At 73.2% G+C, this 110598-nt stretch carries 105 protein-coding genes, 1 tRNA gene and 4 pseudogenes (2 of these 110 running past the window's edge); 56 read left to right on the forward strand and 54 right to left on the reverse strand.

The features are described from left to right. A protein-coding gene (locus Sru02f_RS36140) for a glucosyl-3-phosphoglycerate synthase (protein WP_109035294.1) crosses the window boundary here: on the forward strand, positions 1-829 show its 3' portion. 116 nt of this gene lie to the left of the window's left edge; 829 of the gene's 945 nt are visible here — the last part of the coding sequence; the start codon falls outside the window, past its left edge; its stop codon occupies positions 827-829. Positions 830-852: 23 nt separating this feature from the next. Here Sru02f_RS36140 and Sru02f_RS36145 read toward each other — a convergent pair whose 3' ends face one another. After that, a complete protein-coding gene (locus Sru02f_RS36145; RefSeq protein WP_109035292.1) occupies positions 853-1560 on the reverse strand; it encodes a hypothetical protein in 708 nt (235 codons plus the stop codon). Positions 1561-1706: 146 nt separating this feature from the next. Between Sru02f_RS36145 and Sru02f_RS36150 the strand changes: the two genes are divergently transcribed. Further along, on the forward strand, positions 1707-3095 hold the full coding sequence (locus tag Sru02f_RS36150; RefSeq protein WP_109035290.1) for an alpha,alpha-trehalose-phosphate synthase (UDP-forming): 1389 nt from the start codon (positions 1707-1709) through the stop codon (positions 3093-3095). Positions 3096-3101: 6 nt separating this feature from the next. Here the strand turns inward: Sru02f_RS36150 and Sru02f_RS36155 are convergent, their stop codons facing one another. From Sru02f_RS36155 to Sru02f_RS36170, 4 genes are all read right to left on the reverse strand, one after another. After that, positions 3102-3584 carry a hypothetical protein gene (locus tag Sru02f_RS36155; protein WP_109035288.1) on the reverse strand — a complete coding sequence of 161 codons (483 nt, stop codon included), beginning with the start codon at positions 3582-3584 and terminating at the stop codon, positions 3102-3104. 139 nt (positions 3585-3723) lie between these two features. After that, positions 3724-4596 (reverse strand): trehalose-phosphatase, encoded by an 873-nt coding sequence (gene otsB, locus Sru02f_RS36160; RefSeq protein ID WP_109035286.1) that lies wholly within the window; start codon positions 4594-4596, stop codon positions 3724-3726. A gap of 240 nt (positions 4597-4836) precedes the next feature. Beyond that, positions 4837-5070 (reverse strand): DUF3263 domain-containing protein, encoded by a 234-nt coding sequence (locus tag Sru02f_RS36165; protein WP_109035284.1) that lies wholly within the window; start codon positions 5068-5070, stop codon positions 4837-4839. A gap of 36 nt (positions 5071-5106) precedes the next feature. After that, positions 5107-6372 (reverse strand): extracellular solute-binding protein, encoded by a 1266-nt coding sequence (locus Sru02f_RS36170; protein ID WP_109035282.1) that lies wholly within the window; start codon positions 6370-6372, stop codon positions 5107-5109. A 108-nt stretch (positions 6373-6480) separates the two neighbouring features. Between Sru02f_RS36170 and Sru02f_RS36175 the strand changes: the two genes are divergently transcribed. The 3 genes and pseudogenes from Sru02f_RS36175 to Sru02f_RS36185 all read left to right on the forward strand — a co-directional run bounded on the left by Sru02f_RS36175 (position 6481) and on the right by Sru02f_RS36185 (position 9686). Further along, positions 6481-7491, forward strand: a complete 1011-nt coding sequence (locus Sru02f_RS36175; protein WP_280524912.1) for an ROK family protein — start codon at positions 6481-6483, stop codon at positions 7489-7491. Next, positions 7491-8636, forward strand: coding sequence for an N-acetylglucosamine-6-phosphate deacetylase (gene nagA / locus Sru02f_RS36180; protein WP_109035278.1), 1146 nt, complete (start codon positions 7491-7493; stop codon positions 8634-8636). Before Sru02f_RS36175 ends, nagA begins: the two co-directional genes overlap by 1 nt. Positions 8637-8754: 118 nt before the next feature. Continuing rightward, a pseudogene (locus tag Sru02f_RS36185) lies at positions 8755-9686 on the forward strand (1-phosphofructokinase family hexose kinase). Positions 9687-9735: 49 nt separating this feature from the next. Here Sru02f_RS36185 and Sru02f_RS36190 read toward each other — a convergent pair. Together Sru02f_RS36190 and cdgB are read right to left on the reverse strand one after the other, a co-directional pair. Continuing rightward, complete coding sequence (locus tag Sru02f_RS36190) at positions 9736-10710, reverse strand: CBM35 domain-containing protein (protein WP_109035274.1); 975 nt, start codon at positions 10708-10710, stop codon at positions 9736-9738. Positions 10711-10831: 121 nt separating this feature from the next. Then, complete coding sequence (gene cdgB / locus Sru02f_RS36195; protein ID WP_109035272.1) at positions 10832-12493, reverse strand: diguanylate cyclase CdgB; 1662 nt, start codon at positions 12491-12493, stop codon at positions 10832-10834. A gap of 347 nt (positions 12494-12840) precedes the next feature. On the opposite strand from cdgB, the gene Sru02f_RS36200 reads away from it, so the two are divergent. Both Sru02f_RS36200 and Sru02f_RS36205 read left to right on the forward strand, forming a co-directional pair. Then, the gene (locus Sru02f_RS36200) at positions 12841-13449 is read left to right on the forward strand and encodes a flavin reductase family protein (RefSeq protein WP_109035270.1); all 609 of its coding nucleotides are present in this window, start codon (positions 12841-12843) and stop codon (positions 13447-13449) included. 48 nt (positions 13450-13497) lie between these two features. Then, entirely contained in the window at positions 13498-13968 is a 471-nt protein-coding gene (locus Sru02f_RS36205) for a GNAT family N-acetyltransferase (protein WP_109035268.1), read from the forward strand. Positions 13969-13985: 17 nt separating this feature from the next. Here the strand turns inward: Sru02f_RS36205 and arfB are convergent, their stop codons facing one another. After that, positions 13986-14423 carry an alternative ribosome rescue aminoacyl-tRNA hydrolase ArfB gene (gene arfB / locus Sru02f_RS36210; protein WP_109035266.1) on the reverse strand — a complete coding sequence of 146 codons (438 nt, stop codon included), beginning with the start codon at positions 14421-14423 and terminating at the stop codon, positions 13986-13988. A gap of 157 nt (positions 14424-14580) precedes the next feature. On the opposite strand from arfB, the gene Sru02f_RS36215 reads away from it, so the two are divergent. Then, the gene (locus Sru02f_RS36215) at positions 14581-15156 is read left to right on the forward strand and encodes a TerD family protein (RefSeq protein WP_109035264.1); all 576 of its coding nucleotides are present in this window, start codon (positions 14581-14583) and stop codon (positions 15154-15156) included. 100 nt (positions 15157-15256) lie between these two features. Here the strand turns inward: Sru02f_RS36215 and Sru02f_RS36220 are convergent, their stop codons facing one another. After that, positions 15257-15928, reverse strand: a complete 672-nt coding sequence (locus Sru02f_RS36220) for a response regulator (RefSeq protein ID WP_109035262.1) — start codon at positions 15926-15928, stop codon at positions 15257-15259. Further along, positions 15925-17211 carry a sensor histidine kinase gene (locus Sru02f_RS36225; RefSeq protein WP_109035260.1) on the reverse strand — a complete coding sequence of 429 codons (1287 nt, stop codon included), beginning with the start codon at positions 17209-17211 and terminating at the stop codon, positions 15925-15927. Before Sru02f_RS36225 ends, Sru02f_RS36220 begins: the two co-directional genes overlap by 4 nt. Positions 17212-17462: 251 nt before the next feature. Here Sru02f_RS36225 and Sru02f_RS36230 point away from each other — a divergent pair, with 251 nt between their 5' ends. Both Sru02f_RS36230 and Sru02f_RS36235 read left to right on the forward strand, forming a co-directional pair. Further along, a complete protein-coding gene (locus Sru02f_RS36230; protein WP_109035258.1) occupies positions 17463-18032 on the forward strand; it encodes a GlcG/HbpS family heme-binding protein in 570 nt (189 codons plus the stop codon). 81 nt (positions 18033-18113) lie between these two features. After that, positions 18114-19577: a M1 family metallopeptidase gene (locus tag Sru02f_RS36235; protein ID WP_109035256.1), complete on the forward strand. Its 1464-nt coding sequence runs from the start codon at positions 18114-18116 to the stop codon at positions 19575-19577. 24 nt (positions 19578-19601) lie between these two features. Here Sru02f_RS36235 and Sru02f_RS36240 read toward each other — a convergent pair whose 3' ends face one another. Then, positions 19602-20573, reverse strand: a complete 972-nt coding sequence (locus tag Sru02f_RS36240; RefSeq protein WP_109035254.1) for a bifunctional GNAT family N-acetyltransferase/NUDIX hydrolase — start codon at positions 20571-20573, stop codon at positions 19602-19604. Positions 20574-20582: 9 nt separating this feature from the next. Beyond that, the gene (locus tag Sru02f_RS36245) at positions 20583-21710 is read right to left on the reverse strand and encodes an NAD(P)-dependent alcohol dehydrogenase (protein ID WP_109035252.1); all 1128 of its coding nucleotides are present in this window, start codon (positions 21708-21710) and stop codon (positions 20583-20585) included. Positions 21711-21825: 115 nt separating this feature from the next. Here Sru02f_RS36245 and Sru02f_RS36250 point away from each other — a divergent pair, with 115 nt between their 5' ends. Both Sru02f_RS36250 and Sru02f_RS36255 read left to right on the forward strand, forming a co-directional pair. Continuing rightward, on the forward strand, positions 21826-22425 hold the full coding sequence (locus tag Sru02f_RS36250) for a TetR family transcriptional regulator (RefSeq protein ID WP_109035250.1): 600 nt from the start codon (positions 21826-21828) through the stop codon (positions 22423-22425). Between the two features lie 203 nt (positions 22426-22628). Beyond that, a complete protein-coding gene (locus Sru02f_RS36255) occupies positions 22629-23129 on the forward strand; it encodes a hypothetical protein (protein WP_109035812.1) in 501 nt (166 codons plus the stop codon). Positions 23130-23144: 15 nt separating this feature from the next. Here Sru02f_RS36255 and Sru02f_RS36260 read toward each other — a convergent pair whose 3' ends face one another. Beyond that, positions 23145-23849, reverse strand: a complete 705-nt coding sequence (locus Sru02f_RS36260; protein ID WP_167469787.1) for a pentapeptide repeat-containing protein — start codon at positions 23847-23849, stop codon at positions 23145-23147. Between the two features lie 164 nt (positions 23850-24013). On the opposite strand from Sru02f_RS36260, the gene Sru02f_RS36265 reads away from it, so the two are divergent. The 4 genes from Sru02f_RS36265 (at position 24014) to Sru02f_RS36280 (ending at position 28735) form a co-directional block, all read left to right on the forward strand. Then, on the forward strand, positions 24014-25174 hold the full coding sequence (locus Sru02f_RS36265) for an NAD(P)-binding protein (protein WP_109035246.1): 1161 nt from the start codon (positions 24014-24016) through the stop codon (positions 25172-25174). 52 nt (positions 25175-25226) lie between these two features. After that, entirely contained in the window at positions 25227-26207 is a 981-nt protein-coding gene (locus Sru02f_RS36270) for a zinc-binding dehydrogenase (protein ID WP_109035244.1), read from the forward strand. Between the two features lie 79 nt (positions 26208-26286). Next, a complete protein-coding gene (locus Sru02f_RS36275) occupies positions 26287-27798 on the forward strand; it encodes an MFS transporter (protein ID WP_109035242.1) in 1512 nt (503 codons plus the stop codon). Positions 27799-27853: 55 nt separating this feature from the next. Next, positions 27854-28735, forward strand: a complete 882-nt coding sequence (locus Sru02f_RS36280; RefSeq protein WP_164279063.1) for an aminoglycoside phosphotransferase family protein — start codon at positions 27854-27856, stop codon at positions 28733-28735. A gap of 25 nt (positions 28736-28760) precedes the next feature. Here the strand turns inward: Sru02f_RS36280 and Sru02f_RS36285 are convergent. Then, positions 28761-32398: pseudogene (locus tag Sru02f_RS36285) on the reverse strand (AAA family ATPase). Between the two features lie 309 nt (positions 32399-32707). Between Sru02f_RS36285 and Sru02f_RS36290 the strand changes: the two are divergent. The 3 genes from Sru02f_RS36290 (at position 32708) to Sru02f_RS36300 (ending at position 36373) form a co-directional block, all read left to right on the forward strand. After that, positions 32708-33418, forward strand: a complete 711-nt coding sequence (locus Sru02f_RS36290; RefSeq protein ID WP_109035238.1) for a helix-turn-helix transcriptional regulator — start codon at positions 32708-32710, stop codon at positions 33416-33418. Positions 33419-33611: 193 nt separating this feature from the next. After that, on the forward strand, positions 33612-34289 hold the full coding sequence (locus tag Sru02f_RS36295; protein WP_109035236.1) for a DUF4255 domain-containing protein: 678 nt from the start codon (positions 33612-33614) through the stop codon (positions 34287-34289). Positions 34290-34294: 5 nt separating this feature from the next. Further along, positions 34295-36373 carry an ATP-binding protein gene (locus Sru02f_RS36300; protein ID WP_109035234.1) on the forward strand — a complete coding sequence of 693 codons (2079 nt, stop codon included), beginning with the start codon at positions 34295-34297 and terminating at the stop codon, positions 36371-36373. A 24-nt stretch (positions 36374-36397) separates the two neighbouring features. On the opposite strand, the gene Sru02f_RS36305 is transcribed toward Sru02f_RS36300, so the two are convergent. From Sru02f_RS36305 to Sru02f_RS36325, 5 genes are all read right to left on the reverse strand, one after another. Then, entirely contained in the window at positions 36398-37861 is a 1464-nt protein-coding gene (locus Sru02f_RS36305) for an RICIN domain-containing protein (protein WP_109035232.1), read from the reverse strand. Between the two features lie 98 nt (positions 37862-37959). Next, positions 37960-39405: an RICIN domain-containing protein gene (locus tag Sru02f_RS36310; RefSeq protein ID WP_109035230.1), complete on the reverse strand. Its 1446-nt coding sequence runs from the start codon at positions 39403-39405 to the stop codon at positions 37960-37962. Between the two features lie 75 nt (positions 39406-39480). Next, positions 39481-40920 (reverse strand): hydrolase, encoded by a 1440-nt coding sequence (locus Sru02f_RS36315; protein WP_109035227.1) that lies wholly within the window; start codon positions 40918-40920, stop codon positions 39481-39483. A 91-nt stretch (positions 40921-41011) separates the two neighbouring features. Continuing rightward, entirely contained in the window at positions 41012-41743 is a 732-nt protein-coding gene (locus tag Sru02f_RS36320) for an eCIS core domain-containing protein (protein WP_244941932.1), read from the reverse strand. A gap of 127 nt (positions 41744-41870) precedes the next feature. Continuing rightward, positions 41871-44819 (reverse strand): prolipoprotein diacylglyceryl transferase, encoded by a 2949-nt coding sequence (locus tag Sru02f_RS36325; protein WP_109035225.1) that lies wholly within the window; start codon positions 44817-44819, stop codon positions 41871-41873. 331 nt (positions 44820-45150) lie between these two features. Here Sru02f_RS36325 and Sru02f_RS36330 point away from each other — a divergent pair, with 331 nt between their 5' ends. The 4 genes from Sru02f_RS36330 to Sru02f_RS36345 are packed head-to-tail and all read left to right on the forward strand — an operon-like array spanning position 45151 to position 47945. Then, on the forward strand, positions 45151-46755 hold the full coding sequence (locus Sru02f_RS36330) for a phage tail sheath subtilisin-like domain-containing protein (protein WP_109035223.1): 1605 nt from the start codon (positions 45151-45153) through the stop codon (positions 46753-46755). Positions 46756-46807: 52 nt separating this feature from the next. Then, entirely contained in the window at positions 46808-47257 is a 450-nt protein-coding gene (locus tag Sru02f_RS36335) for a phage tail protein (protein ID WP_003974723.1), read from the forward strand. Beyond that, positions 47257-47790, forward strand: coding sequence for a hypothetical protein (locus Sru02f_RS36340; protein ID WP_109035221.1), 534 nt, complete (start codon positions 47257-47259; stop codon positions 47788-47790). The genes Sru02f_RS36335 and Sru02f_RS36340 overlap by 1 nt, the downstream gene beginning before the upstream one ends. Further along, positions 47787-47945 carry a DUF6760 family protein gene (locus Sru02f_RS36345; RefSeq protein WP_007450918.1) on the forward strand — a complete coding sequence of 53 codons (159 nt, stop codon included), beginning with the start codon at positions 47787-47789 and terminating at the stop codon, positions 47943-47945. Before Sru02f_RS36340 ends, Sru02f_RS36345 begins: the two co-directional genes overlap by 4 nt. A 1435-nt stretch (positions 47946-49380) precedes the next feature. Here Sru02f_RS36345 and Sru02f_RS36350 read toward each other — a convergent pair. The 3 genes from Sru02f_RS36350 to Sru02f_RS36360 form a co-directional block, all read right to left on the reverse strand. Continuing rightward, complete coding sequence (locus Sru02f_RS36350; protein WP_373103684.1) at positions 49381-50355, reverse strand: hypothetical protein; 975 nt, start codon at positions 50353-50355, stop codon at positions 49381-49383. A gap of 333 nt (positions 50356-50688) precedes the next feature. After that, positions 50689-51225: a hypothetical protein gene (locus Sru02f_RS36355; RefSeq protein ID WP_373103687.1), complete on the reverse strand. Its 537-nt coding sequence runs from the start codon at positions 51223-51225 to the stop codon at positions 50689-50691. Positions 51226-51264: 39 nt separating this feature from the next. Next, a complete protein-coding gene (locus Sru02f_RS36360; RefSeq protein WP_373103690.1) occupies positions 51265-51597 on the reverse strand; it encodes a hypothetical protein in 333 nt (110 codons plus the stop codon). A 39-nt stretch (positions 51598-51636) separates the two neighbouring features. Here Sru02f_RS36360 and Sru02f_RS36365 point away from each other — a divergent pair, with 39 nt between their 5' ends. The 9 genes and pseudogenes from Sru02f_RS36365 (at position 51637) to Sru02f_RS36405 (ending at position 61550) form a co-directional block, all read left to right on the forward strand. Further along, a complete protein-coding gene (locus Sru02f_RS36365; RefSeq protein WP_373103692.1) occupies positions 51637-52146 on the forward strand; it encodes an extensin in 510 nt (169 codons plus the stop codon). An 89-nt stretch (positions 52147-52235) separates the two neighbouring features. Beyond that, entirely contained in the window at positions 52236-52658 is a 423-nt protein-coding gene (locus Sru02f_RS36370; protein ID WP_109035215.1) for a phage tail protein, read from the forward strand. Positions 52659-52686: 28 nt separating this feature from the next. After that, positions 52687-53409 (forward strand): CIS tube protein, encoded by a 723-nt coding sequence (locus tag Sru02f_RS36375; protein ID WP_109035213.1) that lies wholly within the window; start codon positions 52687-52689, stop codon positions 53407-53409. Next, positions 53409-55343 carry a VgrG-related protein gene (locus Sru02f_RS36380; RefSeq protein ID WP_109035211.1) on the forward strand — a complete coding sequence of 645 codons (1935 nt, stop codon included), beginning with the start codon at positions 53409-53411 and terminating at the stop codon, positions 55341-55343. The genes Sru02f_RS36375 and Sru02f_RS36380 overlap by 1 nt, the downstream gene beginning before the upstream one ends. A 34-nt stretch (positions 55344-55377) precedes the next feature. Then, a complete protein-coding gene (locus tag Sru02f_RS36385) occupies positions 55378-55830 on the forward strand; it encodes a GPW/gp25 family protein (RefSeq protein WP_003974730.1) in 453 nt (150 codons plus the stop codon). Next, positions 55830-57788, forward strand: a complete 1959-nt coding sequence (locus Sru02f_RS36390) for a putative baseplate assembly protein (RefSeq protein WP_109035209.1) — start codon at positions 55830-55832, stop codon at positions 57786-57788. The genes Sru02f_RS36385 and Sru02f_RS36390 overlap by 1 nt, the downstream gene beginning before the upstream one ends. 59 nt (positions 57789-57847) lie before the next feature. After that, positions 57848-58357 (forward strand): phage tail protein, encoded by a 510-nt coding sequence (locus Sru02f_RS36395; RefSeq protein ID WP_174855222.1) that lies wholly within the window; start codon positions 57848-57850, stop codon positions 58355-58357. Then, positions 58354-59758: pseudogene (locus Sru02f_RS38100) on the forward strand (zinc ribbon domain-containing protein). Before Sru02f_RS36395 ends, Sru02f_RS38100 begins: the two are co-directional and overlap by 4 nt. A gap of 130 nt (positions 59759-59888) precedes the next feature. Beyond that, entirely contained in the window at positions 59889-61550 is a 1662-nt protein-coding gene (locus Sru02f_RS36405; RefSeq protein WP_109035202.1) for an alpha/beta hydrolase, read from the forward strand. A gap of 66 nt (positions 61551-61616) precedes the next feature. On the opposite strand, the gene Sru02f_RS36410 is transcribed toward Sru02f_RS36405, so the two are convergent. After that, positions 61617-61690: transfer RNA gene (locus tag Sru02f_RS36410), tRNA-Thr, on the reverse strand. Between the two features lie 219 nt (positions 61691-61909). Here Sru02f_RS36410 and msiK point away from each other — a divergent pair. The 3 genes from msiK (at position 61910) to Sru02f_RS36425 (ending at position 64593) form a co-directional block, all read left to right on the forward strand. Then, positions 61910-63046, forward strand: a complete 1137-nt coding sequence (gene msiK, locus Sru02f_RS36415) for a diacetylchitobiose ABC transporter ATP-binding protein MsiK (RefSeq protein ID WP_011029527.1) — start codon at positions 61910-61912, stop codon at positions 63044-63046. Between the two features lie 222 nt (positions 63047-63268). Then, positions 63269-63724 carry a hypothetical protein gene (locus Sru02f_RS36420; protein ID WP_109035804.1) on the forward strand — a complete coding sequence of 152 codons (456 nt, stop codon included), beginning with the start codon at positions 63269-63271 and terminating at the stop codon, positions 63722-63724. A 131-nt stretch (positions 63725-63855) separates the two neighbouring features. Next, the gene (locus Sru02f_RS36425) at positions 63856-64593 is read left to right on the forward strand and encodes a nucleotidyltransferase family protein (RefSeq protein ID WP_109035200.1); all 738 of its coding nucleotides are present in this window, start codon (positions 63856-63858) and stop codon (positions 64591-64593) included. Positions 64594-64854: 261 nt separating this feature from the next. Here the strand turns inward: Sru02f_RS36425 and Sru02f_RS36430 are convergent, their stop codons facing one another. From Sru02f_RS36430 to Sru02f_RS36455, 6 genes are all read right to left on the reverse strand, one after another. Continuing rightward, positions 64855-66573, reverse strand: coding sequence for a DoxX family protein (locus tag Sru02f_RS36430; protein ID WP_174855209.1), 1719 nt, complete (start codon positions 66571-66573; stop codon positions 64855-64857). Between the two features lie 117 nt (positions 66574-66690). Further along, positions 66691-67635, reverse strand: a complete 945-nt coding sequence (gene rlmB / locus Sru02f_RS36435) for a 23S rRNA (guanosine(2251)-2'-O)-methyltransferase RlmB (protein ID WP_109035196.1) — start codon at positions 67633-67635, stop codon at positions 66691-66693. Between the two features lie 132 nt (positions 67636-67767). After that, positions 67768-69168, reverse strand: a complete 1401-nt coding sequence (cysS, locus tag Sru02f_RS36440) for a cysteine--tRNA ligase (protein ID WP_109035193.1) — start codon at positions 69166-69168, stop codon at positions 67768-67770. A gap of 271 nt (positions 69169-69439) precedes the next feature. Then, positions 69440-69952 carry a 2-C-methyl-D-erythritol 2,4-cyclodiphosphate synthase gene (ispF, locus tag Sru02f_RS36445; protein WP_109035191.1) on the reverse strand — a complete coding sequence of 171 codons (513 nt, stop codon included), beginning with the start codon at positions 69950-69952 and terminating at the stop codon, positions 69440-69442. Next, positions 69942-70754, reverse strand: a complete 813-nt coding sequence (gene ispD / locus Sru02f_RS36450) for a 2-C-methyl-D-erythritol 4-phosphate cytidylyltransferase (RefSeq protein WP_109035189.1) — start codon at positions 70752-70754, stop codon at positions 69942-69944. Before ispD ends, ispF begins: the two co-directional genes overlap by 11 nt. A 312-nt stretch (positions 70755-71066) precedes the next feature. Then, positions 71067-71549 (reverse strand): CarD family transcriptional regulator, encoded by a 483-nt coding sequence (locus Sru02f_RS36455; protein WP_003953493.1) that lies wholly within the window; start codon positions 71547-71549, stop codon positions 71067-71069. 700 nt (positions 71550-72249) lie between these two features. Here Sru02f_RS36455 and Sru02f_RS36460 point away from each other — a divergent pair. Then, the gene (locus tag Sru02f_RS36460; protein ID WP_109035187.1) at positions 72250-72981 is read left to right on the forward strand and encodes a copper chaperone PCu(A)C; all 732 of its coding nucleotides are present in this window, start codon (positions 72250-72252) and stop codon (positions 72979-72981) included. A gap of 133 nt (positions 72982-73114) precedes the next feature. On the opposite strand, the gene Sru02f_RS36465 is transcribed toward Sru02f_RS36460, so the two are convergent. After that, a complete protein-coding gene (locus Sru02f_RS36465) occupies positions 73115-73795 on the reverse strand; it encodes a response regulator transcription factor (protein ID WP_003974745.1) in 681 nt (226 codons plus the stop codon). Continuing rightward, positions 73792-75072, reverse strand: coding sequence for a sensor histidine kinase (locus Sru02f_RS36470; RefSeq protein WP_109035185.1), 1281 nt, complete (start codon positions 75070-75072; stop codon positions 73792-73794). The genes Sru02f_RS36465 and Sru02f_RS36470 overlap by 4 nt, the downstream gene beginning before the upstream one ends. A gap of 214 nt (positions 75073-75286) precedes the next feature. Here Sru02f_RS36470 and phoU point away from each other — a divergent pair, with 214 nt between their 5' ends. From phoU to Sru02f_RS36500, 6 genes are all read left to right on the forward strand, one after another. Further along, the gene (gene phoU / locus Sru02f_RS36475; RefSeq protein ID WP_109035183.1) at positions 75287-75976 is read left to right on the forward strand and encodes a phosphate signaling complex protein PhoU; all 690 of its coding nucleotides are present in this window, start codon (positions 75287-75289) and stop codon (positions 75974-75976) included. Between the two features lie 128 nt (positions 75977-76104). Continuing rightward, on the forward strand, positions 76105-76260 hold the full coding sequence (locus Sru02f_RS36480) for a hypothetical protein (RefSeq protein WP_164883312.1): 156 nt from the start codon (positions 76105-76107) through the stop codon (positions 76258-76260). Between the two features lie 127 nt (positions 76261-76387). Then, on the forward strand, positions 76388-76636 hold the full coding sequence (locus Sru02f_RS36485) for an SCO4226 family nickel-binding protein (RefSeq protein WP_011029517.1): 249 nt from the start codon (positions 76388-76390) through the stop codon (positions 76634-76636). A gap of 166 nt (positions 76637-76802) precedes the next feature. Beyond that, on the forward strand, positions 76803-77231 hold the full coding sequence (locus Sru02f_RS36490) for an SCO4225 family membrane protein (protein ID WP_109035179.1): 429 nt from the start codon (positions 76803-76805) through the stop codon (positions 77229-77231). Between the two features lie 120 nt (positions 77232-77351). Further along, a complete protein-coding gene (locus tag Sru02f_RS36495) occupies positions 77352-78617 on the forward strand; it encodes a lanthionine synthetase LanC family protein (RefSeq protein WP_109035177.1) in 1266 nt (421 codons plus the stop codon). 98 nt (positions 78618-78715) lie between these two features. After that, a complete protein-coding gene (locus Sru02f_RS36500; RefSeq protein WP_167469786.1) occupies positions 78716-79585 on the forward strand; it encodes an AraC family transcriptional regulator in 870 nt (289 codons plus the stop codon). A 12-nt stretch (positions 79586-79597) separates the two neighbouring features. Here Sru02f_RS36500 and Sru02f_RS36505 read toward each other — a convergent pair whose 3' ends face one another. Then, positions 79598-79978: a VOC family protein gene (locus tag Sru02f_RS36505; RefSeq protein ID WP_003974753.1), complete on the reverse strand. Its 381-nt coding sequence runs from the start codon at positions 79976-79978 to the stop codon at positions 79598-79600. 107 nt (positions 79979-80085) lie between these two features. Here Sru02f_RS36505 and Sru02f_RS36510 point away from each other — a divergent pair, with 107 nt between their 5' ends. Both Sru02f_RS36510 and Sru02f_RS36515 read left to right on the forward strand, forming a co-directional pair. Next, a complete protein-coding gene (locus tag Sru02f_RS36510) occupies positions 80086-80502 on the forward strand; it encodes a cupin domain-containing protein (protein WP_109035173.1) in 417 nt (138 codons plus the stop codon). 65 nt (positions 80503-80567) lie between these two features. Further along, positions 80568-80987: a VOC family protein gene (locus Sru02f_RS36515; RefSeq protein ID WP_109035171.1), complete on the forward strand. Its 420-nt coding sequence runs from the start codon at positions 80568-80570 to the stop codon at positions 80985-80987. A 189-nt stretch (positions 80988-81176) separates the two neighbouring features. On the opposite strand, the gene Sru02f_RS36520 is transcribed toward Sru02f_RS36515, so the two are convergent. Beyond that, positions 81177-81941, reverse strand: coding sequence for a dienelactone hydrolase family protein (locus Sru02f_RS36520; RefSeq protein WP_109035169.1), 765 nt, complete (start codon positions 81939-81941; stop codon positions 81177-81179). A gap of 226 nt (positions 81942-82167) precedes the next feature. Beyond that, the gene (locus Sru02f_RS36525) at positions 82168-82359 is read right to left on the reverse strand and encodes a DUF6381 family protein (protein WP_109035167.1); all 192 of its coding nucleotides are present in this window, start codon (positions 82357-82359) and stop codon (positions 82168-82170) included. 158 nt (positions 82360-82517) lie between these two features. Between Sru02f_RS36525 and Sru02f_RS36530 the strand changes: the two genes are divergently transcribed. Next, entirely contained in the window at positions 82518-83381 is an 864-nt protein-coding gene (locus Sru02f_RS36530) for an MOSC domain-containing protein (RefSeq protein ID WP_109035165.1), read from the forward strand. 77 nt (positions 83382-83458) lie between these two features. Further along, positions 83459-83668 carry a hypothetical protein gene (locus Sru02f_RS36535; protein ID WP_109035163.1) on the forward strand — a complete coding sequence of 70 codons (210 nt, stop codon included), beginning with the start codon at positions 83459-83461 and terminating at the stop codon, positions 83666-83668. 62 nt (positions 83669-83730) lie between these two features. On the opposite strand, the pseudogene Sru02f_RS36540 reads toward Sru02f_RS36535, so the two are convergent. Together Sru02f_RS36540 and Sru02f_RS36545 are read right to left on the reverse strand one after the other, a co-directional pair. Next, positions 83731-83835 (reverse strand): annotated as a pseudogene (locus tag Sru02f_RS36540) (GntR family transcriptional regulator); the annotation flags it as partial. A 119-nt stretch (positions 83836-83954) separates the two neighbouring features. Then, a complete protein-coding gene (locus Sru02f_RS36545; protein ID WP_003974762.1) occupies positions 83955-84716 on the reverse strand; it encodes a phosphoglyceromutase in 762 nt (253 codons plus the stop codon). Positions 84717-84877: 161 nt separating this feature from the next. Between Sru02f_RS36545 and Sru02f_RS36550 the strand changes: the two genes are divergently transcribed. Further along, positions 84878-86257: an MDR family MFS transporter gene (locus tag Sru02f_RS36550; RefSeq protein WP_109035161.1), complete on the forward strand. Its 1380-nt coding sequence runs from the start codon at positions 84878-84880 to the stop codon at positions 86255-86257. 78 nt (positions 86258-86335) lie between these two features. On the opposite strand, the gene Sru02f_RS36555 is transcribed toward Sru02f_RS36550, so the two are convergent. Continuing rightward, positions 86336-86803, reverse strand: coding sequence for a DUF2000 domain-containing protein (locus tag Sru02f_RS36555; RefSeq protein ID WP_109035160.1), 468 nt, complete (start codon positions 86801-86803; stop codon positions 86336-86338). Between the two features lie 49 nt (positions 86804-86852). On the opposite strand from Sru02f_RS36555, the gene Sru02f_RS36560 reads away from it, so the two are divergent. Continuing rightward, on the forward strand, positions 86853-87668 hold the full coding sequence (locus Sru02f_RS36560) for an AraC family transcriptional regulator (RefSeq protein WP_109035158.1): 816 nt from the start codon (positions 86853-86855) through the stop codon (positions 87666-87668). Positions 87669-87677: 9 nt separating this feature from the next. Here the strand turns inward: Sru02f_RS36560 and Sru02f_RS36565 are convergent, their stop codons facing one another. Further along, positions 87678-88184 (reverse strand): type III secretion system chaperone family protein, encoded by a 507-nt coding sequence (locus tag Sru02f_RS36565; protein WP_109035156.1) that lies wholly within the window; start codon positions 88182-88184, stop codon positions 87678-87680. Next, complete coding sequence (mshA, locus tag Sru02f_RS36570; RefSeq protein ID WP_109035154.1) at positions 88177-89550, reverse strand: D-inositol-3-phosphate glycosyltransferase; 1374 nt, start codon at positions 89548-89550, stop codon at positions 88177-88179. Before mshA ends, Sru02f_RS36565 begins: the two co-directional genes overlap by 8 nt. 306 nt (positions 89551-89856) lie before the next feature. Between mshA and Sru02f_RS36575 the strand changes: the two genes are divergently transcribed. The 3 genes from Sru02f_RS36575 to Sru02f_RS36585 all read left to right on the forward strand — a co-directional run bounded on the left by Sru02f_RS36575 (position 89857) and on the right by Sru02f_RS36585 (position 93826). After that, on the forward strand, positions 89857-90672 hold the full coding sequence (locus tag Sru02f_RS36575; protein WP_109035152.1) for a class I SAM-dependent methyltransferase: 816 nt from the start codon (positions 89857-89859) through the stop codon (positions 90670-90672). Between the two features lie 210 nt (positions 90673-90882). Beyond that, positions 90883-92031 (forward strand): C40 family peptidase, encoded by a 1149-nt coding sequence (locus Sru02f_RS36580; RefSeq protein ID WP_109035150.1) that lies wholly within the window; start codon positions 90883-90885, stop codon positions 92029-92031. Between the two features lie 271 nt (positions 92032-92302). Next, on the forward strand, positions 92303-93826 hold the full coding sequence (locus Sru02f_RS36585) for a PP2C family protein-serine/threonine phosphatase (RefSeq protein WP_167469805.1): 1524 nt from the start codon (positions 92303-92305) through the stop codon (positions 93824-93826). 48 nt (positions 93827-93874) lie between these two features. On the opposite strand, the gene Sru02f_RS36590 is transcribed toward Sru02f_RS36585, so the two are convergent. The 4 genes from Sru02f_RS36590 to Sru02f_RS36605 all read right to left on the reverse strand — a co-directional run bounded on the left by Sru02f_RS36590 (position 93875) and on the right by Sru02f_RS36605 (position 95947). Beyond that, a complete protein-coding gene (locus Sru02f_RS36590) occupies positions 93875-94210 on the reverse strand; it encodes a DUF2516 family protein (RefSeq protein WP_030868443.1) in 336 nt (111 codons plus the stop codon). Positions 94211-94323: 113 nt separating this feature from the next. Continuing rightward, complete coding sequence (locus Sru02f_RS36595) at positions 94324-94965, reverse strand: hypothetical protein (RefSeq protein ID WP_109035145.1); 642 nt, start codon at positions 94963-94965, stop codon at positions 94324-94326. Positions 94966-94987: 22 nt separating this feature from the next. Beyond that, on the reverse strand, positions 94988-95413 hold the full coding sequence (locus Sru02f_RS36600; protein WP_109035143.1) for a helix-turn-helix domain-containing protein: 426 nt from the start codon (positions 95411-95413) through the stop codon (positions 94988-94990). Positions 95414-95587: 174 nt separating this feature from the next. Continuing rightward, complete coding sequence (locus Sru02f_RS36605; RefSeq protein WP_109035141.1) at positions 95588-95947, reverse strand: winged helix-turn-helix transcriptional regulator; 360 nt, start codon at positions 95945-95947, stop codon at positions 95588-95590. 51 nt (positions 95948-95998) lie between these two features. Between Sru02f_RS36605 and Sru02f_RS36610 the strand changes: the two genes are divergently transcribed. Then, complete coding sequence (locus Sru02f_RS36610; RefSeq protein WP_109035139.1) at positions 95999-96910, forward strand: NAD(P)-dependent oxidoreductase; 912 nt, start codon at positions 95999-96001, stop codon at positions 96908-96910. 22 nt (positions 96911-96932) lie between these two features. Here the strand turns inward: Sru02f_RS36610 and Sru02f_RS36615 are convergent, their stop codons facing one another. After that, positions 96933-98975: a HelD family protein gene (locus tag Sru02f_RS36615; protein ID WP_109035137.1), complete on the reverse strand. Its 2043-nt coding sequence runs from the start codon at positions 98973-98975 to the stop codon at positions 96933-96935. 54 nt (positions 98976-99029) lie between these two features. Beyond that, a complete protein-coding gene (locus Sru02f_RS36620; protein ID WP_109035135.1) occupies positions 99030-99899 on the reverse strand; it encodes a helix-turn-helix transcriptional regulator in 870 nt (289 codons plus the stop codon). An 87-nt stretch (positions 99900-99986) separates the two neighbouring features. On the opposite strand from Sru02f_RS36620, the gene Sru02f_RS36625 reads away from it, so the two are divergent. Further along, positions 99987-100832, forward strand: a complete 846-nt coding sequence (locus Sru02f_RS36625) for an SDR family NAD(P)-dependent oxidoreductase (RefSeq protein ID WP_109035133.1) — start codon at positions 99987-99989, stop codon at positions 100830-100832. A gap of 69 nt (positions 100833-100901) precedes the next feature. Here Sru02f_RS36625 and Sru02f_RS36630 read toward each other — a convergent pair whose 3' ends face one another. From Sru02f_RS36630 to Sru02f_RS36645, 4 genes are all read right to left on the reverse strand, one after another. Then, positions 100902-101540, reverse strand: a complete 639-nt coding sequence (locus Sru02f_RS36630; RefSeq protein ID WP_109035131.1) for a TetR family transcriptional regulator — start codon at positions 101538-101540, stop codon at positions 100902-100904. Between the two features lie 185 nt (positions 101541-101725). Beyond that, complete coding sequence (locus Sru02f_RS36635; RefSeq protein ID WP_109035129.1) at positions 101726-102835, reverse strand: phosphotransferase; 1110 nt, start codon at positions 102833-102835, stop codon at positions 101726-101728. A 156-nt stretch (positions 102836-102991) separates the two neighbouring features. Continuing rightward, positions 102992-103768, reverse strand: a complete 777-nt coding sequence (locus Sru02f_RS36640) for an HAD family hydrolase (protein ID WP_373103696.1) — start codon at positions 103766-103768, stop codon at positions 102992-102994. Then, positions 103768-104643 carry a winged helix-turn-helix domain-containing protein gene (locus Sru02f_RS36645; RefSeq protein ID WP_109035125.1) on the reverse strand — a complete coding sequence of 292 codons (876 nt, stop codon included), beginning with the start codon at positions 104641-104643 and terminating at the stop codon, positions 103768-103770. The genes Sru02f_RS36640 and Sru02f_RS36645 overlap by 1 nt, the downstream gene beginning before the upstream one ends. A gap of 140 nt (positions 104644-104783) precedes the next feature. On the opposite strand from Sru02f_RS36645, the gene Sru02f_RS36650 reads away from it, so the two are divergent. Next, complete coding sequence (locus tag Sru02f_RS36650; RefSeq protein WP_087808600.1) at positions 104784-104972, forward strand: hypothetical protein; 189 nt, start codon at positions 104784-104786, stop codon at positions 104970-104972. Positions 104973-104981: 9 nt separating this feature from the next. On the opposite strand, the gene Sru02f_RS36655 is transcribed toward Sru02f_RS36650, so the two are convergent. After that, positions 104982-105893: a FadR/GntR family transcriptional regulator gene (locus tag Sru02f_RS36655; RefSeq protein WP_109035123.1), complete on the reverse strand. Its 912-nt coding sequence runs from the start codon at positions 105891-105893 to the stop codon at positions 104982-104984. Positions 105894-106046: 153 nt separating this feature from the next. Between Sru02f_RS36655 and Sru02f_RS36660 the strand changes: the two genes are divergently transcribed. Then, complete coding sequence (locus tag Sru02f_RS36660) at positions 106047-106232, forward strand: hypothetical protein (protein ID WP_003974784.1); 186 nt, start codon at positions 106047-106049, stop codon at positions 106230-106232. Positions 106233-106407: 175 nt separating this feature from the next. Here the strand turns inward: Sru02f_RS36660 and Sru02f_RS36665 are convergent, their stop codons facing one another. The 3 genes from Sru02f_RS36665 to Sru02f_RS36675 all read right to left on the reverse strand — a co-directional run bounded on the left by Sru02f_RS36665 (position 106408) and on the right by Sru02f_RS36675 (position 109526). Beyond that, on the reverse strand, positions 106408-107664 hold the full coding sequence (locus Sru02f_RS36665; RefSeq protein ID WP_109035121.1) for a GNAT family N-acetyltransferase: 1257 nt from the start codon (positions 107662-107664) through the stop codon (positions 106408-106410). 71 nt (positions 107665-107735) lie between these two features. Continuing rightward, positions 107736-108746 carry an asparaginase gene (locus tag Sru02f_RS36670; protein ID WP_109035802.1) on the reverse strand — a complete coding sequence of 337 codons (1011 nt, stop codon included), beginning with the start codon at positions 108744-108746 and terminating at the stop codon, positions 107736-107738. A 114-nt stretch (positions 108747-108860) separates the two neighbouring features. Beyond that, positions 108861-109526 (reverse strand): RsiG family protein, encoded by a 666-nt coding sequence (locus Sru02f_RS36675; protein ID WP_109035119.1) that lies wholly within the window; start codon positions 109524-109526, stop codon positions 108861-108863. A 178-nt stretch (positions 109527-109704) separates the two neighbouring features. On the opposite strand from Sru02f_RS36675, the gene dtd reads away from it, so the two are divergent. Further along, on the forward strand, positions 109705-110130 hold the full coding sequence (dtd, locus tag Sru02f_RS36680; protein WP_109035117.1) for a D-aminoacyl-tRNA deacylase: 426 nt from the start codon (positions 109705-109707) through the stop codon (positions 110128-110130). A 17-nt stretch (positions 110131-110147) separates the two neighbouring features. Here the strand turns inward: dtd and ygfZ are convergent, their stop codons facing one another. Beyond that, positions 110148-110598, reverse strand: the final stretch of a protein-coding gene (gene ygfZ / locus Sru02f_RS36685) for a CAF17-like 4Fe-4S cluster assembly/insertion protein YgfZ (RefSeq protein ID WP_109035115.1). The gene runs 515 nt beyond the window's last position; 451 of the gene's 966 nt are visible here — the last part of the coding sequence; the start codon falls outside the window, past its right edge; the stop codon is at positions 110148-110150.

Here is a 110598-nt window from a genome sequence, read left to right on the forward strand (position 1 = left end):
GCCCGCGCTGGACGAGGAGGCGACGGTCGGCGACATCGTCTCGGTGATCCGCCGGGAGCTGGTGCTCGGGGTCCCGCTCGTCGACGAGATCGTGGTCGTGGACTCCGGGTCGAGCGACCGCACGTCCGAGGTGGCCGCTGCGGCCGGGGCGCGCGTCGTCCACCGGGACGCGATCCTGCCCCGCATCCCCGCCGTGCCCGGCAAGGGCGAGGTGCTGTGGCGTTCGCTGCTGGTCACCGGCGGGGACATCGTCTGCTTCGTCGACGCGGACCTGCGCGAGTTCTCCGCCGACTTCGTCTCCGGGATCGTGGGCCCGCTGCTCACCGATCCGGACGTGCACCTGGTCAAGGCCATGTACGACCGCCCGCTGGCCGGGGCGGCCGGGCAGGGCGGCCGGGTCACGGAGCTGATGGCCCGCCCGCTGCTCAACATGCACTGGCCGCAGCTGGCCGGCTTCGTCCAGCCGCTGGGCGGGGAGTACGCGGCCCGCCGCTCCCTGCTGGAACGGCTCCCCTTCCCGGTCGGCTACGGCGTCGAGCTGGGCATGCTGGTCGACGCCCTGCACCTGGTGGGCCTGGACGCGCTCGCGCAGGTCGACGTCGGGGTCCGCGTCCACCGCCACCAGGACGGGCGGGCGCTGGGCCGGATGGCCGCGGCGATCTACCGCACCGCCCAGCTCCGGCTGGCCCGCGGCCACCTGGTGCGCCCGGCCCTCACCCAGTTCGAGCGGGGCGTCGACGGCTTCGAGCCGCGCACCTACGCCGTCGACACCGAGGAACGGCCGCCGATGACGGAGATCGCGGAGTACGCGGCCCGGAGGGTGGCCTAGGCACCGGAAACGGCCCACGGGGCTCAGCCGGAGACGCCGTCCGACCAGCGCCACCTGCCGCCGGAGTCCAGCTCGCAGGTCAGGTACTCGCCGCCGCGGCCGTGAGTGCTCAGGCCCCGGTGCTTCTTGGCGCAGAACTGGCCGTCGGCGTAGCAGTTGCCCGCGGGGCTCATCAGCTCGCAGGCGCCGGTGCCGCCGTCCCCGGTGCCGCCGCTGGTTCCGCCGGTACCGCTGTCCCGGGTCTTCGACGGCTCGGGGGCCGGCTCCGGCGTGTGCAGCAGGCGCCCGGCGCAGTCGCGGCCGTCGCGGGGGACGGTGAAGGTCACGGCGCCGGAGCCGCCGCTCTGCTCGCAGATCTTCTCGCCGCTGCCCCAGGAGGAGGCCCGCTGCCCGCTGCCCTGGAGGCGCACGGTGTAGCTGACGTGCGCCTTCTCGGCGGCGCTGACGGCCGCCCCGATGCTGCCGCCGGTGAGGTCCGGCAGCGTGACGGCGGTGGGGGTGGGGGTGGGGGTGGGAGTCGGGGTCTCGGTGCTGGCGGACGCCTCGGGAGTGGGGCTGCCGCTCGGCGTGGCGGTGTCGGAGGCGGAGGCGGTGGCCTTGGCGGGGGCCTCGTCCGCGGTGGCGCTCGCGTCGCCGTCCCCGCAGCCGGCCAGGGCCAGCGCGGAGGCCGCGATCAGTGCCGCCGTGCCCGCGAGTCTGCTCGTGCGCCGGTGCCGTGTGCGTATGGGCATGGTGCGCCCACCCCCCAGAAAGTTGAAATGTGCACCGCACATCCTCAACCTGTTCACACTTCCCGCACAAGCTCCGTGACCGAATCGCCGTCGGGGTGACACGGGGAAACGTTTGAGGTGCGAGGGGCCGGGCTAGGTTGAGGCGTATGGCTTCAAGCTTCGGTGCTGCTCAGGTGCTGGTCGCCTCCAACCGGGGGCCGGTCTCGTACGAGGTGCGGGAGGACGGGTCGCTGCACGCCAAGCGGGGCGGTGGCGGGCTCGTGTCGGGACTGTCGGCCATCGGGCCCGACGCGGGGGCGCTGTGGGTGTGCTCGGCGCTGTCCGACGGGGACCGCGAGGCGGTGCGGCGCGGGGTCGGCGAGGACGGCGTACGGATGCTGGACGTGCCGGCCGACGTGCACGCGGACGCGTACAACGGGATCGCCAACTCGGTGCTGTGGTTCGTGCACCACATGCTCTACCAGACGCCCCTGGAGCCGGTCTTCGACGCGGAGTTCCGGCGGCAGTGGGCCTCCTACGAGGCGTACAACCGGGCCTTCGCCGAGGCGCTGGCCGAGGAGGCGGCCGAGGGCGCGGTCGCGGTCGTGCAGGACTACCACCTGACGCTGGTGCCGGGGATGCTGCGCGAGCTGCGTCCGGATCTGCGCATCGGCCACTTCTCGCACACGCCCTGGGCCCCGGTCGACTACTTCCGGCTGCTGCCGGACGACATCGCCGAGCAGGTGCTGCGCGGGATGCTCGGCGCCGACCGGCTCGGCTTCCTCACCCGGCGCTGGGCCGACGCGTTCACCGCCTGCTGCGACGCCGTGGTGGGCGGGCTCGGCGGCACGGAGATCGGCGTGCACGGGCTCGGCGCCGACGGGGACTTCCTGCGGGGGCGCTCGCACGAGGCCGACGTCGAGGAGCGGATGGCGGAGCTGCGGGAGCAGATCGGGGAGGGCCGCCGCACCATCGTGCGGGTGGACCGCACCGAGCTGTCCAAGAACATCGTGCGCGGTCTGCTGGCCTACCGGGAGCTGCTGGCCGGGCGGCCGGAGTGGCGCGAGCGGGTCGTGCACGTCGCGTTCGCCTACCCCTCGCGGCAGGACCTCGCCGTGTACCGGGAGTACACGGCCGAGGTGGAGCGGGTCGCGAACGCGGTCAACGAGGAGTTCGGGACGCCGGGGTGGACGCCGGTCGTGCTGAATCTCAAGGACGACTTCGCGCGGTCGCTGGCGGCGTACCGGCTGGCGGACGTGGCACTCGTCAACCCCGTCCGGGACGGGATGAACCTGGTCGCGAAGGAGGTGCCGGTCGTCTCCGACGCGGGGTGCGCGCTGGTGCTGTCGCGGGAGGCGGGCGCGTACGAGGAGCTGGGCGAGGACGCGGTGGTGGTCAACCCGTACGACGTGGTGGGCACGGCGGACGCGCTGCACGCGGCGCTCGGCCTGCCGGCGGGGGACCGGGCCGAGCGCTCGAAGCGGCTGGCGGCCGCCGGCACCGCGCTGCCCCCGGCCCGGTGGTTCCTGGAGCAGCTGGAGGCGCTGCGGGGCTGACGCGGGCTACTTGTCCTGGACCGGCGGGCAGGTGCCGGTCTCCTCGCCGACGGAGTTGATCTCGGCGTTCGGCCGCGGGTCACCGGCGTAGTTCAGCTGGTCCGTGCACTTGACCCCGTCTTCCTTCGGGGTGCCGGAGGACGGGGTGCCCGGCTGCGGCTCGGGGCAGGTGCCGGTGTCCGCGCCGATGGAGTTGATCTCGGCGTTCGGCCTCGGGTCACCGGCGTAGTCCAGCCGGTCCGTGCACTTCTCCCCCGCCCCCTGGTCCGGCTTCGACTCCGCCGGGGGCTGCGAGGACGCGCCGCCGGTGCCGGTCCCGTCGTCCGCGGTGGGGGGCTGTGCGGTGCTCGTCGCGGTCGCGGTCGCGGCGGGGGCGGCGCCCTCGTCGGTGCCGCCGTTCCCGCCGTCGCCGCCGGTGCCGCAGGCGGTCAGCGCCAGGCCGAGGGCCACGGCGGCGAGGGCGAGCATCGGGGTCTTCCGAGCGGACATGGCGGGTTCCTCCACGGTCGTGGGCCTCACTGAGCAGGCCTTACGGCGTGCAAGACAGCGGGGGCGGCGGACCGGGTTGCCCCGCCCCCGGTGTCCGGACACGCCTGTGACAGGCGGGGGAACCGGTCGTGACGTTGTCTCAGGCCAGCCGGCGCGCGAGGGCCGCCAGCAGGGCCACCACTCCGGCGGGGCCGGGCACCTCGACGTCCGCGCGTTTCCTCAGCTCCGTCACCTCGTCGCTGCCGCTGCAGACCAGCAGGCCCGGAGTGCCCTCGGTGCGGAGGGTGTCGACGGCCGCGTAGGCCGGGAGGTCCCCGAGGTCGTCACCGGCGAAGAGGACGCAGGCGGCGTCGAGGGAGTGGACGTACGACCGCAGCGCCGCGCCCTTGTCCATGCCGGGTGGGCGCAGTTCCAGGACCATGCGGCCCGGCTCGACGATCAGGCCGTGCCGGGAGGCCAGGCCGGTGAGCGGGGCGCGCAGGGTGTCGAAGGCGGCCTGCGGGTCGGGGGCGCGGCGGGTGTGGACGGCGACCGCGTGGCCCTTGTCCTCCGTCCAGGTGCCCTGCGCCGCCGACCCGGACCGCTCAAGGAGACCTGGCAGCTCGGCGCGGACGGCGGCGACGCCGGGGTGCGGCTCGGGCGTGGTGAGGGTGTCGGTGGCGGCGTCCCAGCGCTCGGCGCCGTAGTGGCCGAGGACCACGAGGCGGTCCAGGCCGGGGACGTTCGCGAAACCGCCGTGGTGGACGGCGACCTCGGCGGGGCGTCCGGTGATCACCGCGATCGAGGCGACCTTCGGGGCCAGGGCCGCGAGCGCCGGTACGGCGTCCGGGTGGGCGCGGGCCCGGTCGGGGTCGGGCACGATCGGGGCGAGCGTGCCGTCGAAGTCGAGCGCGACCACCGCGCGGCCGGGGTCGGCGAGGAGGGCGTCGAGCCCTTCGCGTCCGGCCGCCGTCGCGGGCGTCGGCAGGGGCGGTGGGGAGTCGTCTCGGGTGGAGTCCTGGTGGCTGCCCATACCGCGAACCTATCCCCCCGGGGCCGGACTCACGCGTCGCCCGCGGGCCCCGCCCCGCCGACCGGCGTGCCCGCGCCGCCGGGTCCGTCGTCCCGGTCGGCCCCTCCGTGGCCGGAGCCCCCGGCTCACCCGGCACGGGGCCCGGCCAGCCCGCACGCCCCCGAAACTCCGTGCAGCCCGGCGTGGTGACCACGCCGGGGCGGGCGGTCCCTGCCCCACGTGGGCCCGCGCGGGGCGGCCTCAGCGGTCCGTGCGGCGCGACTGCCGTACGCGGCGCAGGCGGTTGACCGTCACCGGGTCGGTCGCCAGGGCGCGGGGGTCGTCGAGCAGGGCGTTGAGGAGCTGGTAGTAGCGGACGGGGGCCAGGCCCAGCTCCTCGCGGATGGCGCGCTCCTTGGCGCCGGGGCCGGTGAAGCCACGGCGTTCCAGCGCGAGGATGCTCCGCTCCCGCTCGGCCAGCTCTCCCGGTTCCATGTACGGCACCGTAACGCCCGCCGCCGACAGCGGCCGCTACTCCGCGCTGCCCGCCTTCATCGCCGTCGCCTGGATCTGGCCGAGGACCTCCTCGGGGCTGGCGCCCGTGGCGACCGCCTGGCCGATGCGCTTCTTGACGTCCGCGCTGACCGAGGCCCAGGAGGTCTTGCCGACCGGGTACAGCTCGGAGAGCAGCAGCTCGTCCAGGAACGGCTTGAGGTTCTCGTCCTCCGGCGCGGCGCTCATGGTCTGGGAGGCGGAGGTGGTCACCGGCAGCAGGTCGTACTCGCGGGAGAAGTCGAGGACGTTCTCCTCGCTGTAGACGAAGTCGAGGAAGTCGCCGATCTCGTCCTGGTGGCCGTTCTTCTTGAAGGCCGTCATCCAGTCGGAGACCCCGAGGGTGTTCTTGCTCTCGCCGTCGATGCCGGGGGTGGTCACCATGCCGTACTTCACGCCCTTGTCGGACGCCATCTTCATCAGCGAGGGGTGCCCGTTGAGCATGCCCACGTCGCCGGCCGCGAAGGCGGCGAAGGCGTCGGCACGGTTGAGCTTGCCGGGGGCGACGGGGCCGGTGAGGCCCTTGCCGACCAGCTCGTCCCGCAGCCAGGTGAAGGTGGTGACGTTCTGCGGGGAGTCGACGGAGTAGGTGCCGACGTCGTCGGTGTAGCCGCCCTCGCCGCTGAGCATCCACTGCATCGTCTCGGCCTGCGCCTCCTCGGCGCCCAGCGGCAGGGCGTAGGGGTACTTCACGCCCTTGTCCTTGAGCGCCTCGGCGGCCTCGGCGAGGTCGTCCCAGGACTTGGGCGGCTGGACCCCGGCCTTGTCGAAGAGGGTCCTGTTGTAGAAGAGCACGCGGGTGGAGGCGGCGAAGGGCAGGCCGTACTGCACGCCGTTGACCTGGCCCGCGGCGGCCAGCTGGGAGACGAAGTCGGCCTGGACCGGGATGGAGAGCACGTCGTCGGCCCGGTAGAGCAGGTCCTTGTCCGCGTAGTCGGAGTAGGCGCCGATCTGCGCCATGTCGGGCGCCTCGCCCGCCTCGACCATCTCGCGGACCTTGCGGTCGACGTCGGTCCAGGAGTAGACGCTGACGTCCACCTGCACGTCGGGGTTCTTGGCCTCGTAGGACTTGACCAGCTCGTCCCAGTACTTCTGGGAGCTGTTGTCCTTGCTGTCGCCGTAGTCGGCGGCGACGAGCTTCAGGGTCACCCCTTCGGAGTCGCCGGTGAGACCGCAGCCGCCGAGGACCGCCGTCATGCCCAGTGCGGACACCACCGCGATCGTTCCTGTCCTACGCCGCTGCACCCTGTTCCCCAACCCTGACTGCTCGTTCGCGCGTTCGCTTACCGGATTAAGGTCTACACCACCGCAGTGGACTAGACCTCTCCCGGGTGTACGGGCCACACTGTCCCCGTGAGACATGTCATCGCCCTCGATGTGGGCGGCACCGGGATGAAGGCCGCCCTGGCGGGGCCTGGGGGCGAGCTGCTGCACCAGGCACGCCGGGCAACCGGCCGCGAGCGGGGACCCGAGGCGGTCGTCGCGGGCATCCTGGACTTCGCCGCCGAGCTGCGGGCCTACGGCGCGGACCGGTTCGGCGAGCCGGCCCGCGCCGCCGGCGTCGCGGTCCCCGGCATCGTCGACGCCGAGCGCGGCGTCGCCGTGTACGCGGCCAACCTCGGCTGGCGCGACGTGCCGCTGCGGACGCTGCTCGGCGAACGGCTCGGCGGTATTCCGGTCGCCCTCGGCCACGACGTGCGCACCGGCGGCCTCGCCGAGGGCCGGATCGGGGCCGGTCAGGGCGCCGACCGGTTCCTGTTCGTGCCGCTGGGCACCGGGATCGCGGGCGCCATCGGCATCGACGGCCGGGTCGAGGCGGGCGCCCACGGCTTCGCGGGCGAGATCGGCCACGTCGTCGTGCGCCCCGGCGGCATCGCCTGCCCGTGCGGTCAGCGCGGCTGCCTGGAGCGCTTCGCCTCCGCGTCGGCGGTCAGCCAGGCGTGGGCCCAGGCCTGCGGCGACCCCGGGGCGGACGCGGCCGACTGCGCCAAGGCCGTCGAGTCGGGGGACGCCCGCGCGCTCGCCGTGTGGCAGGACGCCGTGGACGCGCTCGCCGACGGGCTGGTCACCGCGCTCACCCTGCTGGACCCACGCGTCCTGATCATCGGTGGCGGCCTCGCCGAGGCGGGGGAAACCTTGTTCACACCGCTGCGGGACGCCGTCCGGCGGCGCGTCACCTTCCAGAAACTGCCGGAGATCGTCCCCGCCGCACTCGGGGACACCGCCGGTTGCCTGGGTGCCGGGCTGATGGCCTGGGACCTGCTCGACACCGCTGCTCCGCCTGCTTCGCCAGCTCCGCCCGCTTCGACTTCCACAGCTTCCACGGCCGCCACGGCCGCGACTCCCCCGGAGGTAACCACCTGATGGCCCCAAGCAAGGTTCTCGCCGGTGCCCGGGTGGTACTGCCCACCGGGACCGTGGACGACGGCCGCGTGATCGTCGACGGCGCGCGGATCGCGGACACGGCTCCCCCGCAGGCCGAGACCGTCGACCTGGCGGGCCACTGGGTGGTCCCCGGCTTCGTCGACATCCACAACCACGGCGGCGGCGGAGCCTCCTTCGCCGGCGGCACCGCCGAGGAGATCCTGGTCGGCGTCGAGACCCACCGCCGGCACGGCACCACCACGGTGGTCGCCTCCGCCGTCACCGGCGAACTGGACTTCCTCGCCCGCCACGCCGGGATGCTCGCCGAGCTGGCGCAGCAGGGCGACATCGTTGGCATCCACTTCGAGGGGCCGTTCATCTCGCCGTGCCGCAAGGGCGCGCACGACGAGCAGCTGCTGCGCCACCCGGACCCGGCCGAGGTGCGCAAGCTGGTCGACGCGGCGCACGGGCACGCGAAGATGATGACGCTGGCGACCGAGCTGCCGGGCGGCCTGGACTCCGTACAGCTGCTGGTCGAGCACGGCGTGATCGCGGCCGTCGGGCACACCGACGCGACGTACGAGCAGACCGTGCAGGCCATCGACGCGGGCGCCACCGTCGCCACGCACCTCTTCAACGCGATGCCGCCGATCGGTCACCGTGCGCCGGGTCCGATCACGGCGCTCCTCGAGGACGAGCGGATCACCGTCGAGCTGATCAACGACGGCACGCACCTGCATCCGGCCGCGCTCCAGCTGGCCTTCCACCACGCGGGCGCCGCCCGGGTCGCCTTCATCACCGACGCGATGGACGCGGCCGGCTTCGGCGACGGCCGCTACCGGCTCGGCCCGCTGGACGTCGAGGTCACCGACGGCGTGGCCCGGCTGGTGGAGGGCGGCTCGATCGCGGGCTCCACGCTCACCCTGGACCGCGCCTTCAAGCGGGCGGTGACGGTGGACCGGCTGCCCGTCGGGGACGTCGTCGCCGCGATCTCCGCCAACCCGGCGCGGCTCCTCGGTCTCGACGACAGGATCGGCTCGCTGGAGCCCGGCAAGGACGCCGACCTGGTCATCCTGGACGACGCCTTCGACCTGGTGGGCGTGATGCGCCGGGGCGAATGGGTGGTCGATCCCCAACTGGGCTGATCCGTCCCCGAGTCCGCTCCGGGGGCTGGGCCGACCGCCTCCCGTTTGGCATGATCGTGTCGTGGAGCACGGCTCCGCGGGCACACCCAGCCGCAGACGATCGGGGGAGGTCGGCACGGTGATCCTCACCGTCACTCTCAACACCGCGCTCGACATCACCTACCGCGTGCAGGGCCTCAGGCCGCACGCCTCGCACCGGGTGACCGAGGTGACCGAGCGGCCCGGCGGCAAGGGGCTGAACGTGGCCCGCGTGCTGGCGGCCCTCGGCCACGAGGTCACGGTCACCGGCTTCGCGGGCGGCACCACCGGGGCCGTCGTGCGCGAAGGGCTGACCGGCGTGCCCGGGGTGACCGACGCGCTGGTGCCGGTCGCGGGGGCGACGCGGCGGACCATCGCCGTGGTCGACGAGCGCACCGGCGACACCACCCAGCTCAACGAGCCGGGCCCGGCCGTGGCGCCCGCCGAGTGGAACGCCTTCCAGGAGGCGTACGAGGACCTGCTGGCCGGCGCAGCCGCGGTGGCGCTGTGCGGCAGCCTGCCGCCGGGCGTCCCGGTGGGCGCCTACGCCGGGCTGGTGCGGGTCGCGCGGGCCGCGGGCGTACCGGTGCTGCTGGACACGAGCGGGGAGCCGCTGCGCCGGGGCTGGCCGCCCGCCCGGACCTGATCAAGCCGAACGCCGACGAACTGGCCGAGCTGACCGGCTCGCACGAGCCGCAGCGGGCCGCGCAGGCCGCCCGGCGCCGCGGTGCCCGCTCGGTCATCGCCTCGCTCGGCCCCGAGGGGCTGCTCGCGGTGACCCCGGAGGGCCGCTGGCGTGCCGCCCCGCCGGCCCACGTGCGCGGCAACCCGACCGGCGCGGGCGACTCCGCGGTCGCCGGCCTGCTCTCCGGCCTGGTGGAGCACCTGCCCTGGCCGGACCGGCTGGCCCGCGCGGTCGCCCTGTCGGCGGCGACGGTGCTGGCGCCGGTCGCGGGCGAGTTCGACCGGGCGGCGTACGAGGAGCTGCTCGGGCGCGGGGTCGCGGTGACGGCGGAGGCGGGCGCGGCCTGAGAGCGGGCCGCGGGTGCGGGGCCCGGGTGCGGTTACCCGGGCCGACCGGTCACTCGGACGAGAGCGAGAGCTTGTCGAGGACCAGGTCGCACTTGTTGCCGTCGTTGCACGCCAGCTCGATGGTGTTGGTGCCCTTGGCCAGGTTCACGTTGGCCCAGGTGGTCTGCCAGCCCTTTTCCCAGTCGCCCTCGGGCGTGCCGCCGAAGTTCTTCATGTTCAGCGGGCGCGCGGAGGCCTTGCCGTTGATGACCAGGGTCGCGTCGGCGTCCTTGCCCGGGATGCCGTAGCGCACGTTCAGCCGGTAGCCGCCGGCCTTCTCGATGCCGTCGACGGTCCAGGTGACCTTCGCGCCGACCTGGTTGAAGCCCGTGACGTAGACGCCACCGTCGGACTCCGCGCCCTCGAAGTCGGAGGCGGTCCCCATGCCGGGCGACAGCCGCAGGGCCTTCGCGTCGGTCGCGGGCAGCTCGACCTCCTCCTCGGCGCCGTCGCTCGCGGACGGGCTGGGCTCGGTGCTCTCGGACTGGGTGGGGGTCGGGTCGCCGCCCGCCTCGTTGCCGCCCTTGTCGTCGTCGGAGCCGCTGCTCGTCATGGCCACGGCGATGCCGATGACCACGGCGGCGACGACCGCCACCGCGCCGATCAGCAGGCCCTTGGTGTTCGGGCCGCGGCGTCCGCCGCCCCCGCCGTGCCCGGACGGCTGCTGCGGGCCCCCGGGACCGCCACCGCCGGGGAAGGTCTCCGGCGCGGCGTAGTGCGCGTTCGGCTGCCCGTACGCCCCCTGCGGCTGGCCGTAGGCGCCCTGCTGGGGCGGGGCGGCCTGGCCGTAGGCGGCGGTCTGGGCGCCCTGGCCCTGCGGAGCCCCGTACTGCCGTGTGCCGACGGGACGCACCCGGTTGACGGAGTTCGGGTAGCCGTAGCCACCGGACGGCGGCTGGGCCCCGTTGGCCTGCCCGTCGGCGTAGAGGTAGCCGAAGGGGTCGTCGTCCTCGGGCGTGCTCGCGCCGTTGTTGCCGGGCGTCATCCCTAGGTCTCCTAACCAGATGCGGTGCGTGGTGCGGTACGGGTGGGTGAGAAAGCGAGCCTACCCGCTTCCACTGACCCAAACGGGTGACTCGGACCGCATCAACGCGCTGACCTGGCGATCATCCGGCGCGGCGGTGCTGTTTGGGACGAGATCGTTTCTCGACGTACATCCGTTCGTCAGCGGACTTGAGCACCTCGTCCGCCGTCATGCCGCAGTGGGCCCAGCCGATGCCGAAGCTGGCGCCCACCCGGACGGCCCGGCCCTCGGCCCGGATCGGCTGGATGATCTCGCCCCGCAGCCGTACGGCGAGGTCCTGGGCGTCGGCCCGGCCGAGCCCGTTGGCGAGGATCACGAACTCGTCGCCGCCGAGCCGGGCCACGGTGTCGCCGTCGCGGACGCCGCCGCTGAGCCGCCGGGCGACCTCGATCAGCACGGCGTCGCCCGCGTTGTGCCCGAACCGGTCGTTGATCGACTTGAAGCCGTCCAGGTCGCAGAAGAGGACCGCGAGTCCCTTGGTGCCGTCGTCGCGCCCGTCCTCGGGGGCCACGGCGTGCACGTGGTGGTCGAAGGCGCCGTACGGCTCGGCGGCGGCGGAGAAGTCGAAGGTGTGGCCGCCGGAGTCGAACACGGCGGAGTTCCCGTAGGCGGCGTCCATGGCGTCGGCCACCGCGTGCGAGGACTGCGGGCGCTGGCAGAGCCGGGCGGCCAGCCGGGAGCGCAGCTCGGCGCTGTTCGGCAGGCCGGTGAGGGAGTCGTGGGAGGCGCGGTGGGCCAGGTGCAGCTCGCGCCGCTTGCGCTCCTCTATGTCCTCGACGTGGGTGAGCAGGAAGCGCGGTCCGTCGGCGGCGTCGGCGACGACGCTGTTGCGCAGCGAGACCCAGACGTAGGTGCCGTCGCGGCGGCCCAGGCGCAGCTCGGCCCGGCCGCCCTCGGCGGAGGTGCGCAGCAGGGTGCCGATGTCCTCGGGGTGCACGAGGTCGGAGAAGGCGTAGCGGCGCATCGACGAGGCCCGGCGGCCCAGCAGTCGGCACAGGGCGTCGTTGGTGCGCAGGATGCGGCCGTGCTGGTCGCCGCCCATCTCGGCGATGGCCATGCCGGAGGGGGCGTACTCGAAGGCCTGGCGGAAGCTCTCCTCGCTGGCCCTGAGCGCCTGCTGGTCGCGCTCCAGGCGGACCAGGGCGCGCTGCATGTTGGAGCGGAGCCGGGCGTTGCTGATCGCGATGGCGGCCTGGAACGCGTACATCTGCAAAGCCTCGCGGCCCCAGGCGCCGGGGCGGCGGCCGTTGCGCGGCCGGTCCACGGACAGGACGCCGATCAGCTCGCCGCTGTTGCCGCCGCCCTGCGGGCCCGGCGCGTACATCGGGGCGAAGAGCCGGTCCGAGGGGTGCCACTCGTCCTCGAAGCGGGGCGCGGGCCCGTCGGTGTACCACTGCGGGACGTCGTCGTCGTCGAGGACCCAGCCCTCGGTGTGGGGTATGAAGATCAGGTCGCCCCACTGCTCGCCCATGCTCAGGCGCCGGTCCCAGGACTCCCGGGAGCCCGAGCGGCCGGTGATGAGCGCCTCGGCGGCCGGGTTGCCCGCGAAGGCGGCGACGACGAGGTCGCCGTCGGGGCCGACCAGGTTGACGCACGCCAGCTCGTAGTTGAGGGCCTGGACGACGCCGTCCGCGACGGCCTGCAACGTGTCGGCCAGGCTGCGGGCCTTGTTCATGTCGGCCATGGCCTGGTGCAGCTGACGCAGGGAGGCAAGGCGGACATAGGGCTCCGAGTCGGTCTCCATGCTCGCCCTCCCCCCGAGACCTCGCAGTGAATCAAGGGTTCTCTTCGGCGCCTTTACTGAGGGTGCCCCGGATCGTGCTCTTGCAGGTTCCCCGCCACTGAATCACAGCGCGCTGCCCACTCGGTACACAGGGTCAACAATTACCGCCCCTTGTGACTCAAGTCACAACGAAACATGAACAATTGCGTGGGGTTTCCGGGTTTTCTGCGGGTTCCCCGCGCCTTTACCGAACGCAAAGTTTGCGGGGTATCGGCACGTCTCCTCCGCCGCCTCCTCCCGTGGTCCTAGGTCCCGGTTCGGACCGGGGCCCGATGCCCGGCCCACGCCCCGGAGATTAGCGTGACGGAGTGCCGAATACTCCGCCTCTCACGTATCCCGGGTCCCCCGCGGCCCCCGCGTCCCCGTTGCCGTCGCCCGCCTCCGGGCATGCTGAGGGGGTGAGCAACGAGGAGTTCCGTGCCGCCATGTCCCGGCTGGCCTCGGGCGTGGTCCTGGTGACCGCGCAGGAGCCGCCGCTGGACCCGGACGACCCGCTGGCGCCACGCGGCGAGGACGTCGGAATGACGGCCACCGCCTTCATGTCGGTGTCCCTGGACCCGCCGCTGGTCCTGGTCAGTCTGCGCGAGGGCTCCCGCATGGACGACCTGCTGGACGAACAGCCCCTGTGGGCCGTGTCGGTCCTCTCCGAGAGCCAGCGGCACATCGCGGGCCGCTTCGCGATGAAGGGCCGCGTCAGCGACCGCCTCCTGTTCGCGGACATCCCGTACGCGCGGGGGGAGGCGACCGGGGCGCCCCTGGCCGGCGGCGCCCTGGCGACCCTGGAGTGCCGCACCGAACAGCGGGTGCCGGCCGGCGACCACACGCTGGTGATCGGCCGGGTCCTGACCGCCACGCTGCCGAGCGCGGACGGGGGCCCGCTGACCTACTTCCGGGGCCGGTACCGGCAGCTGGGCTGAGCGGTAAATCGCTCGTCCGGCGTGAGGACGCCCGCCTAGGGTGCGCGCATGACGACCAGCACCGGGCCCCGACTGGAGCCGATCACTCCCGCGAACATCGAGGCCGCCCTCGCCATCCGGGTGCGCCCCGAGCAGGAGTTCGCCGTCGACCCTGTGGTGAAGTCCCTCGCCGAGGCCTACGTCCACGGTGAGAAGGCCTGGCCGCGCCTGATCCTCGACGGCGAGCGTCCGGTCGGCTTCCTCATGGGCTTCTTCGGCGTCGACTGGTACGACGACGGCAGCGCGCTGCGCTCCGGCCTGTGGCGGCTGAACATCGCCGCCGGGGAGCAGGGCCGGGGATACGGCCGCTTCGCCGTGGAGTCGGTGGCCGACGAGATCCGGCGCCGCGGCGGCACCGAGTGCTTCGTCACCTGGCACCCCGGCGAGCACGGTCCGGAGCACTTCTACCTGGGCCTCGGCTTCCGTCCGAACGGGGAGAAGTCCGAGGGGGAGACGGTCGGCGTGCTGGAGCTGGGCTGAGCGGCGGGCCCTCCCGGTCAGTCCCAGCCCCGCGCGGAGCGCCCGCGCTTGGTGTCCGAGCGCTGCTTCTTCTCCCGCAGCCGGCGTTCGTTGATGCCGCGCGGTATGCGGGTCGGCCTGCGGGGCCTGGGCGGGGGCGCGGTGGCCTCGGCGAGGAGGGCGGCCAGGCGTACGGCGGCGGTCTCCCGGTTGCGCCACTGGGAGCGTTGCTCGGAGGCGCGGACGGTGACGACCCCGTCGGACAGGCGCCCGGCCAGCCGCTCCAGCGCCCGCTGCTTCCACACCGCGGGCAGGGCCTCGGTCCGCGCCAGGTCGAAGCGCAGCTCCACCGCCGTGTCCGTGGTGTTGACGTGCTGCCCGCCGGGCCCCGACGAGCGCGAGAAACGCCAGACCAGCTCGGCCTCGGGCAGGGAGACGGAGCCGCGGATGACATGGGGACCGGACATGCCCTCCATGTTCCCGTCCGCGGGCGGCCCGCGTCACTCGAATATCGTGATCCCGCTCTTGGTAAAGAAAGTAAAGAGAGGCGGAACCTTGTGGACCCCTCTCGACGTTCATGGTGGTAGCTGTAGCTTTCTTGCCGTACGTAAACGAGGGAAGGGACTCCCAACAATGGCTGTAAGCCTGTCCAAGGGTGGCAACGTCTCGCTCACCAAGGAGGCTCCGGGCCTGACCGAAGTCACCGTGGGGCTCGGCTGGGACGTCCGCACCACCACCGGCACCGACTTCGACCTCGACGCCTCCGCGATCGCGGTCAACACGCAGGGCAAGGTCTACTCCGACGCCCACTTCGTCTTCTTCAACAACAAGCAGACGCCGGACAACACGATCGTCCACACCGGTGACAACCGCACCGGCGAGGGCGCCGGCGACGACGAGGCGATCAACGTCAACCTGGCGGGTCTGCCGGCCGACATCGAGAAGATCGTCTTCCCGGTCTCGATCTACGACGCCGAGAGCCGCTCGCAGAACTTCGGCCAGGTGCGCAACGCCTACATCCGCATCCTCAACCAGGCCGGCGGCGCCGAGATCGCCCGCTACGACCTGTCCGAGGACGCGGCCACCGAGACCGCCATGGTCTTCGGCGAGCTGTACCGCAACGGCGCCGAGTGGAAGTTCCGCGCCGTCGGCCAGGGCTACGCCTCGGGCCTGACGGGCATCGCCCAGGACTTCGGCGTGAACGTCTGAGGTTCAACCGCCCGTCGGTTCCGTACGAAGGCCCCCCGGACGTCCGGCCGGGGGGCCTTCGGCGTCCCGTCGGACGGGCGGCCCGGGGCGGGCCGGGGCGTCACGGCAGCAGGCGCTGCTCCTTGGCCACGGCGACCGCGCCGGCCCGGGTGTCGACGCCGAGCTTGTCGTAGATGCGGCGCAGATGCGTCTTCACCGTGGCCTCGCTGATGAACAGGGCGCGGGCGATCTCCCGGTTGCCGAGCCCGGTGGCGAGCTGGGCCAGGATGTCGCGCTCGCGGCCGGTGAGGGCGGGGCGCGGCCTGCGCAGGTTGGCCATGACCCGGCCGGCGACCGGCCCGGACAGAGCCGTACGGCCCTGGGCGGCGGCGTGGATGGCCGCGAACAGCTCCTCGGGGCGTTCGGCCTTCAACAGGTATCCGGTCGCGCCCGCCTCGATGGCGCGGGTGATGTCGGCGTCGGTGTCGTAGGTGGTCAGGACCAGGACGTGCGGCGTCCGGGCGGGGCCGGCTCCGGTGGCGGCCGTGAGGCGGCGGGTGGTCTCCACGCCGTCGATGCCCGCGCCGAGCTGAAGGTCCATCAGGACGACGTCCGGCGTCAGCCGTGCGGCGAGCGCGAGCGCCTCCTCGCCGGTGCCCGCCTCGCCGACCACCTCGATGCCGGGTGCGCTGTCGAGCAGGGCGAGCAGCCCGGCGCGTACGACGACGTGGTCGTCGCAGACCAGGATGCGCACGGGGGTGGCGGCCGGGCGGGGGGCGGCGGGGTCGGTCATCGGGGGGCCTCCTGCGGGCCGGCCGGATCTGCCGGGTCGGTTCGGGGCGGGTCCAGGGGGATCGCGGCGGACAGGGCGGTGCCCTCGCCGGGCGCGGACTCGACGGTCAGGGTGCCGCCGAGCTGGCGCAGGCGGGCGTGCATGGCGGGCAGGCCGTGGCCGCGTGTCCCGGTGGGGGCGTCGGACGGCTCGGCGGGGTCGAAGCCGTGCCCGTCGTCGGTGACGTCCAGGACGACCTCGTCGTCGAGGAGGGTGAGGCTGAGCACGGCGGTGGACGCGCCCGCGTGCTCCCGGACGTTGGCCAGGGCGCCCTGGGCGATGCGCAGCAGGGCCGACTGGACGCGGTCGGGCAGCGGTGGGACGCGGGCACCGTCGTCGACGTGGACGCGGACGGTGAGGTGATCGCCGGACTCCCGGGCGGCCAGGGCCCGCAGCGCCGCCGCCAGGCCGCCGCCGCGGGCGAGGTCGGCCGGGGCCAGGTCGTGGACGAAGCGGCGGGCCTCGGCCAGGTTGTGCTCGGCGACGGAGGCGGCGCCCCGGACATGGGCGCGCGCCTTGTCCTGGTCCGACTCCCAGACCCGCTCGGCGGCCTGAAGCAGCATCCGCTGGCTGGACAGGCCCTGGGCGAGACTGTCGTGGATCTCCATGGACAGCCGCTGGCGCTCCGCGAGGGTGCCCTCGCGGCGTTCGGAGGCGGCGAGTTCGCGGCGGGTGCGGATCAGGTCGTCGATCAGGGCACGCTGCCGGGCCGCCTGCCGCTCGGTGTGCAGGAACACGGCCGCGGCGATCGCGGCGACGGCGGGCGGGGCGAGCAGCAGGTTGGGGTCGAAACCTCCGGCGAGACGGAACTGCGCGGCGACGACGAACACCGTCAGGACGGTGACCAGCACCAGCGCAGCCCGGGCCGGCAGGGTGCGCAGGCCGGTGTAGAAGAGGGGCACCGCACACCAGGAGAAGCTGGGTGCGAGGACGACGAGCACCATCCACACCACGACCACGAGGCCCAGCCGGACCAGCCGTCGCCGGGCGGCCGGGGTGCCGGGACCGGACGGCCCGGGGCCGCTCAGCACCGGCCCGAGCAGGTGCAGCACCGCGAGGGTGAGGGACAGCGCGATGATCCACGGGGTGCGGGGCTCACCGGGGTGGCGCAGCAGGAAGCGGGCCAGGGCACCGCCGAGCAGCAGGAAGAACGCCACGTGCATCACGGCGCCGAGCCACCGGCTGTCCGCGTCGGCCGTGTCACCCGAGGTGTTCGAGGCGTAGGAGTCGTACGGCTTCGACATCCGGCACCCGCCTCCTCTCGCCCGTCGCGTCCGCTCCGCTCTCCTGCCAACGTGCCGCAGAAGACCGCTGAGCTGCACGAACACTCCCATGGTGCCCTCTTTGGACGCCCTGCGGGTCAACCGATCGGACGACCCCCGTGTCGCCCGTTCCGTCGCCCACGAGCAGCCGGAACGGCGACCGTGCGCCCCCGGTGCGGGTCGGAGAGTGGAGAGCACGAAGCCGACCGCCTCACCCGCAGGAGCAGACCGCCATGAAGAAGACCCTCTCCCGCCGTGCCCGCATCGCCACCGGCGGTGCCGTGCTCGCCGCCGTCGCCGCCGGCACCTTCGGCACGGTGGCCGCGAACGCCTCCGCCCCCGAGGCGGCCCAGGACTCCGCGGTGTCGGCCGCCCCGGCCGCCGCGGCCGGCAAGCGCGACACCACCACCTCCACCCATCTGACGATCGACGCCGCCACCGAGGCCGCGCAGGCCGCGCTGAAGGCCGCCAAGAAGGAGGGCCAGCGGATCACGGTCGCGGTCGTCGACCGCAACGGCAACACGATCCTCACCATGCGCGGCGACGGCGCCGGTCCGCAGTCCTACGCGTCGGCCGAGAAGAAGGCGTACACGGCCGTCTCCTGGAACGCCCCGACCAGCGAGCTGGAGGGCCGCCTGGAGAACGCCCCGAACCTGAAGGACATCCCGGGCACGCTGTTCCTGGGCGGCGGCGTCCCGGTCACCGCGGACAAGGCGCCGATCGCCGGTATCGGAGTCGCGGGCGCCCCGTCCGGCACCCTGGACGAGAAGTTCGCCCAGGCCGGGGCGGCGGCGCTGCGCTAGGTGCTGTCCGGCCTGCCGCCTCCGGTCCCAACAGCCGCTCCCAGCGGGCGTTTCACGTGAAACACCCCATAGGATCACGAGGTGCGCACCCCTCGTCTGCTCGTAGCCGCCGCCACCGTCGTCGCCCTCGCGGCGTGCAGTGGCGGCGGCACGGTCGAGGGCACCCCCGGCGGCTCGGGCGTGCGCGACCCGTACTTCCCCAAGGCGGGCAACGGGGGCTACGACATCGGCCACTACGACCTGAGGCTGGACTACGACCCCGGCCGCGATCCCGACCGCGACGCCGATGCCGATGCTGATGCCGATGCCGATGCCGGCTCCGGCGCCGGGCACCTCACCGGCACCGCGACGATCACCGCCCGTGCGACCCGCGACCTCTCGGCCTTCGACCTCGACCTCAAGGGCCTGGACGTCGAGGAGGTCACGGTCGAGGGCCGGGACGCCCGGTTCAACCGGGCCGGACAGGAACTGACGGTCCGCCCGGCCGAGGAGCTGAACGACGGGGAGACGTTCCGGGTGACCGTCCGGTACTCCGGCGAACCGGAGACCATCACCGACCCCGACGACTCCGAGGAGGGCTGGCTGCCCACCGCCGACGGCGCGGTCGGGCTGGGCGAGCCGACGGGCTCGATGGCCTGGTTCCCCGGCAGCCACCACCCCTCCGACAAGGCGACGTACGACCTCGCGATGACCGTGCCGGAGGGCCTCGGCGTGGTCTCCAACGGCGAGTTGCGGGACGAGCGGACCCGGGACGGGCGTACGACGTTCACCTGGCACACCGCCGAGCCGATGGCGAGCCATGTCGTCACCGTCGCCGTCGGCGAGTGGGAGACCGCCCGTTCCACCACGGACGACGGTCTGCCGGTGTACACGGCCGTCGACCCGACGCAGGCCGACGCGAGCCGGAAGGTGCTGAAGCGGATCCCCGAGATCATGGACTGGGCTCGGGAGAACTTCGGCCCCTACCCCTTCTCCTCCACCGGCGCGATCGTCGACCGCGACGAGGACGCCGGGTACGCCCTGGAGACCCAGAACCGGCCCTACTTCCCCGGCGCCCCCGACACCGTCCTGCTCGTCCACGAACTCGCCCACCAGTGGTACGGCAACTCCGTCAGCCCGAAGACCTGGCGGGACATGTGGCTCAACGAGGGCTTCGCCACCTACGCGGAGTGGCTGTGGGAGGAGGACCACGGCGGCGACACGGCCCAGGAGTCCTTCGAGGCGCTCTACGACGGCACGTACTACGACGACGAGGACGCGAACGACTCGATCTGGGCGTTCCCGCCCGCGGACCCGCCCGACGCGGCGCACATCTCCGACAGCCCGGTCTACCAGCGGGGCGCGATGGTCCTGCACAAGATCCGCGAGACGGTCGGCGACGACGCCTTCCGGCAGTTGCTGCACGGCTGGGCCGCCGTCCACCGCCACGGCAACGCGGACACCGAGGACTTCACGGCGTACGTGGAGAGGTCGGCGCCGGACGAGGACTTCTCGGAGATCTGGGCGGACTGGCTGCGCGGGGACGGCCGGCCGGACTCCCCGTGAGCCGTCCGCCCGTTCACCGCCGCCTCACCCTTGGTCGGCGCCGAAGGTCTCCAGCAGCAGGGCCAGGTCCGGCGGCCAGAGCGGCTCGGGCGCTTCGGCGAGTTCGGCCCGGCTCCACCAGCGCCAGGTGAGGATGCCGTCCGCGGCGTGCGCGGCGGCCAGGTGGGGGCCGGTGGGCTCCCGGCGGGGCCCCTGGGCGACGTAGATGTGCTCGTACTGGCGGACGGGGCCGACGCTCAGGTGGGTGAAGTCGTGTTCCCAGGTGCAGAGCAGCGGGCCCGGTTCCAGGTCGGTCCAGCCGGTCTCCTCGCGCACCTCGCGCAGGGCGCCCTCGCGGGGGTTCTCGTCCGCCTCCAGGCCGCCGCCGGGCATCGCCCAGTGCACGCCGACCTCGACGTTGTCGTAGCGCAGGAGGAAGACGGCGCCCTCGGGGTCGAGCACGGCGACGCGGGCGGCGCGGCGCGGGGTGCGCGGCCTGTCGCTCTCCAACTCCCTGCGCAGCACGGCGCAGGGCCGGTCGGCCCCGAGGTCGCGGCGGTGGTCCAGGACCCGGTAGCCGAGGGCGGTCCAGAAGGAGAGCGCGTCGGTGTTGCCGTCGAGGACGGCGAGCCGTACGGCGGTGCGGCCCGCGGCCCGGAAACGGTCCTCGACGAGGGAGACGAGCCGGCTGCCGTGTCCCTGCCGGGTCAGCCCCGCGTCCACCATCAGCAGCCCGATCCAGGGGTCCGGGTCGGACCGGTCGGGGTGCCGGGCGAGCGTCACCGCGACCCCGACCAGCCGGCCCGCGTCCCTGGCCAGCAGCACCTCGGCGCCGGGCCGCGCCAGTTCGTCGGCGAGCGCGGTCGCGACCTGCTCCGGACGGATGTCCTCCGGGTCGGGGAAGTCGCCGCTGAGCGCGTGGAAGGCGCGGTGGGAGGCGTAGAGGGCGGTCAGTTCGGTGAGCACGGGGCCCGGGATGTCGTGGTCGGGGGTGAGGGCGAGCGGGGTGAGGATCACCCCGGCAACCTATCCGGCCGTCGGGTCCTGCGGCCCGGACCGATCCGGGCCGCGGGGGTCGGGGTCGGAGAGGCCGGGGTCGGAGGGGTCGGAGAGGTCGAGGTCGGAGAGGTTGAGGACGAAGCGGTGGCGGACGTCGCCCCGGGCCAGGCGGTCGAGGGCCTCGTTCACGCGGGCGGAAGGGAGGAGTTCGATGTCGGCGGTGATGCCGTGCGCGGCGCAGAAGGCCAGCATCTCGGCGGTGCCCTTCCGGCCGCCGCTGCCCGCGGAGCTGAGTTTCTTGCGGCCGACGAGCAGGTCGAGGGTCTCCAGGGTGACCGGTCCGAGGTGCCCGAGGTGGCTGAGCGTGCCGTCCAGCGCGACCAGGCGGAGGTAGGCCCCGAGGTCGTGCGGGGCGGAGACGGTGTCGACGACGATGTCGAACCGGTCGCGGGCGGCGGCCATCCGCTCGGGGTCCGTCGAGACGACGAGTTCGCGCGCGCCCAGCCTGCGGGCGTCCTCGGCCTTGTCCGGCGACCGGCTGATCACCGAGGTGTCGGCGCCGAGCGCGACCGCGAACTTCACGGCGAGGTGGCCGAGGCCGCCGAGACCGGCCACGGCGACCCGGGTGCCGGGTCCGGCGCCGAGGGCGCGCAGGGGCTCCCAGACGGTGATCCCGGCGCACAGGAGCGGGGCGGCGGCGGCCGGGTCCAGAGCGGCCGGGAGGACGTACGCGAACCGTTCGGCGAGCACGTACTCACGGGAGTAGCCGCCGAGGGTGGTCGATCCGTCGAGGCGGTCGGTGCCGCCGTAGGTCAGGGTGGGGAAGGCGTGGCAGAAGTTCTCCTGGCCGACCCGGCACATGGCGCAGGTGCCGCAGGAGTCGACGATGTTGCCGACCGCGACCGGGTCTCCGGGCCGGAAGCGGGTGACGGCGGTACCGGTCCCGGTCACCACGCCGGTGAACTCGTGTCCCGGGACGAGGGGCCGCGGGCCGCTCCCGTCGGCGGCCCCGGCCCGGACGGCGTGCAGGTCCGTGTGGCAGACGCCGCAGTAGTCGACCCGGACGGCGAGGTCGTCGGGGCGCAGGTCGCGCCGTTCCATCGGTACGCGGCGCAGCGTCGGGCCGGTCGCCTGCCAGCCCACGGTGGTCCTCATGGCTCTCTCCGACTTCTTAGACAGACTGTTCGGTCTATTTCCTGGCCGAGCCTAGGCGCCGCGGCGGCAGCAGGCAAACCAACTGTTCTGTTTGAGCGTGGGATATCCTGCGGAGATGCCCGACCGCACCCCCGACCAGCCCCTGACCTCCCGCGGCGCCGCCACCCACCGGCGCATCCTGGACGTCGCGACCCGGGAGTTCGCCGAGCACGGGATCGCCGGGGCACGCGTCGAGCGGATCGTGGCCGCCGCCCGCACCAACAAGGCCCAGCTCTACGCGTACTTCGGCAGCAAGGACGGGCTGTTCGACGCGATCTTCTTCGGCTCGCTGGACCGCATCGTGAACGTCGTACCGATCGACGCCGGCGACCTCGCGGACTGGGCCGTGCGCCTCTACGACGAGTACCTGCGCCGCCCCGACCTGATCCGGCTGGCCACCTGGGCGCGGCTGGAGCGGCGTCCGGCGGGGCACCTGGTCGACGACGCCGACCGCCGCGACGACGCCAAGCTGCGGGCCGTCGCCGAGGCGCAGGCGGCGGGCCGGGTGCGGCCGGGCGATCCGTTCGACGTGCTGGCCCTCGTCATCGCCATGTCCATGGCCTGGTCACCGGTCAGCAACGTCTACGCGGCGACCGCCGACGAGCCCGACGACGTGCACGAACGCCGTCGCGCCCTGCTCCGCGACGCGGTCCGCCGCGCCACGGCACCGGACTGAGCCCAGCGGGCCCCGGCCACTCGGCCGCCCCCGGCGGCCCGGCCCCCAGGAGCCCGGTGAGCCGGGGGGTGCCGGGTGGAAAGGCCGGTGCTCGCGCCGCGGTCGGCCCCGTCACGGCCCGCGGCCGTGGTCGCGGACGCGGACCCGTCCGTCTCCGCGCCCCCGTCCGTCTCCGCGCCCCCGTCCGTGACACCATCGCCTGCGTGCTCGACATCGGCTACGCCCTCTCCACCCGCTTCCCGGACCCGCCGCAGACGGACTACCGCCGCGCGGACGTCCACGCGCTGCGCCACGACCTGTTCTGCGGGGACGTGTACCTCGCCGACACCAAGGCGGACCGGGAGCTGTCCACAGCCTGGGGATGGGTACCGGTGCTCGACTTCGCCTGGGCGCTGTGCGACATCGTCGAGCAGGTCGACCGGGACCCGGCGGGCTCCCGGGCCGCCCGGCCGCAGCGGGCGGAGCTGGACTTCACCGAGTCCACCGACCGCCTGCTCTTCGAGCGCCGCTTCGGCTGGGTCGACATCGAGGCGGAGTGGCTCCCGGCGGACGAGCCCCCGCTCTCCTTCTCCCACACCGAACTGCGCCGCGAGGCCCGGGACTTCCTCCACGACCTGCTCGCCGACCTCACCGACCTCCACGACGACCTCGCGGACAACCCGGCCGTCTGGTCCCTGCAGGCCCGCTTCCCGCGGATCCCGTAGCGGGCCCGCGGCGTACTACTCCTCCCCCAGCACCCGCACCCCCAGCTCCGCCGCCAGGACCGGGGCCAGGTCGAGGAGTTGGGTGGGGCTGATCACCGCGCCCGAGAGGCGGTCCACGCCGCGGGAGAGGTCCAGTGGGGCGGCGCCGCGCAGGTCGACGTCGGTGAGGGTGACCGCGCTGAGGTCCGCCTGCTTCAGGGCGCAGTCCACGAACTCGACCCGCTCAAGGCGGGCGCCCCCGAAGTCCGGCTCGACCAGCACGCAGCTCTCGAAGACGACGTCCTTGAGGCGGGCCCGGCGCAGATTGAGGTAGTCGATCTTGCCGCCGCGGATCAGGACCCGCTCCAGTACGGCGCCGTGCAGCTGGGTGCCGCCGAGGCGGGCGTCGAGCAGCTCCACGTCGCGCAGCGTCGCCTCCGCGAGGTTGGTGCCGACGCCGCGGACGCCGGTGAGGCGGGTGTCGAGCAGCCGCGCGGCGCGCAGTGACGCCTCGTCCAGCGCGCAGCCGGTCAGCGCGCAGTCCATGAAGCGGGCGCCCGCGCCGTCGTGGCCGGTCAGGTCCGTCTCCCGGAAGTCCAGCGCGTCGTAGTCCCCGTCCGGCTCCAGGCCGCCGTCGTCCTCGAACGGCGTGAGCGGCGGCAGGCGCAGCTCCGGGCGTCTCGCCGCTCGTACCGTCGTCGTGCCGCGCCCGCCCGCCGTTCCCGCCGTTCTCCTCGCCATGGGGACATGCTGCACCCCGCCACTGACATCCCCCTCCGGCCTGCGGAAATCTCCCTTCCTCCGGCCGGATGTCACATCCGGCACCCCCTCGGCCGTCGTACGGGCAGACAGGCGCCGTGCCAGGCGACCCGACCGCGACCCCGAACCGAGGGAGAACCCGAGCCATGCATCGCATCACCGTCATCGGCGGCGGCTTCGCCGGACTGACCGCGGCCATCACCGCCGCCGAGGCGGGCGCCAAGGTCACCGTCCACGAGGCCCACCACACGCTCGGCGGGCGGGCCCGGACGGCCGACGGCCCCTACCGGACCAACGACGGCCCGCACGCCCTCTACAACGGCGGCCCGCACTGGGCCTGGCTGCGCCGGCGCGACCTGATCGGTCCGCTCGCGCCCATCCCGCCGCTGGAGGCGGCCCGGCTGCGGCTGCGGCACAAGGGGGCGCTGCGCCGCACCCCGCCGTTCGCCATGCTGAAACTGCTGCGCCGGGGGGTGGGACCGGCGCCGGTCGACGTCGACTTCCTGACCTGGGCGACCGGGATCGCGGGCGAGGAGGGGGCCCGGGCCGCCGCCCACTACTGCGCGGTCGCCCTCTTCCACCACGATCCGGGGTCGCTGTCCGCGGCCTTCGTGCAGGAGCGGCTGCGCCGGGCCGCCAAGCTGCCGCCCGAGGCGCACTACCCGCGCGGCGGCTGGGCCGGGGTGGTGGACCGGATGGCCGCCCTGGCCTGGAACCTCGGGGTCCGGATGGAGACGGTCTCCCGCGTGGACACGCTGCCCACCGACGCCCCCGTCATCGTCGCCACGTCCCTCGACGCGGCCCGCCGGCTGCTGGACGACCCCGCGCTGACCTGGCCGAGCGGCCGCACCACCCTGGTCGACCTGGCCGTACGGACCCGGCGCGGCGACGCCTTCGCCGTCTCCGACCTGGACGCGCCGGGGTGGATCGAGCGGTTCACGGCGCAGGACCGCACGCTCGCGCCGGCGGGCGAGCAGCTGATCCAGGGGCAGATCCCCATCGCGCCGCACGAGTCGAAGGCGGACGGCACCGCACGCGCCGAGCACCTGCTCGACCTGGGCTTCCCCGGCTGGCGCGAGCGGCTGACCTGGCGGCGCGAGGCGGTCGCGAACGGCCGTACCGGCGCCGTCGACCTGCCGGGAACCACCTGGCGCGACCGGCCGGCCGTCGACCGCGGCGACGGCGTCTACCTCGCCGGTGACCAGGTCGCCTCGCCCGGTCTGCTCTCCGAGGTCTCCTTCAACAGCGCGCTGACCGCGGTCTCCCTCGCCCTCGGGCGGCGCGAGCTTGACCTCAAGCGTGCTTGAGGTCGTTGAGTGGGGCCAGGAACAGCTCCGCTCCTCACCCTGGGGGTCCGCCATGCACGCCATCCGACTGCACTCCTTCGGCCCGGCCGGGAACCTCGTCCTGGAGGAGGTCGAGGACCCGGCGCCCGGCCCCGGCCAGGTCCGGGTCGCCGTCCGCGCGGCGGGCGTCCATCTCCTGGACACCGCCCTGCGCGAGGGCGTCCAGGGGCCCTCGCCCACGCTTCCGGAGCTGCCCACGATCCCCGGCCGCGAGGTCGCCGGCCTCGTCGACGCCCTCGGGGAGGGCGCGCCGGAGAGCTGGCTGGGCAGGCGCGTCGTCGCCCACCTCGGCTTCGCCCCGGGGGGCTACGCCGCACTCGCCGTCACGGACCTCGCCCGCGTCCACGAGATCCCCGCGAACCTGGACTTCGCCGAGGCCGTCGCCATGATCGGCACGGGGCGTACGGCTATGGGCATCCTCCAGTTCGCCGACCTCGGGCCCGGCTCGGTGGCCGTGGTCCCGGCCGCCGCGGGCGGCATCGGCACGCTGCTGGTGCAGTACGCGAAGAACGCCGGTGCCACGGTGGTCGGCCTCGCGGGCGGCCCGGACAAGACCGCGCTCGTCGCCGCGAACGGCGCCGATCTCGCCGTCGACTACCTGGACCCCCAGTGGCCGGCGAAGGTCCGCGCCCACCTGGGCGGCACGGAGGCCACCGTCGTCTTCGACGGCGTCGGCGGGGACGTCGCCCGCGAGGCGGTCGCCCTGCTCGGTCCGGGCGGCCGCCACCTGGTCTTCGGCTGGTCGGGCAAGGGCCTGCACGACGGCACCCCGTACTTCGTCGACGGCGTCTCCCAGCAGGTCCTCGGCCCGGTCATGATGGAGCGGGCCGGCGGTGCCAACCCCGTACGCACCCTCGAACTGCGCGCCCTCGCCGAGGCCGCCGAGGGCCGGCTCGTCCCGGCCGTGCGGCGCTTCCCGCTCGCCGAAGCCGCCGCCGCGCACCGCGCCCTGGAGAACCGGGGAACCACCGGGAAGGTGGTCCTCGAACCGTGACCGGCGGCCGGCGCGGCGACCCGACCGGCGGCTCGGGCAACAGGATGCGACACCTCCCGAATCGTGGTCTTCTGGCGAAATGAGTGGCTCCCGGACAGGTCGGACAGGCGGACCCGCCGCGCCCGCGGAGGCCGATACCCATCGCTGGTGGGCACTGGTGGTGATCGCCCTGGCCCAGCTGATGGTCGTCCTCGACGCGACGATCGTGAACATCGCGCTGCCCTCGGCACAGCGCGACCTGGACATGTCCGACGCCAACCGCCAGTGGGTGATCACCGCGTACACCCTCGCCTTCGGCGGCCTGCTGCTGCTCGGCGGGCGGGTGGCGGACCTGGTGGGGCGCAAACGCACCTTCGTCATCGGGCTGATCGGCTTCGCCGCCGCCTCCGCGATCGGCGGCGCCGCCACCACCTCGGCGATGCTCTTCGGCGCCCGCGCCCTCCAGGGCGTCTTCGCCGCCGTCCTCGCGCCGTCCGCGCTGTCCCTGCTGACGACGACCTTCACCGACCCGAGGGAGCGCGGGAAGGCCTTCGGCATCTACGGCGCGCTGGCCGGCAGCGGCTCCGCGATCGGCTTCATCGTCGGCGGGGTGCTCACCGAGTACCTGAACTGGCGCTGGTGCCTGTACGTCAACATCCCCATCGCCGTCATCGCCGTGATCGGGGCGTTCGCCCTGCTGCACGACCGGCCCGGCCACGCCGACGCCCGGCTCGACGTGCCCGGCGTGGTCCTCGGCTGCGGCGGTCTCGTCGCCCTCGTCTACGGCTTCAGCGAGGCCCAGCCCCGCGGCTGGACCGACCCGCTGGTGCTGGCCCTGTTCGGCCTGGCCGTGGTCCTCCTGGCCGCCTTCGTGTGGTGGCAGACCCGGGCGCCGACGCCCCTGCTGCCGCTGCACGTCATCCGGGAACGCAACCGCGCGGGCTGCTTCCTGACGATGATGCTGGCGGTCATCGGCATGTTCGGGCTGTTCCTGTTCATGACCTACTACCTCCAGGTCATCCTCGGCTACTCCCCCGTGCGCACCGGCCTGGCGTTCCTTCCGCTGACCGCCGCGATCGTCGTGGGCTCCACGCAGATCTCGGCCCGGCTGCTGCCGCACGTGGGCCCGCGCATGCTGATGGTCCCCGGCATGCTCCTCGCCTCCGGCGGCATGGTGATCCTCACGCGGATGACCGTGCACTCGGAGTACGTCTCCGAGATCCTCCCGGCGCTGCTCCTGATGGGCCTCGGCATGGGCCTGACCTTCATGCCGGTGTTCTCCACGGCCACCGCCGGGGTCGCCCCGAAGGACTCCGGCGTGACCTCGGCGACGGTCAACACCTCGCAGCAGGTGGGCGGCTCGATCGGCACGGCGCTGCTCAACACCATCGCGACCAGCACGAGCGCGTCGTGGATCGCCGCGCATCTGAAGAACCCCGCGCAACGGGAGCTGATCGTGCGGGAGGGCATCGTGCACGGCTACACGGTCGCCATCTGGGTGGCGGCCGGGGTCATGCTGCTGGCGGGGGTGGTCGCGGGGGTGATGGTGACGGCCAAGGCGCCGAAGCACGGCACCCCGGCCGAACGTCCGGTGCCGGAGCCGGTGAGGTGAGGTGCGGCGGAAATCCGCGTGACCGCGCGGGCGCCCGCCGGTAGCGTCCGGTGCTGTGATCGATGTGCCCGAGGGACTCGCGACCGCGCAGGCGAAGTACAACGGAGCGGCCGGGCGCGCCTTCGTCGAGGGGCTGCCCGCGCTGGCGGCCGGGTTCCTGGAGCGGTGGGAGCTGCGGCTCGACGGGCCGTCGATGCACGGGTGGGCGGCGCTGGTGCTGCCGGTCGTGCGCGGCGACGGCACCGAGGCGGTGCTGAAGCTCCAGATCGCCGACGCCGAGTCCGAGGGCGAGCCGATCGCCCTGCGGGTGTGGGACGGGGACGGCGCGGTACGGCTGCTCGACCACGACCCGGCCACCGGCACGATGCTCCTGGAGCGCCTGGACGCCGGCCGCATGCTCAGCCACGTCGCGGACTCCCGCGAGGCCGTCCTGGTCGTCGCCCGCCTCCTCGCGCACCTCACCGCGACCCCGGCACCGCCCGGCATGCGCCGACTCGGCGACATCGCGCGCGGCATGCTGGAGCGGACGCCCGCGACCCTGGAGCGCATCCCCGACCCGGCCGACCGGCGGCTGGTCGCCGACTGCGCCGCCGCTGTGCGGGAGGTCGCCGACGAGCCGGGCGACCGGCTGCTGCACTGGGACCTGCACTACGAGAACGTCCTCGCCGCGGACCGCGCCCCCTGGATCGCCATCGACCCCAAGCCGCTGGCCGGCGACCCGGGGTTCGACCTGCTGCCCGCCCTGGACAACCGCTACGAGCCGGGCGAGACCCGGTGGCGTTTCGACGCCATGACCGACGTCCTCGGGCTCGACCGGGAGCGGGCCCGCGCCTGGTCGCTGGGCCGCGTACTGCAGAACAGCCTGTGGAACGTCGAGGACGGCGACCCGCTGGAGACGGAGCAGATGGAGATCGGGCGGCTGCTGCGCGACCTGTGAGGACCGCGCGGGTCACCGGCGGACCTCAGCACCGGGTGTCGGGGCGCGGCTCCCGTTCCCGGCGCCCGCCGCGCTCCAGGGCGGCCGGCAGCTCCGTCCTGCGCCGTATCCGCAGCTTGCGGTAGGTACTGGTCAGGTGGGTCTCCACGGTGCGCCGGGCGAGGTGCAGCAGGTCGGCGATCTCGGTGTTGGTGCGGCCGTCGGCGGCCAGTTCGGCGATCCGGCGCTCGCTGCCGGTCAGTGCGTCGGCGCCGGTGCGGGACGCCACCGGGCCGCGGGCGCCGCCCTCGCGCAGGGCCTGCCCGGCCAGGGTGAGCCAGCGCAGAGCGCCCTTGCGTTCGGCCAGTTCCGCCGCCTCGCGCAGCCGGGCCCGGGCGCGTCCGCGCTCGCCCGCGCCGAGGAGCTGGCGGCCCTGGGCGAGCAGCGCGGGGATCAGCTCCATGTCGGTGTCGGCGGGCGCGTCCCGCAGGGTCCGTACGGCCTCCTCGGCCAGCTCCAGGCCGCGGCGCCCGCCGGTCGCGGTGCCCAGCACGCGCAGGGCGCGGCCCACGGTGCGCGGGGTGTTCCACACCCGGGCCAGCCGCAGTTCCTCCGTCGCCAGGGCCAGTGCCTCCGGGCCGCCGCCCAGCGCCAGCCGGCATTCGGCGACGGCGGTCCGCCACGGGGTGACGACCGGGCTGATCACCTCCCGGGCCGCCTGGCGGCGCCCGCACTCCAGGAAGTCGTGCAGGGCGCCCGCCGGGTCGCCGGTGGCGGCGCGCAGCACGCCCCGCGCGTACAGGTAGCGGTTCAGCTCCCAGTTCTCGGGCACCTCGCGCAGGTCGAACCGGTCGGCGTAGTGCAGGGCCTCGTCGGTGCGGCCGGTGTGCACCAGGGCCATCAGGGCGTGGGCGTCCCGGTTGGTGGGTCCGGAGCCGGGACCGGGCCCGCGGTCGGCGGCGAGGGCGAGCAGCCGGGCGTGGTCGCCGCGGGAGGCAACGATGTCGGCGCGGGTGTTGAGCAGCGCGTGCTGCATCGGGTGCAGCAGGGCGGGGTGCTGTCCGGCCAGGCCGCGTTCCACCAGCCGTTCGGCCTCGTCGAGTTCGTCGGCCCACTGGGCGACCGCGGCGGCCGTGCCGAGGAGGAAGGGTTCGGCCAGCGGGTCGGTGGGCTGGGCGAGCAGGTCCCGCACCCGGACCATCGCCTCGTCGGCGGAGATCAGCGCGGCCGTCGCCGCGTACCGCACCAGCAGGGCCTGCCCCGCGGTGCCGACCAGCTCCGGGGAATGCCGGCCGGTCTCGGACAGCCACCGGTACACCTCCTGACGGGTCGCCAGGTCCTCGTCGGACAGCAGCGCGGTGGCGGTCTGCACGGTGCGGGCCAGGCCCGGGTGGCCGGACAGCCGGCCCTCGGTGCGGCGCAGTACCTCCATCGCCGTACGGATCTCGCCGCGCCCCGCCAGGGCGGTGCCGAGGGCGACGGCGGTACGCACCCGGTTGCGCGGCTCGGCGGGCAGGTGCTGGGCCTCGGCGAGCCGGGCGATGGCGGCCGGGGTGTCGGCCGACGCGTACTCCAGGGAGCCCAGTTCGGTCAGCAGCCGCTGCCTGAGATCGTCGGACACCGGCTCGTCCAGCGCCCGGCGCAGATAGCCGACGGCGTCGGCGGGGCGGGCGTCGTGCACGGCGACGGTCACGGCGTCGCGCAGGACGCGCAGCGCCCAGGACAGGCCGACGGCCGGGGTGCGCAGCAGGTGCCGGGCGACCGCCTCGACACGGTCGCCGCGGCGCAGCATCGCCTCCGCCGCCGACCGGTGCACGGCCTCGCGGCGCGGCCGGGGCCAGCCGGTCAGTACGGCGTCGCGCAGCAACGGGTGCGCGTAGCGGGGCGGCCGCCCTCGTCGGGGCGCAGCAGACCGAGCCGCGTCATGGCGGCGAGCCAGCCCTCGATCCGCGCGGGGTCGGCCCCGGCCGCCTCGGCGAGCACGTCGACCGGGTCCCCGGCCGAACCCTGCGCCGGGGGCGGGGGCGGGGTGCGCCACAGCGTCGTCCGGTGCGGCGCGTGGGCGGGCGGTCCGGTGCGGCCGTAGGCGGCGCGGGGCGCGGACTCCGGCCGCCCGCCGTAGGGCTCGTCGTACGGCTCGTGGACCGGGTACGGCGCCCCGTCGGCGGGTCCGGCGAGCTCGTCGGGGTGCGGATAGGGGCCGTGCTCCGGCAGCTCCGCACCGGGACCGGGACCGCCGGGCAGCGGAGACCGCGGATCCGCGCCGCCGCCGGGGCCCGCGCTCCACACGTCCCGGCAGCCCGGCGCGATGTCCCGGGGCCTGCGCGTCCGCGCCGTCGGCGTCTCATGGGTGTGCCGACGCCCGGCACCGAACACCGCGCCCTGACGGTACGCACCGTCCGACGACGGGGTCTGTCCGTACGCGCCGTCCGACAGCGGGGCCTGCGGGTACGCGGCACCCGGCGCAGACGCCTGCCGGTCCGCGGTGCCGAACGGCGAAGGCAACCGGCCCCCGGCGTCCGACGGCGACGCCTGACCGTACGCACCGTCCGACAGCGGTGTCTGCCCGTACGCACCGTCCGACGGCGACGCCTGCCCGTACGCACCGTCCGACAGCGGGGCCTTCGGGTGGTCGGCACCCGGCGCAGACTCACGCGGGTACGCGGCATCCGCCGGCGAGGCCAGCCGGTCCGCGTCGCCCCACGGCGGCGCCTGACCGTACCCACCGGTCAACGGCGACGCCTCCCGGTACACGCCGTCCGACGGCGGGGTCTGCCGGTAGACGGCACCCGGCGCGGACGCCCTCGGGTGCGGGAGGGCATGCCGGAGGGCGGCCCGGTGGTCCGGCGGGCCGGTGGGCCAGGCCTGTTCCAGCGCCGCCAGGCAGCGCGCCACGTCGGCCGTCGCGGGGCCCGCGCTGTTCAGCCACCAGGAGACGGCGGCCGGGTAGGACCCGGGGTACAGCGCCGCGCAGCTGTCCGGCACCGGCGGGACGCCCTCGGGGTGCGGGGTGCCGCCGAGGTCGTCCAGCAGGGCGTGCAGGAGCAGCGGGCTGCCCGCACCGGCCCGTACGCACTCCTCGGTCCAGCGCGCGGGCGCGTCCGGGAAGGCCTCGCGGACCAGCCCGGCCGCCGCCGAGTCGCTGAGCGGGGCGAGGGTGTGGGTGCGCACCAGGGACGGCGACAGCGCCTGGGTGAGTCCGGCGGGCCGCGGGTCGACGTCGTACTGGCTGCGCTCGGTGGCGACCAGCAGTACTGGTAATCGGTCGACGTGCCGGGCCGCCTCCGTCAGCCAGCGGCGCGAGGAGTCGTCGGCGAGGTGGACGTCGTCGACGGCCAGCAGCACCGGGCCCTCGGCCGCGTAGGAGCGCAGCAGCCGCCACAGCCGGGCCGCGCTGCCCCGGTCGTCGCCGCCGGGCGCCATGTCCGTGAACTCCGGTACCGGCCCGAGGAGGTGGAGGACCATGGCGAAGGGCACCGAGGTGTCCTCGGGCGAGCAGCGCACGCTCAGCACCCGCAGGCCACGGTCCTCGGCGTGCCGCGCGGCGGTCTCCAGTACGGCGGTGCGTCCGGTGCCGCTGGCGCCGCGCAGCAGGACGAGGCGGCCGGTGCCGGCCCGGGCGCGCTCGATCTCGGCGGACAACAGCGCGTGGGCGTCGTCGCGTTCACGGAGCGGTCCGGTCATCGGTGCCTCCTGTGGTGGATGGTGCTCCCCCGGTGTGTGAGACGAACGACTGCGGTCAACGGTGGTGCGAAGTGGCGCGGGTCACGGTGGCCCGCGGCCGCCTCCACGGGTCCCCGCGACCTTGCGGGACCCCTCTGACCTGCCGGGACACCCGCGCGACGGCCGTTCGCGGCGTCCGTCGCGCTGGTCTCGTGGTGTGCCTCGTGGTGCTCCACGATTGCGAAGTCCCAGCAGTCCCATAAGTGTGGAACCCGCACATCCGCTACCGGCCTGTGCCGGAGTGCGGGCACGTGAACAGGGGGGAAACGGTTGCTCAACTCACCCCGGAACACCACCACATCCATCACATCCGCCACATCCACGGCGTCCGCGCACGGGCCGGGCAAAGCGGTCGGCGTCACCGACCGGCGGGTCCCGGTGGCGGTGTCCGCTCCGGACCCGATCAGCCGCGAGGGCGCGGTCAGCCAGTTGCGCCGGCACCCGGAGATCGACCTGCGCGAGGAGTCGGGGCCCGGCACGGTGGCCCTGCTCATCGAGGACGCGCTCGACGACGCGGCGCTCACCCGGCTGCGCCGGATCGTGCGCAGCGAGGGCGCGCGCGCCGTGCTCGTGATCGGTGCGATCCGCGAGAGCGAACTGCTCGACGTCGTCGAGTGCGGCGTCGGCGCCATCGTCTGGCGGCACGAGGCCACCGCCCACCGGCTGGTGCAGGCCGTGCTGGCCGCCTCGCGCGGCGACGGCGACCTGCCGGCCGACCTGCTGGGCCGGCTCATCAGCCAGGTGGGCACGCTGCACCGAGGCGCGGCGGGTCGCCCCGGCGCCCCCTCGCTGGGCCTCGCACCCCGAGAGGTGGACGTCCTGCGGCTGGTCGCCGAGGGTCTCGACACCGGAGAGATCGCCGGCAAGTTGTCCTACTCCGAACGCACCGTCAAGAACGTGATGCACGGACTCACCACGCGGCTCCATCTGCGCAACCGCGCCCACGCCGTGGCCTATGCCCTCAGGGAAGGCTACATCTGACCGAACGGGCAATCGAGAGCGGACCCGTCGGTCCGTGCGGGCACGGCATCCTGCCCGTCCGTCGTCCCCGGGGCGCGTGCGGGCGGGACGGGCCGGAGGAACGATCGGTGAGAGCATCGGTGACAGGCGCCGGTGACCGGCGGCAGCGGGCGGGCCGCGCGGACTCGAGTGCGGGCAGGGCGGGAGCGCTAGCGTGATCCACGAGGTGGACGAAGTCCTCAAGGCCCTCCTCAAGGGTGGGGCGTTGACGGACTCGGGCATCGACGTGGCCTTCGAGGCACCCACCCGTGACTGGGCGGCCCGGCGCAACGCGCCCGTCGTCAACGCCTACTTGTACGACATCCGCGAGGACGTGAGCCGGCGGCACCGCGGCCATGTGGCGGTGCGCGACCAGGACGAAATCGTCGTCAAGCGCCGTCAGCCGCCCCGCTGGTTCCGGCTGTCGTACCTGGTGACCGCCTGGACGAAGACCCCGCAGGACGAACACCGGCTGCTGTCCGCCGTACTTGCGACCCTGCTGCCCCGCGAGCAACTTCCCCCCTACGAACTCCCCGGCGCACTCGGCGCGATGGGGCTCCCGATGCCGATGACGGTGGCCGGCGCCCAGACCGAGTCCCGTTCCCTCGCCGAGATCTGGTCCGCCCTGGGCGGCGAGCTGAAGCCGTCCCTCGACCTGGTGCTCACCGTGCCCTTCCCGGCCTTCCCCGAGTACGACGCCGGGCCCCCGGTCACCGAGGGCGCGACGGTCCGGATCGGCGGCGTCGAGGGCGACCCGCCGATGTCCGAGGGCCGCTCGCACCGGCCGCACCAGGTGGCGGCGGCCCGCGCGGCCCGCAAGGCCGTGACGGACGGCCGCACGAAACGACAGTGACGACAGTGACGACCGCCGACACCCGCACTCCCGCTCCCGCTCCCGCCTCCACCACCGGCGCCCCGGCCGCCGCACCGCCCGGCGATTCCGGCCGGGCGCTACTCGCCCGGCTCGAACTCCTGCGGGAGCGGGTGGCCGCGCTGGTCGAGCACCGCACCGCCGACGACCCCACGGCCGACGATCCGCTGCGCGGCCTGTACCTGCCCGACGAGGCCGTCCACCACCTGCTGCGCACCTGGCCGTCCGCCGACGCCGAGCCCGCGGGTGTGGGCGCGGGCGTGCCCGGGGGGCCCGTCCCCGCCCACGCTCCGGCCGGCCTCGGGGACCGGCTGGCCCGGCTGGCCGGGCAGGCAGGGCTGACCGAGCTGGACACAAGCGCCCTGCTCGTCGCCCTCGCCCCCGACGTCGACCGCACCTTCGAGCCGCTCTACGGCTACCTCAACAACGACGTGAGCCGCCGCCGCGCCACCGTGGGCCTCGCCCTCGACCTGTGCGGGGTGCCCGCGCACGTGGCCGCGGCCCGGTCCCGCTTCCACGCCTCGGCCCCGCTGCGCGCCCTGGGCCTGCTGGAGGTCGAGGAACCCGAGCGCCCCTTCCTGACCCGTTCGCTGCGCGTCCCGGACCGGCTCGTCGGCCACCTCCTCGGCGACGACACGCCGGACGCCGCGCTCCTCGGCCTGCTGCTCCCGATGCCGGACCCGCTGCCCGCCGCGGGCGGCGACGCCGACGTCTTCGTCCGGCGCCTGGCCGCCCGGCTGCAGGACGGCCCGCTCACCGCCTATCTGCGCGAACCGCGCGAGGGCGACGGCCTGGCCGCCCTCTCCACCGTCCTGGACGCCGTGGGCGTCGACGCGCTGCGCTGCACCGACCCCGAGGACCACGTACCCGAGCTGCTGCGCGAGGCCCGCCTCGGCGGCCGGGCGCTCGTGGTGTCGGGGCTGCCCGAGAAGCCGGGCCCGCTGGTGCGGGCGCTGACCGCCGCGACCGGCGTGACCGTATTGATGACGGACCCGCGCCCCTACGACCCGCACTGGGCGCCGGCCAACCCGCTCGTCCTGGACGCCCCGGGCCGCCGGGCCGGTGGCGTGGCCGTCTGGCGGGCCGCGCTGGGCGCCGACGCGGACGGGTTCGACCTGGCCACGGCCGTCGCCCCGTACCGGCTCGGCGGCGACCGCATCCAGCGGGCCGCGCACACCGCCCAGGCCCTCGCCGCCTTCGACGGCACCCCGGTCGACGCCGAGCACGTCCGGCTCGCCGCCCGGCGTCAGTCGGCCTCCGGGCTGGAGAGCCACGCCCGCCGGATCCGGCCGGACGTGGACTGGCAGGACCTGGTACTGCCCCACAAACCCCTGGTCCAGCTCCGCGAGCTGGCCCTGCGCGCCCGCCACCGCGACCGGGTCCTGGGCGACTGGCGGCTCAGCGCGGGCGGCGGCCGCGGCCGGGGGGTGCTCGGCCTGTTCGCGGGCGAGTCCGGCACCGGCAAGACGCTGTCGGCCGAGGTGGTCGCCGCCGACCTGGGCCTCGACCTGTACGTGGTCCAGCTGTCGTCGGTCGTCGACAAGTACGTCGGCGAGACCGAGAAGAACCTGGAGCGGATCTTCGCGGAGGCCGACCGCACGGACGCCGTACTCCTCTTCGACGAGGCCGACGCCGTCTTCGGCAAGCGCTCCGAGGTCAAGGACGCCCACGACAAGTACGCCAACATGGAGAGCGCCTACCTGCTCCAGCGGCTGGAGTCCTTCGACGGCATCGCCCTGCTCACCACCAACCTGCGCGCCAACATCGACGAGGCGTTCACCCGGCGTCTGGACCTGGTCGTCGACTTCCCGTTCCCGGACGTCGAGCAGCGCCTGGCGCTGTGGCGGCACAGCCTGTCGCGGGTCCCGTCCTCCGACGGCATCGACCCGGGCGTGCTGGCGAGGGACTTCGAGCTGGCCGGCGGTTCGATCCGCAGTGCGGTCGTCACGGCCGCGTACCTCGCCGCCGGGCGCGACGACATGGTGACGGCGGACGACCTCCTGGAGGGCGCCCGCCGCGAGTACCGCAAGGCCGGGAGGCTGGTACCGGGGGAAGGCGGCTGGTGACGGCCGCCGGGCCCCCTCCGGCCGTCAGCCCTTCTTAGGGTGGATGATCTCCCACTCCTGGTCGTCGACGTTGCTGCAGTTGTCGAGCACCATCTTGGAGAAGAGGGCACCGCCGTTCGCGCCCTCGACGCCGAGGCACTTCTGGTTGCTGGAGAAGTTGCGGATCCAGTAGGCCCCGCTCTCCTGCTTGTCGACCCACCAGAACTGGTTGTCCGTCGCGCTGGTGCTGTCGCACTTGAACTCGGTGACGGGCGTCCCCACGGCAACGGCACCGTGGTAGGGCAGGTCCATGCAGTACTGGTCCTTGATGTTCCGGATCTGGAAGAGGTCCGCCCCGCCGGGGCCGGCCTTCGCGTACTTCACCTCGAGGTTCCAGATCTGGTTGTCCCCGTCGGTGTCGTCGCAGACCGCCTGCTGGACGGGGCCGTCGAGCTCGCCCTTCTCCCGCCCGGGGAGTTCGGCGCACATGTGACTGGTGGTGTTCCGCAGCAGGATGTTCTGGGCGGGGACCACCGGCTTCACGGCCGGCTTGGCGGGCTTCTTGGACTCGCCGCCACCGCCGCCGCCCTTGTCGCCGCCGTCGCCTCCGCCGTTGTCCTTCTCCGGCTCCTGGGTGGCCGGCGGCTGCTGCACCTGCGGCTGCTCGACGGGCGCGGACTCGGCGCTGCTGGGAAGCGTCTCCGGAGTAGCACTCGGACTGGGCGCCAGGGCCACGCCGGCCTGCTCGGTCTGCTCCGTCGCACTCGTACGGACCTGCGGCTTGTACGCGATCCAGATCATCACGAACGCGATCGCCAACGCCAGGAAGATCCCGAAGAACGTCGCCAGCCACCGCGGCAGAAAACCACGCTGGATGTACGTCCCCTCGACCTCCGTCGGATCGACCCCGGAACGCCGGACGGCCAGCGTGTAGGGCCGCTCCTCCTTCGCACCGAACCAGATGATCTGCTTCGGCTTCAGCCTCGTCTCCACGAACGCCGCACGACCCGGCTCGATCTGCACATTCCCCGGCCGCACCTCGTACGACAGATGATCACCATGATCACTGCCCGCGATCGACGCCGTCACCTTCGTATTGCCCAGGTTGTCCACCGCAAGCCGCGGCCGCCCCCGGAACCGGCCCTTCACCGTCGGCGGCACCAACTCCGCCCGCACCTCGGAGAACGCCGTGATCGTCAGGTTCCCCTCCGGAACCGTCACCGCATCCGGATGCTCCGTCGGCAGGATCCGCACCGCATACGGATTCGGACCCGCCACCGCATCAGGCGTACGCGGCGGAGCGAACGTCAGCTCCACCGTCCCCGTCGTCCCCGGATACAACCGCAACGTCTGCGGCTCCACCGTCGTCCAGGGAGCCACATCCCCCACTGGCTCGAACCGGTACTCATCCACCACGTCACCGGTATTACGCACCCTCAGGCGCACACGCGTACTGCTGCCGGGGTCCACAGTCGCGGACGCGGGCTCCAGGGAAGTCCACAGGCTCACACGCCGACGCTACGGGTCAACTCCCCATGGGTCAGCGGCACCCGGGGCAGTACTGGCTGCCCCGAGGTACCTGATCGTACGACTTTTCGGACCCGGCCTCAGTCCTTCGACGGGTGGATGATCTCCCATTCCTGGTCGTCGGTGTTGGTGCAGGTGGCGATGTTCAGCGGAGTCTCGGTGCCACCGTTCTGGCCCTTCACGTTCAGGCACTTGTGGGCGCTCGCGAAGTTGCGGATCCAGTAGTCGCCGCTCGCCTGCTTGTCGATCCACCACAGCTGGTTGTCCGCCTTGGTGCCGTTGCAGTGGAACTCGGCGACCCCCGTTCCCTCCGGGCGGGCGCCGTATTCTCCGAGGTCCATGCACAGCTGGTCCGTGGTGTTCCGGATCTGGAAGAGCTTGGCCCCGTTGGGACCGCCGTGCTCGTACTTGACCTCGAGGTTCCAGTACTCGTTGTCGCCCTCTTCGTGGCAGTTGGCCTGCTGGACGACGCCGTTGATCGTGCCCTTGTCCCGTCCGGGGATGTCGGCGCACATGTGGGTGGTGGCGTTGCGCAGCATGACGTTCATGGCGGGCACCACGTCCGGCTTGGCGGGCTTCTTGGACTCCCCGCCACCACCGCCGCCGCCCTTGTCGCCGCCGTCGCCGCCGTTACCGGCGCCGTCGTTCTCCGGCTTCTCGGAGGCCGGCTGCTCGGGGTCCGCCTCGGGCGCGGACTCGGCGCTGCTGGGAAGCGTCTCCGGAGTAGCACTCGGACTGGGCGCCAGGGCCACGCCGGCCTGCTCGGTCTGCTCCGTCGCACTCGTACGGACCTGCGGCTTGTACGCGATCCAGATCATCACGAACGCGATCGCCAACGCCAGGAAGATCCCGAAGAACGTCGCCAGCCACCGCGGCAGAAACCCACGCTGGACATACGTCCCCTCGACCTCCGTCGGATCAACCCCCGACCGGCGCACCGCCAGCGTGTACGGCCGCTCCTCCTTCGCACCGAACCAGATGATCTGCTTCGGCTTCAGCCTCGTCTCCACGAACGCCGCACGACCCGGCTCGATCTGCACATTCCCCGGCCGCACCTCGTACGACAGATGATCACCATGATCACTGCCCGCGATCGACGCCGTCACCTTCGTATTACCCAGGTTGTCCACCGCAAGCCGCGGCCGCCCCCGGAACCGGCCCTTCACCGTCGGCGGCACCAACTCGGCCCGCACCTCGGAGAACGCGGTAATCGTCAGGTTCCCCTCCGGAACCGTCACCGCATCCGGATGCTCCGTCGGCAAGATCCGCACCGCATACGGATTCGGACCCGCCACCGCATCAGGCGTACGCGGCGGAGCGAACGTCAGCTCCACCGTCCCCGTCGTCCCCGGATACAACCGCAACGTCTGCGGCTCCACCGTCGTCCAGGGAGCCACATCCCCCACTGGCTCGAACCGGTACTCGTCAACGACATCACCGGTGTTGCGGACCCGCAGGCGCACACGCGTGCTGCTGCCGGGGTCGACGGTGGCGGACGCGGGCTCCAGGGAGGTCCAAAGGCTCACACGCCGACGCTACGCGGAGCCTTACCCGGACGTCAGGAGTCGCAAGGGCAAAGGCGGTTGCCCTCGCATACGCCGTCAGACCGTGATGCGAACGGCTTCCAGCTGGAGTCGGTCGTTCTCCATGTTGCTGCCGAAGTACCGCCAGTCGCCCGGCTCGGTGCAGCCCTGCTTCAGCCAGCCCTTGTCCTTGACGTGGGTGTTGGGGCAGACGGTGCCTTCGACGGTCTTGAGGGTGAACCCCTCCATCGGCGAGACCGCCTCCTTGGTGCTGCCCAGGTACATGTCGGTCTGGTCGGGGACGCTCTCCCACTTGCTGCCGTTGAGCCATGCCTCCACGACATGGGCGCCGTTGCCGGTCACGCCCTTGGTCCCGGAGACCGCGATGTTCAGGGCCTTGATCGGCAGGTTCTTGCCGACCGTGCCGGCCTCGGCACCGTCGCAGACCGGGGCCTGCCAGCCCTGGTCGGCCACGTAGGCGCGGTAGCAGATGTGCCGGCCCTCGCTGCGGGCGGCGACCTCCTTCACGGCCGTGGCCGCGGTGCGTACAGGAGGCTTGGGCTTCTTGGACTCCCCTCCACCGCCACCGCCGCCGCCCTTGTCGCCGCCGTCGCCTCCGCCGTTGTCCTTCTCCGGCTCCTGGGTGGCCGGCGGCTGCTGCACCTGCGGCTGCTCGACGGGCGCGGACTCTGCACTGCTGGGAAGCGTCTCCGGAGTAGCACTCGGACTGGGCGCCAGGGCCACGCCGGCCTGCTCGGTCTGCTCCGTCGCACTCGTACGGACCTGCGGCTTGTACGCGATCCAGATCATCACGAACGCGATCGCCAACGCCAGGAAGATCCCGAAGAACGTCGCCAGCCAACGCGGCAGAAACCCACGCTGGATGTACGTCCCCTCGACCTCCGTCGGATCAACCCCGGAACGCCGGACGGCCAGCGTGTAGGGCCGCTCCTCCTTCGCACCGAACCAGATGATCTGCTTCGGCTTCAGCCTCGTCTCCACGAACGCCGCACGACCCGGCTCGATCTGCACATTCCCCGGCCGCACCTCGTACGACAGATGATCACCATGATCACTGCCCGCGATCGACGCCGTCACCTTCGTATTGCCCAGGTTGTCCACCGCAAGCCGCGGCCGCCCCCGGAACCGGCCCTTCACCGTCGGCGGCACCAACTCCGCCCGCACCTCGGAGAACGCGGTAATCGTCAGGTTCCCCTCCGGAACCGTCACCGCATCCGGATGCTCCGTCGGCAGGATCCGCACCGCATACGGATTCGGACCCGCCACCGCATCAGGCGTACGCGGCGGAGCGAACGTCAGCTCCACCGTCCCCGTCGTCCCCGGATACAACCGCAACGTCTGCGGCTCCACCGTCGTCCAGGGAGCCACATCCCCCACTGGCTCGAACCGGTACTCATCCACCACGTCACCGGTATTACGCACCCTCAGGCGCACACGCGTACTACTGCCGGGGTCCACAGTCGCGGACGCGGGCTCCAGCGAAGTCCACAGGCTCACACGCCGACGCTACGGCCGACCCGACGCAGCGTCAGGCACTGGCGGGGCAAAGGGCGTTGCCCCAAAGGGCCGTTCGTGCGGCGCCCCGGGACTACTCCACGCCCTCCACGTCGTCCGCGACCGATCGCTGGGCGACGAGGGACGGGGCGGTGGTGTGCCCGGCCTTGAAGGCCGCTCCGTCGTTCACGGCCGCGACCTCGGAGCCCTGCCCCGGGTCGGTGACGGCGGGGCTGCCGCCACTCCCGCTGCCCGTCTCCGTGATTCCCCGGCTGTTCTTGTCGAGGTGGCTGGCCTCGTGGGCGAGGATCTCCTCGTTGCCCATGGCGGACGGGCCGAGGAACACGTCCATACCGATCGTCATGGCCTCGGCCCCCATCGCCGCCGTCGCGCGCTGGGCGACCGGGCCCGTGTGCATGCGGGCGCCGGCGAGGGCGGGATTGTCGTAGAAGGGCACGGCCTTGTCGAGGAAGGAGCCGGGGAGCGTCGAGCTGGGCGACTCCTTGGCCTCCTTCAGGAGCTGGTGCTGCCCCTCGGGGCTCCGGTCGTCGATCCCGTCGTGCCCGCAGCCCGCACCGTGCTGGTGCGAGTCCGGGTCGATGCGGCGCTGGACGGTGTGCCCGCAGCCGGGGCCGTGCTGGTGCGCGTCCCGGGCGACGACACGCTGGACGGCGGCGTTGCCGGCGGCGCTCTGGAGCGCCAGGACCGTCGCCGGGGTCATCGGCGCTCCGCGCACTCCGGTGGTGGGCGCGGGCGTGGCCCGGTGCGGAGCGCGGCCGCCCCGGGCGGCCTGCTGGTCGGCGGCTTCCTCGTGCGCGCGCACCATGCGCTCCCTTCGACACCGGACGTGTGACCCCCAGCCCTACCGGAGCTTCCGCGCCGCCGACAGGTCTACGCGGGCAACACCGGGGGCAACGGCCCCCGGGGTCGCGCCCGGACACGGCGCGGGGCACTCAGAGCGAGCTGAGCTGTTTGGCGATCGCCTCTTCCCATTCCTTCTGCTGCTCGGGGTCGTTGAGCGATGCCTCCCACTCCTCCGGCTTCTGGTTGTGGTGGTCCGGGCCGCACTTGAGCTCCTTGAGGAACTCACGTGCCTCGTCCCGGATCTCCTTGGGAACGTTCCTGCCCGCGGGAACGGCCGGTCCGGCGGCGACCGCGTAGATCTCCTGCGCCCTGAGCTGCCGCTTTCCCTGCTGGATGGAGTGCGTCACCATGGCCGCCTCCTTCCACGCGTCGCGCCTCCTGCCCCTCCTGCTCGTGCCGTCCTTGGACATCCTCGGCGCCTCGGCCGTCTCGGACGTCTCGGACGTCTCGGACGTCTCGGGGGCCTTGGGCTCCTCGGTTCCCTCCTGGGCCGGCGTGGTGCGGGCGTACCGGTCCGGCTGGCGTACCGAGATGTAGCGCTTGTTGGCCTTCTTCACGCTCTTCTTGAGGGCGAGGCCGCCCAGGAACCCCGCCGTCAGACTGCCCGCGACGGCAGGAGCGACACCGCCGCTGACCGCACCCGTGGCGGCGGCGATCGCCACGGAACCGGCCGCGATGCGCGCGAGGTTGCCCGTCAGGTTGGCGAAGCGGTGCCCCAGTTTCCACTTCTTCTTGTGCACCACGTATTCCCGTGCGCTGGCCATCTGCTCCCGCACCTCTGTCCTGAGGTTCTCGACGCGGGTCCGCCGCTCCTCGACGGCGTCCAGGACCGCCGTGTCCGAACCGTCCGCCGAGTCCCCCAGTCTTGACGTCGCCCGGGCCAGGTCGTCGGTGGCCGCCCCCAGGTCGTTCAGTACGTCCTGGAGTTTCCGGTCGCGCTTCGCGGCTACGTCGCTGAAGTGGTCCTTCAGCTTCTTGCGCTGGGCGTGGGTGTTCTTGATGACCATGCTGTCGCGGCCCACGTGGATGGCCGAGAACGAGATGGTGAGGGCACCGCCGGCATCCGCGAGCGCGGCCGTCCCTGCCAGGTCTCCGGCGGTCTTCGTGCCCGTGTTGGCGATCTTCAGAACGTCGTTGGCGGCCATCTGGGAGCTGCTCGCCAGACCGAGGGGCTTGCCCACGAAGTTCTTCCGGTGCGCATGGGAAGCCGGGCCCGACTCGTTGCGCTTGGCGGACGCATCCTTGATCGCCGCGATGTCGTTCACGGCCCCGGTCACGTCGCTGACGAGGTTGATCGGGTTCTCGACGTTCTGCTGGATCACGGTGTCGTGCGCGGTCCCGTGGTCCCCCTGCTTCATCGATGCCGACTGGACCGTCGCCCCGGGCGGCGCACTGCCGCGGAGCACCAGGGTGTCGGGCACGTCGGCCCACGGCTTGGTCTTGGCGGAGGCCTTCTTGACCGCGTGCCCGGTACCGTCGACCACTCGCCCGACACCGCTGGGCGAGGCCTCGCCCGTCTTCTCGGCGTCGGCCGGTCCCGACTGCTCCGCACCTTCCGTCGCGGTCTGGGCGGCCGGTTCCTTCCCCTTGGCCGCCTTCTCCTTGGCCGCCTTCTCCTTGGCCGCCTTGTCCTCCGCCGCCTTCTTCTCGGCCGTCTCCGCGGCCAGTGCCGTCCTCGCCTCGGTCTCGGCCGTTCCATGACGCAGCTGCCCCTGCGCCGCGGCCGACGCTCGCTGCCGGGCCTCGGTCGCCACCCGCGCGAGGCGTGTCACCTCGGTGAGGGCGGCTTCGTGCTCCGTCTGCTTCTCCCCCGCGGTCTTCGCGTACCCGGCCGCTTCGGTCTGGGCCTTCTCGGCGTTGCCCTGTGCGTCCTCCGCAGCCCTCCCGTGGCCGGCCGCCGCCTGCTCGGCGGCTTCGCGTGCCTCCGTCGCGGCCTTGGCCTCGCGATCCAGTTTCTCCGCCAGTTCCGCGGATTCCCTCGCGCTCTCGTTGGCCTCGTCCCGGAGCCGGGCGGCCTCCTCCTGGCCTTCCGCCGCCTCCCTCCGCGAGGCGCCGGCTCCCTCGGCCTCTTCGTTCCTCCGCTCCGCCGCTTCCCTGGCCTCCGACACCTCCTTCAGCGCCTCGGCCAGTTCGACGGTCCGCTTCCGCATGACCGCCGCGAACTGCTTCTCGGACTCCGCCTCGACCTCGGCCTCGGCCGCCTGCTCCTGGGCCTTGTCCCCGACCTGCCCCGCCCTGCGCGCCGCTTCGTCGGCGTCCTTCAGCTTCGCCGCCGCCGCCTCCGCCTGGCGCGAGAACCGACGCACCCTGTCCTCGGCTTCCGCCTGACGCTTCCGGGCGTTTTCGATCGTCGTCGAAAGTGCGGCCACCAAGTCCTCGGCGGCCTTCCGCTTACCCTCGGCGGCCTCGGCCTCCTTCGCGAACCGATCCGCCTGCTTGTGGGCTTCTTCGGCCGCCGCGCCCTTCTCCTTCTCGGTCCTGCCGTGCCTGCCGGCCTCCTCGGTGGAGGCCCGCCGGCTCTCCGCCGCCGCGTGCGCCCGGCCCGTGAAGTCCCGCGCCTTCTCGAGCGAAGTCGCCTCTCCCCGCTTCGCGGCCCCGACTTCCCCCTCGAGCTCGTCCGCCCTGCTCCGGGCGGCCGACTCCTTCTTGCGTGCCTCGATCGCCGTCCCGGACCAGTTCCGCACCTCGGCCGCGGCGTCGGACCGGGCCCGCGAGGCGTCCGCGACCTTCGTCTTCTGGTCCGTCACCTCCTCGACGGCCGCCTGCCGCTCGGGCTCCGTCACCGATGTGATCTGCAGGTCGTCCGACGTCGACGAGGTCGTCCGTTCCGGTGCCGGGGCCTTGGGGAGCTGTGCCGTACCTGCCGCGCGCTGGATCGCCGTACCGGACCCGCGCTGGATCGCCGAGGCCACGGCCCGGTTCCCCGCCGCGGCCTGCAACGAGGCCAGGGGCGGTGACTGCCGTGCCTGCGGGCGGGACCGCGCCGCAGCGGCCTCGGCCGGGCGGTGCCTGTGCGTCTGGTTCAAGCGGTCCGACACGGACGATCCCCTCCTGACACCCCGTCACCGTCCCCGCCTCACGCGGGGCAGCGCCCCGGTGCGGCGGGACGGCGCGCCCCGGAACGGGGCTTGATCGCAAGATGACATCCTGGCGAACTGACAGTCGACACAAGATGTTGAATCAGAAACGCCGGGCGTCCGCCAGGGGTCTTCGGGGGGAAGTGCCGGGAAGCGGCGGGAGTCTGCCCCAACGGGCACGACCAGGGGCAAGGAACATGCCCCCGCTCCGGCACCCGGGGACGTTTCGGCGTCGGCAACGCGCGCGTGAGGCTGAGGGGCGTCCTGTCTCGTACCCCGAGGAGAGCAGAGCATGCCGTCCTACCTGTCGCCCGGCGTCTACGTCGAGGAGGTGGCCAGCGGCTCGCGCCCGATCGAGGGAGTGGGCACGTCGGTGGCGGCCTTCGTCGGTCTCGCCCCGACCGGCCCGCTGAACGAGCCCACGCTGGTGACCAACTGGACGCAGTACGTCGCGGCCTTCGGTGACTTCACCGGCGGGTACTACCTCGCGCACTCCGTCTACGGGTTCTTCAACAACGGCGGCTCGGCCGCCTACGTTGTCCGCGTCGGCGGCTCGGCCGAGGACGCCGCCGCCGACGGCTCGGTCAACGGCGCCGCCGCCCCCGCGGCCGTCACCGGCAGCACCGCCAAGGCGCTGCCCGCCGCCGAGCCCAAGCAGCTCGGCACCTTCGCCGTGACGGCCACCGCGGCCGGCCAGAGCGGCCCGCTGACCGTCGAGGTCGCCGACCCCGAGGGCGAGGGCCCCGCCGAGCGCTTCAAGCTGATCGTCAAGGACGGCGACAAGCCGGTCGAGACCTTCGACGTGAGCGCCAAGAAGGGCAACCGCTCCTACGTCGTCACGCAGGTCAAGGAGCGCTCCAAGCTCATCACCGTGACCGAGGCCGCGCCGTCCGCGCAGCTGGCCCGGCCGGAGAACCAGAGCCTGACGCTGCCCGCGCCGCCGTCCGCCGCCCCCGCCGTTCCGGCCGGGCAGGCCGAGAGCGCGCACCCCGGCCCCGCCCAGTACCTCGGCGACTCCTCGGACCGCACCGGCTTCGGCGGCCTGGAGGCGATCGACGAGATCTCCATGGTCGCGGTGCCCGACCTGATGGCCGCCTACCAGCGCGGCGCGATCGACCTGGAGGCCGTCAAGGCCGTCCAGCTCGGCCTCATAGCCCACTGCGAACTGATGGGCGACCGCGTCGCGATCATCGACCCGCCGCCCAGCCAGAACGCCCGCCAGATCCGCGTCTGGCGCCAGGAGACGGCCGGCTACGACTCCAAGTACGCCGCCCTGTACTACCCCTGGATCAAGTCCTTCGACCCGGCCACCGGACAGTCCCGCCTGGTCCCGCCGAGCGGTCACGTCGCCGGCATCTGGGCCCGCAACGACTCCGAGCGCGGTGTGCACAAGGCCCCCGCCAACGAGGTGGTCCGCGGCGCCGTCGACCTGGAGCTGCAGATCACCCGCGGCGAGCAGGACCTGCTCAACCCGATCGGCGTCAACTGCATCCGCTCCTTCCCCGGCCGCGGCATCCGCGTCTGGGGCGCCCGCACCCTCTCCTCCGACCCGGCGTGGCGCTACCTGAACATCCGCAGGTACTTCAACTACCTGGAGGAGTCGATCCTGATCGGCACCCAGTGGGTGGTGTTCGAGCCGAACGACCACAACCTCTGGGCCCGCATCCGCCGCAACGTCTCCGCGTTCCTGGTCAACGAGTGGCGCAACGGCGCCCTCTTCGGCCAGAGCCCCGACCAGGCCTACTACGTCAAGTGCGACGAGGAGACCAACCCGCCGGAGTCCGTCGACCTCGGCCGGGTCGTCTGCGAGATCGGCATCGCGCCGGTCAAGCCCGCCGAGTTCGTCATCTTCCGGCTCGCCCAGTTCTCCAGCGGCGGCGGCGAACTGGACGAGTAGGCGGCACGCGCCCCCGCCCTTGTCCCACATCCTCTAGAAGGACAGCGAACTCATGTCTCTCCCCAAACCCGAAGACGTACTCGTAGCACCGAATTTCGGCATCCAGATCGACGGTGTGATGGTCGAGTACCTCAACTCGGTCTCCAACCTGCAGATCGAGCAGGACGTCATCAGGTACCAGCAGAACCAGGGCACGACCGGCCGCAACAACGTCACCCTGATGCCGGGCGTGGCCAAGGACGGCTCGGTCCAGGTCGAGCGCGGTATGAGCCAGTCGTCGGTGTTCACCCAGTGGATCAACGACTCCATGGCGGGCCGGATGGCCACCGCCCGCAAGAACGCCACGATCATCGTGATGGACTACGAGGACAACCCGGTCAAGCGCTGGAACCTGCGCAACGCCTGGTGCAGCAAGGTCGTGGCGGGCACCCTGAAGGCGGGTGACACCAACGCGCTCACCGAGACCATCACCATCGTGTTCGAAGAACTGGTCGTCGAGTAATGCGCCGTAGCACCGCCAAGGCACCCGCCGCGGCACCCCAGTCCGCGGCGGCGGGAGCGGACTTCCCCCGTTCGGCTCCCGCCGCCGCGCCCACGGAGGCGCCGGCCGGTTCTCCGGCCGGCCCTCCCGCCGGGCCCCCCGTCGACACCGCCCCGAGGCAGCAGATGCAGACCGAGTTCCCCTTCGAGCTGCCGCGCGGGTACGTCGACGAGTCGGGCACGGTGCACCGGGACGGTGTGATGCGCCTGTCGACGGCGCGGGACGAGCTGATCCCGCTGCGCGACGTGCGGGTGCAGGAGAACCCGGCGTACCTGTCGGTGGTGCTGCTCGGCCGGGTCATCACCCGGCTGGGCACGCTGGCGATGGTGCACGACGGCGTCGTGGAGAACATGTTCGCCTCCGACCTGGCGTTCCTCCAGGACTTCTACCGCCAGATCAACGCGGAGGGGCACACCCGCGCGGCGGTGGAGTGCCCGCACTGCTCGGAGCCCTTCGAGGTGGAACTCGGCGGGAGCCGCCTGGGGGAATCGTGACGTACGCGACCGACCGGCTGCACGAGGAGATCGCGTACGTCGCCTACCACTTCCACTGGAGCCTGGAGGCGATCCTGGACCTGGAACACCAGGACCGCCGCCGGTACACGGACCAGATCGCGTCCCTCGTGACGCGAGGCACGGCGGAGGGCTGATCGGTGGGACTCCTGGACCGGCTGCGGGGCCGTCGCGACGGCGGCGAGGGAAACGGGAACGGGGGCGGGACCGCGGCTTCGGCGGCGGCCCCGCCCCCGGAGACGGGTCCGCCCGCGGACACCGGCTCGCGTCCGGACCCGGGCGCCGGCGGACCTGCGGCATCCGCGCCCGGACCCGCGCCCGTGGCCGTCGCGGCCTGGACGGGCCTGCCGCCGATCCAGCGCGCCACGGGAGCGGACCGCACGGGGTGGCGGACGCCGCTTTCGGCGGCCGCCTTCCGACGTGGCAGGACCCGTCGTTCACGCGGGCGCCGTCCCCGGGGGTACTCAACCCGGCGGCCGGCGACAGCCTGCTGTCCGGCGCCTTCGACGCGTCGGCCCGGCAGACCTCGTCCACCCCGCTGGCCCGCCCGGCCGGCCCGCCGCCGGTGCAGCGGATGCCCGTCGCGCCGCTGCGCGCGATACCGGCGGACGCACCGGCCCCGGCCACCGCACCGACCGCGCCCACGGGCTCCGCCCCGAGGGCGCGCGGTGGTGCGTCGAGTACGCCGGGCAGGTCGGCCGCGTCGGGTCCGGCGCCGACGGCGGCCACGTCGTCGACCGCGCCCACGGCCGCGCCGGTCCAGCGGGCGCGTTCGGCCGGGACGGCCTCGTCCGCCGTGCCCGCGAACCCACCTGCCCCGGCCTCCCGCGGGGTCCGGGTGACCCCGGTGCCTGCGCCGCCCGCCGCCCCGCGCCCGCGCCAGTCGCTCACCAAGGCCCCGTCCGGATCGCCCGCCGTGCAGCGCCGGGCGTTGCCGGCGAGCCGCCCGACCACGGGAGCCGCTCCGGCATCCTCCGGCACGGCGTCGTCCGGCGCTGCGTCGTCCGGCACGGGGCCCTCGTCGGCGGACGCCGACCGAGCGGACCCCGGCTGGGCACCGGCGGGGAGCGCCTCCCCGGCCCACGGCTCGGCACCGGCGGGGAGCACCTCCCCGGCCCAGGGTTCCGTCACCCCGGCGCCCGCACCGACCGGGGCACCCGTCCAGCGGACGGTGTCCGCTCCCGGGACCACACCGGCCCCCGGCGCGTCCGGCGACGGGACGGCACCGGCGGCCCCGGTACGGCGGCCCGACGGCGGCACCCCTTCGGCCCCGGCACCGGCGAACAGCGGCTCCGTGTCCGGCACACCGCCCGTCCAGCGCACCGCCGCACGACCGTCCGGCCCCACGCCAACCGGCGCCCCGGCCGGACCCGGCACCGCACAGCCCGGCGGCAGCAACCCCGCGACCACCGCACCGAGCGACAGCACCACACCCGTCCAGCGGGCCACCACACGACCGACCGGCAACAGCAACACCTCGACCCCCGCACCGGCCGACAGCGGCACACCGCCCGTCCGGCGCGCCGCCGCACGACCGTCCAGTGGCGGCAACCCGCCCACCCCCGCGCCGAGTCACGGCGGCTCCGCGCCCGGCACACCGCCCGTCCAGCGCGCCACCGCACGACCGTCCGGCAGCGGCAACCCGTCGGCCTCCGCACCGGCGAACAGCGGCTCCGCGTCCGGCACACCGCCCGTCCAACGGACCACCGCACGACCGTCCAGCGACGTCGCCCCGTCGACGCCCGCTCCGGCGAACAGCGGCTCCGCGTCCGGCACACCGCCGGTCCAGCGCACCGCCGTACGACCGTCCGGCCCCACGCCAACCGACGCCCCGGCCGGACGCGGCACCGCACAGCCCGGCGGCAGCAACCCCGCGGCCACCGCACCGAGCGACAGCCCCACACCGGTCCAGCGGGCCACCGCACGGCCGTCCGCCAGCGGCAACCTCTCGACCCCCGCACCGGCCGACAGCGGCACCGCGCCCGGCACGCCCCCGGTCCAGCGCGCCGCCACCCGACCGTCCGGCTCCCCGGCACAGCCCGCCAGCGGCGATCCGGCAGCCACCACTCCGGGCGACGGCTCCACGTCCACCGCCCCGCCCGCCCAACGGGCCACCGCACGACCGTCCGACGGCAACGACCCGTCGACGCCCGCCCCGGCGAACAGCGGCTCCGCAGCCGGTACCCCGCCGGTACAGCGCGCCGCCGCACGGCCGTCCGGCCGCACGCCGACCGACGCCGCGGGCAACGGCCCCACGTCCGCCGCCCCGGCACGGCGGCCCGCCGTACGCCCCGGCGACAGCCCGGCGCCGGCACCGGCGGGCAGCGGCGCCACGGCCCCGACGCCGCCGGTGCAGCGTGCCGTACGCCGCACCGACGGCGGCACGACTCCCCGGCGGGCGACGCCGCACCCGCCACCCGGCGAGCCGCCGCGCAGCCCGACCGCCCCGCGTCCGCCGGTGACCGCCGGACCGGTTCGCCGGAGACCGCGCCCGGCGCCCCGGTGCAACGGGCCGCGGCACAGCCCGAGCCGGGGTCCGACGCCCATGTGGGGACGGTCCCGCCCACGCCCGGCACCACCTCGGACGCGGCGCGGGGGCAGGCCCCGGTGCGCCCGGCGGAGTCCCGGTCCGCCGCCACCCCGGCAGCCGGCAGCGGCACCCCGCCCACCGGCGGCCCCGCGGCACCGTCGCCCTCGCCGTCGCGGTCGGTGGGAGCCACCCCCGTCGGCCCCCGGTCCAGCGAGCCGCGGCACCGGCCGCCGAGTCCGGCGGCGACAAGGCGGCGCCGTCCGGCGCACGCCCCACCGGCACCGGCGACGCCACCGGAGGCGGGCGCCCCTCGGCGACCGCTCCCGGCGTTCCCGCCACCCCGGCTACGGCTAGCCGCCCGTCCAGCGCCGGGCGTCGGCCGCCCAGCCGACACCGCCCGCGCGGCCGTCCTCGGCACAACCGGGCGGCGCACCGCTACCGCCGGTCCAGCGGGCGTCGGAGCCGCGCACGGCCGACCCGATCGCGCCGCCCTCCGCCACCCCGGCGGCACCGGCGGAGCCGTCCGCACCGACCCACCCGAGCCCCGCCGCCACGGTCACCGCACCCGCCTCGCCCGCCATGTCCGCGACCCGTACCGCGCCCACGCCCGCCGTACCGCCGTCCCGGCCGGAGACCGGCAGGACGACAGCCCCGGCGACCCCCGTGCAGCGCAGCGCGGCCGGGCGGCGTCCGGGGCTCGGCGCGCCCACCTCTTCCGGCCCGGTCGGCGCCGTACGTCCGACCGTGACGCCGGCACCGACGGCCGCACCGACGGCGGCACCGGCACCGGCACCGACCGCCCCGGCCGCACCGGCCGGGGCGCCCGCGCGTCGTTCTCCGCTCGGCGCGCCCCTCTCCGCGCCCCCGCCCGACACCACGTCGCTCACCACGCGGTCCCCGGCTCCCGCGCCCGCCACGACCGGGGGTCACGTGCCCCCGCCCGTCCAGCGGGCCACCGCCACGGCCTCCGCGCCCGCGGCACCACCCTTCACGACCACGACCACGGCCGCCGCCACACCGCCCTTCACGGCCCTCACTGCGCCCGCCACACCCACCGCACCGCCCTTCGCCGCCCTGGCCACGCCCGCCGTACCGCCCTTCGCCGCCCTGGCCACGCCCGCCGTACCGCCCTTCGCGGCACCCGCGACGTCGACGGCCCCGGCGGCGCCGCACCTCACGCCTCCGCCGCTGCCCGGTGGCGGCGGGGCGACGCCTCCCGTCGTCCAGCGGGTGCCCGCCAAGGCCGTACCCCTGCGCAAGCCCGGGTCCCCGGCGGGGCCACCGGAGCCCCGCTCCCGGTGGCCCCGCTCACGCCGCCCCGGCCGTCGGCGGCCCGGCCGGAGATGCCCGTCGCCACGCAGGCGGTGCCCGCGGACACCACGCCGGACGCCCTCGCCCCGGCCGGCACCGCGTCCGCCGACCTGCCGCCGGTCCAGCGGTTCTCCTTCCGCCGTTCCCACCGTGCCGCACGCACCACCGCCGCCGCGCTGGCCTCCGTCACGGCCGCCACCGTGGCGGACAACCTGTCCCGGCTGCACACCCCGTCGTCCCGGCCCGGCCCGGACGAACCGCCGCCCCCGTACAGCGACCCCCCGCCCCCGTACGAGGCGGGCGCGGGCTCACCGCCCCCCGACGGTCCCCCGCCCGCGTACACGGCGGTCCCCGAGGGCGGGTTCGACCCGCGTGAACTCACCGACTTCCAGCTCGACGAACTGGTGCACCGGATCATCGGCCGCGTCACCCGTCTCGTCCGCACCGAACTGCGTATGGACCGCGAACGGATCGGCAGACTGCGCGACCCGCGCTGACCGGACCGCACCGGCCCCGCCGGACGGCCGGACCGCACCGAGGGCCACGCCCGCCGCCACCGCTCCCCGACAAGAAAGGTCGACCCCCGATGACCCGTAAGGACCCGGGCTCTTCCATCTGGTTCAGCCTCGCCATCGACGGCGAGAGCCTCGGCTACTTCAACGGGTGCGAGGGCCTGTCGACCCAGGTGGAGGTGGAACAGCGCCAGGAGGGCGGCAACAACGGCTTCGTCTGGCAACTGCCCACCCGCGTCACCTACTCCAACATCCGGCTGACCCGCCCCCTCACCCCGGACACGGCGAAGGTCGCCAAGTGGATCTCGTCCGTGCAGACCGGCATCCAGCGGCCCACCGCACAGATCTCCGCCCTGCGCGCGGACGGGTCGCTGGTCGTCCGCTGGGGGCTGATCGACGTCCTGCCCGTCAGCTGGCAGGGCCCCAGCCTCGACCCCGGCAGCGCGTCCGTGGCCAACGAGGTCCTGGAGATCGCCCACCACGGGTTCACGGACTGACGGCGCCGCGGAGCAGAGAGGAAGAACCATGGCCACAAGCAGCAAGGGCGCCGGCAAGAGCCTCGTACGCGCCAACCTCGCCATCCACGAGCCGCCCACCGGCAAGTCCACCTCGCCCGGTGGGCTGATCAAGCGGTTCCCGTTCGAGTTCAACCCGGCGCAGCTCTCGATCAGTCAGCGCTCCCAGTGGAAGTCGACCCCGACGGCGGCCGTGCGGAAGGCCGCGAAGCCGCAGTTCATGGGGGCCGAGCCGCGGGAGATGACCCTGGAGATCTTCCTGGACTCCTCGATGAAGCCCGGCGGCAACACCGTCATGAAGAAGGTCGAGTCGCTGCTGATCTGCTGCGAGGTCACCGCCAAGAGCCTGGCCGCCAAGCAGCCGTCGCCACCCTGGGTGATCTTCGAGTGGGGCTCGTTCTCCACGGCCCGGTTCAACGCCTACGTCGCGTCCATCGAGACCCAGTACACGCTCTTCGGCACCGCCGGTGTCCCCATCCGCGCGACCTGCCAGATGGCCCTGGTGGAGATTCCCGGCCCGACCCCGAGGCAGAACCCGACCTCCGGCGCCCTCACCGCCCAGCGCGTGCACCGGGTCGTCGCGGGGGACTCGCTCCAGTCGCTGGCCTGGAGCGAGTACGGCAGCGCCAACGCGTGGCGGGTGATCGCCGAGGCCAACGGCATCGACGACCCGTCCCGCCTGCCGACCGGTACCGAACTCATCCTGCCGGCCACCGAGGAGGTGCCTCACTGATGGTGCGTCCCGCCTTCTCCAGCGTCGTCGAGGTGAAGATCGGTGGCGCCCCGCTGTCCGACACCGTCGCCCCGATGCTCACCGACGGATGGGTCGACCAGGGCGTCAACGTGCCCGCGGCGTTCCGGCTCACCTTCCGCGACCCCCACCACAAGCTCCTCGGCGACCTGAACGTGCAGTTCGGCACCAAGGTCGTCATCACGCCGATCGCCGACGGCGAGGGCAAGGGCAACCCCCTGCTGACCGGTGAGGTCACCGGCCTGGAGGCCGACTACGACGGCACCGGCAGCTTCACCGTCATCCGCGGCTACGACTACGGGCACCGGCTGATGCGCCAGCGCCGGGTGGCCGCGTACCGCAACCAGAAGGCCTCCGACATCGCCCGCAAGCTCGTGGCGATGGACGGCGTCTCCATCGGCCGCATCCAGGCGACCAAGGGCACCTACGCGTTCATCTCCCAGTCCAACGTCACCGACTGGGACTTCCTCGCCCGGCTCGCCGACGAGAACAAGATGATCATGTACCTGGACTCCAAGGGGAAGTTCCGGTTCGTCACGCCGAAACCGTCGGCCGGCGCGCCCTCGCCGAACACCGACGGCGACCAGAGCACCTTCGTCCTCCAGGCCGAGCACGACATCCTGCGGCTGCGGGCCGCCGTCACCGCCGCCGACCAGATCGGCAAGGTCGAGTCGCGCGGCTGGAACGTCACCACCAAGAAGAAGATCACCGAGACCGCGCCGGCCACCACCGACCCCGGCATCAACATCAAGTGGACGCCCGGCACGGCCGCCGGCAAGTTCAAGCCCGGCAAACTCGTCGAGACCGCCAACCCCTACGACAAGCAGGACGAGGTCCAGAACGCCGCGAAGGCCCTCGCCTCCGACGTCACCGCCTCCTTCGCCGAGCTGGAGGTCGCCGCCAAGGGCCACCCCGACCTGCGGCCCGGCGTCCCCGTCGCGCTCGCCGACGTCGGCACCCCCTTCGAGGGCAAGTACACCGTCACCTCGGTACGCCACCACTTCGGCGACGGCGTCCCCTACGAGTCCTGGATCACGGTCAGCGGACGCCAGTGGCGTTCCCTGTACGGGCTCGCCTCGGGCGGCGGCGGGGGCTCGGACCCGGCGAGCGCCGCCCGGCTGCCCAGCGTCGCCAACGCCATCGTCACCGACGTGCAGGACCCCCTCAAGCAGGGCAGGGTCAAGTTGCAGTTCCCGTGGCTGGACGACACCTACATAAGCGACTGGACGCGCAGCGTCCAGATGGGCGGCGTGGCGGGCGGCGGCATCTTCCCCATGGACGTCGGCGACGAGGTCCTGGTCGCCTTCGACCGGGGGGCGCTGGACCACCCGTTCGTCATCGGCGGCCTCTACAACGGCCGGGACGTGCCGACCAAGAGCGACGTGCCGCTGCACGACGGCCTGAAGAAGAAGGCCGTGCGGCACACCCTGTCCGACCGCCAGGGCAACCGGGTCGACCTGCTCAGCCAGCGCACCGGCGGCCGCAAGCAGGGCGTGCGGATCGCCAGCGGCAACGACAAGCTGACCATCAACCTCGACCGCACCAAGACCGAGATCACCGTCGACAGCAAGGGCTCCGTCAGCATCACCGGCAGCCGCTCGGTGTCGGTGGACGCGGGCACCGACCTGTCGCTGAGCGCCAGGCGCTCCCTGACCATCAAGAGCGGCGGTCCCCTCAGCATCCAGGGCGGCAGCATGATCAACATGCGCAGCGGGGGCGTGGTCGGAGTCAACGCGGGAGGCGCCCTGAACCTGGGGGCGGGCGGCGCCGCGACGCTGAGCGCCGGGGCCGCGACGACCATCTCCGGCACCGTCAACGTGCAGATCAACTCCGTCATGACGAGGGTCATCGGCGCGACCTTCGAGGTCAAGACCCCCATCTTCAAGGTCGCGACGATCCCCGTGCCGGGCCTGTGACGAAGCGTTTCCGAGGAAGGCAGGTTGCTCTCTGATGGCCGAACAGTTCGTCGGCTCCGGCTGGTCGTTCCCGCTGCGGATCGGGCCCACCGGCGGGATCGCCCTCGTCAGCGGCGAGCAGGAGGTGGAGGAGGCCATGCGGCTCATCCTCGCCACCGCGCCCGGAGAGCGGCCGATGCGCCCCGAGTTCGGCTGCGCCATCCACGACCTCGTCTTCGCCCCCGTCAACGAGCAGACGGCGGGCCGCATCCAGCACGAGGTCTATGTCACCCTGGACCGCTGGGAACCACGCATCGAGGTCCACGACGTCGACGTCACCACCGGTGAGGAGCAGAACGTCCTCTTCATCGACGTCCGTTACTCGATCCGCGGCACCAACAACCCGCGCAGCCTCGTGTTCCCGTTCTACGTCATCCCCTCCCACGACGAGCCCGACCTCCCCGACGCTCCGGCCGGTCTCCCGGGCTCTCCCGAAAGCGACCGCTGATGCCCCTGCCCTCTCCCAACCTCGACGACCGCCGCTTCCAGCAGTTCGTCGACGATGCCAAGCGCTACATCCAGCAGCGTGCGCCGGAGTGGACCGACCACAACGTCTCGGACCCCGGTGTCACGCTCGTCGAGACGGTGGCCCACATGGCCGACCAGATCGTCTACCGGCTCAACCGGGTCCCGGACAAGAACCACCTTGCCTTCCTGGACCTGGTCGGCATCACGCTCTTCCCGCCGTCGGCCGCGCGCACGGACGTCACCTTCTGGCTCTCCGCGCCGCAGGAGGACGCGATCCTCGTCCCGGTCGGCACCGAGGTCGCCACCCTGCGCACCGAACGCGACGAGGCCGTCGTGTTCGCCACCGAGCAGGACCTGCGCATCGTCCCGTGCACGATGAGCCGCCTGGTGACCCAGGTCAGCGGCGAGGCCGTCAGCGACCGCACCACGGACCTCGCCGAGAGCAAGGACGTGCTGTGCTTCGCCGAGGCACCGGGCCCCGGCGACTGCATGCTCATCGGCCTCAGCGCCGCCGTCCCGGACTGCGCGCTCGCCCTCGAACTCGACAGCCGCGTCGACGGCGTCGGTGTCGACCCCCGCCAGCCGCCGCTGGTGTGGGAGGCCTGGACCGAGGACGGCTGGCAGTCCTGCGAGGTCGACCGCGACGGCACCGGCGGTCTCAACCGGCCCGGCGACGTCGTGCTGCACATACCCGGCGGTCACGTCCTGTCCCGCAACGGCGGCCACGAGGCCGGCTGGATCCGCTGCCGGGTCACCGAACCGCTCAGCGGCCAGCCCTTCTACACCACCTCGCCGACCATCCGTTCCGCCGAGGCCTACACGATCGGCGGCACCACCGGCTCCGTCCACGCCGAGACCATCCTCGACGAGCCCCTCGGCGAGTCCACCGGCCTGCCCGGCCAGCGGCTGCGGCTCGAGCACGCCCCCGTCGTCGCCGGCGAACCGTCCGTCCTGCTCCAGACCGCCGCCGACGACGGCTGGCAGGACTGGCGGGTGGTGCCGCACTTCTCCGGCTCCCACCCGGACGACCACCACATCACCGTCGACGCCACCACCGGCGAGATCGCCTTCGGCCCCGCCGTCCGCGAGGCCGACGGCACCCTGCGCCAGTACGGCGCCGTCCCGCCCAAGGGCGCCGTCATCCGCGCCCGCCGCTACCGCACCGGCGGGGGCCGGGCGGGCAACGTGGCCCGCGGCGCCGTACAGGTGCTGCGCACCTCCATCCCGTACGTCTCCGAGGTCGTCAACCGCGAGGCCGCGCTCGGCGGCGTCGACGGCGAGACCATCGAGGAGGCCAAGCTGCGGGCGCCCATCACCCTGCGCGCCCAGGAACGCGCCGTCACGCTGCGCGACTACGAGGAACTCGCCCGCCGCGCCGCCCCCGAGACCGCCCGCATCACCTGCCTGGAGGGCGCGGAGAACGAGTACGGCGCCCACGCCGTCCGCGTCCTCGTCGTCCCCCAGGCCGTCCCGGACCCCGGCGGGCGCCTGCGCTTCGAGCAACTCGTCCCCGGTGACGCCCTGCTGAACCGCATCACCCGCCACCTCGACGAACGCCGACTGATCGGCACCCGGCTCGCCGTCGGCCCGCCCTACTACCAGGGCGTCACCGTCGTCGCCACCGTCCACGCCTTCCGCGACGTCGACGCCGACCGCGTGCGCCGGCAGACTCACGACGCCCTCTACCGCCACCTCGACCCGCTCACCGGCGGCTCCGACGGCAAGGGCTGGCCGTTCGGACGTCCCGTGCAGACCGGTGAGCTGTTCGCCGTCCTCCAGCGCGTGCCCGGCGTCGAACTCGTCGACGAGGTCGTCCTGCACCCGGCCGACCCCCTCACCGGCAAGCGCGGCGACCCCACCAACCGCATCGACCTCGACGCACCCGCCCTGGTCTTCTCCTACGACCACCGGGTCCGCGTGATCGGGGACAGCGCGTGAATCCCGCCTCGCAACGGGGCTCCGTCGACGGTCTCGGCTCGTCGCTGCCCATCGCGTCGATGCTGCCGGCCGTCTTCGCCGACGACGACCTCGCGCTGCGCTTCGTCGCCGGGCTCGACGACGTCCTCGCACCCATCCTGAACGTCCTGGACTGCCTGGACACCTACTTCGACCCCGCCCTCACCCCGGCGGACTTCGCGCAGTGGCTCGGCACCTGGGTCGGCGCGGAGACCGACGGCACCGAGGCCGAGCCGATGCTGCGCGCCGCCGTCGCCGCCGCCGCCCGGCTGCACCGCGTACGCGGCACGCTGCAGGGCCTGTCCGAGACCGTCCGGCTCGCCTTCGGTGTCGCGCCGGAGATCACCGAGAGCGGCGGCGCCGCCTGGAACGCCCGGCCGCTCGGCCCGTTCCCCGGCCGCCCCCGCCCGCAGCTGCACGTCGCCCTCCGGCTGCCCGAACCCAGGCCCGTCGACGTCCACCGGCTGGACGCCCTCGTCGCCGCCGCCCGCCCCGCCCACATGCCCTACACGGTCGAAGTGACCGCCTCCGAAAGGACCCCGGAGAGATGACCACGCAGAACTGCGCCGAGTGCGGAACCCCCGCGGAACCGGGCCAGTCCTTCTGCGACGCGTGCGGCGCCGTACTCAGCTGGGACCAGGCCGGTGCCGCCCGCACCGCGCGGCCCGCCGCCGCCACGTCCGACCAGCGCCCCGGCTTCGACGCCTTCGCGGACGCGGGCGTGCCCCCGCCCGCACCGGCCGCCCGGCCGCGGCACCCGCCGCCGAACCGGCCGGCGCCATCGGGGAGAACCCGACGCTGCCCCAGCCGCGCCGTCCGGCCGGAGACGCCGGCGCCCCGGCCGGAGACGCCGCGGACAGCACCGGGGACACGCCCGGCGCGGGGAACGCCCCGGGCGCCGCCGCCCACGGCGCGGGAGCTGCCGCGGGCCCGGACGCCGCTCCGGGAGCCGCCGCCCGCCCGGCGCCCGGCACCGACGAGACCGCCCCGACCGCCCCGGTGCCCTCCGCCGCCGCCTCCGCGCCCGCCCCGAACGCGCTCACCGACACCATGTCCGACCGGGCCCGCTCGCTCCTCGTCCCGGTCGCCGACCCCGAGGCTCCCGCCCCGGCGGCGCCCCCGCCGTCGCGCCCGTGCTGCCCGGCCGCCCCGACGCGGACCGGCCGCAGGTCCGCGCCCCCGGCCACCAGCCGGACATCGCCAACGGCCCGCCCTGCCCGTGGTGCTCCACCCCCAACCGCCCCGACCGCCACTACTGCGCCCGCTGCGCCATGCCCCTGGTCGCGAGCGGCGACCAGGCCTCCCTGCGGGCCCCCTGGTGGCGTCGGCTCTTCGGCGGACGGCGTCAGGAGACCCCGTGGGCCGGCGACCGTCCGCGCCTGCGCCGCGTCTTCGACCGCATCGGCACCTGGATCACCGTCGCCGTCGTGGCCACCCTGGCCGTCCTCGGCTTCATGTACATCCCCGACGGCGTCCAGAACACCCGCGACCACTTCGCCAAGCGCGCCCCCGTCTCCCCGGACGGCATCAAGGCCTCGCGCTCCTTCCCCGGCCACAATCCCGAGCTGCTCATCGACAAGCTCAGCAACACCTGGTGGGGGCCGGGCATCACGGAGTCCGGCCAGGGCCAGTGGGTCGAGGCGAGCTTCACCGAGCCGACCCGGCTGCTCGACGTGATCATCACCCCCGGTGTCTCCACCCGCGCCGACAAGCTGCGGGAGTCGGCCCTGCCGCACCGGGTCAAGGCGACGATCACCATGAAGGACGGGTCGGTCAAGACCCGCGACCTCACCCTGGACCAGGGCGCCGGCGGCCAGCGACGCCCGTTCCGCGTCGGCGAGGTCACCAAGGTCCGCTTCACCATCGAGTCCGCCCACGCGGCGTCCGCCAAGAAGCAGGTGGCCATCTCCGAGATCGAGTTCTTCGGCCCCTCCAGCGCCAACCCCTCCTGACCCCGCCCGGGGCCCCGCCGCCGCACGCCGGCCGAACCGGCGGGGCCCCGCGCAAACCCGGCGGCGGCCGCGCCCCACCCGAACGGACGCCACACCATGCGCCCCCTCCGGGCCACCGGAGGCTGAGGCCATGCCCACAGCACGAGCGATATCCACCGCCGTCCTGCTGTCCACGGCCACCCTGCTCGCCTCCTCCCTGACGGCCTGCGCGCCCACGGACCGGGACGGCGACCGGCAAGGCGACACCGGCGGCACCACCACCGACGCACAAGCCCTGAACGACCTCCGCGCCCAGACCCCGCACTGGCGGGACTGCCCCGCCCCGGCCCCGATCCAGGGCGGCGGCGAAGCCCCCGGCGCGCTCCCCGACGGCACCCCGTGGCAATGCGCCACCCTGCGCACGCCGTTGGACTGGAAGAACCCCTCCGGCAAGACCATGGACCTCGCACTCGTCCGGGCCCGCACCAGCGGCACCCCGGACGACCGGATCGGCTCCCTGCTCTTCAACTTCGGCGGCCCCGGCGGCTCCGGCGTCACCACCCTTCCCGGCCTGGCCGCCGACTACGAGAAACTCCGCACCCGCTACGACCTCGTCAGCTTCGACCCGCGCGGCGTCGGCAACAGCGGCGGCGTGCGCTGCCCGGACGCCGGCCTCCCCGACGAGGACGAGATCGACAACATCCCCGACGACGGGGGCGACGAGACCAACGCGCTCGTCCGCTTCAACCGGGAGACCGCGGCCGCCTGCGAGAAGCACTCCGGCGACGTCCTCCCCTACGTCGGCACCACCCAGGCAGCCCGGGACATGGACCTGATGCGCCAGGTCCTCGGCGACGAGAAGCTGCACTACCTCGGCATCTCCTACGGCACCGAACTCGGCGGCGTCTACGCGCACTTGTTCCCGGAGCGCGTCGGCCGCGCCGTACTCGACGGTGTCGTCGACCCGACCCACGACATGATGGAGGAGGCCCTCGCCCAGGCCGGCGGTTTCCAGCTCGCCTTCGAGCACTTCGCCGCCTGGTGCGCCCGGCAGGGCTGCACGCTGGGCGAGGACGCCGAGGACATCGTGGACCTCGTCGTCGGCCTCGAGGCGGCCCTGGACGACACGCCCCTGCCCACCCCGGACGACGGCGAACTCGACGGCGACGCCCTCGTCGCGGCCGTCACCGGCGCCCTCTACCGGCAGGACTACTGGCCCGCGCTCCGGGTCGGCCTGGAAGCCGCCGCCGACGACGACGGCGACGTCCTGCACGACCTCGCCGAAGCCCTCGGCCAGCACGGCACCGGCGGCGACACGGACGACGGCACAGCCGACGGCACGACCGACGGCACGACCGACGAGGAAAGCAACGAGGACGACGCCTTCCGGGCCATCACCTGCGACGACTCCAGCAGCCGCTACACGGTCGCGGACGTCCTGTCCCGCCTGCCGGACTTCCTCGAGGCCTCCCCGCTCTTCGGCCCCGGCCTCGCCTGGGGCACCCTGTCCTGCGACGGCTGGCCGGTCCCCGGAGCGGCCCGGCACCCCGAGGTCGGCGCCCCGGGCGCGCCCCCGGTCCTCCTCGTCGGCAACACCGGCGACCCCGCCACCCCCTACGAGGGCGCCGCCCGCATGGCCCGGCGCCTCGGCGAGAAGGTGGGCATCGAGCTGACGTACCGGGGCGAGGGCCACGGCGCCTACGACAGCGGCAACACCTGCGTCCGGAACGCCGTCGACGCCTACCTGCTGAACGGCACCCTCCCGAAGCCCGGCACGGTCTGCGAGGCCGAACCCCTGCCCGAGGGCAAGTAGCACCCCGGACCAACGCCGACGCCCCCGCGATCCAGGATCGCGGGGGCGTCGGCGTGCCGGCTGCGGAGCCCCCTGTCGGATTCGAACCGACGACCTTCGCTTTACAAGAGCGGCGCTCTGACCAGCTGAGCTAAGGAGGCACGCGCGCGTCGGGCGCGCGCAGGCTGCTCCACTGTACACAGAGCCGGTGAACGATGTGATTCGAAAATTTCGGCGGAATTCACAGACTCCCAGCTACTGACAGATCAGGTGAACGCCGGGTACCGTCCTGCTCAGCTTCACCCGTGTGGACTACACCACCACCTTCCTACAACGGATCGTCCGGCACGTTCCTGCCGGTAGAAGGGGGCCCTTTCACCATGGCCACTGTTACGTTCGACAAGGCGACCCGTGTGTACCCGGGTTCCACGAAGCCCGCCGTCGACGGTCTCGACATCGACATCGCGGACGGCGAGTTCCTCGTCCTGGTCGGCCCGTCCGGTTGTGGCAAGTCCACCTCGCTCCGGATGCTCGCGGGGCTCGAGGACGTGAACGGCGGCGCCATCCGCATCGGCGACCGCGACGTGACGCACCTGCCGCCGAAGGACCGGGACATCGCCATGGTGTTCCAGAACTACGCGCTGTACCCGCACATGTCGGTCGCCGACAACATGGGCTTCGCGCTCAAGATCGCCGGCGTCAACAAGGCGGAGATCCGGCAGAAGGTCGAGGAGGCCGCGAAGATCCTCGACCTCACCGAGTACCTGGACCGCAAGCCGAAGGCGCTCTCCGGCGGTCAGCGCCAGCGTGTGGCGATGGGCCGCGCGATCGTGCGTGAGCCGCAGGTGTTCCTCATGGACGAGCCGCTGTCCAACCTGGACGCCAAGCTCCGCGTCTCCACCCGTACGCAGATCGCCTCGCTCCAGCGCCGCCTGGGCATCACCACCGTCTACGTCACCCACGACCAGGTCGAGGCCATGACGATGGGCGACCGCGTCGCGGTCCTCAAGGACGGTCTGCTCCAGCAGGTCGACTCCCCGCGGAACATGTACGACAAGCCCGCGAACCTCTTCGTCGCCGGCTTCATCGGCTCCCCGGCCATGAACCTGGTCGAGGTCCCGATCACCGACGGCGGCGTGAAGTTCGGCAACAGCGTCGTCCCGGTCAACCGCGACGCCCTGAAGGCCGCCTCCGACAAGGGCGACCGCACGGTCACCGTCGGTGTCCGCCCGGAGCACTTCGACGTCGTGGAGCTGAACGGCGGCGCGGCCAAGACCCTGTCGAAGGACTCGGCGGACGCCCCGGCCGGACTCGCGGTCTCGGTGAACGTCGTGGAGGAGACCGGCGCCGACGGCTACATCTACGGCACGGTCGAGGTCGGCGGCGAGACGAAGGACCTCGTGGTCCGCGTCAGCAGCCGCGCGGTGCCGGAGAAGGGCGCGACCGTCCACGTGGTGCCGCGTCCGGGCGAGATCCACGTGTTCTCGTCCTCCACGGGCGAGCGCCTCACCGACTGAGAAACCACGCGACCGGGTGATTTCACCCGCGTTGACGAAAAGAGCCCCGCGGCCTGCTGCGGGGCTCTTTTCGTTGTCGACAAATACCCCGGCACAACGGACGTTTCGACCGGTGTTCGTCAATCCCCTATCCCGTTCACGGCCACTCTTCATCCCCCGATAGGGTGACTAAATGTCGCCAAATCATTACCGGGCGCTACCCTCACTCGCGTGAAGCACTCCGTGAAGCACTCCACCACCCGACAGACGCGACGCGGCCGGGGCCCCGCCCGCCGGATCGGCCGCTCTCTCGCCTTCGTCCTGCCCGTCGTCCTGGTGCTCTCCGGGACTCTCGCGGTCACCCGCGTCAACTGGTCCGGGGATCCCTCGGACTCGGTGCTCGCCGCGTCCGAGGCCACCTCGCCGAAGGCCTCCTCCGCCCGCGCCGCCCGCGCCCCGCACGAGGTGCTGCGCGACCGGCTGCTGACCGAGTTGCAGGAGGAGGACCCGGGCGTCGCACTGACCCACCTCCAGCAGGCGGTGAACGAGCGCCCGTCGCTGGCCGACCACTGCGCGACCATCGCCCGCGCGCTGGGCCGCGCCGCGGTGAAGGTCTACGGCCCGACGCGCGCCCAGTCCTACGCCCGTCCCGTCTGCGACACCGCCTTCGCCTCGGGCGTCCTGGCAGCGCACAGCTAGGGGGGTGTCGTTTGGATCAGGCCGGCCGCGGCCCACGGTGCCTTGTGCCAGACCCCGCGACCCCGGCAAGATCCAAACGACGCCCCCTAGCACCCTCCGGAGGCGGGTGGGGCGCCGCGTACAGTTCGGGCATGACCGATCCGAACGCCGCGTCCCGCCGCCCCGTTCAAGCCGTCGTCCTGGCCGGCGGGCAGGGTTCCCGGCTGCGCCCCTACACCGACGACCGGCCCAAGCCGATGGTCGAGATCCCGGGCACCGGGACTCCGATCATCGGCCATCAGCTCGCCTGGCTCGCCGAGGAGGGCGTCACCGACGTCGTGGTCTCCTGCGGTCATCTGGCCGAGGTGCTGCAGAAGTGGCTGGAGAGCGCCGACCTGCCGCTCTCCGTCACCACCGTCGTGGAGACCGAGCCGCTGGGCCGAGGCGGCGGCCTCAGGTACGCCGCCGCCCACCTCCCGCACCCGGACCGGTCCTGGTACGCCACCAACGGCGACATCTGGACCCGTTTCTCGCTGCGCGACATGGCCGACTTCCACGCCGAGCGGGACGCCGTCGCGACCCTCGCCCTGGCCCGCCCGCGGCTGCCGTGGGGCGCCGTGCAGACGGACGGCTTCGGCCACATCACCGACTTCATCGAGGCGCCGCCGTCGACCTTCGAGATCAACGCGGGCGTGTACGTCTTCTCGCCGGAGTTCGCCACGATGCTCCCGGAGCGCGGCGACCACGAGCGCACCACCTTCCCCCGGCTGGCCCGCGAGAACCGCCTGGCCGGCTTCCCGATCCCGCAGGGCTCCTACTGGCGGGCGATCGACACCGCGAAGGACCTGACGGAGGCGGCCCGGGAACTGGCGGCCCTGTCCGGCCGCTGACGGCCCCGGGCCCATCCCGTACGGCAGTGGGGCCCCGCACATCCCGTGCGGGGCCCACTGCCGTACACGCGGAGCGTGCGCTGCCGCCAGGGCCTGTCTGACAATTCGCGTCGTCGCCCGAAGGGCGGCCGCGCGGCGTCAGGTGGGTGCTCTCGGTGCGCCGGCCCCAGACCCGCGTACTGGCCGTACTCGGGTCTGGGGCCGGTGCGGCGAGAGTGCGTGCATGGCGTCGCGCGGCAGACGGCAATTGTCGGACAGGCCCTAGCCCAGGAGGCCGCCCACCAGGCGGCTGCCGGGGTCTCCGGTGGAGGAGGAGCCGCCGCCGTCACCGCTCCCGGTGGAGCCGGTGGAGCCGCCGTTGCCGCCGGTCGAGGTGCCGCCCGCGGTCGGTCCGGCCGTGGTGCTCGGTGCCTGGCCTGCCGGGGTGGACTGGCGGGGCGGTGCCTGGCCCGTGGTGCCCTGGGTCTGGCTCGGCGTACCGCCGCCGGTGGCGGTGCCGCTGCTGTCGCGGGTCGCGCCCGGGGTGGTCGCGGAGTCCCCTGAGGGCGTGGACGCCTCGCCGGTGGCGCCCTGGGTGGGTGAGGCGGAGGCCTCCGGGGAGGAGGGCTTCGGCTCGCGGGTGCCGGGCTCCTGCGGGAGCGGGGAGCCGGGCAGTTCGTTGCGCGGGGACTCGCCGGGCCCGGGGACGACCACGCGGTCGGCGTCCCGGACGGCACCGCCGAGGACGGAGCCGACGAGGAGGGTGACACCGGCGACGAGGAAGGTGACGAGCGCGCCGCGGCGCAGGACGTAGCGGCGCAGGTCCCAGATGTCGGAGCGGGGGCCGAGCCGGCGCCAGGCACTGCCCGCGAGCCTGCCGTCCACGGAGTAGACGGGCGCCCCGGCGATGATCAGCGGGGACCAGGCGGCGAGGTAGATGATGTCGGGCGCGTCGTAGACCGGGACGCTCTTCCAGCTGACGGTGACCAGGAGCGCGGCGGACAGGCCGGCGCCGATGACGGCGGCCACCCGCTGCCAGCAGCCGAGCACGGTCAGGACGCCCACCAGCACCTGGAGGAAGGCGATGACCAGCCCGGCGCCCACCGGGTGGGCGAGGGCGAACTGGCGCAGCGGCTCGGCGACGTCCCAGGGGTGCAGGGTGTTGAGCCACTTGACCATGGAGCCGCGTTCGCCACCGTCGAAGTAGACGGGGTCGCAGAGCTTGCCCATGCCGGCGTAGATGGAGATGAAGCCGAGGAAGACGCGCAGCGGCAGCAGGACGACGCCGAGGTTCATGCGGCGGCCGGGGAAGTAGGCGTGCCGCGCCGGGTCGTCGGTGCGGCGCCTGCTGCGGGGCTCGCCCGGGTCCGTGTCCTCGCCGTAGCCGTCGGAGCCGTAGTCGTCGGAGCCGTAGTCGGTCCCGAACTCCCGCGTGCCGTAGGCGGAGTCGTCGTAGACCGGCTCGTCGTACGCGCTGCCGACGGTGCGCATGGCGGGCAGCAGCCGGGTGCCGTCGGGCACGGGGCCGCGCTGGGCGCCGACGAGGGGGGTCTCCAGCGTCTGGGTGGCGGGGCCGTCGTCGTAGTCCAGGGGGCCGCCGTCGAGGTCGATCCGGGGGATGACCTGCGTCGCTCCGGCGTCGCCCGCGTGGTCGGCGGCCGGGTCCTCGGCGTGCTGACCGGCTCCCGCCCGCACCGCCTGGAGCAGCCGGTGCGCGCCGGTGTCGTCCGGGTCGGACCGCCCGCTCCACACGACGGCGCGGCGACGGCCCGGGGCGGCGGGCATGCGGGCGGGGTCCTGGGTGGCGCTCAGGTGCCGCGCGATCCGCGGGGACTGGGTCCGCCGGGCGGAGGCACCGAACTGCACGCGGAAGCTCGCGTGGTTGACGATGACCTGGGCCGGATCGCTCGGCACCTTCACCATGCTCAGCGCGGGAGCGTCGTCGTATCCCGACGAGCGGTCCCCCGTGGGTGTGCGGGGTGTTCTGGTGTCCACACTCATCTAACCGAGTGATGTGTCGTTAGGACACTGCCTTGACCGGCCCGATCTGTCCGGACCGCGTCAAGCATGTCCGGACAGCCTCGAACACCCCGTCCGGGTCATACGGCGAACGCTTGTTCAGGAGCGCCGACGCGCCGCCTCGTACAGCACGATCCCCGCCGCCACACCGGCGTTGAGGGACTCGGCGCCGCCCGGCATCGGGATCCGCACCCGGAAGTCGCACGTCTCGCCGACGAGCCGCGAAAGCCCCTTGCCCTCGCTGCCGACGACGATGACCACGGGGCCGCCCAGGGCCTCCAGGTCGCCGAGTTCGGCCTCGCCGTCGGCGGCGAGACCGACGACCGTGATGCCGGCCTTCTGGTACTGCTCCAGCGCCCGGGTGAGGTTGGTGGCGCGGGCCACCGGCGTACGGGCGGCCGTACCGGCGGACGTCTTCCAGGCGCCCGCCGTCATGCCGGCCGCGCGCCGCTCGGGCACGACCACGCCGTGGCCGCCGAAGGCGGAGACGGAGCGGACGACGGCGCCCAGGTTGCGCGGGTCGGTCACCCCGTCGAGGGCGACGATCAGCGGGTCGGCGCCCTCGTCGTGGGCGGCGGCGACCAGGTCCTCGGGGTGCGCGTACTCGTACGGCGGGACCTGGAGGACGAGCCCCTGGTGGTTGAGCCCGTTGGTCATCCGGTCCAGCTCGGGACGCGGCGCCTCCATCAGGTTGATGCCACCGCGCTCGGCGGCGAGCTGGAGGGCCTCGCGCACCCGCTCGTCGTTGTCGATGAACTGCTGGACGTAGAGCGTGGAGGCGGGCACGCCCTCGCGCAGCGCCTCGTAGACCGGGTTGCGGCCGACGACCAGCTCGGACGTCGACCGGCCGCCGCCGCGCCGCTGCTGCGGGCGGCCGCCGGTGGCGCGGCGCGCCTTGGCGTTGGCGGCGCGCTGCTTGGCGTGCCCCTTGCGCATCTCGGCGGGGGGCGTCGGCCCCTTGCCTTCCAGGCCCCGGCGTCGCTTGCCGCCGCTGCCGACCTGCGCGCCCTTCTTGCCGGACATGCGGCGGTTGTTCGCGGCCATGAGTACCTGTCTCCGCTTCTCTGCTTCTGTGCGTCTCTGCGTCTTACGGGGGTGTGCGTCGTACGTGCGTCATGTGCAGTGTGCCGCCCGGAGGGCCGGGCGGCACAATCGATCTACGATCCCGGACTCGGGTCAGCGGGGGCCGAGGCTCCAGCGGGGCCCCTGCGGGCCGTCCTCGATGACCAGTCCGGACTGCCCGAGCCGGTCGCGGATGGCGTCGGCCGTGGCCCAGTCCTTCCGCGCCCGCGCGCCCTCGCGCTGGTCGAGCACGAGCCGTACGAGGCTGTCGACGACGTGCCGCAGGTCCTCGCCCTGCGCCTGCTCCCCGGCCCACTGCGCGTCCAGCGGGTCGAGCCCCAGCACGCCGAGCATGGCCCGCACCTCGGCGAGCCGGGCGACGGCGGCGTCCTTGTCGTCGGCGGCCAGCGCGCTGTTGCCCTGCCGGACGGTGGTGTGCACGATCGCGAGCGCCTGCGGCACGCCCAGGTCGTCGTCCATCGCCTCGGCGAAGGCGGGCGGCACCTCGGCGGCCGGCTCGACGGCATGACCGGCCAGCTCGGTGACGCGCTGCACGAAGCCCTCGATCCGCGCGTACGCGGACTCGGCCTCGCGCAGGGACTCCTCGCTGTACTCGATGGTGGAGCGGTAGTGCGGGGTGCCGAGGTAGTACCGCAGCACGACCGGGTTCCACTTCTTCACCATCTCGCTCACGAGCACGCTGTTGCCGAGCGACTTGGACATCTTCTCGCCGCTCATGGTGACCCAGGCGTTGTGCACCCAGTACCGGGCGAAGGCGTCGCCGAAGCCGCGGGCCTGGGCGATCTCGTTCTCGTGGTGCGGGAAGATCAGGTCGATCCCGCCGCCGTGGATGTCGAACTCCTCGCCCAGGTACTTGTGCGCCATCGCGGAGCACTCCAGGTGCCAGCCGGGCCGGCCCCGCCCCCACGGCGTCTCCCAGCTGGGCTCCCCGGGTTTGGCCGCCTTCCACATGGCGAAGTCGCGCGGGTCCCGCTTGCCTGTCTCGCCGTCCTCGGAGGGCTGGCGCAGGTCGTCGAGGTCCTGGTTGGACAGCGACAGGTAACCCGGCAGGGACCGCACGTCGAAGTAGACGTTGCCGTCGGCCTCGTAGGCGTGGCCGCGCCCGATGAGACCGCGCATCATCTCGACCATCTCGGTGATGTGCCCGGTCGCGCGCGGCTCGTACGTCGGCGGCAGGCAGCCGAGGGCGGCGTAGGCGTCGTTGAACGCCCGCTCGTTCTCGTACCCGATGGACCACCAGGGGCGGTTCTGCTCGGCCGCCTTCCTGATGATCTTGTCGTCGATGTCGGTGACGTTGCGGACGAAGGTGACGTCGTAGCCGCGGTACGCGAACCAGCGGCGCATGATGTCGAAGTTCAGCCCCGACCGGATGTGCCCGATGTGCGGGGCGGCCTGCACGGTGGCACCGCACAGGTAGATCGAGACGCAGCCCGGCGTGAGGGGGGCGAAGTCACGGATCTGCCGGGCGCTGGTGTCGTACAGGCGAATAGTCACGGGTCCAGGGTAGTAGGCCCCGAGCAGTGCCAGGGGCACACGTGCGCCGTTGTTGCCGGACCGAGCCACACCCCCCGCGAGCCGGCACTTCGAGACACGGGGCCCGCTTCTTGTCCCCGCGGGCCGGCACACCAGGGCGTCTGGCCCGCTTCTTCTCCCCGCGAGTCGGGTGGTGGGTGGGCATAGGCCGGGGTCCAGGGGCGGAGCCCCTGGCGGGGTGCGGGGCGGAGCCCCGCACGGCAGGGCGACGCGGGGTGCCCACCCCCACGCTCTAAGCCACCCGCACGACCAACGCCGTGGCCACCGCCATCAGCCCCTCCCCCCGCCCGGGGAACCCCAGCCCGTCCGTCGTCGCCCCCGACACGGACACCGGCGCCCCCACCGCCGCCGACAGCACCCCCTCCGCCTCGGCCCGCCGCTTGCCGATCTTCGGCCGCGCCCCGACCACCTGAACCGCGACGTTCCCGATCCGGAACCCCCGCGCCCGCACGATCCGCGCCGCCTCCGTCAGCAGCGTCACCCCGGACGCCCCGGACCACTCCGGCCGCCCGGTGCCGAAGTGCTGGCCCAGGTCCCCGGCCCCCGCCGCGGAGAACAGCGCGTTGCACGCCGCGTGCGCGACGACGTCCGCGTCGGAGTGCCCGGCGAGCCCGGTCCCCTCGCCCTCCCACTTCAGCCCGGCGCACCACAGCTCACGCCCGTCCTCGAAGGCGTGGATGTCCGTACCGATCCCGACCTGCGGCAGCAGCGGCAGCTCTCCCGTACCGGGACTCTCAGAACCCATCGTTCAGCCTCCTGCGCGCCAGTACCGCCTCCGCGAGCACCAGGTCCAGCGGACGCGTCACCTTGAACGCCTCCTCGTGCCCCGGCACCACCACCACCGCGAGCCCCAGCTGCTCGACCATGCTCGCGTCGTCGGTGACGTCGTCGGTCACCGTCCCGTGGGCCCGCACCAGCGTCGCGCGGTCGAAACCCTGCGGGGTCTGCACCGCGCGCAGCCGCGCCCGCTCGGGAGTGGCCACCACCGGCTCCGGCTCGCCCGGCGCCGCCGCGGGCTCGACCTGCTTGACGGTGTCGGCGAGCGGCACCGCCGGCACCACCGCGGGCGCGCCCTCCCGTACGGCGTCGATCACCGCGTCCACCGTGTCCACCGGCACCAGCGGCCGGGCCGCGTCGTGCACGAGGACGATGCCGTACTCGGGCGGCAGCGCGTCCAGGCCGAGCCGTACCGACTCCTGCCGGGTCTCGCCGCCGGGCACCACGACGAAGTCCGTCCTCTCGGGCAGCGCGTGCGCGTCGAGGAGGCTCTTGACCTCGCCCGCGCCGTCGGGCGGGGCGACGACCACGACGAGGGAGACCGCGCGGGAGGCGGCCATCGCCCGGACCGCGTGGATGAGCATCGGCGTGCCGCCCAGCGCGCGCAGGGCCTTGGGGGCGCCCGGTCCGAGCCGCACCCCCCGGCCCGCTGCCGGAATCACGGCGGCGGTCCTGGCGGGCGGACGGCCCGCGGCGGACGTCTCCGCGGATGTCTCCGCGAACGTCGTCGCAGGCGTCTCGACGGGTGAGGGACGCGATTCGTCAGACATCGGTTCCTGTCAGGTTTGTGTGCTCGACCTAGTTGGGTATGGCCTCACCGTGCCGGGCGCGATGCCTTGACCGGACCCTTCCGTGACCCTGGTCGAGCCAGCAGCCCGGGCCCGGCACGCCAGGACCCGGGGAAACCTCCCGGGATGAGCGTACGAGGATCATCGGCATCCGGACGTCCGGATGCCGGAAACCGTGTCCGGGTACGAACATGCCGCAGCGCCCGGCGACAGCAAGGATGTCATCGGGCACCGCGGCATTTCAGTGCGCTGAACGTGGGTGACGGTCTGCGCCTCGCGCCGGATCCAGTCGGATCAGGAAGCGAGCACCTCGTCGAGCAGGGCCTCCGCCTTGTCCTCGTTGGTGTTCTCCGCGAGAGCCAGCTCGCTCACCAGGATCTGGCGGGCCTTGGCGAGCATGCGCTTCTCACCTGCGGAGAGTCCGCGCTCGCGCTCGCGCCGCCACAGGTCGCGCACGACTTCCGCGACCTTGATGACGTCGCCGGAGGCGAGCTTCTCCAGATTTGCCTTGTAACGACGCGACCAGTTCGTGGGCTCTTCGGCGTACGGCGCGCGCAGCACTTCGAAGACCCGGTCCAGCCCGTCCTGACCGACCACATCACGCACGCCGACGAACTCCGCATTGTCCGCTGGCACACGTACCGTCAGGTCGCCCTGGGCGACCTTCAGCACCAAGTAGGTCTTGTCCACGCCTTTGATCTGGCGAGTTTCGATAGCCTCGATCAGCGCGGCCCCGTGATGGGGATAGACCACGGTGTCGCCAACCTTGAACGTCATGTGACAGGTACCCCTTCCGTGGCTATCCAGGGTAACACGGAAACGGCGTCTTCTGAATGGCGTTTTCGCAGGTCAGGGCATATCTCGGGGCTTGACAACAGCGACAGGAACGTGCTGCGCCGGGCGAGCGGAAGAAAGTATTCGCAGGTCGGAGCCGCTGTCCAGGCCGGTCGAAACACGCACGTCACACACATCCGGAGCCCTCGCCACCCGCCCGAAGATCCCGATATGTCCGGTTCCGCGTGTGCGACTTCCGCTACTCCGTTCGGAGGCCGCTGCCGGGTTCCGGACGAATCCGGAATTGATCACGACGCGCCCCCCGGCCGTCCCCGGTGATCAATTTCCTGGCCGTCCGCGCATTCCTTCACGGAAATTTCGCGCACCGATCCCGACCTGTATGGCGGAGGGCTTCATAGCTGAATGTCGGACGAGTACGAGCCGCTAAACGGCCCACCGGAACAACGCGTACCGGCGCCCCGCCCGTGCGGGAACGGCGCCCCCGGTGCACCGGTGCCGCGCCTCCCCCTCGTCCCGTGCCGCCCCCGGCGCCTACCGCCTGCCGAGCGAAGCCGGATGTCTTCGGGGAGGGTCGGGTGCGGCGGCTCAACAACGGCTCGGTAGCCTGAGGCCGCTGACAGCCACTTAGGGCGGCTTTATCCGTTGCCGCCACCCCGCTCGAGTCCAAGGAGTTGCCGCCGCCGTGAGCAGCAGCCTTCGACGCGGTGCCCTCGCCGCCGCCGCCATCGCGTTCTCGATCGCCTCGCTCGCCGCGTGCGGCGCCGGTCACAACGCCCAGACGCTGGAGATCAAGCCGGACAACGCTGCGACGTCCGTGGGCGACATCAAGGTCCAGAACGCGGTCGTCATCACCCAGCCCGACCTGGAGTCGACCGGCCCTGCCGTGGTCTCCGCCACCCTGTTCAACAGCGGTGACAAGGACCAGACCCTCGAATCCGTCACCGTGGCCGGAACCGGCAAGTCCGCCGAGCTGAAGCCCGCCAAGGGCGAGAAGGGCGACCTGACCGTCCCGGCCGGCGGCAGCCTGGTCCTCGGCGGCAAGGACAACGCCGCGGCGGTCCTGCCCAGCAGCCGCGAGGCGGTCCGGGACGGCAACGCGCAGAAGATCACCTTCAACTTCAGCAAGACCGGCGCCGTGAGCCTGCGCGCGTTCGTCGTCCCCGCCGAGAGCTTCTTCGCCGAGTGGGGACCGAGCGAGACCCCGGCGGCCCCGGGCGCCTCCGCGCAGCCCTCCGGGGAGGCCTCCGCGGAGACCTCGGGCGAGCCGGCGGACGGGGAGTCCTCGGGCACCCCTGCGGACGGCGAGACGGCCCCCGGGACGGACGAGTCCGCCGGTGGCGCCACCGGCGACCCGGACGGGACCGGCACGGGCACCGGCACCGAGACCGGCACGGGCACCGAAGCCGGCCACTGAGCACCCTGCGGACGCCCCGTACGGACGCCGTACGGACACAGCGGCGCACGACCGAAGGGCGGGACCTCTCCGTGAGGTCCCGCCCTTCGCCGTGTCCGGTGGGCCGCCCCGGCCGGGCGGCCGGCGGGCCGGTCTACGGCTCGAACTTGTAACCCAGCCCGCGCACCGTCACCAGGTACCGCGGCGCGCCCGGGTCGGGCTCGATCTTGGCGCGCAGCCGCTTGACGTGGACGTCGAGGGTCTTGGTGTCACCGACGTAGTCGGCGCCCCAGACCCGGTCGATCAGCTGCATGCGGGTCAGCACGCGGCCGGCGTTGCGCAGCAGCATCTCCAGCAGGTCGAACTCCTTCAGCGGCAGGTCGACCTTGGTGCCGCCCACGGTCACCACGTGCCGGTCGACGTCCATCCGGACGGGCCCGGCCTCCAGGGCGGCCGGGGCGACCTCCTCCGGCTCGCCGCGCCGCCGCAGTACGGCTCGGATGCGGGCGACCAGCTCGCGGGAGGAGAAGGGCTTGGTGACGTAGTCGTCGGCCCCTATCTCCAGCCCGACGACCTTGTCGATCTCGCTGTCCTTGGCGGTCACCATGATCACGGGAACGTTCGAGCGGCCGCGCAGCTGGCGGCAGACCTCGGTGCCCGGCAGGCCGGGCAGCATCAGGTCGAGGAGCACGAGGTCGGCGCCGTTGCGCTCGAACTCGTCGAGTCCGTCGGGGCCGGTGGTCGCGATGGCGACCTCGAAGCCCTCCTTGCGGAGCATGTACGACAGGGCGTCGGAGAAGGACTCCTCGTCCTCGACGACGAGCACACGGGTCACGGAAGGACCTCCGGGGCGGGAAACGTTTCGTACGGGGCTGTATGGGGGGAATGCGGGGCTGATGACGACCGCTCGGTCTCGGCGCTGAGTCCGGGGCGGTCGGACCGCCGCTGCGCGCGGTCGCGGGCGAGGCCCGCCTCCGGCAGTCGCAGGGTGAAGGTGGAGCCCTGGCCTTCGGCGCTCCACACCGTGACCTCCCCGCCGTGCGAGGCGACCACGTGCTTGACGATCGCGAGACCCAGACCGGTGCCTCCGGTGGCCCGGGAGCGGGCCGGGTCGACGCGGTAGAAGCGCTCGAAGACGCGCTCCTTGTCCTTCTCCGAGATGCCGATGCCCTGGTCGGTCACGGCGATCTCGATCAGGTCGCCGCCGGGGGCGGCGACGCGGCGGGCGGCTATGCCGACGCGGGTGCGGGCCGGCGAGTAGTTGACGGCGTTCTCGACGAGGTTGCCGAGGGCGGCGGCGAGCTGGCCGCGGTTGCCGCGCACGTGCAGATCCGCCGTGCCTCCGGCGGCCATGGTGATCTGCTTGGTGCCGGCCGCGTGCCGGCAGCGGTCGATGGCCTCGGCGACCAGCTCGTCCACCCGGACGGGCTCGGCGTCGTCGAGGGGGTCGTCGTTCTGCACCCGGGACAGGTCGATGAGCTCCTGCACCAGGTTCGTCAGCCGGGTCGCCTCGATCTGCATCCGCCCGGCGAACCGCTCCACGGCCTCCGGGTCGTCCGCCGCGTCCATCACGGCCTCGGACAGCAGCGACAGCGCCCCGACCGGCGTCTTCAGCTCATGACTCACATTGGCGACGAAGTCGCGCCGTACCGCCTCGATACGGCGGGCCTCGGTGAGGTCCTCGACCAGCAGCAGCACCAGCCGGGAGCCGAGGGGCGCGACGCGTGCGGAGACGGCGAGGGCCTCCCCCCGCCCGTTCCCGCGCCGCGGCAGGTCCAGCTCGACCTGCCGTATCTCTCCGTCCCGCCGGGTGTCCCTGGCCATCTGCAACATCGGTTCGACGGCGAGCCTGCCGCCCCGGACCAGGCCGAGGGCGTACGCCGCCGAGCTGGCCTTGACCACCGCGTCGGCCTCGTCGAGGACGACCGCGGAGGAACGCAGTACGGAGAGGACGGTGTCGACACCGGGCGGCAGCACGGGATCGGTGTGGAGCGAGGTGCGGGTGGGGCGCTTCTGCTCCCGCTCGCTCCAGCGGAACGCCAGCACGGCGATGACGCCGGTGAGTACTCCGGCGATCGCCGCCACTGCGGCGACCGCCGCGTTCACGTCCATGTCTCCAGGTTAGGCACGGCGAACCGTCCGGCCCCAGCCATCCGGGTGCGACCTCGAACACTCGTCGCCCAGAGTTCACCTTGGAGCCAGGGACGGTTCATTTGGGGTGCCGGAAACGGACGCGTACAGGCCGGAACGTGTAAGCGTGGGGGCACGGCGGGGGGCGCGAAGCCGTCTTCGAGCCCCCGAAACGGACGTACGAGAGGGAATCCTGATGCGGGACGCGTACCACGAGGAACTTGATTCGATCGGTGACGGTCTGGTGGAGATGGCCCGGCTGGTCGGGTCGGCCATCGGACGCGCCACGACCGCGATCCTCGACTCCGACCTCAAGCTGGCCGAGGCGGTCATCGAGGCGGACCAGAAGGTCGACGACCTCCAGCACGAGCTGGAGGCCCGGGCGATAACCCTGCTGGCCAGGCAGCAGCCGGTGGCCACCGACCTGCGCATCGTCGTGACCTCGCTGCGGATGTCGGCCGACCTGGAGCGTTCGGGCGACCTGGCCCAGCACGTGGCCAAGCTGGCCCGGCTGCGCTACCCGGAGCGTGCGGTGCCGCACGACCTGCACGCGACCATCCTGGAGATGGGCCAGCTCGCGCAGCGCCTGATGGCCAAGGCCGCCGAGGTGATCATCACCAAGGACGTCGACCTGGCGCTCCAGCTGGAGCAGGACGACGACGCGATGGACCTCCTGCACCGCACCCTCTTCCAGCACCTGATGGACGACCGCTGGAAGCACGGCATCGAGACCGCGGTCGACGTCACCCTCCTGGGCCGCTACTACGAGCGCTTCGCCGACCACGCGGTCTCGGTCGCCAAGCGGGTGGTCTACCTGGTCACCGGCGAGCACGCGGACGACCTCCAGGCGGACATCCAGCCGGCGACGCAGGTCGAGGGGGCCTGAGCGCACCCGCGCGTCAAGGGCGCACCGGGGCGGGCGCGCGCCCCAGTGCGCCGTTGATGCGACGGCCACCGGGGGCGTGCAATGGACCCACACACCCGGGCCCCAGGCACCCGCTTCCAGGAGGAACCATGGCCGATTCCCCCAGCACGAAGCCCGACCCCGCACAGGAACGCCCCACCGAGCAGCCCACCGAGATCCGCAGCCTGCCGCTGATCGCCGCCTGCGGCTGCGGCTCGGGCTGCGGCTGCGGCTGCCAGTCGGGCAGCCCCTGCCAGTGCGGCTGACACGGTAGACCGGGGCAGGCCGCGGCATGCGGTGGCACACGGTCGACAGTGGTGCGGCGGCCGGTTCGCCCCGGCCGCCGCACGGGCGCACCCTGGAAGGAGGACCCTGAAGGGGGTGCGAGACGCCATGGCTCACTTCATGGACGTACACCGTGGGATGCACGGCATCACCTCGGACCAGTTGCACCAGGCCCACCAGGCCGATCTCGCCGTGGAGAAGGACGAGAACGTCCACTTCGAACAGGCGTGGGCGGACCCGGCCTCCGGCACGATCTACTGCCTCTCCGAGGGGCCGTCGGCCGAGGCGGTCCAGCGCGTGCACGAACGCGCGGGCCACAAGGCGGACGAGATCCACGAAGTCCCCCTGTCGGCATAGGCCGTGTCGGTATAGGGCCGCGTCGGTACAGGCCGGCCCGGCCACCCGCAGGCGGGTACCGCGACACCCCGGACTTGAGTACGGGTACTCAGGCCCGGGGCGGGCTCCCGGTCGACCCTGGTTCAGGAGCACGACCACGACCACCACCTCGGGGAGCCCGGATCCCATGAACAGCACCCAGCCGAACAACGCCCGAGCCGACCGACCCGGCAGGACCGACCGGACCGGCGGGACCGACCGGACCGGCGGGACCGACCGGATACGCGGCCTCGTCCGCCTGGCCGTCGCCAACCGCGTCTCGGCGGTGTACCTCACCGTGGTCGGCGGCGCGATGGCGGTCGCCGCGGCGCAGCCCCTCTTCGGGACCGGCCCCGACGCGTCCCTCGTCTGGGTCTGGCCGGCCCTGTTCACCTTCCCGGCGTTCGGCTTCGTGGCCTGGCTCGGCGAGGCGGGCTGGGGCGGTGACGCCCCGACGTGGTTCTTCGTCGGCGGCATCGTGCTCTCGGCGCTCGTCCAGTCGCTGGCCCTGGGGGCGGTGTGGCGGGCCCTGCGCGGGCGCCGGGGCAACCGCGGCCACCTGACGACGGCGCACTGACTCCGCTCCCTCCCCGCCTGTCCCCCTCTCCCGCCTCTCCCGCTTCCCCCCTCTCCCGCCTCTCCCGCCTCTGCGGCCTCCGTCGGCTTCCGCGCCGGACGCGGATGCGAGAGTGGCCCCATGACGGCACCAGGAGCCACGGTCGTGGCGGTCGACGAGGTCGAGGACATCGCGGTGGACGGGCTGCGCTGGCTGACGGGAGCGGCCCGGGAGACCCCCGGCGGTGGCCTCGCCTGGCCGGTCAGGCCCTCGGACGACGCCGTCGAGCCGATGCTCTACAACGGCACGGCCGGCAACGTCCCCGTGCTCCTGGAGGCCTGGCGGCACTTCGGCGACGACGCGTACGCCGACACCGCCTTGCGCGCGGCCCGCGACCTCGCCGCCCGGGTCGACGACCTGGAGGACGACTCCCTCTACTTCGGCCGCACGGGACTCGCCCTGGTCCTGCGGGCGGTCCACGCCGAACTGGGCGACCCGGCCTCGGGCGAGGCCGCCGACCGCGCCCTGCACCTGGTCCGCTCCCGCTTCGACGGCACGCGCTGGGGCGAACTCTTCGAGCTGATGGGCGGCAACGCGGGCATCGGCCTGGGCGCCCTCCTGGCCGGCGACCCCGAGCTGGCCGTCCTGGCCGTGGAGCCGTACCTGCGTACGGCGGAGCGGACCGCGCACGGCGTCCACTGGCCGCACCGCACCGGCGTCGTCGCCCGCCTGCACCACGTCTCGCACGGCACCCTCGGTATCGCCCTGGCCCTCGCCCGCGTCGGCGGCGCCACCGGCCGCGGGGATCTGCTCGACCTGGCGCTGGCCGCGGTGGCCGACGTCGTGGCCCGCGACTCCGACGGCCCCGACGGCTTCCTGGCCCCGCACTCCACCCCGCAGTTCCTCCCGGACCTGATCGACCCGGTCAGCTACGGCTGGTGCCACGGCCCCTCCGGCGACGCCCAGCTCTTCCGCGCCCTGCGCGACGTCACGTCCGACCCCGCCTGGACCGCCCTGGCCGACCGCTGCTGGCACACGGTGACCCACTCCGGCCTCCCCCGGCGGCTGCGCCCCGGCTTCTGGGACAACAACGGCCGCTGCTGCGGCACGGCGGGCGTCCTGGCCCTGGCCTGCGACCGGATCGCCGAGCAGCGGGACGCGTCCGACTTCGCCGACGTCCTGGTCACGGACCTGACCGCCCGCGCCACCCGGGACCGCGAGGGCGCCCGCTGGTCCAACGTCGACTTCCGCTCCACGCCGGGCGAGCTGGAACCGCAGCTCGGCTGGGCGATGGGCACCGCGGGAATCGTCCGCGAACTGCTCCGCCACGTGCGCCTGGCCCGCGGCGGCACCCCCGCATACGCCTTCACCTGGCCGGACCAGCCCCCGGTGCCGGTGCCCGCCTGACCGAACCGACAGGACCGACAGGACCGACCGGACCGGACCGCTGCGATCGGGCGCCGCCGATGTGCCCCCTGCCACGGTGGATGCCGAAGGGAGGCCGCATGATCTCGGCACTGAACCGCCTGGTCGACCTGGTCGAGGACCACCTCGGCGAGGAGCCGGACGTCCCCGCGCTGGCCGCGAGGCTCGGCACGACCGAGTACCACCTGCGCCGGATGTTCTCGTCGCTGGCGGGCATGCCGCTGTCGGAGTACGTCCGCCGGCGCCGCATGACGGTGGCCGCCGCCGACGTCGTACGGGGCGAGGACGACCTGCTGACCGTCGCCGTCCGGTACGGCTACGGCTCGACGGAGGCGTTCGGACGCGCGTTCCGGTCGGTCCACGGCATCGCTCCGCGCGACGTACGCCGCGACGGCGGCCCCCTTCGGACACAGCCGCAGCTCAGGTTCCGCCTGACCGTCGAAGGGAGCACCCCCATGGACACCCGCTTCACCGACCGCCCCGCGTTCCGCCTGGTCGGCCACGCGACCCGCGTCCCCCTCATCCACGAGGGCGTCAACCCGCACATCCAGCAGCACATCGCCGCACTCCCCCAGGAGGCCCACGCCCGCCTGAAGTCCCTCGGCGACACGGAACCGGCCGGCCTGCTCCAGGTCAGCGACGACGTGGCCCAGGACAGCCCGGAGGGCACCGAACTGACCTACCTCCACGGCGTGGCCGTCACCACCGACACCCCGGCCCCCGACGACCTCGACGCCATCGAGGTACCGGCGGGCACATGGGCGGTCTTCCGCAGCTCGGGCCCCTACCCGGACGCCCTCCAGACCACCTGGGCGGCCACGGCGGCCGAGTGGTTCCCCTCCAACCCGTGGCGCCTGCGCCCCGGCCCGTCGATCGTCGCCGTCCTGGACCGCGCGGACGACTTCACGACGGCGACGACGGAACTGTGGCTCCCGGTCGAACCGGCCTGACGAGCCGACGACTCACAGGGGACTGAGACGGGCCTTGAGCAGACAGAACTCATTGCCCTCGGGATCGGCGAGGACGTGCCACTGCTCCTCGCCGGTCTGCCCGATGTCGGCCGGCCGCGCCCCGAGCTTCAGCAGGCGCTCCAGCTCGGCGTCCTGATCCCGGTCGGTGGCGTTGACGTCGATGTGCAGCCGGGACTTGCCGGGCTCCGGCTCGTCCCGGCGACTGAGGATGATCGTCGGCTGCGGCCCGCCGAACCCTTCCCGCGGCCCGATCTCGAAGTACTCGTTGTCCTCACGGTCGAGCACGACGAAGTCCAGCACCTCGCACCAGAACCGCGCCAGCGCCTCGGGGTCACGACAACCGAGCACCAGCTCACTGATCCGACAAGCCATGACCGAAACCTGCTCTCGACGGGGAAGCACGGGGACGAACGCGCTGGTGACCGTACCTGGAGGGTCGGCCGGGGGCGAAGGGTTTTCCACTGCTAGCTTCCAGAACCATGACGGACGACGTGTACGTGGGCAACGCGGGCGAGGACGCGGCACTGGACCGGGGATGGCTGCTGGGGCACTTCAAGGACGCCTCCGACCCCCGCCACAGCGAGGACGTCGAGATCAAGTGGGGCGTGCATCCGAAGGGGGACGAGCGCGCCCAATGGGTCACCGGCGAGGACCGCACCGCGCTACAGGTCCTCGTCAGCGGACGCTTCCGGGTGGAGTTCCCCGGTCGCAGCGTCGTACTGGCCGAACAGGGCGACTACGTCGTGTGGGGCAGGGGCGTCGACCACTCCTGGTACGCGGAGGAGGAGTCCGTGGTCCTGACGGTGCGGTGGCCGTCCGTGCCCGGGTACGCGGTCGCCGACACCGACGCCGACGCCGAGCAGGACGGGTCCGGTGGGCAGGACGCCGGGAACTGAAAGTCCGCTCGGCGACGGCGGAGACCCCATACCCTGAGCGCCCGTCCGCACTGCCTGGGGGAGAAATGGCCAGTAGGTTCACGGAGTTGGTCCTCGACTGCCACGATCCGGAGCGGCTCGCGGCCTTCTGGTGCGCGGTCCTGGACTTCAAGGTGATCGACAGGGGCGAGGACAAGGTCGAGATCGGCTCCTGGGAGCCGACGGTCGAGGAGGTCCGCGCCCGCCAGATGCCGCCCACGCTCGTCTTCATCCGGGTGCCGGAGGGCAAGACCGTGAAGAACCGGCTCCACCTGGACGTGAGCCCGATCGACGGCAGTACGGAAGACGAGGCGGCCAGGCTCCTCGCCCTCGGCGCCACCAGGGTGGACGTGGGCCAGGGGCCCGGCCGGAGCTGGGCGGTCATGGCCGACCCCGAGGGCAACGAGTTCGACGTCGTACGCAGCCTGGCACCGTCTGATCAGAGGCTCCCCGCCGACCGCTCATGAGCGAGCCGTTGTCAGTGGTTAAGGCTAGGGTCGCGGACGCGCGGTCGGCATCCGAGGTACCCAGCTCTGCAGTGCGGCTGCATCCCCGGTTCTGTCCGGGGGCGGCCCGGGAACAGCCCGGGACCCAACCGACGACCGGGCTTGGTCGATGGCCAAGAGCGAGACCTGCCAGCGCCGACCGCGCACTCATCAACGACGCGAGCGACCGGGTTCCCCACCGCGATCCAGGGTGCGACCGAGAAGGGGCAGCAGGCGGTCCCAGTGGAGCCGCAGTGCGGCGGCGTCGAAGGCGTCGGTGTCGGACATGGTGAAGCCGTGGACGGTGCCGGGGTAGATCTCCGAGGTGTAGCGGACACCCGCCGCATCCAGGGCCTGGTTCAGCTCGCCGAGGCCCTCGGGCGTCAAGTCGCTCTCGGCGTGCCCGAAGTGGACCTCTGCGGTGAGCTTGGCGAGGCTGTCGGCCCCGTCGGCTCCCACGGGCGCGTGGAACGCGGCGAGGGCGGCCACCTGCCCCGGACGGGCCACCGCGGTGCGCGTCGCCAACAGACCGCCGATGCAGTAGCCGGTCACCGCGACCGGCCCTGGCCCGACCTCGGGCTGAGCGGTGAGGAACGCGAGAAAGGCGTCGGCGTCACGCAGCACCCGTTCCGCCGTGTGCACCTCGATCAAGGGCATCAGCTGGCCGAACACCGCGCCCCGGACTTCCTCTCCGATGTACTCGGGCAGCTCGACGACCGGCGCCGGGCCGTGCCGGTAGAAGAAGTTGGGCACGAGTACGTAGTACCCGTGCCCGGCGAGTTCGCGGGCCAGCTCCCGCAGTACGGGCCGGATCCCGAAGCCGTCCGCGTACATCAGCATCCCTGGATGCCGCTCCCCACCGCCCGGGAAGGCGGCGAACGCGTCGGCCTGTCCGTCCGCGGTAGGGATCTGCAGCGACTTGGACCTGGTGGGCATGAATTCTCCTGTCGTAGTTGATGTGTCGAGCTTGTGATCAACACGACGGAGGCGGTGCCCTCGCGGCAGCGCGGGTTCCTCGGTCGGACAGCGGGCCCGTACCGGCCCGTACGGCACTCAGAAGAGCACCGGGTCACCAATCCGTGTGTGGCGCGAGGCCGTCCCGGTAGTCATGACCCCAGAACATAGCCCAGCTCTCGACGGCACCGCTGGTACCGTCGCTTCCTCACTCCGACGGATAGATGTCCCCGCCCCGCTCCATGCTTTCCTCTTCGCTCTGGCTCTGCAGCCTTCGGGCCTTCTCCTGGAGCCTCTTCCGCTCGCCGGGGTCGCTGGTCCGTTCCGAGGCGGCCTTCAACTCCTGGGCCTTGTCCCGCATCTGCTGGAGCCGGGCGCGAGCTTCTCCACCTGCACTCATGTGATCCGTCCTCGCATCGTGAGCGGCAGTTGCGCATACCAGCGAATCACACACGGCTACCCTCCGCACCTGGAGCGTTACCCGCGCTTCTGCCGTCCGGAGGCGCTCCGCGATATCGGCGTACGTTCTACTGTGATCGCGGACCGAAGGGACGCCGCATGGCCAACGTCGTGGATCTGATCTGCTATCCCGTCAAGGGGTGTGCGGGCACGTCGACGAGCGGTGCGCTTCTGACTCCGGCGGGCCTCGCCCACGACCGGAGCTTCATGGTCATCAGCGAGGACGGAATCTTCCGCACGCAACGCCGACACCCCCGCCTCGCCCTGATCCGGCCTGCCATCAGCACCGACGGTACTCGGCTCACGCTTGACGCGACCCGCGGTGCGGACGGTGCCGAAGGCACCGGCCGCTTCGGCACGTTGTGCCTCGACGTGACGACATCCGCGCCGCGCCGCGACGTCGATCTGTTCGGCACCGTCTTCCAGGGGATCGACCAGGGCGACGAAGCCGCCGCCTGGCTGTCGGAGTTCCTCGGCGCCCCCAGCCGTCTGGTCCGCGTACCGCCGGAGCACGACCGCATCACCGACGGCCTGACCCCTGGCCCCTCCGGCTACGCCGACAGCAGTGCGGTGCACCTGCTGTCCCGCGCCTCCCTCGCCCTCCTCAACCAGCGGCTGGCCGAACGCGGCGCCCCGGCCCTGCCGATGAACCGCTTCCGCCCGAACATCGTCGTCGACAGCGACTGGGCAGCCGTACCGCACTCCGAGGACCGCGGGCGCCGCATCTCCATCGGCGGTGCCGAGTTGGGCTATGCCAAGCTCGCGGTGCGCTGTGCCGTCACTCTGGTTGAGCAGGAGGCCGGGGCAAGGCGGGGTCCGGAACCACTGCGCACCCTCGCGACCTACCGCCGGGCGGCAAGCGGCGGCGTGGTGTTCGGCGCCAAGTTCTCCGTGATCACGCCGGGGAAGCTGTCGGTCGGCGACGAGGTCGTCATCCAGGAGTGGGGCGACGCCGACCTGTAGGGACTCCCGGCCCGGCCGCATCCGGCACCGGCGAACTCTGTTGCCCGGTGTGCCACCCATCGGATTCGATCGCAGTCATGACCGATGGCGCCGCAGTCGACGTTGCCGACGAGCAGATCGTCAGCAACCAGATCATCCGGGGTATCAAGACCCTCCGTGACCATCTGGACTGCTCTGTCCATGAGGCCCTGGACATCTTTGTTGCCAGGTACGAGGTCCTGAGGGCGGAGCGCCCAGGCGACTTCGCCTGCGGCCGTGACGAGTACTGGGCCGGCTTCTACTCGTGAGACCGAGCCTGCCGTCGGCAGTGTCGTAACTCGGACTGTGGCGTGGGACAGGACCGCCCGTCTTACGCGTCGAAGTCGTACTCCAAGACGTACGAAGCGGCGTCCAGCTTCATTTCGTTGATCTCGACGGCGCGACCCTCGTCCGTTCACGCGGTGCGGCAGATTTCGAGATGGCCGACGCCTGGCCTCCGTCCTGATATGGCCGCTCACGCGAACGCCGGCCCGAAACGCCAGTCGGCCCCCGCCCTGCCGAGTAACGGCAGGACGGGGGCCGACTGAGGTGGGCCTACTTCTTCTTGCCCTGGTTCTTCACGGCTTCGATCGCGGCCGCCGCCGCGTCCGGGTCCAGGTACGTGCCGCCCGGGTTCAGGGGCTTGAACTCGGCGTTCAGTTCGTAGGACAGCGGGATGCCCGTCGGGATGTTCAGGCCCGCGATGTCGGCGTCGGAGATGCCGTCGAGGTGCTTGACGAGGGCGCGGAGCGAGTTGCCGTGGGCGGCGACCAGGACCGTGCGGCCGGTCAGGAGGTCGGGGACGATCGCGTCGAACCAGTACGGGAGCATGCGGCCGACGACGTCCTTGAGGCACTCCGTCTGCGGGCGCAGCTCCGGCGGGAGCATCGCGTAGCGCGGGTCGGAGAACTGGGAGTACTCGGCGTCGCGGTCCAGCGCGGGCGGCGGGGTGTCGTAGGAGCGGCGCCACAGCATGAACTGCTCCTCGCCGAACTCGGCGAGCGTCTGGGCCTTGTCCTTGCCCTGGAGGGCGCCGTAGTGGCGCTCGTTCAGGCGCCAGTGGCGGTGGACCGGGATCCAGTGGCGGTCGGCGGCCTCCAGCGCGAGCTGGGCCGTGCGGATCGCGCGCTTCTGGACGGACGTGTGGACCACGTCGGGCAGCAGGCCGGCGTCCTTGAGCAGCTCGCCGCCGCGCGTCGCCTCCTTCTCGCCCTTCGGGGTGAGGTTGACGTCCACCCAGCCGGTGAACAGGTTCTTCTCGTTCCACTCGCTCTCGCCGTGGCGGAGGAGGATCAGCTTGTACGGTGCGTCGGCCATGCTCCCGAGCGTAATCCAAGGCTCTGATCCCCCGCGCGTGCGCCCGGTGGGCGGACGGTTGACGGGAAGTGTTAATTGAATGGCTTCCCCGAGAGAGCCGTTTGTAAGTTGTGCTTACCGCATCAGCCGCTTACAGCGATCTCAATCACCTCGGGGGACCCATGCCTGTCGCCGGACTCGGACGTGACGCACGCGAGACCGTCTCCGGGCTCCCCCGCGAGTTCTGGTGGCTGTGGACCAGCACCCTGGTCAACCGGCTCGGTGCCTTCGTCGCCACCTTCATGGCGCTGTACCTGACCATCGACCGCGGCTACTCCGCCTCGTACGCCGGTCTGGTCGCCGCCCTGCACGGGCTCGGCGGGGTCGTGTCCTCGCTGGGCGCCGGGGTGATGTCCGACCGGCTGGGGCGGCGGCCCACGCTGCTGGTCGCGCAGACCTCCACCGCGCTGTCGGTCGCGCTGCTCGGCTTCGTGCGGGACCCGGTGGCCATCGCCGCCGTCGCCTTCCTGGTCGGCATGGCCAGCAACGCCTCCCGGCCCGCGGTGCAGGCGATGATGGCGGACATCGTGCGGCCCGAGGACCGTATCCGGGCGTTCTCGCTCAACTACTGGGCGATCAACCTCGGCTTCGCGATCTCCTCCATGGCGGCCGGGTTCATCGCCGAGGTCAGCTATCTCGCCGGGTTCATGATCGAGGCCGGGATGACGCTCGTCTGTGCCGTCCTCGTCTTCGTGAAGCTGCCCGAGTCCCGGCCCCAGCAGGAGACGACCCTGGACGACGGCCCGGGCAAGGGCACGGCCGTCTCCCTGGGGACCGTGGTGCGCGACGGGCGGTACATGAGCGTCGTCGGGCTGTCCTTCCTGATCGCCGTGATCTTCCAGCAGGCCTACGTGGGGCTGCCCGTCGCCATGGGCGACGCCGGGTTCACGCCCGCCGACTTCGGGCTGGCCATCGCCGTCAACGGCGTCCTGATCGTCGTCCTGCAGATCCCCGTCACGCGGTTCATCGAGCACCGCGATCCGCGACTGCTGCTCGTCGCCTCGTCGCTGCTGGCCGGGTACGGCTTCGGGCTCACCGCCTTCGCCGGGTCGGTCGGCGTCTTCGCCCTCACCGTGTGCGTGTGGACGCTGGCCGAGATCGTCAACGCGCCGACCCAGACCGGGCTCGTCGTCCGGCTGTCGCCGGTGCACGGGCGCGGCCGGTACCAGGGGATGTACACCATGTCCTGGGCGGTCGCCTCCCTCGTCGCCCCGCTGATGTCCGGGTTCGTCATCGACCGCTGGGGCGCCGAGTGGCTGTGGGGCATCTGCGCGGTCGTCGGCACCGTGGCGGCGGCCGGGTACTGGGGGCTCATGCGGGGCCTGCCGGACGACGGCCACAGCTACAGCCACAGTCACAGTCACAGTCACAGCGATAGCGGCAACGGCAGCGACAGCGACAGCGACAACAGCAACGGCAACGGCAACGGCAGCGACGAGATGCCGGTGGCCCCGGAAGCGTCCGCCGTCCCCGCGCCCCGGGTCGACACCAGCGCCGTCTGACCCCGCCGCTCGCCGGGCGGGCGCGTCCGATCCCGGGCGCGTCCGGTCACGGGCGCGTCCGGTCACGGGCGCGTCCGGTCACGGGTGCATCCGGGCACCCTTCAGCACCTTGTCCACCGCGTTCTTCGGGCCGTACACCGCGAGGCCCACCAGGTCCAGGTCCGCCGTCGCCACCGCCCGCACCGCCGCGCGGTTGTCGCGGTCGTTGCCCGTGGTGAAGAGGTCGGACGTGAAGAGGGCGCGGGGCAGGGCGCGGGACAGTACGCGCGCGTGGGCGGTCGTCAGCGTCTCCTTCGTGCCCTCGAAGACCAGCACCGGCTGGCGGAACATCGGCAGGTAGCCGACGGCGTCCGCGTCCTCGTAGGGCTCCCCGATCACCTCGGGGAACTGCTTGCCCAGGCCGCTGACCAGGAACGCCGTGACGTTGAGGCGCTGCCAGGTCTCCAGGTCCTCGCGCAGCAGTACGGCGATCTTGGTGTCGAAGCGGACGGGGGTCTCGGTTTCGGGAGCCTCGGGAGTCTCGGGGGCTGCTTCGTGCGTGCTCATACGGTGAGACTGCCGACCCGTACCCCGCCCGGTCTTGTACGTTTTTTGCATGGGCGGCCGACCGAAGGACCAGCGGAACGTCTCCGCCTGGCGGCCCCGCGTCCCCGGCGTCGTCGAGGTCTTCCACGCCCACTACACCGAGTACGCCTATCCGATGCACGTCCACGACGCCTGGACGCTGCTCATCGTCGACGACGGCGCCGTACGGTACGACCTGGACCGGCACGAGCACGGCACCCCGCACGACACGGTGTCGCTGCTGCCGCCGCACGTGCCGCACAACGGCTCCCCGGCGACCCCGGACGGGTTTCGCAAGCGCGTCCTGTACCTGGACGCCTCCCGGCTCGGCGACGAGCTGATCGGACCGGCGGTGGACGCGCCCGACCTGCGCGATCCGGTGCTGCGGCGGCGGGTCGGGCAGCTGCACGCGGCGCTCGCGCTGCCCGGGGACGAGCTGGAGGCGGAGAGCCGGCTGACCCTGATCGGCGACCGGCTGCGCGACCATCTGCGGCCGGGGACCTGCGCGGCCGGCGCACGCCGGGACCCCGTGCTCGCCCGGCGGCTGCGGGAGCTGCTCGACGAGCGGGTCGTCGCGGGGATCGGGCTGGCGGAGGCGGCCGCGCTCGTGCCCGCGCATCCGGCGCACCTCGTACGGGCGTTCAGCGGCGCGTACGGCATCGCGCCGCACCAGTACCTGATGTCCCGGCGGGTCGACCGGGCCCGGCGGATGCTGCTCGCCGGTGACTCGCCGGCGGAGGTGGCGGGGGCCACCGGTTTCTACGACCAGGCCCATCTGACCCGGCACTTCAAGCGCTTGGTGGGGGTCACGCCCGGGCGCTACCGGGCGAGCGGCGCCCGGGCCTGACGCCGCCGGTCAGTCGCCGGAGCGCTCGATCAGGTGCTGGAACGCCTCCAGGTTCCGCGTCGACTCGCCGCGCGCGGTGCGCCACTCGTACTCCTTGCGGATGGCGGAGGCGAAGCCCAGCTCGAGCAGGGTGTTGAAGGCGCCGTCGGCGGCCTCCAGTACCTGGCCGAGGAGGCGGTCGATCTCGTCGGGGGTGACGGCGGCCAGGGGGAGTTTCGCGGTGACGTAGATGTCGCCGAGGCGGTCGACGGCGTAACCGATGCCGTAGAGCTTGAGGTTGCGTTCCAGCAGCCAGCGGTGGACGGCCGGTTCGTTCTCGTCGGGGTGGCGGACGACGAAGGCGTTGAGGGAGAGGGAGTGCCGGCCGAGGAGGAGGGAGACCGTCGTGGACAGCTTGCGGGTGCCGGGGAGCTTGACGACGTAGTTGCCGGGTTCCGGGCTCTCCCACTCCAGGTCGGCGTCCTTCAGTGCCGCCTCGAGGACCTGCGCTGCCTTCTGCTGTGGTGCCTCAGCCATGGTGCGAGCGTACGCGACGGCGGTACGACTGGATCGCGGCCGTGTAGACGTCGGCGGTGGTGGCGGCGGCGCTGTCCCACCCGAACGACTGGGCGTGCCGGGCGGCGGCGTCGCCCATGCGGGGCGTCAGCTCGGGGTTGTCGGCGAAGTCGCGCAGCACGCGCGCGTAGGCGACGGGATCGTGGCCGTGGACGAGGCGGCCGGTGTGTCCGTCGCGCACGGCGACCGGGAGACCGCCGACCGCGGCCGCGAGCACCGGCGTACCGGCCGCCTGGGCCTCGATGGCCACCAGCCCGAAGGACTCGCTGTAGGACGGCATGACCAGCACGGACGCGGCCCGGAACCAGTCGGCGAGCTGTTCCTGGCCGACGGGCGGGCGGAAGCGTACGACGTCGGCGATGCCGAGCCGCGCGGCGAGTTTCTGCAGGCCCTCCGGCTTGGCGAGGCCGCTGCCGCTGGGGCCGCCGACGACGGGGACGACGATGCGGGAGCGCAGCTCGGGGCGTTCGTCGAGGAGGACGGCGACGGCGCGCAGCAGGATGTCCGGCGCCTTCAGGGGCTGTATGCGGCCCGCGAAGAGCGGGATCAGCGCGTCCTGGGGCAGGCCGAGGCGGGCACGGGCGGCGGCGCGGGCGTTGCCGTGCTGTCCCGGGCCGGGGACGCGGCCCTTGGGGAAGGGGCGGAAGCGCTCCAGGTTCACGCCGGGATGGACCACGGCGACCTTGTCGGGGTCGGCGGCGTAGTGGCGGACGAGTTCGTCGGCCTCCTCGGCCGTGTTGGCGATCAGCCGGTCGGAGGCGGCGACGATCTGGGTCTCGCCGATGACGCGGGCGGCCGGTTCGGGGGTGTCGCCGTCGGCCAGGTTGGCGTTCTTGACCTTGGCCATGGTGTGCATGGCGTGCACCAGGGGCGCGCCCCAGCGCTGGGCGGCGAGCCAGCCGACGTGGCCGGAGAGCCAGTAGTGGGAGTGCACGAGGTCGTAGTGGCCGGGGCGGTGACCGGCCCAGGCCTGCATCACGCCGTGCGTGAAGGCGCAGAGCTGGGCGGGCAGCTCCTCCTTGGCCAGCCCCTCGTACGGGCCCGCGTCGACGTGCCGGACGAGGACGCCGGGGGCCAGTTCGACGGCGGGCGGGAGGGCGGCGGTGGTCGCCCGGGTGAAGATCTCGACTTCGATGTTGATCTCGGCGAGGCGCTGCGCCAGCTCCACGATGTAGACGTTCATGCCGCCGGCGTCGCCGGTGCCGGGCTGGTGGAGCGGTGAGGTGTGCACGGAGAGCATGGCGACGCGGCGGGGCCTTCGGTTCAGCCTCAGCCGCGGGGAGGCCGCCGGTGAGCGACGCCCGAGCCTGCTGACGTACTGGCTCACGAGCCGTTCCTCCTCGCTGCGGGCATGCCGGTCGGAGGACGTGGGGTGCCCTCCAAGGGTTGGGAACACCGGACGGGCGGTGCTCCATTCCGCTTTTCCGACCTTTGCCGAATCATTACCGCCGATCGCTCAACCGTTCGAGGGTCCTTCGGGTCCCCCGCCCGGTCCTGCGGGTCCCCCACCCCGGCCCCGCGGGTCCCCCGCCCGGTCGTCACCCGAGTCGGCGCCGACGCGAGCCCTGTCTGGTGTGCGGGTACCACCATTCCGCGGCCGAATGCCGGACGCCCGCCGCATACCCTCGTAGGCATGCCACCCCGCGCCACCGCCTCCCGCCCCGTGGGCACGGTCACGCGCGGGACGACGAACCCCAACCGGCTGCGCCGCATGGACCGCTGGATCGCGGCCGCGCACGGTGCCGAACTGCGCCGCGCCGCCGACCCGGTCGCCGTCGACCTCGGCTACGGCGCGGCGCCCTGGACCGCCGTCGAACTGCTGCACCGCCTACGCACGGTCGCGCCGCACGCGCGCGTGGTGGGCGTCGAGATCGACCCGGCCCGGGTGGCGGCGGCCCAGCCGTACGCGCGCGCGGGGCTGGATTTCCGACACGGCGGTTTCGAGGTCCCCGTCTCCGCGCCGCCGCTGCTGATCCGCGCGGCGAACGTGTTGCGCCAGTACGACGAGGGCGAGGTCGCCGCCGTCTGGCGGCGGCTGTGCGCGCGGCTCGCCCCGGCGTCGGAGCACTCGCGCGGCGGGCTGCTGGTCGAGGGGACCTGCGACGAGATCGGGCGCCGGCACGTGTGGGTGGCGCTCGGGCCCGAGGGACCGCGCACGGTCACCTTCGCGACCCGGCTCGGTTCCCTGGACCGCCCCTCCGACCTGGCCGAACGGCTGCCGAAGGCGCTCATCCACCGCAATGTCCCCGGCGAGCCCGTGCACGCCTTCCTGCGCGACTTCGACCGCGCCTGGGCCGCCGCCGCGCCCTACGCCTCCTACGGCGCCCGGCAGCGCTGGATGCGGTCGGTGCGGGACCTGACGGCCGACTGGCCGGTGACGGACGGGCCGGTGCGGTGGCGGCAGGGTGAAGTGACGGTGCGGTGGGAGGCGTTGGCGCCCCGCGCGTGAGCCCACGGCGCGGACGGGGGGCGGGGCCGAGCGGGAGGCCGCCGACCGGGAACGATCTTCCTGCGGCGTTCGTCACACCCCGAGGGAAGCAAGGGAAGCAATCGAGGGGAAGCAGGAGGAAAGCACGGCCTCTGTCGCTTTTCGCGCCGGCATGGCACGATCCCCCGAGCGAGCTATGTTACTGACGGTTAATCAGGTTGGGGGCGAGGTATGCGTACGGGGAAGCGTGTCCTGACGACGACTGCCGTGACCGTGGTCTGCGCGATCACCGTGCTGGCGGCACCGGGGACGGCGTTCGCGGACCCCGGCCCCTCGCCCTCGTCCTCCCCGGCACCGGGCACCCCGGGCGCTTCCGCCACCGCGCCTGTCGGCCCGTCGGCCACGCCCGGCAAGGGCAAGGACCTGGAAGCCGTACGCAAGAAGCTCGACAAGCTCTACCGCGCCGCGGCCTCCGCCACGGAGGAGTACAACGCGGCCGAGGAGAAGGCCGAGAAACAGAACGCCGAGATCGTCGAGCTGGCCAAGAAGATCGTCAAGGGCCAGGAGAGGCTGGACGGCCTCAAGGACCGCGCGGGAGCCGCGGCCCGCTCCCAGTACCGCACCGGCGGCCTGCCCGACGGGGCGAAGCTCATCCTGAGCGACGACCCCGAGGACTTCCTCGACGGGACCGGACGGGTGATCCAGGGCCAGCGCGCCACCAAGGGCCTGCTCGGCGAGCTGACCCGCGCCCAGCGGGAACTGAAGGCCTACGCGGCGGACGCCTCCGCCCGCTTCAAGGAGCTGGAGGCGAACCGCAAGGCCAAGGCCACCGCCCAGAAGAAGATCGAGAAGCAGATCGCGGCGGCCGAGAAGCTGGAGTCCGAGCTGGAGAAGGAGGAGAAGGAGCGCCTCGCCCGGCTGGAGCGGGAGGCGCAGGCCAAGGCGCAGACCGCCTGGCTCGACTCCGGCATCCTGAAGGACCTCGACACCGGGGCGACCGAGCGGGGCCGCAAGGCGGTCGAGTACGCCACCGCCCAGATCGGCAAGCCGTACCAGTGGGGCGCCGAGGGCCCGAAGTCCTACGACTGCTCCGGTCTGACCTCGCAGGCCTGGGGGGCGGCAGGACAGGCGATCCCGCGCACCTCGCAGCAGCAGTGGAAGCAGCTCAGGCACGTCGCCGTCGAGGACATGCGCCCCGGCGACCTGATCATCTACTTCGACGACGCCAGCCACGTCGGCATGTACGTCGGCGACGGCTCCATGGTGCACGCCCCGCGTCCGGGGCGCTCGATCACCGTCGCGGGCGCGGGCTCGATGCCGATCCTCGGCGTGGTCCGCCCGGACACGGCCCCGGAGCAGGCGTCCACCCCCAAGGAGTGACGCGGGCCACGCGACCGGCGCCGGGCGCGTGAGACGGGCCACGTGACCCAGTCCACGCACGGCGCCCGCCCCCGCGTGACCTTCGTCATCCCCGCCCCCGGGTCGACGTGTCCAACTGCGGGGGAAAACGCGGCATATGACAGTGGCCCTCGGCCGCCCGACGTGTTCTGGACCATTCCGCAGCGGTGCGGTCACCCGCTATGGTCCCCGTCGGTGGGTCGAGGTCCCTCGCCCCGCCATGCCCTCGGGGGGAGGGAAGGAAACCAAGACGATGCCCGTACCCGTACCGCGGCAGAGGGCGATCCCGGCCGTGGAGTGTGGTCAGGCGCCCGCCGCGTCCCCGGACAGCGGCCCTTCCAAGGAACAGGCCCCGCCCGGGACGCCCCAGGCCGAGAACGCCGCCACCCGGCGAGAGAAAACCCCAGAGAACCCCACGGAGAAGCGCGAGAAGCCCACGGACACCAGCACGGAGACCAGCACCGGCACGAGCACCAGCTCCGGCACGAGCACCGGCACCGGCACCGGCACCGGCACCGACCGGACGCCGACGCCCGGCGTCCGGGCCGAGAGCGCGGCTCCCACGAACCTGACGGTGCTGCTGATCGAGGACGATCCGGCCGGCTCGCCGATCGTGCCGGACCTGCTCGACCAGTCCGGCAAGCCGATCCGCGTCCGCACCGCGCGCAACCTCACCGAGGCCGGGCGGCTGCTGACCGACGACGTCCACTGCATCCTGCTGGACCTCGCCCTGTCCTCCCCCGCCCCGGCCCGCACGAACGCCGACGCCGGTGGCAACGGCAGCGGCGGCGACGCGGAGGACGACGACGAGCTGGCGGTGCTCCGGCAGGTCCTGGAGCTGGCGCCCCGGCACGCCGTGCTCGCCCTCACCTCCTCCAGCGACGCCGAGCGCGGCGCCGAGGCGGTGGCGGTCGGCGCGCAGGACTACCTGTTCCGCGACGAGCTGGACGGCCGCCTGCTGAGCCGGGCGATCCGCTACGCCGTCGAGCGCAAGCGGTCCGACTCGGCGGAGCGGCGGCTGGCCGAGGGCAGGGTGCGGGCGCAGGAGAACCGCCGCCTGGAGCGCGGCCTGCTGCCGACCCCGCTGCTGGCGGGCTCCCCGCTGCGCTTCGCCGCCCGCTACCGCCCGGGCCGCTCGCGCGCGCTGCTGGGCGGCGACTTCTACGACGTCGTGCGCACCCCGGACGGCACCGTGCACGCCATGATCGGCGATGTCTGCGGGCACGGCCCGGACGAGGCGGCGCTCGGCGTGGAGCTGCGGATCGCCTGGCGGGCGCTGACGCTGGCGGGGCTGTGCGGCGACGAGCTGCTCGGCACGCTCCAGCAGGTGCTGGAGCACGAACGCTCGGACGACGAGATCTTCGCGACGCTGTGCGCCGTGGACATCTCCCCGGACGGCCGCCGCGCGGGCCTGTGCCTGGCCGGGCACCCGTCCCCGCTGCTCAGCCGCCCGGGCATGCCCGCACGGCTGCTGCCCTACGACAACAACGGCCCGGCGCTGGGGCTGCTGCCGGGCGCCCGCTGGCCGCGGACGCAGGTGGAGCTGGGCGCCGAGTGGAGCCTGATGCTGTACACCGACGGCCTGATCGAGGGCCACGTCGGCGGGGGCCGGGAGCGGCTCGGCCAGGACGGCATGGTGGAGCTGGTCCGCCGCCAGCGCGCCGAGGGTCTGACCGGTGAGGAGCTGCTGCGGGCGACCGTCAACGAGGTCCGCGAACTCAACGGCGGCGAGCTGGCCGACGACCTGGCCGTGGTCCTGCTGGACCGGACGGCCTGAGCCGCCCGGTCCCGGTGACCCGGCGCGGGGGCTGCCCGTCGTACGGGGTCAGCGTCCGCCGTTGTACGGGCCGTACGGGCCGTCGCTGCTGGAGCCGCGGCGGCTGCTGCGGCCGCCGCCGGACAGACCGCGCAGCGCGGGCCGTACGTCGACCATGTACACGATCGTCGCGATGAGACCGATGATCGGCAGGAACGACAGGATGTTGAAGATCAGGTTCACCACGAAGGCGAGCCCGAGGATGATCAGCCAGAAGGGCTTGGTCTTCTTGTCGGCCGCGCGGTAGGCGTCCTCGCGGCGCGTGGCGGCGTCGATCAAAGCGAAGCCGCTGAAAAGGATCAGGGCGATGCTCAGCAGCCACATGAAGCCTGCGAACCCCTGCATCAGCACAACGTCCACCACCAGAATCGGATCGTCATTACGCGGTCACCGTACCCGCAGAACGAGCCGGACACCCCAAGGGTGCCCGGCCCGCTCTCCGCTCCTCGCGCCCTGCCCTACTTGGCGGGCGGCGTCGTCTTCCTGGCGGTGGTGTTCTTCTTGGCCGGGGCCTTGCGCGGGGCGGGCGTCTTCTTCGCCGCCGCGGACTTGTCCTCGGTGACCCGGACCGGCTCGGACTTGGCCGTCGCCGGCTTGGGCGTCGCGGGCCTGGCCGGGGCGGGCTTGGCCGGCTCGACGGCGACCGCGAGGTCCTCCACGTCCTCGGCGAGGTCCTCGATGCCGTCGGCGGCCTGGCCGCGCCAGGTGCGCACCGCGTGCTCGCCGCGCTCGGCGACCTTCTCGTAGGTCTCCCGGGCCTTGACGGCGTACTCGGCGGCGACACCGACGGAGCGCAGCGCGAGGTCCTGGGCGGTCTCGCCGAGCTTCTTGAAGTCGGCGTCGAGGTTGCCGAACAGCTCGTTGGCCTTGGCCTGGAGGCTGCCCTGGGTCTCCTTGACGCGGGCCGTCGCCTTCTCCTGGACGGCCTTCGGGTCGGTGTTGCGTACGGCGTCGATCCGCGCCGGGGCCTCCGCGCGCAGCTGCTCCACCAGCACCGGCACCTTCTTGGCCTGCTGGAAGGCGAGGTCGGCGGTGCCCGCGGCGAAGTAGAGCGGGGTGGGGTCGCTGAAGGTCTTGCGCAGGTCGTCGGTGATGGCCATGGTGATGGTCCTCCGGAATTGCTTACGAGTGAGGGTTTTGTGTCGTTGCAGCCCCGTCGACGGCGATGTCGGCGTCGGCGCCCGGCTCCGCGTCGGTCCCGAACCCGTTCTCCTTGCGGAAGGACTCGTAGACCTGGAGCAGCACCTGTTTCTGGCGCTCGTTCAGCGAGGGGTCGGCGAGGATGACCGCACGCGTCTCCACGTCCTCCCGGTCCCGCTCCGCGTCGAGGATCCCCGCGCGGACGTACAGCGTCTCGGCGGAGATCCGCAGCGCCTTGGCGACCTGCTGGAGCACCTCCGCGCTCGGCTTGCGCAGCCCGCGCTCGATCTGGCTCAGGTACGGGTTGGACACGCCCGCGGCGTCGGCGAGCTGCCGGAGCGACAGCTGCGCGTTGCGCCGCTGCTCGCGCAGGTACTCACCGAGATTGCCGACGTTGAGCGATGCCATGCGTCCAGCATGCGCCACCGCGCTAACTATTGCAAGCATCTGCTTGCAATAGTGTGTCGCCGCCTCCGGACCCCGGCCCCCGGCTCCTCCCGGCTCCCCCGGCTCCGTACCCACTTTTTTGTGCGTACTGGGCAACGCGTCGCGGCCGTCCGAAACTGAGACGGCAGGCGGGCGTCAGGAAGGCGCGCGGACGGCGGGCTCCGGTGCCGCCAGCCGGTCCAGGCGGCGGTGGCCCCAGTCGGAGAGGGGGGAAAGGGCCTCGGCGAGATCGCGGCCGAACGGGGTCAGGGAGTACTCGGTCCGCAGCGGCAGCACGTCGTACACCCGTCGGTCCACCAGGTCGTCCGCCTCCATCTCGCGCAGCGCCTGCGTCAGCACCTTCTCGGTGAGGCCCGGCGCCCTCCGGCGCAGCTCGGCCGGGCGGTGCGGGCCGGACTCCAGCAGCCACAGCAGCGTGGTCTTCCACTTGCCCTCGATCACGGCGATCGCGGCGGTCACTCCGCAGACGTTCGGATCGTGGCGCCGGTGTGCCATGAGGTGCCCCCATTCATCAGCAATTGTTCTTCACGTTACGGGAGTTGAAGCATGTCCGCACCCACCGGGCGGCCCTCCGCCGTCACCGCCACCGCCACCGCCGTCACCGTCGTCGGCCTGGGTCCGATGGGCCGTGCGCTGGCCGCCGCGTTCGTGGCCGCGGGGGTGGCCACCACCGTCTGGAACCGCACGCCGGGGCGGGACGCCGAGCTGGTCGCGGCGGGCGCGGTCGCCGCCGCGTCGGCCGAGGAGGCGGTCGCCGCCTCGCCGCTGACGGTCGTCTGCGTGGTGAACTACGACGCCTCGGACGCCGTGCTGCGCCAGGAGGCCGTCACCGCCGCGCTCAAGGGCCGGACGGTCGTGAACCTGAGCGCCGACACCCCCGGGCGCGCCCGGGACACGGCCGAGTGGGCCGCCCGGCACGGCGTCCGCTACCTGGACGGCGCGATCATGACCCCCGCCCCGACCATCGGCACGGACGACGGCGTGTTCCTGCACAGCGGCCCCGAGGAGCTGTACGAGGAGCACCGGCCGGTGCTGGCGGCGCTCGGCGGCACCCACACCCACCTGGGCGAGGACCCCGGGCGGGCGGCGGCCTACGACATCGCGCTGCTCGACGTCTTCTGGACGGCGATGGCGGGTTACGCGCACGCCCTCGCGGTGGCCCGGGCGGAGGGCGTCACCGGCGCGGAACTCGCGCCGTTCGCGCACGGCATCGCCGCGATCCTGCCGCCGCTGTTCACGGAGTTCGCCGCCGACACGGACGCCGGGACGTACTCGGGCGCGATCAACCCGGTCACCTCGGCCGTCTCGACCATGGCGCACGTCGTCCACGCCGCCGAGGCGCACGGCATCGACGCGAGCCTGATGCGGGTGATCGAGGGACAGGCCCGCCGGGTCGTCGCCCGGGGGCACGGCTCCGACGGCTACACCCGGGTCGCGGAGGTGATCACCGGGCGCTGACCCGGGCGGGGGAGCGAGCACGTCAGAACGGCAGGGGCCGCGCGTGGACCACGTCCAGCCGCGACACCGCGCGGGTGAGCACCACGTACAGCCGGTGCAGGCCCCGCCCGCCGGGGCCCTCCGCCGCCGCGATCGCCGCCGGTTCGACGGCGACGACGTGGTCGTACTCCAGGCCCTTGACCACGCTCGCCGGCACGACGGCCACCCGGGAGCAGAGCGCCTCGGGTCCGGCCGCCGCGATGCCGGCCGCGTCGAGGGCGGCCCGCAGTCCCGGCACGTCCGGGTCGGCGGCGACGACGCCCACCGAGCCCTCCCGGGTGAGCGCGTGCCGTACGGCGTCCACGACCGCCTCCGGCACGGCGCCGGGGACGGCCTGGCGCAGCGTCAACTCGCCGTCGCCGCGCAGCGAGCGGGCCGGCGGCACGTCCACGCCGAGCCGTGCGAGCAGCCGATTGGCGAGGCCCACCACCTCCTGCGGCACCCGGAATCCGGTGGTCAGCGGCACCACGGCCGCGTCCGGGCGGCCCAGGTGGGCGAGGACGGTCCGCCAGGAGCGCGCGGCCCACGGCGTGGTCCCCTGGGCGAGGTCGCCGAGGACGGTGAGCGAACCGAAGGCCGACCTGCGGGCGATGGCCCGGCACTCCATCGGGGACAGGTCCTGGGCCTCGTCGACGACGATGTGGCCGTAGCCCTCGGGGTGTCCGAGGAGTCCGGCGACCTCGTCGAGGAGGAGCAGATCGGCGGCGGACCAGCGCGCCGACCGCCACGACCGCGGTGCCCGCCCCGTCCACCGCAGGGCCCGCTGCTCCTCCTGGTCCAGCAGTCCGGCGGCGGCGCGGGCCAGCACTCCGGGGTCGCCGAGCAGCGGCGCGACGACCTCTTCGGGGCGCACCCGGGGCCATGCGGCGTCGAGGGCCGCGCCGACCGGCCGGCACCGTTCGACGCGGCGCAGCCAGGCATTGCTCTGCGGCCCGGCGCGCCGCTCGGCCCGCTCCTGGACGTACCGCACGATCCGGGCCCTGACCCGCTCGCGCCCGACGTCGTACGGCGGCTCCTCCTCCCGGACCTCCGCGACGATGCGGGCCAGCGCCTCGGCCGGGACCCGCCAGCGGTAGGCGCCGTCCGGCACGGCGAGGTCTCCGGCGGCGCCCGGGTCCACGCGCGCGTAGAGGGCGCGGCGCAGCACCTCGGCGGTCCGGGCGTCGTGCTTGAGGGCGGCGGCCGGTGCGTCGTCGGTGCGGGTGACCGGGTGCCGGGCGATCTCCCGGTCCAGCGTGGACTGCCGTACGCCGCTCTCGCCGAGGGCGGGGAGCACCTCGGCGATGTAGGAGAGGAAGGTCGGGTTCGGGCCGAGGATCAGCAGGCCGCCCCGCCTGATGCGCTGCGGGTGGGTGTAGAGGAGGTACGCGGCCCGGTGCAGGCCGACGGCGGTCTTGCCGGTGCCCGGGGCGCCCTGGACGCAGACGGTGCTGCCGAGAGCGGCGCGGACCAGGTCGTCCTGCTCGGGCTGGATGGTGGCGGCGATGTCCCGCATGGGTCCGACGCGGGGCCGTTCGATCTCCCGCGCGACGATGGCGCTCGCCCGGGACTCGCCCCGCCCGAGGTGCTCGTCCTCCATGCCGGTGAGGTCGGCGGCGTCGCCGCGGCTGCCGGGCGCCCATCCGAAGCGGCGGCGGACCGCCACGCCGCGCGGGTCGCCCGCGGTGGCCTGGTAGAAGGCGCGGGAGACGGGGGCGCGCCAGTCGACGACGAGGGGCGGGGCGGCCGGGTGCTCGGTGATGCGCAGCCGCCCGATGTGCAGCGCCCGCCCGGTCTCCTCGCCTTCCGCGAAGTCGAGCCGTCCGAAGAACAGCGGGCCCGGCGGCAGTTCGCGCATCTCCTTGGCCCGGCTGCGCAGCCGGTACCCGAGGACCTCGGCGTCGGCACCGGAGGCGGAGACGTCCTCGCCGGTGACGACGTGTTCCTGGGCGCCCTCGACCATCGCGGCGAGGACGGTCCGGCAGTGTTCGTGGTGGGCGCGTTCGCGGTCGAGGGCGCGCTGGAGGGCGGGTTCGGTCGACGTCATTCCGGCAAGCCTACCGGAATGACGTTACCGGGTTACATTTTTTACTCGGTCAGTTCAAGGCCGGGCCGCCGCGCTGAAGTGTCCGTCCGCCCGGCTCCCCAGTAGGTCCAGGAGCGCCAGGGCCTCGGCGTCCGGTGATCCGGCCGGCGCGGAGTAGAGGACGAGGCGCTGGTCGCGGTCGTCGAGGACGAGCGAGTCGCAGTCGACGGTGACCTCCCCGACGACCGGGTGCCGGAAGGTCTTCGTGAGCGTCGGCGCGGCCTGGACGTCGTGCCGCTCCCAGAGCCGCCCGAACTCGGGACTGGCGTCGCTCAGCTCGTCGACGAGTTCCCGCACCGCCGGGTCCGACGGGTACCGGGCGAGCGCGGACCGCAGTCCCATGACGACGTGCAGCCGGAAGTCCGCGCCGTGGGAGGTCCCGTACAGCTCGGTGCCGGTGGGCGTGGCGCCGAGGAACGCCCAGCGCGCCAGGTTGCGGTCCCTGGGGGCGAGTTCGCCGAAGTCCTCCATGAGCGCGGCCGCGAGGCCGTTCCACGCGAGCACGTCGTACGCGGCGGAGACCACGAAGGCGGCCGTCAGCGGGAGCCGCTCGATGAGCGCGAGGATGCTCGGGCGGACATCGCGCCGGTGCAGTCCGGTGCGGCTCGGCGCGGTGCCCGCGAGGACGTGGAGGTGGTCGGACTCGGCGTCCGTGAGCCGCAGGGCGCCCGCGATCCCGGCGAGGACCTCGCCCGACGGCCGCGGCGCCCTGCCCTGTTCGAGCCGGACGTAGTACTCGGTGGAGATGTGCGCGAGGACCGCCACCTCCTCGCGGCGAAGACCCGGTGTCCGGCGCCGCGGGCCCGAGGGGAGTCCGACGTCCTCCGGCCGGAGCCGCTCGCGGCGGCTGCGGAGGAACGCCCCGAGCTCCTTCTTGTTGTCCATACCCCGAGTCTGCACGCCGCGCGGCGCCGGGTGCCTGGTACAGCCTGTGCCTGTATCCGCCCGCCGGGCGGCCGGACGCTGTCGACCATGACGAACAACACGAACAACACGAACGACACGAGCGACACGAACGACACCGACGCGCCGAACAGCACGCACACCGTCCACAGCGCACCCATCGGCCTGCTCACCGGCAAGGTCCTGTTCATCACCGGTGCCAGCCGCGGCATCGGGGCGGCCGCGGCCCGGCTCTTCGCCGCCGAGGGCGCCGCCGTCGTGCTCGCCGCCCGCGGTACCGACGCCCTGGACCGCGTGGTGAAGGAGATCCGCGCCGACGGCGGTGTCGCCGACGCCGTCGCCCTGGACCTGGCCGACCCCGCGAGCATCCGCGCCGCCGTCGACCACGTGGGGAACCTGCACGGCCGACTCGACGGCGCCTTCAACAACGGCGCGGCGATCCAGCGGCCCGGTCCGCTCGACACGACGAGCGACGAGGACGTCGACGAGCAGTTCGCCGTGAACTTCCGCTCGCACTGGACCGCCATGAACGCCGAGGCCGCGCTCATGCGGCGCACCGGTGGCGGGGCGATCGTCAACACGTCGAGCATCGGCAGCCGCCGCGCGAACCCGGCCCTGCCCGCGTACGGCGCCATGAAGCGCGCGCTGAACAGCCTCACCGAGACCGCCGCGGTGAGCTGGGCCGCCGACCGTATCCGGGTGAACGGCATCACGCCGGGCGGCACCGCCACGGAGATGATCGACGCGTGGGAGGAGGCGACCCCCGGCGTCGTCGACCGCATCAACGCGTCGACCCCGTTCGGCCGGATGGCCGAGCCCCGCGAGGTCGCCGAGGTCGCCGCGTGGCTGCTCAGCGACCGCGCCTCGTGGGTGACCGGCGCGATCGTGCCGGTCGACGGCGGCGCGGGCGCCTGAGCGGGCCGGGGCCGGACGGCGGGACCGGGCGGAGGGACGGGACCCGGCCGCCGAACCGACCGCGGCCGGTCATCCCTCCAACGGCCCGGCGCTCCTCCGCGGCCGCCCTGCCGCCAGCCCTCTCGCCAGCCCGGCGAACGCCCGTTCCGCCGCCGTGACCGCGTCGTCCCGGACGTCCGCCACCCGTTCCCCGGCGGCGATCCGCCGCCAGTTGTCCAGCGCGAGGACCCGCTGCACGGCGATGATCTGTCCGGCTGCCAGCCTGGCGTCCAGGTCACCGCCGAGCACCTCGGCGAGCGCGGCCTCGGACCGCTCCAGCTGGGTGTGCATCCGGGCGACCAGGGCGGGGGTGCCGTAGAGCAGCCGGTGGAAGGCGAGTACGGCGGGGTGGTCGTTGAGCCCGGTCACCGGGTCGCACCGCTCAAGGCCCGCCAGGAAGTGCCGCCGCAGCGCGTCGACCGGCGCGGGCTGCCCCGCCGCCGCCACCCGGGCCGCCTCGTCCTCGTGGTCGGCGATCCGGTGCAGGACCAGGTCCTCCTTGGCCGGGAAGTACCGGAAGAGCGTCGGCTTGGAGACCTCGGCCGCGGCCGCCACCTCGGCGACGGACACCGCGTCGAAGCCCTTCTCCAGGAAGAGTTCGACGGCGATGTCCGACAGGGTCCGGAACATCCGCTGCCTCTTGCGCTCGCGCAGACCGGGGGCGTTCATGCAGGCGAGCCTAGGGCCTGTCTGACAATTCGCGTCGTCGCCCGAAGGGCGGCCGCGCGGCGTCAGGTGCGTGCTCTCGGTGCGCCGGCCCCAGACCCGCGTACTGGCCGTACTCGGGTCTGGAGCCGGTGCGGCGAGAGTGCGTGCATGGCGTCGCGCGGCAGACGGGAATTGTCAGACAGGCCCTACGGGGTGTCCGGCAGGGGCTCCTCCGCGTCCGGGTGCGCGCGGCCCCACCGCACGAGGGCGGTACCGATCTCGGCGGGGCCGGGCACCGACTCCAGTCCGAGGGGCGGGGCCGCGCCGGTGAGGACGGCGTGCAGCCGGGCGGCGGCGGCACCGACCCCGGGGCCGGCCGATCGCGCGTCCCGCCCCAGCGAGACGGCTTCGCGGACGACGTCGGTGAAGACCGACTGGGCCCTCTTGTAGCCGACGATCCGCTCCAGGTCCTCGCGCCAGCCGCGGGTGCCGCCGGGGCGCACGGCCTCGACCGTGCGGCTCCACTGCTCCGCCATCCGGGGGCCCTGCCGGGACGGGTAGCGCATCAGGTGCAGATGAGTGGCGAGGTCGTAGAGCGGATCGCCGACCATCGCCAGTTCCCAGTCGATGGTCCACAGCCGCCGGTCCGCGTCGACGATGACGTTCTCGCGGTGCAGGTCGGCGTGGAGCAGGCAGAACGGACGTTCCCGGAGCCCGGCGACGTGCTTGCGCAGGCGCTTGAACGCGTCGTCGTCCAGTCCCAGGGCCGCGTAGAGGGAGCCGAACCGCGGCAGGTTCTGCCGGTAGACGCGCTGCTCGGTGAAGCAGACGAGCCGTTCCATGAAGCCGTCGGTGTCGCCGTCCGCCGGCCGGTCCTCGGCACCGCACCGCCGCTCCACCGGCAGCGTCCGCGCCGTGACGGCCGCCATCTCGCCGAAGAGCCGCACGATCTGCCGCGTGAACGCCTCGGGCACCGCCCGGCCGGCCCCGTGCAGCGATCCGAGGGTCCGGCCCTCGACGAACCGTTGAAGGGGCAGCCCGCCGACCTCGAAGACGTCCGGCACGCCGGTGATCCGGCCCTGAAGGGCGCGCAGCAGCTGCTCCTCCGAGACGAAGCACCGGCGGTCGAACCAGAGCAGGCCGCTGCGCGGCTCGCGGCACTTCCAGCGGGCCCCGTCCGCGGCACCCGTGGCTCCGGGCAGCGGAACCACGTACGTCTCGTGGTGGTAACCGCGCAGGGGGCCCTCGACCGCGCTTGCGTCACCGCTCACCTCGACGGCACGGAGCCGGGCGGGGGAGGCCGATTGAGGCGACATCTACCGTTTTTCTTTCGCCTTGACCCTTGCGGAGGTGCAGGAGTGGGAAAACGGTACTCCTGTTGTCCCCCTCATCCCCGCGGAACCCCGGCGAACGCCGCCGCGCCGTCCCTCCGCACGGCGAACGGATGGGCACGTGTACGACGCCGGGGCGGGTCAGGCCCGTACGGGTCCCGGGCCCGCCGCCTCCCACAGCAGTCTGAGGACCGGCTCCAGGGAGTCGACGACCGTGTCCGCGCCCGCCTGTTTGAGGAGCTTGGTCTTCCGTTCGTTGTGGCCGTAGCCCAGGAAGGGCACGCCGGCCCGCCGGGCGGCGGTCACGTCGGAGGCCGAGTCGCCGACCATCAGGGCCCGTGCGGGGGCGGCGCCCATCGCGCTCAGGGCGCGGTTGAGGCAGTGGGGGTCGGGTTTGAGCAGGTGCGGGTCCCCGGTGCGGCCGTAGATGTGGGGGGCGAAGCAGCCCAGCAGGCCCCGGGTCTCCAGGTACTCGCTCACCACGCGGGGCGAGTTGTTGGTGGTGACCGCGAGGCCCACGCCGAGGGCGGACCAGGTGCGGATCAGGGCGTCCGCGTACGCGGTCGGCCACGCGGTGGGCACGGCGCGCCGTTCCTCCCGGGTCAGCCGTTCCTCGAACTCGACGACCAGGTCGCTCTGCCGGTGTCTGCGGTTGACCGCGGCCAGCAGGGCGTGCGGGTCCGGGTGGACCTGCTCCTCCTGGGTGAGCAGGTCCTTGAGGCCCAGCCGCTCCAGCCAGTCCACCAGTTCGGCCGCCACCAGGTCGGCCGAGTAGCCCGCGAACAGTCTGCAGATGGGGCCGTCGAAGTCCCACAGGACGAAGCGGGCACCCATGACCAGGTCCCGCAGGGCCTCGGACTGCTCGTCCGGGCCGGCCCGCCCGCTCACCGGTTCCGTCTGATCCGTATCGGAAGTCACTAGGAGAGTGTCATGTCCGTGGTGATGGTTTCCCAGAGGGCGTCGAACCACTTCTGTGATTCCTCCACGAACACCGCGTCGCGGTGACCGCTCCGCTTCAGGAACGAGAACAGCAGCGACTGGGAGCCGAGCGCGTCGTACATCTGGAGCGTCCGGCTCTCGTACTCCTCCTCGCGCCGGGTCAGCATGTAGTAGCCGAGGAGGGCCTCCTCGCCGTTGAGCAGGTACAGCTTCATCGGCGGGGTGAACGGCAGGGCGCGGAAGGCGATGCGCACGTCGACGCGGTGGGTGGAGCGCACGGCGTGCAGGTTGTGCTGGAGGACGCGGGCCTGGGCGTTGCGCATCTGCAGCCAGCGCTGGTGGACCGGGTCGTCCTCCTCGTCCTCGACCAGGACGGGGAAGGCGAGTTCGATGTCGCGGGAGGGCATCAGCACGCGGAAGTCGATCGACTCCGGGTGGATGCGGCCCTCGTGGATCAGGCGGAGCGGCTCGCTGAGGGCCAGCATCAGCGTCTCCGAGGTGTGGCACACGACGTCGACCTTCACGTGCGGTGCCGCGAACGCCTCCGCCAGGCGCGGCCCGAGCGCCACCATCGTCGGCTGCGGCTCGGCCCGCGGTGTGACGGGCTCGGCGATGCGGGGCGGGCTGCCCTTGCTGACGTTGGTGAGCAGGCCGTCCTCCTGGAGCGCGCGCAGGGCCTGGCGGACGGTGCCGCGCTCCACGCCGAACTCCTCGGCCAGTTCGGCCTGGGTGGGCAGGCGGTCGCCCGCCCTGAGGTCTCCCCCGCGGATCCGCTCCCGCAGGACGTCGGCGATCTCCTGGGCCGAGAGCCTTCTGCTGCCGTTCACGGACACGTTCTCCTGAGTCACGACCAAACGCTACAACTTCGACCTACCTATAGGGAGTTGTTTGAAACTTGTTTATAGGTAGTAGCCAAGTGGGGACAACCTAGGGAGAGTTGGTTGCCAACTTCGCCCAGTTGGCGAAAGTCTATCTTCCCGAAGGGGGGAAGGCCATGCCCGTCCTCACCCTGGTCTCCGCGGTCTTCGTCATCGCCTTCGAGCAGATCGTCCAGTGGAAGTACGGTGCCACCGGCATCGTCGGCCTGCTCCTGCTCACCATAGGCATCAAGGCCAAGAGCCCCTCCGTCAGCTCCGCCGGAGCGGTGCTGCTGGCCCTCCTGGTCGCGGGTCCCGCGCTGTGAGGGGGACGGTCAGCCCGTGAGCACCAGCTCCGAGCTGATCGTCCCCCACAGCGCGTCGAACCACAGCCGGGACTGCTTCACGAACACGCCGTCGCGCAGGCCACCGCCCTGTTCGAAGGCGAACAGCGTCGAGCGGATGCCCTCCGCGTCGTACATCTCCAGCTGCTCGTGGTCGATCTCCTGCTCGCGCCGGCCGAGGGTGTAGTACGCGAACAGGGCCTCGCTGCCGTTGAGCACGTACAGCTTCACGGGCGGGGTGAAGGGCAGCGCGCGGAAGGTGACGCGCACGTCTATGCCGTGCGTGGCGCGCAGGCTCAGCAGGTTGTGCCGGAGCACCTGCCCCTGGGCGTTGCGCATCGCCAGCCACCGCTCGTGCACCGGGCCGCCCGCCGCGCCGCCGGAGACCGCCACCGGGAAGGCGAGGTCGATGTCGCCGCTCGGCAGCAGGACCCGGACGTCGACCTTGGCCGGTTTCAGTCGCCCGGCGTGGATCTGGCTCAGCGGTTCGCCGAGGGCGAGGGTGAGGGAGACGGAGGTCAGGCAGAGCGCGTCGATCTCGACGTGCTCGGCGGCGAAGGCCGCCGCGATCCGGGAGGCGAGGGCCACGGTGGTGGGCATCGGCCGCGCTTCGGGGCCGGCCTGGGGGCCGTACGGGTCGGGCGCGACGGTCGCCGGGCTCCCCTTGGACACATTGGTGAGCAGACGTTCCGACTGAAGGATGCGCAGGGCCTGGCGGACGGCGCCCCGCTCCACGCCGAACTCCTCGGCCAACTGGGCCTGCGTGGGCATGCGCTGGCCCGGCCGCAGTCGACCGGACCTGATCCGGGCGCGCAGCTCGTCGGCCACCTCTCGATGTGTTGCCTGTGGCCGCTGCGGTCTCTCCCGCCCGTTGACGGGGGCGTGTTCCGGCTCCACGACCAAACCCTACAACTTCTCGCCATCTTCCGGCAGTTCGCGGAAAGGTGGTTATGAGACGCTTCCAAGCGGAGATAAGTACAGTGAAGTTGGCAGCCAACTTGAGCAACGTGGTCGAGCCTCACGGGGGTTGGCCACCACGGTGACAGGGGGACCACCATGCCGCTCATCGCCATCGTCGTCGCGGCTCTGGCCATCGGGTTCGAGCAGCTCGTGCAGTGGAAGTACGGGCCGATGGGCATCATCGCGTTCGTCGCGCTGTCCATCGGCATCAAGGCGAAGAACACCATGATCGGCGGTGTGGGTGCGGTGATCCTCGTGATGCTGCTCGCCCAGTCCGGCTGAACCGACGTACTGACGGCCGGGCCCCCTTCCGGAGGGGAGCCGGGAGCCCGGCCGGTCAGTAGGCACCACGCACAACAGGCACAACAACCACAACCACAACCACAACTGAAGAGCACGTCGAAGAACCCGCGCTACGGATGCGCACGTCCACCGTCACCGGAGGAAGGGAGTCACCTCAGAAGATGTCCGGGCACCAAGGCCGCCTGGACGTACGCAGCAGGGCGTCGACCACACGGGCGGCGCCCGCTCGTTCTTCCCGCACCCGGCCGAGCGCGGCCAGCCGCACCGCCGACCCGTCGCCCAGCCACAGCGCGGCCAGCTCGCCCACCTCCAGCACGAGGTCGGCGCTCTCGGTGGTCGGCGCGCAGGACGCCCCGTCCGGCCCCGCCTCCAGCCGCCACCGCCCGCCGGTGAGGCCTCCCCGGTCCACGACCTCGAGGACCAGCGACCCCTGCCCGTCGTACGTCCGCGCCTCCAGCGCCCGCGCCACGTCCAGGATCCGCACCCACAGCCAGTCGGCCTGCGTGGTGATGCGTGCCGCGCGCGGGTCCGGCAGGAGGTCCGGGAGCAGGTCGTCCGGGGCGCGCCAGCCGCTCTTCACCGTCTGGACCCAGTCGATCGAGCACAGGTAGTGCCACAGCGCACGCTCGGCGGCCGGGGTCACCCCGATCAGCCAGTCGACGGTCGCGGTGTTCAGCGGCTGCTTGGCGTCGCCCCAGTGGTCGTCGGTCCGGTACGAGGCCAGTCCCTCGACCCCGCCGTCCGCCGAGCGGTACAGGGCGTAGCAGGGCTCGGTCCAGGGGGAGCCGTTCCAGTCGACGACACCGGTCCGGTAACGCCACCACAGCTCGGTCCGGCTGACCGCGCCCGGCTGGGCCCGGCGCAGCCGCTCGTGCAGCGCGGGGCCGAGCTTGCGGACGTCCGCGCCGTCCACGAGGTCGATCCGGCCGCCGTCCTCCGGGGCGGCCCAGCGCGGGTCCAGACCGGCGCGGGCGACGTCGACGGTCCACTCGGTCAGGCTCGTGGCGGGGCCGAAGCCGTACCGGCCGTAGATCGGGTACTCCGCCGCGATCAGCGTCGCGACGACGTCCCCGCGCTCCTTCGCCGCGGCCAGGTCCTGCGCCATCATCCGGGTGAGCAGGCCGCGGCGGCGGTGGGTCGCGGTGACGGTGACGTTGGAGATCGCGTCGGCCCGGACCGGGCCGCCCCCGACGGCCGTCAGCTCCTGGTCGAAGGACCGGAAGGTCGCCACGCACCGGTCGCCGTCGAAGGCGCCGAGCGACCGGCCGGGCACGAACTCGTTTCGGCGGGCCTCCAACTGCTCCTCGGCCACGGCGGGCGGCCGCAGGAATCCCGTGTTCAGCGCCCGGTTCCAGTCGGGGAACTCGGCCTCGGTGATGGGACGTACGTCTATCTCGGTGCGGCGGCTCATACGCTCACCGTAGATCGCCGGTCCGGCCGCGTCGCGGGGATTTACAGAGCGGCCCCCGAAGGCCCCGGACGTCAGAAGGACGCCCGGATCTCCCCCACCTCCCGGCCGCCGCCCAGCAGGGCCGCCCGGCCGATGCGTTCGACGACCGGGCCCTCCACGCCGAGCAGCGTCAGGGCGCGGGCCAGCACCGGGCCCAGGGCCCGGCTCGCGCCGTCCTCGATCTTGAAGGCGAGGGCGCGGCCGTCCGGCAGGGCCACCGCCTGTACGGCCTCGGCGCCCATCTTGGAGAGGCTGCCCGGCACCTCGCGCATCAGCCAGGTGTCGGCCCGCCGGCTGCCGGCGACGTACTCGGGGTGCGCGCGCATCGCGTCGGCGACCCGGCGCTCGGCCGAACCGGGCTCGGCGGCGACGAAGGAACGGAAGGCGCGGGCCAGCCCGACCAGGCTGATCGCCATCAGCGGCGCCCCGCACCCGTCGGTGCCGACGGCGGCGACCGGCTCGCCCGCCGCGTCCTCCACAACCCTGTGGATGACGCGCTGGAGCGGGTGCTCCGGGTCGAGATAGGTCTCCAGCGGCCAGCCCTGCTGCGCGCAGACCGCCAGCATCGCGGTGTGCTTGCCGGAGCAGTTCATGGTGACGCGGTCGGGCTCGGCACCGGACGCCAGGTACGTCTCCCGCTCCTCGGCGTCCAGCGGCAGGTCGGGCGGGCACTGGAGCAGCGCCGGGTCCAGGCCGTACTCGGCCAGCATCTTGCGGACCAGATCACGGTGAAACGGTTCTCCGGAGTGGCTCGCGGCGGCCAGCGCCAGCCGCTCCCCCGCGAGGTCGAGGCCCGCCCGCAGCACGCCCGCCGCCTGCATCGGCTTGTTCGAGGAGCGCGGGAAGACCGGCGCCGTCACCTCGCCCAGCGCCAGCTCCACCGCTCCGTCGGTGCCCAGGACCACCAGGCTGCCCCGGTGCCGCCCCTCGACGAAGCCGGACCGGACGACCTCGGCGAGGACGGGCGGCACGACGGGCGAGAGGGCGGACGTGGGCGCGGCCCGGTCCGCATGCGACGGCTGCGACGGGTGTGACGGCTGCATCGGTTGCGACGGCTGGGGCGCGGGCATCGGCGGTGGCCTTCCGGAACGGACGACCCCCGCGGCGACGGCCCGGGATCACCGGGCTCCAGAGGCGGCGCGGATGGCCGCCCCGTGTCACACGAGCAGGTCGTCGACTTGTGCTTCCCCCTCACGGTACCGGCGCGCGATCTCCGCGCTACAGCCGTCCGCCGTGCGCTGGAGCCGCTGCCGGCTCCGGGAGACCTGCTGCTCGTAGCGGACGAGCCGCCCCATCCCGGCGGTCAGCTCGACGTCGGTGCGGGCCGTCAGGTCGGACAGCTCCACCTCGCCCATCATCTCCGCGGCCAGCTGCCGGCACTCCTCGCTGCGCGGGGTGGCCAGCGTCACGTGCCGGGCGGAGGAGCGCTGCCGGGCCGGGGCGTCGGCGAGGATCTCGGAGAGCCGCTCCACCACCGATCCGGTCGCCGCGGTGGTGACCACGGACGACGACGGGGCCGGCCCGCGCCCCGCCAGCTCCGCGCGCAGGATGTCGATACGGCCCTGCAGCAGCCGCCGTACGTAACTGAGGTCGGCCTCCTCGCGCTGGGCGTCCCGGCGCAGCGTGCGCAGCTCCGGCAGGCTCAGCGCGGTCAGGTCCCCCTCCGGGGTGTCCGCCGGCAGCTCGGGGCTGTCCGTGCGCTGCACGGGCGCCCGGGGCGCCTCCGGACCACCCAGGCCGGCCGGACCGCTCGGACCGCCCCGCCCACTCGGACATGTCAACGCGGCAGTCCCGAACGACCGCCCCGTACTCGGTGTGCTCATGCGCCTCAACCGTCCCCTCGCCCGGCGTCTGGGAGCATCGTGCCACCCCAAGTGGCCGCTATGTGACCGAGTGCCCCCGATCGGACCCGATCGGCCCCAGATGGGGGGTTCGCAGTGAAAAGAAACCCCCTACGGCCCCGCCCCTCCACACCCTAGGGGCGCACGGCATCATTGCGGGATGCGTGCAGTGGTGCAGAGGGTGGACGGCGCGAGCGTCGTGGTGGACGGCGAGACCGTGGGGGCGATCGACGGCGAGGGCCTGTGCGTCCTGGTCGGTGTCACCCACGACGACACCGAGGAGAAGGCGGCGCAACTGGCCCGCAAGCTCTGGTCGGTGCGGATCCTGCACGACGAGAAGTCGTGCAGCGACCTCGACGCCCCGCTGCTGGTGATCAGCCAGTTCACTCTTTATGGCGACGCCCGCAAGGGCCGCCGCCCCACCTGGAACGCCGCCGCCCCCGGTGACGTCGCCGAACCCCTGGTCGACGAGGTCGTCGCCCGGCTGCGCGCGCTGGGCGCGACGGTGGCGACGGGCCGCTTCGGCGCGCAGATGCGGGTGTCCCTGACGAACGACGGCCCGTTCACGGTCCTCGTGGAGGTCTGAGACGGGCCCTGGAGGCCCTACGGCTCGACGACCGTCTCCTGCGCGGCCGCCGTGTCCTCGGCCATCAGCCGGGCGTCCACCGGTACGTTCCGCTTGACCAGGGCGAGGGCGACCGGGCCCAGCTCGTGGTGGCGTACGGACGTGGTGACGAAGCCGATCTTCCGGCCGTCGGGCCCGTCGTCCGCGAGGCGGATCTCCGCCCCGTTCGGCGGCAGGTGGACCTCGCTGCCGTCCAGGTGCAGGAAGACCAGCCGACGCGGCGGCTTGCCGAGGTTCTGCACCCGGGCGACGGTCTCCTGCCCGCGGTAGCAGCCCTTCTGGAGGTGCACGGCCGTGCCGATCCAGCCCAGCTCGTGCGGGATGGTCCGGTGGTCGGTCTCGAAGCCGAGGCGCGGGCGGTGCTGCTCGACCCGCAGCGCCTCGTGCGCGAGGATCCCGGCCGCCGGGCCGGCCTGGGCGGCGAACGCC

The sequence above is a fragment of the Streptomyces rubrogriseus genome, assembly GCF_027947575.1.
GTDB classification, from domain to species: domain Bacteria; phylum Actinomycetota; class Actinomycetes; order Streptomycetales; family Streptomycetaceae; genus Streptomyces; species Streptomyces rubrogriseus.

Excerpts from the sequence above, each read along its gene's own strand:
- cdgB (WP_109035272.1), bottom strand. The coding sequence starts at position 12,493 with ATGGAGACCGACTCGGAGCCCTATGTCCGCCTTGCCTCCCTGCGTCAG.
- Sru02f_RS36490 (WP_109035179.1), top strand. The coding sequence starts at position 76,803 with ATGAACAGCACCCAGCCGAACAACGCCCGAGCCGACCGACCCGGCAGG.
- Sru02f_RS36340 (WP_109035221.1), top strand. The coding sequence starts at position 47,257 with ATGCGCCGTAGCACCGCCAAGGCACCCGCCGCGGCACCCCAGTCCGCG.
- Sru02f_RS36625 (WP_109035133.1), top strand. The coding sequence starts at position 99,987 with ATGACGAACAACACGAACAACACGAACGACACGAGCGACACGAACGAC.
- Sru02f_RS36575 (WP_109035152.1), top strand. The coding sequence starts at position 89,857 with ATGCCACCCCGCGCCACCGCCTCCCGCCCCGTGGGCACGGTCACGCGC.
- dtd (WP_109035117.1), top strand. The coding sequence starts at position 109,705 with ATGCGTGCAGTGGTGCAGAGGGTGGACGGCGCGAGCGTCGTGGTGGAC.
- Sru02f_RS36515 (WP_109035171.1), top strand. The coding sequence starts at position 80,568 with ATGGCCAGTAGGTTCACGGAGTTGGTCCTCGACTGCCACGATCCGGAG.
- Sru02f_RS36595 (WP_109035145.1), bottom strand. The coding sequence starts at position 94,965 with ATGGCCATCACCGACGACCTGCGCAAGACCTTCAGCGACCCCACCCCG.
- Sru02f_RS36205 (WP_109035268.1), top strand. The coding sequence starts at position 13,498 with ATGACGACCAGCACCGGGCCCCGACTGGAGCCGATCACTCCCGCGAAC.
- Sru02f_RS36610 (WP_109035139.1), top strand. The coding sequence starts at position 95,999 with ATGTCCGCACCCACCGGGCGGCCCTCCGCCGTCACCGCCACCGCCACC.
- Sru02f_RS36525 (WP_109035167.1), bottom strand. The coding sequence starts at position 82,359 with ATGAGTGCAGGTGGAGAAGCTCGCGCCCGGCTCCAGCAGATGCGGGAC.
- msiK (WP_011029527.1), top strand. The coding sequence starts at position 61,910 with ATGGCCACTGTTACGTTCGACAAGGCGACCCGTGTGTACCCGGGTTCC.
- Sru02f_RS36190 (WP_109035274.1), bottom strand. The coding sequence starts at position 10,710 with ATGACGCCCGGCAACAACGGCGCGAGCACGCCCGAGGACGACGACCCC.
- Sru02f_RS36510 (WP_109035173.1), top strand. The coding sequence starts at position 80,086 with ATGACGGACGACGTGTACGTGGGCAACGCGGGCGAGGACGCGGCACTG.
- Sru02f_RS36665 (WP_109035121.1), bottom strand. The coding sequence starts at position 107,664 with ATGAGCCGCCGCACCGAGATAGACGTACGTCCCATCACCGAGGCCGAG.
- Sru02f_RS36635 (WP_109035129.1), bottom strand. The coding sequence starts at position 102,835 with ATGTCGCCTCAATCGGCCTCCCCCGCCCGGCTCCGTGCCGTCGAGGTG.
- Sru02f_RS36535 (WP_109035163.1), top strand. The coding sequence starts at position 83,459 with ATGACCGATGGCGCCGCAGTCGACGTTGCCGACGAGCAGATCGTCAGC.
- Sru02f_RS36430 (WP_174855209.1), bottom strand. The coding sequence starts at position 66,573 with ATGAGTGTGGACACCAGAACACCCCGCACACCCACGGGGGACCGCTCG.
- Sru02f_RS36630 (WP_109035131.1), bottom strand. The coding sequence starts at position 101,540 with ATGAACGCCCCCGGTCTGCGCGAGCGCAAGAGGCAGCGGATGTTCCGG.
- Sru02f_RS36520 (WP_109035169.1), bottom strand. The coding sequence starts at position 81,941 with ATGCCCACCAGGTCCAAGTCGCTGCAGATCCCTACCGCGGACGGACAG.
- Sru02f_RS36330 (WP_109035223.1), top strand. The coding sequence starts at position 45,151 with ATGCCGTCCTACCTGTCGCCCGGCGTCTACGTCGAGGAGGTGGCCAGC.
- Sru02f_RS36455 (WP_003953493.1), bottom strand. The coding sequence starts at position 71,549 with ATGACGTTCAAGGTTGGCGACACCGTGGTCTATCCCCATCACGGGGCC.
- Sru02f_RS36155 (WP_109035288.1), bottom strand. The coding sequence starts at position 3,584 with ATGTCCGCTCGGAAGACCCCGATGCTCGCCCTCGCCGCCGTGGCCCTC.
- Sru02f_RS36545 (WP_003974762.1), bottom strand. The coding sequence starts at position 84,716 with ATGGCCGACGCACCGTACAAGCTGATCCTCCTCCGCCACGGCGAGAGC.
- Sru02f_RS36670 (WP_109035802.1), bottom strand. The coding sequence starts at position 108,746 with ATGCAGCCGTCACACCCGTCGCAGCCGTCGCATGCGGACCGGGCCGCG.
- Sru02f_RS36275 (WP_109035242.1), top strand. The coding sequence starts at position 26,287 with ATGAGTGGCTCCCGGACAGGTCGGACAGGCGGACCCGCCGCGCCCGCG.
- ispF (WP_109035191.1), bottom strand. The coding sequence starts at position 69,952 with ATGGGTTCTGAGAGTCCCGGTACGGGAGAGCTGCCGCTGCTGCCGCAG.
- Sru02f_RS36480 (WP_164883312.1), top strand. The coding sequence starts at position 76,105 with ATGGCCGATTCCCCCAGCACGAAGCCCGACCCCGCACAGGAACGCCCC.
- Sru02f_RS36250 (WP_109035250.1), top strand. The coding sequence starts at position 21,826 with ATGCCCGACCGCACCCCCGACCAGCCCCTGACCTCCCGCGGCGCCGCC.
- Sru02f_RS36470 (WP_109035185.1), bottom strand. The coding sequence starts at position 75,072 with ATGGACGTGAACGCGGCGGTCGCCGCAGTGGCGGCGATCGCCGGAGTA.
- Sru02f_RS36405 (WP_109035202.1), top strand. The coding sequence starts at position 59,889 with ATGCCCACAGCACGAGCGATATCCACCGCCGTCCTGCTGTCCACGGCC.
- Sru02f_RS36270 (WP_109035244.1), top strand. The coding sequence starts at position 25,227 with ATGCACGCCATCCGACTGCACTCCTTCGGCCCGGCCGGGAACCTCGTC.
- Sru02f_RS36585 (WP_167469805.1), top strand. The coding sequence starts at position 92,303 with ATGCCCGTACCCGTACCGCGGCAGAGGGCGATCCCGGCCGTGGAGTGT.
- Sru02f_RS36225 (WP_109035260.1), bottom strand. The coding sequence starts at position 17,211 with ATGTCGAAGCCGTACGACTCCTACGCCTCGAACACCTCGGGTGACACG.
- ispD (WP_109035189.1), bottom strand. The coding sequence starts at position 70,754 with ATGTCTGACGAATCGCGTCCCTCACCCGTCGAGACGCCTGCGACGACG.
- Sru02f_RS36605 (WP_109035141.1), bottom strand. The coding sequence starts at position 95,947 with ATGGCACACCGGCGCCACGATCCGAACGTCTGCGGAGTGACCGCCGCG.
- Sru02f_RS36675 (WP_109035119.1), bottom strand. The coding sequence starts at position 109,526 with ATGAGCACACCGAGTACGGGGCGGTCGTTCGGGACTGCCGCGTTGACA.
- Sru02f_RS36495 (WP_109035177.1), top strand. The coding sequence starts at position 77,352 with ATGACGGCACCAGGAGCCACGGTCGTGGCGGTCGACGAGGTCGAGGAC.
- Sru02f_RS36215 (WP_109035264.1), top strand. The coding sequence starts at position 14,581 with ATGGCTGTAAGCCTGTCCAAGGGTGGCAACGTCTCGCTCACCAAGGAG.
- Sru02f_RS36580 (WP_109035150.1), top strand. The coding sequence starts at position 90,883 with ATGCGTACGGGGAAGCGTGTCCTGACGACGACTGCCGTGACCGTGGTC.
- Sru02f_RS36600 (WP_109035143.1), bottom strand. The coding sequence starts at position 95,413 with ATGGCATCGCTCAACGTCGGCAATCTCGGTGAGTACCTGCGCGAGCAG.
- Sru02f_RS36350 (WP_373103684.1), bottom strand. The coding sequence starts at position 50,355 with ATGGGCGTCGGACCCCGGCTCGGGCTGTGCCGCGGCCCGTTGCACCGG.
- Sru02f_RS36145 (WP_109035292.1), bottom strand. The coding sequence starts at position 1,560 with ATGCCCATACGCACACGGCACCGGCGCACGAGCAGACTCGCGGGCACG.
- Sru02f_RS36660 (WP_003974784.1), top strand. The coding sequence starts at position 106,047 with ATGCCGCTCATCGCCATCGTCGTCGCGGCTCTGGCCATCGGGTTCGAG.
- Sru02f_RS36395 (WP_174855222.1), top strand. The coding sequence starts at position 57,848 with ATGCTGCCGGCCGTCTTCGCCGACGACGACCTCGCGCTGCGCTTCGTC.
- Sru02f_RS36380 (WP_109035211.1), top strand. The coding sequence starts at position 53,409 with ATGGTGCGTCCCGCCTTCTCCAGCGTCGTCGAGGTGAAGATCGGTGGC.
- nagA (WP_109035278.1), top strand. The coding sequence starts at position 7,491 with ATGGCCCCAAGCAAGGTTCTCGCCGGTGCCCGGGTGGTACTGCCCACC.
- Sru02f_RS36505 (WP_003974753.1), bottom strand. The coding sequence starts at position 79,978 with ATGGCTTGTCGGATCAGTGAGCTGGTGCTCGGTTGTCGTGACCCCGAG.
- Sru02f_RS36615 (WP_109035137.1), bottom strand. The coding sequence starts at position 98,975 with ATGACGTCGACCGAACCCGCCCTCCAGCGCGCCCTCGACCGCGAACGC.
- Sru02f_RS36165 (WP_109035284.1), bottom strand. The coding sequence starts at position 5,070 with ATGGAACCGGGAGAGCTGGCCGAGCGGGAGCGGAGCATCCTCGCGCTG.
- Sru02f_RS36485 (WP_011029517.1), top strand. The coding sequence starts at position 76,388 with ATGGCTCACTTCATGGACGTACACCGTGGGATGCACGGCATCACCTCG.
- Sru02f_RS36555 (WP_109035160.1), bottom strand. The coding sequence starts at position 86,803 with ATGAGCACGCACGAAGCAGCCCCCGAGACTCCCGAGGCTCCCGAAACC.
- Sru02f_RS36375 (WP_109035213.1), top strand. The coding sequence starts at position 52,687 with ATGGCCACAAGCAGCAAGGGCGCCGGCAAGAGCCTCGTACGCGCCAAC.
- Sru02f_RS36500 (WP_167469786.1), top strand. The coding sequence starts at position 78,716 with ATGATCTCGGCACTGAACCGCCTGGTCGACCTGGTCGAGGACCACCTC.
- Sru02f_RS36260 (WP_167469787.1), bottom strand. The coding sequence starts at position 23,849 with ATGGCGAGGAGAACGGCGGGAACGGCGGGCGGGCGCGGCACGACGACG.
- Sru02f_RS36150 (WP_109035290.1), top strand. The coding sequence starts at position 1,707 with ATGGCTTCAAGCTTCGGTGCTGCTCAGGTGCTGGTCGCCTCCAACCGG.
- Sru02f_RS36320 (WP_244941932.1), bottom strand. The coding sequence starts at position 41,743 with ATGGTGCGCGCGCACGAGGAAGCCGCCGACCAGCAGGCCGCCCGGGGC.
- Sru02f_RS36245 (WP_109035252.1), bottom strand. The coding sequence starts at position 21,710 with ATGAGGACCACCGTGGGCTGGCAGGCGACCGGCCCGACGCTGCGCCGC.
- Sru02f_RS36385 (WP_003974730.1), top strand. The coding sequence starts at position 55,378 with ATGGCCGAACAGTTCGTCGGCTCCGGCTGGTCGTTCCCGCTGCGGATC.
- rlmB (WP_109035196.1), bottom strand. The coding sequence starts at position 67,635 with ATGGCCGCGAACAACCGCCGCATGTCCGGCAAGAAGGGCGCGCAGGTC.
- Sru02f_RS36390 (WP_109035209.1), top strand. The coding sequence starts at position 55,830 with ATGCCCCTGCCCTCTCCCAACCTCGACGACCGCCGCTTCCAGCAGTTC.
- Sru02f_RS36560 (WP_109035158.1), top strand. The coding sequence starts at position 86,853 with ATGGGCGGCCGACCGAAGGACCAGCGGAACGTCTCCGCCTGGCGGCCC.
- Sru02f_RS36590 (WP_030868443.1), bottom strand. The coding sequence starts at position 94,210 with ATGCAGGGGTTCGCAGGCTTCATGTGGCTGCTGAGCATCGCCCTGATC.
- Sru02f_RS36565 (WP_109035156.1), bottom strand. The coding sequence starts at position 88,184 with ATGGCTGAGGCACCACAGCAGAAGGCAGCGCAGGTCCTCGAGGCGGCA.
- Sru02f_RS36620 (WP_109035135.1), bottom strand. The coding sequence starts at position 99,899 with ATGGACAACAAGAAGGAGCTCGGGGCGTTCCTCCGCAGCCGCCGCGAG.
- Sru02f_RS36335 (WP_003974723.1), top strand. The coding sequence starts at position 46,808 with ATGTCTCTCCCCAAACCCGAAGACGTACTCGTAGCACCGAATTTCGGC.
- Sru02f_RS36530 (WP_109035165.1), top strand. The coding sequence starts at position 82,518 with ATGGCCAACGTCGTGGATCTGATCTGCTATCCCGTCAAGGGGTGTGCG.
- phoU (WP_109035183.1), top strand. The coding sequence starts at position 75,287 with ATGCGGGACGCGTACCACGAGGAACTTGATTCGATCGGTGACGGTCTG.
- Sru02f_RS36650 (WP_087808600.1), top strand. The coding sequence starts at position 104,784 with ATGCCCGTCCTCACCCTGGTCTCCGCGGTCTTCGTCATCGCCTTCGAG.
- Sru02f_RS36265 (WP_109035246.1), top strand. The coding sequence starts at position 24,014 with ATGCATCGCATCACCGTCATCGGCGGCGGCTTCGCCGGACTGACCGCG.
- otsB (WP_109035286.1), bottom strand. The coding sequence starts at position 4,596 with ATGGGCAGCCACCAGGACTCCACCCGAGACGACTCCCCACCGCCCCTG.
- Sru02f_RS36425 (WP_109035200.1), top strand. The coding sequence starts at position 63,856 with ATGACCGATCCGAACGCCGCGTCCCGCCGCCCCGTTCAAGCCGTCGTC.
- Sru02f_RS36230 (WP_109035258.1), top strand. The coding sequence starts at position 17,463 with ATGAAGAAGACCCTCTCCCGCCGTGCCCGCATCGCCACCGGCGGTGCC.
- arfB (WP_109035266.1), bottom strand. The coding sequence starts at position 14,423 with ATGGAGGGCATGTCCGGTCCCCATGTCATCCGCGGCTCCGTCTCCCTG.
- Sru02f_RS36220 (WP_109035262.1), bottom strand. The coding sequence starts at position 15,928 with ATGACCGACCCCGCCGCCCCCCGCCCGGCCGCCACCCCCGTGCGCATC.
- Sru02f_RS36550 (WP_109035161.1), top strand. The coding sequence starts at position 84,878 with ATGCCTGTCGCCGGACTCGGACGTGACGCACGCGAGACCGTCTCCGGG.
- Sru02f_RS36370 (WP_109035215.1), top strand. The coding sequence starts at position 52,236 with ATGACCCGTAAGGACCCGGGCTCTTCCATCTGGTTCAGCCTCGCCATC.